This window comes from Undibacterium sp. CY21W (assembly GCF_014284265.1).
Lineage (GTDB): Bacteria > Pseudomonadota > Gammaproteobacteria > Burkholderiales > Burkholderiaceae_D > Undibacterium > Undibacterium aquatile.
The window spans coordinates 807399-922741 of record NZ_JACOGE010000001.1 but is presented as its reverse complement, the minus strand read 5'-3'; the positions used below and the strand labels follow the sequence as shown (position 1 = coordinate 922741).

The 115343-nt window shown below is 49.7% G+C and carries 97 protein-coding genes, 1 tRNA gene, 2 pseudogenes and 1 riboswitch (1 of these 101 only partly in view); of the genes and pseudogenes, 59 read left to right on the top strand and 41 right to left on the bottom strand.

All coding sequences use genetic code 11. The features are described 5' to 3' along the window. The 4 genes from H8K29_RS04090 to grpE form a co-directional block, all read right to left on the bottom strand. Nucleotides 1-369 carry the 5' portion of a chalcone isomerase family protein gene (locus tag H8K29_RS04090; RefSeq protein WP_186884889.1) on the bottom strand. Its footprint begins 240 nt before the window's first position, so only the first 369 of its 609 coding nucleotides appear in the window; it begins with the start codon at nucleotides 367-369; its stop codon lies off the left edge, out of view. Nucleotides 370-656: 287 nt separating this feature from the next. Further along, nucleotides 657-1775 (bottom strand): molecular chaperone DnaJ, encoded by a 1119-nt coding sequence (gene dnaJ / locus H8K29_RS04085; RefSeq protein WP_186884888.1) that lies wholly within the window; start codon nucleotides 1773-1775, stop codon nucleotides 657-659. 97 nt (nucleotides 1776-1872) lie between these two features. Next, a complete protein-coding gene (gene dnaK, locus H8K29_RS04080; RefSeq protein ID WP_186896479.1) occupies nucleotides 1873-3807 on the bottom strand; it encodes a molecular chaperone DnaK in 1935 nt (644 codons plus the stop codon). A gap of 142 nt (nucleotides 3808-3949) precedes the next feature. Next, entirely contained in the window at nucleotides 3950-4513 is a 564-nt protein-coding gene (gene grpE, locus H8K29_RS04075; RefSeq protein WP_186896478.1) for a nucleotide exchange factor GrpE, read from the bottom strand. Between the two features lie 323 nt (nucleotides 4514-4836). Between grpE and rfbB the strand changes: the two genes are divergently transcribed. From rfbB to H8K29_RS03980, 19 genes are all read left to right on the top strand, one after another. Next, nucleotides 4837-5904: a dTDP-glucose 4,6-dehydratase gene (rfbB, locus tag H8K29_RS04070; protein ID WP_186896477.1), complete on the top strand. Its 1068-nt coding sequence runs from the start codon at nucleotides 4837-4839 to the stop codon at nucleotides 5902-5904. Continuing rightward, the gene (rfbA, locus tag H8K29_RS04065) at nucleotides 5901-6797 is read left to right on the top strand and encodes a glucose-1-phosphate thymidylyltransferase RfbA (RefSeq protein WP_186896476.1); all 897 of its coding nucleotides are present in this window, start codon (nucleotides 5901-5903) and stop codon (nucleotides 6795-6797) included. Before rfbB ends, rfbA begins: the two co-directional genes overlap by 4 nt. A gap of 3 nt (nucleotides 6798-6800) precedes the next feature. Continuing rightward, nucleotides 6801-7346 carry a dTDP-4-dehydrorhamnose 3,5-epimerase gene (gene rfbC / locus H8K29_RS04060; protein WP_186884883.1) on the top strand — a complete coding sequence of 182 codons (546 nt, stop codon included), beginning with the start codon at nucleotides 6801-6803 and terminating at the stop codon, nucleotides 7344-7346. Next, complete coding sequence (gene rfbD, locus H8K29_RS04055; RefSeq protein WP_186896475.1) at nucleotides 7343-8248, top strand: dTDP-4-dehydrorhamnose reductase; 906 nt, start codon at nucleotides 7343-7345, stop codon at nucleotides 8246-8248. Before rfbC ends, rfbD begins: the two co-directional genes overlap by 4 nt. Nucleotides 8249-8402: 154 nt before the next feature. Continuing rightward, on the top strand, nucleotides 8403-9188 hold the full coding sequence (locus H8K29_RS04050; RefSeq protein WP_186896474.1) for a glycosyltransferase family 2 protein: 786 nt from the start codon (nucleotides 8403-8405) through the stop codon (nucleotides 9186-9188). Then, nucleotides 9154-10140 carry an SDR family oxidoreductase gene (locus tag H8K29_RS04045; RefSeq protein ID WP_255423235.1) on the top strand — a complete coding sequence of 329 codons (987 nt, stop codon included), beginning with the start codon at nucleotides 9154-9156 and terminating at the stop codon, nucleotides 10138-10140. The genes H8K29_RS04050 and H8K29_RS04045 overlap by 35 nt, the downstream gene beginning before the upstream one ends. A gap of 7 nt (nucleotides 10141-10147) precedes the next feature. Further along, the gene (locus H8K29_RS04040) at nucleotides 10148-10708 is read left to right on the top strand and encodes a sugar transferase (RefSeq protein WP_186896606.1); all 561 of its coding nucleotides are present in this window, start codon (nucleotides 10148-10150) and stop codon (nucleotides 10706-10708) included. A 10-nt stretch (nucleotides 10709-10718) separates the two neighbouring features. Then, nucleotides 10719-12650 (top strand): nucleoside-diphosphate sugar epimerase/dehydratase, encoded by a 1932-nt coding sequence (locus H8K29_RS04035; protein ID WP_186896473.1) that lies wholly within the window; start codon nucleotides 10719-10721, stop codon nucleotides 12648-12650. Nucleotides 12651-12725: 75 nt separating this feature from the next. Beyond that, a complete protein-coding gene (locus H8K29_RS04030; protein WP_186896472.1) occupies nucleotides 12726-14102 on the top strand; it encodes a phosphomannomutase/phosphoglucomutase in 1377 nt (458 codons plus the stop codon). Nucleotides 14103-14330: 228 nt separating this feature from the next. Next, entirely contained in the window at nucleotides 14331-15302 is a 972-nt protein-coding gene (gene waaC, locus H8K29_RS04025) for a lipopolysaccharide heptosyltransferase I (RefSeq protein WP_186896471.1), read from the top strand. 55 nt (nucleotides 15303-15357) lie between these two features. Then, the gene (locus H8K29_RS04020; RefSeq protein WP_186896470.1) at nucleotides 15358-16347 is read left to right on the top strand and encodes a glycosyltransferase family 2 protein; all 990 of its coding nucleotides are present in this window, start codon (nucleotides 15358-15360) and stop codon (nucleotides 16345-16347) included. Between the two features lie 49 nt (nucleotides 16348-16396). After that, a complete protein-coding gene (locus H8K29_RS04015; RefSeq protein WP_186896469.1) occupies nucleotides 16397-17296 on the top strand; it encodes a DMT family transporter in 900 nt (299 codons plus the stop codon). A 3-nt stretch (nucleotides 17297-17299) separates the two neighbouring features. Further along, nucleotides 17300-18580: a lipid IV(A) 3-deoxy-D-manno-octulosonic acid transferase gene (waaA, locus tag H8K29_RS04010; RefSeq protein ID WP_186896468.1), complete on the top strand. Its 1281-nt coding sequence runs from the start codon at nucleotides 17300-17302 to the stop codon at nucleotides 18578-18580. A gap of 234 nt (nucleotides 18581-18814) precedes the next feature. Further along, the gene (locus tag H8K29_RS04005; protein ID WP_186896467.1) at nucleotides 18815-21319 is read left to right on the top strand and encodes an adenosylcobalamin-dependent ribonucleoside-diphosphate reductase; all 2505 of its coding nucleotides are present in this window, start codon (nucleotides 18815-18817) and stop codon (nucleotides 21317-21319) included. A gap of 1087 nt (nucleotides 21320-22406) precedes the next feature. Further along, the gene (locus H8K29_RS04000; protein WP_186896466.1) at nucleotides 22407-25556 is read left to right on the top strand and encodes an autotransporter domain-containing protein; all 3150 of its coding nucleotides are present in this window, start codon (nucleotides 22407-22409) and stop codon (nucleotides 25554-25556) included. A 228-nt stretch (nucleotides 25557-25784) separates the two neighbouring features. Continuing rightward, on the top strand, nucleotides 25785-26543 hold the full coding sequence (gene modA, locus H8K29_RS03995; protein WP_370527130.1) for a molybdate ABC transporter substrate-binding protein: 759 nt from the start codon (nucleotides 25785-25787) through the stop codon (nucleotides 26541-26543). 9 nt (nucleotides 26544-26552) lie between these two features. Further along, nucleotides 26553-27230, top strand: a complete 678-nt coding sequence (gene modB / locus H8K29_RS03990; RefSeq protein ID WP_186896465.1) for a molybdate ABC transporter permease subunit — start codon at nucleotides 26553-26555, stop codon at nucleotides 27228-27230. 11 nt (nucleotides 27231-27241) lie between these two features. Continuing rightward, the gene (locus H8K29_RS03985) at nucleotides 27242-27940 is read left to right on the top strand and encodes a sulfate/molybdate ABC transporter ATP-binding protein (protein ID WP_186896464.1); all 699 of its coding nucleotides are present in this window, start codon (nucleotides 27242-27244) and stop codon (nucleotides 27938-27940) included. A 111-nt stretch (nucleotides 27941-28051) separates the two neighbouring features. Next, the gene (locus tag H8K29_RS03980) at nucleotides 28052-28864 is read left to right on the top strand and encodes a TOBE domain-containing protein (protein ID WP_186896463.1); all 813 of its coding nucleotides are present in this window, start codon (nucleotides 28052-28054) and stop codon (nucleotides 28862-28864) included. Between the two features lie 15 nt (nucleotides 28865-28879). Here H8K29_RS03980 and H8K29_RS03975 read toward each other — a convergent pair whose 3' ends face one another. From H8K29_RS03975 to H8K29_RS03960, 4 genes are all read right to left on the bottom strand, one after another. Continuing rightward, nucleotides 28880-29320, bottom strand: a complete 441-nt coding sequence (locus H8K29_RS03975; protein ID WP_186896462.1) for a universal stress protein — start codon at nucleotides 29318-29320, stop codon at nucleotides 28880-28882. Between the two features lie 90 nt (nucleotides 29321-29410). Next, the gene (locus tag H8K29_RS03970) at nucleotides 29411-30985 is read right to left on the bottom strand and encodes a DHA2 family efflux MFS transporter permease subunit (protein ID WP_186884867.1); all 1575 of its coding nucleotides are present in this window, start codon (nucleotides 30983-30985) and stop codon (nucleotides 29411-29413) included. 9 nt (nucleotides 30986-30994) lie between these two features. Next, nucleotides 30995-32119 (bottom strand): HlyD family secretion protein, encoded by a 1125-nt coding sequence (locus H8K29_RS03965; RefSeq protein ID WP_186896461.1) that lies wholly within the window; start codon nucleotides 32117-32119, stop codon nucleotides 30995-30997. 28 nt (nucleotides 32120-32147) lie between these two features. After that, entirely contained in the window at nucleotides 32148-33611 is a 1464-nt protein-coding gene (locus H8K29_RS03960) for an efflux transporter outer membrane subunit (protein WP_186896460.1), read from the bottom strand. Nucleotides 33612-33728: 117 nt separating this feature from the next. On the opposite strand from H8K29_RS03960, the gene H8K29_RS03955 reads away from it, so the two are divergent. Next, the gene (locus H8K29_RS03955; protein ID WP_186896459.1) at nucleotides 33729-34346 is read left to right on the top strand and encodes a TetR/AcrR family transcriptional regulator; all 618 of its coding nucleotides are present in this window, start codon (nucleotides 33729-33731) and stop codon (nucleotides 34344-34346) included. Next, the gene (locus H8K29_RS03950) at nucleotides 34343-34723 is read left to right on the top strand and encodes a cytochrome c family protein (RefSeq protein WP_370527129.1); all 381 of its coding nucleotides are present in this window, start codon (nucleotides 34343-34345) and stop codon (nucleotides 34721-34723) included. The genes H8K29_RS03955 and H8K29_RS03950 overlap by 4 nt, the downstream gene beginning before the upstream one ends. Nucleotides 34724-35028: 305 nt before the next feature. Here H8K29_RS03950 and H8K29_RS03945 read toward each other — a convergent pair whose 3' ends face one another. Further along, nucleotides 35029-35535 carry a hypothetical protein gene (locus tag H8K29_RS03945; RefSeq protein WP_186896458.1) on the bottom strand — a complete coding sequence of 169 codons (507 nt, stop codon included), beginning with the start codon at nucleotides 35533-35535 and terminating at the stop codon, nucleotides 35029-35031. A gap of 219 nt (nucleotides 35536-35754) precedes the next feature. Between H8K29_RS03945 and H8K29_RS03940 the strand changes: the two genes are divergently transcribed. Both H8K29_RS03940 and H8K29_RS03935 read left to right on the top strand, forming a co-directional pair. Further along, a complete protein-coding gene (locus H8K29_RS03940; protein WP_186896457.1) occupies nucleotides 35755-36354 on the top strand; it encodes a purine phosphorylase in 600 nt (199 codons plus the stop codon). Between the two features lie 76 nt (nucleotides 36355-36430). Further along, complete coding sequence (locus H8K29_RS03935; RefSeq protein ID WP_186884861.1) at nucleotides 36431-36742, top strand: hypothetical protein; 312 nt, start codon at nucleotides 36431-36433, stop codon at nucleotides 36740-36742. Nucleotides 36743-36784: 42 nt separating this feature from the next. Here H8K29_RS03935 and H8K29_RS03930 read toward each other — a convergent pair whose 3' ends face one another. The 7 genes from H8K29_RS03930 to H8K29_RS03900 all read right to left on the bottom strand — a co-directional run bounded on the left by H8K29_RS03930 (nucleotide 36785) and on the right by H8K29_RS03900 (nucleotide 43327). Beyond that, complete coding sequence (locus H8K29_RS03930) at nucleotides 36785-37486, bottom strand: ABC transporter ATP-binding protein (RefSeq protein WP_186896456.1); 702 nt, start codon at nucleotides 37484-37486, stop codon at nucleotides 36785-36787. After that, nucleotides 37479-38648, bottom strand: a complete 1170-nt coding sequence (locus H8K29_RS03925; RefSeq protein WP_222611392.1) for an FtsX-like permease family protein — start codon at nucleotides 38646-38648, stop codon at nucleotides 37479-37481. Before H8K29_RS03925 ends, H8K29_RS03930 begins: the two co-directional genes overlap by 8 nt. 56 nt (nucleotides 38649-38704) lie before the next feature. Next, nucleotides 38705-39943 carry an efflux RND transporter periplasmic adaptor subunit gene (locus H8K29_RS03920; RefSeq protein WP_186896455.1) on the bottom strand — a complete coding sequence of 413 codons (1239 nt, stop codon included), beginning with the start codon at nucleotides 39941-39943 and terminating at the stop codon, nucleotides 38705-38707. A 208-nt stretch (nucleotides 39944-40151) separates the two neighbouring features. Continuing rightward, nucleotides 40152-41474, bottom strand: coding sequence for a TolC family outer membrane protein (locus H8K29_RS03915; protein ID WP_186884857.1), 1323 nt, complete (start codon nucleotides 41472-41474; stop codon nucleotides 40152-40154). A gap of 23 nt (nucleotides 41475-41497) precedes the next feature. After that, on the bottom strand, nucleotides 41498-41821 hold the full coding sequence (locus tag H8K29_RS03910) for a rhodanese-like domain-containing protein (protein WP_186896454.1): 324 nt from the start codon (nucleotides 41819-41821) through the stop codon (nucleotides 41498-41500). A gap of 24 nt (nucleotides 41822-41845) precedes the next feature. After that, the gene (locus tag H8K29_RS03905; RefSeq protein WP_186896453.1) at nucleotides 41846-42496 is read right to left on the bottom strand and encodes a protein-L-isoaspartate O-methyltransferase; all 651 of its coding nucleotides are present in this window, start codon (nucleotides 42494-42496) and stop codon (nucleotides 41846-41848) included. A gap of 198 nt (nucleotides 42497-42694) precedes the next feature. Beyond that, nucleotides 42695-43327 (bottom strand): TetR/AcrR family transcriptional regulator, encoded by a 633-nt coding sequence (locus H8K29_RS03900; protein ID WP_370527128.1) that lies wholly within the window; start codon nucleotides 43325-43327, stop codon nucleotides 42695-42697. Between the two features lie 663 nt (nucleotides 43328-43990). Here H8K29_RS03900 and H8K29_RS03895 point away from each other — a divergent pair. The 9 genes and pseudogenes from H8K29_RS03895 to H8K29_RS03855 all read left to right on the top strand — a co-directional run bounded on the left by H8K29_RS03895 (nucleotide 43991) and on the right by H8K29_RS03855 (nucleotide 54865). After that, complete coding sequence (locus tag H8K29_RS03895; RefSeq protein ID WP_186884854.1) at nucleotides 43991-44425, top strand: helix-turn-helix domain-containing protein; 435 nt, start codon at nucleotides 43991-43993, stop codon at nucleotides 44423-44425. A 317-nt stretch (nucleotides 44426-44742) separates the two neighbouring features. Next, nucleotides 44743-45645, top strand: a complete 903-nt coding sequence (locus tag H8K29_RS03890) for a TnsA endonuclease N-terminal domain-containing protein (protein ID WP_186896452.1) — start codon at nucleotides 44743-44745, stop codon at nucleotides 45643-45645. Further along, nucleotides 45642-48047 carry a hypothetical protein gene (locus H8K29_RS03885; RefSeq protein ID WP_186896451.1) on the top strand — a complete coding sequence of 802 codons (2406 nt, stop codon included), beginning with the start codon at nucleotides 45642-45644 and terminating at the stop codon, nucleotides 48045-48047. Before H8K29_RS03890 ends, H8K29_RS03885 begins: the two co-directional genes overlap by 4 nt. Further along, nucleotides 48047-49579 carry an ATP-binding protein gene (locus tag H8K29_RS03880; protein ID WP_186896450.1) on the top strand — a complete coding sequence of 511 codons (1533 nt, stop codon included), beginning with the start codon at nucleotides 48047-48049 and terminating at the stop codon, nucleotides 49577-49579. The genes H8K29_RS03885 and H8K29_RS03880 overlap by 1 nt, the downstream gene beginning before the upstream one ends. Nucleotide 49580: 1 nt before the next feature. Then, the gene (locus H8K29_RS03875; protein ID WP_186884850.1) at nucleotides 49581-51356 is read left to right on the top strand and encodes a TnsD family Tn7-like transposition protein; all 1776 of its coding nucleotides are present in this window, start codon (nucleotides 49581-49583) and stop codon (nucleotides 51354-51356) included. A 31-nt stretch (nucleotides 51357-51387) separates the two neighbouring features. Next, a complete protein-coding gene (locus tag H8K29_RS03870) occupies nucleotides 51388-52590 on the top strand; it encodes a TniQ family protein (RefSeq protein ID WP_186896449.1) in 1203 nt (400 codons plus the stop codon). 469 nt (nucleotides 52591-53059) lie between these two features. After that, nucleotides 53060-53827 carry an RES family NAD+ phosphorylase gene (locus H8K29_RS03865; protein WP_186896448.1) on the top strand — a complete coding sequence of 256 codons (768 nt, stop codon included), beginning with the start codon at nucleotides 53060-53062 and terminating at the stop codon, nucleotides 53825-53827. Between the two features lie 261 nt (nucleotides 53828-54088). Beyond that, nucleotides 54089-54301: pseudogene (locus H8K29_RS03860) on the top strand (carbohydrate porin); the annotation flags it as partial. A 159-nt stretch (nucleotides 54302-54460) separates the two neighbouring features. After that, nucleotides 54461-54865, top strand: a complete 405-nt coding sequence (locus tag H8K29_RS03855) for a hypothetical protein (protein WP_186884847.1) — start codon at nucleotides 54461-54463, stop codon at nucleotides 54863-54865. A 245-nt stretch (nucleotides 54866-55110) separates the two neighbouring features. Here H8K29_RS03855 and H8K29_RS03850 read toward each other — a convergent pair whose 3' ends face one another. The 8 genes from H8K29_RS03850 to H8K29_RS03815 all read right to left on the bottom strand — a co-directional run bounded on the left by H8K29_RS03850 (nucleotide 55111) and on the right by H8K29_RS03815 (nucleotide 65589). Continuing rightward, on the bottom strand, nucleotides 55111-55521 hold the full coding sequence (locus H8K29_RS03850; RefSeq protein WP_186896447.1) for a DUF4405 domain-containing protein: 411 nt from the start codon (nucleotides 55519-55521) through the stop codon (nucleotides 55111-55113). Nucleotides 55522-55649: 128 nt separating this feature from the next. Then, nucleotides 55650-56441, bottom strand: a complete 792-nt coding sequence (locus H8K29_RS03845; RefSeq protein ID WP_186896446.1) for an FAD:protein FMN transferase — start codon at nucleotides 56439-56441, stop codon at nucleotides 55650-55652. 32 nt (nucleotides 56442-56473) lie between these two features. Beyond that, nucleotides 56474-57019 carry an FMN-binding protein gene (locus H8K29_RS03840; protein ID WP_186896445.1) on the bottom strand — a complete coding sequence of 182 codons (546 nt, stop codon included), beginning with the start codon at nucleotides 57017-57019 and terminating at the stop codon, nucleotides 56474-56476. Between the two features lie 59 nt (nucleotides 57020-57078). Further along, nucleotides 57079-58437: a hypothetical protein gene (locus H8K29_RS03835; RefSeq protein ID WP_255423234.1), complete on the bottom strand. Its 1359-nt coding sequence runs from the start codon at nucleotides 58435-58437 to the stop codon at nucleotides 57079-57081. 58 nt (nucleotides 58438-58495) lie between these two features. Beyond that, the gene (locus H8K29_RS03830) at nucleotides 58496-59728 is read right to left on the bottom strand and encodes a cytochrome-c peroxidase (protein ID WP_186896444.1); all 1233 of its coding nucleotides are present in this window, start codon (nucleotides 59726-59728) and stop codon (nucleotides 58496-58498) included. 675 nt (nucleotides 59729-60403) lie between these two features. Continuing rightward, entirely contained in the window at nucleotides 60404-61120 is a 717-nt protein-coding gene (locus H8K29_RS03825) for an MgtC/SapB family protein (protein ID WP_186896443.1), read from the bottom strand. 10 nt (nucleotides 61121-61130) lie between these two features. Then, nucleotides 61131-63902: a magnesium-translocating P-type ATPase gene (gene mgtA / locus H8K29_RS03820; RefSeq protein WP_186896442.1), complete on the bottom strand. Its 2772-nt coding sequence runs from the start codon at nucleotides 63900-63902 to the stop codon at nucleotides 61131-61133. A 319-nt stretch (nucleotides 63903-64221) separates the two neighbouring features. Further along, nucleotides 64222-65589: a carbohydrate porin gene (locus tag H8K29_RS03815; protein ID WP_186896441.1), complete on the bottom strand. Its 1368-nt coding sequence runs from the start codon at nucleotides 65587-65589 to the stop codon at nucleotides 64222-64224. Between the two features lie 1239 nt (nucleotides 65590-66828). Further along, nucleotides 66829-66939, top strand: a riboswitch (yybP-ykoY riboswitch). Nucleotides 66940-67029: 90 nt separating this feature from the next. Here H8K29_RS03815 and H8K29_RS03810 point away from each other — a divergent pair. From H8K29_RS03810 to H8K29_RS17860, 4 genes and pseudogenes are all read left to right on the top strand, one after another. Continuing rightward, the gene (locus H8K29_RS03810) at nucleotides 67030-68034 is read left to right on the top strand and encodes a sodium:calcium antiporter (RefSeq protein ID WP_186896601.1); all 1005 of its coding nucleotides are present in this window, start codon (nucleotides 67030-67032) and stop codon (nucleotides 68032-68034) included. A gap of 1344 nt (nucleotides 68035-69378) precedes the next feature. Continuing rightward, entirely contained in the window at nucleotides 69379-69678 is a 300-nt protein-coding gene (locus H8K29_RS03805; RefSeq protein ID WP_186896440.1) for a YkgJ family cysteine cluster protein, read from the top strand. Next, entirely contained in the window at nucleotides 69675-71177 is a 1503-nt protein-coding gene (locus tag H8K29_RS03800) for a HEPN domain-containing protein (protein ID WP_186896439.1), read from the top strand. The genes H8K29_RS03805 and H8K29_RS03800 overlap by 4 nt, the downstream gene beginning before the upstream one ends. A 20-nt stretch (nucleotides 71178-71197) precedes the next feature. Continuing rightward, nucleotides 71198-71386, top strand: a pseudogene (locus tag H8K29_RS17860) (hypothetical protein); the annotation flags it as partial. 32 nt (nucleotides 71387-71418) lie between these two features. On the opposite strand, the gene H8K29_RS03795 reads toward H8K29_RS17860, so the two are convergent. After that, nucleotides 71419-74769 carry a PAS domain-containing protein gene (locus H8K29_RS03795; RefSeq protein ID WP_186896438.1) on the bottom strand — a complete coding sequence of 1117 codons (3351 nt, stop codon included), beginning with the start codon at nucleotides 74767-74769 and terminating at the stop codon, nucleotides 71419-71421. 346 nt (nucleotides 74770-75115) lie between these two features. Then, the gene (locus H8K29_RS03790) at nucleotides 75116-75583 is read right to left on the bottom strand and encodes a hypothetical protein (RefSeq protein WP_186896437.1); all 468 of its coding nucleotides are present in this window, start codon (nucleotides 75581-75583) and stop codon (nucleotides 75116-75118) included. Nucleotides 75584-76027: 444 nt separating this feature from the next. Between H8K29_RS03790 and H8K29_RS03785 the strand changes: the two genes are divergently transcribed. The 3 genes from H8K29_RS03785 to H8K29_RS03775 are packed head-to-tail and all read left to right on the top strand — an operon-like array spanning nucleotide 76028 to nucleotide 79562. Further along, nucleotides 76028-76873, top strand: a complete 846-nt coding sequence (locus tag H8K29_RS03785) for an undecaprenyl-diphosphate phosphatase (protein ID WP_186896436.1) — start codon at nucleotides 76028-76030, stop codon at nucleotides 76871-76873. A 3-nt stretch (nucleotides 76874-76876) separates the two neighbouring features. Continuing rightward, nucleotides 76877-78721 (top strand): DNA helicase RecQ, encoded by a 1845-nt coding sequence (gene recQ / locus H8K29_RS03780; protein WP_186896435.1) that lies wholly within the window; start codon nucleotides 76877-76879, stop codon nucleotides 78719-78721. A gap of 22 nt (nucleotides 78722-78743) precedes the next feature. Next, complete coding sequence (locus H8K29_RS03775; protein ID WP_186896434.1) at nucleotides 78744-79562, top strand: fumarylacetoacetate hydrolase family protein; 819 nt, start codon at nucleotides 78744-78746, stop codon at nucleotides 79560-79562. A 50-nt stretch (nucleotides 79563-79612) separates the two neighbouring features. On the opposite strand, the gene trmB is transcribed toward H8K29_RS03775, so the two are convergent. Beyond that, entirely contained in the window at nucleotides 79613-80329 is a 717-nt protein-coding gene (trmB, locus tag H8K29_RS03770) for a tRNA (guanosine(46)-N7)-methyltransferase TrmB (RefSeq protein ID WP_186896433.1), read from the bottom strand. A gap of 363 nt (nucleotides 80330-80692) precedes the next feature. On the opposite strand from trmB, the gene H8K29_RS03765 reads away from it, so the two are divergent. The 7 genes from H8K29_RS03765 (at nucleotide 80693) to H8K29_RS03735 (ending at nucleotide 85900) form a co-directional block, all read left to right on the top strand. After that, on the top strand, nucleotides 80693-82105 hold the full coding sequence (locus H8K29_RS03765) for a hypothetical protein (protein ID WP_186896432.1): 1413 nt from the start codon (nucleotides 80693-80695) through the stop codon (nucleotides 82103-82105). Between the two features lie 375 nt (nucleotides 82106-82480). Further along, entirely contained in the window at nucleotides 82481-82876 is a 396-nt protein-coding gene (locus H8K29_RS03760) for a hypothetical protein (protein WP_186896431.1), read from the top strand. A 57-nt stretch (nucleotides 82877-82933) separates the two neighbouring features. After that, entirely contained in the window at nucleotides 82934-84070 is a 1137-nt protein-coding gene (locus tag H8K29_RS03755) for a replication initiation factor domain-containing protein (RefSeq protein WP_186896430.1), read from the top strand. Continuing rightward, nucleotides 84067-84264, top strand: coding sequence for a DUF4224 domain-containing protein (locus H8K29_RS03750; protein ID WP_186896429.1), 198 nt, complete (start codon nucleotides 84067-84069; stop codon nucleotides 84262-84264). Before H8K29_RS03755 ends, H8K29_RS03750 begins: the two co-directional genes overlap by 4 nt. Nucleotides 84265-84267: 3 nt before the next feature. After that, nucleotides 84268-85293 (top strand): tyrosine-type recombinase/integrase, encoded by a 1026-nt coding sequence (locus H8K29_RS03745; RefSeq protein WP_186896428.1) that lies wholly within the window; start codon nucleotides 84268-84270, stop codon nucleotides 85291-85293. Between the two features lie 81 nt (nucleotides 85294-85374). Next, entirely contained in the window at nucleotides 85375-85626 is a 252-nt protein-coding gene (locus H8K29_RS03740; RefSeq protein ID WP_186896427.1) for a type II toxin-antitoxin system Phd/YefM family antitoxin, read from the top strand. Next, nucleotides 85616-85900, top strand: a complete 285-nt coding sequence (locus H8K29_RS03735) for a type II toxin-antitoxin system RelE/ParE family toxin (protein WP_186896426.1) — start codon at nucleotides 85616-85618, stop codon at nucleotides 85898-85900. Before H8K29_RS03740 ends, H8K29_RS03735 begins: the two co-directional genes overlap by 11 nt. A gap of 135 nt (nucleotides 85901-86035) precedes the next feature. Here H8K29_RS03735 and H8K29_RS03730 read toward each other — a convergent pair. Continuing rightward, a tRNA-Gly gene (locus H8K29_RS03730) sits at nucleotides 86036-86109 on the bottom strand. Nucleotides 86110-87318: 1209 nt separating this feature from the next. Between H8K29_RS03730 and H8K29_RS03725 the strand changes: the two genes are divergently transcribed. Both H8K29_RS03725 and H8K29_RS03720 read left to right on the top strand, forming a co-directional pair. Continuing rightward, a complete protein-coding gene (locus H8K29_RS03725; RefSeq protein WP_186884965.1) occupies nucleotides 87319-87762 on the top strand; it encodes a thioesterase family protein in 444 nt (147 codons plus the stop codon). Between the two features lie 61 nt (nucleotides 87763-87823). Then, nucleotides 87824-88180: a DUF1304 domain-containing protein gene (locus H8K29_RS03720; protein ID WP_186884832.1), complete on the top strand. Its 357-nt coding sequence runs from the start codon at nucleotides 87824-87826 to the stop codon at nucleotides 88178-88180. A 65-nt stretch (nucleotides 88181-88245) separates the two neighbouring features. Here the strand turns inward: H8K29_RS03720 and H8K29_RS03715 are convergent, their stop codons facing one another. Together H8K29_RS03715 and H8K29_RS03710 are read right to left on the bottom strand one after the other, a co-directional pair. After that, entirely contained in the window at nucleotides 88246-89355 is a 1110-nt protein-coding gene (locus tag H8K29_RS03715) for a phospholipase A (protein ID WP_186896425.1), read from the bottom strand. A gap of 52 nt (nucleotides 89356-89407) precedes the next feature. Further along, nucleotides 89408-90151, bottom strand: coding sequence for a TIGR00730 family Rossman fold protein (locus H8K29_RS03710; RefSeq protein WP_186896424.1), 744 nt, complete (start codon nucleotides 90149-90151; stop codon nucleotides 89408-89410). Here H8K29_RS03710 and polA point away from each other — a divergent pair, their 5' ends adjacent. The 3 genes from polA (at nucleotide 90152) to H8K29_RS03695 (ending at nucleotide 96389) form a co-directional block, all read left to right on the top strand. Further along, the gene (polA, locus tag H8K29_RS03705; RefSeq protein WP_186896423.1) at nucleotides 90152-92932 is read left to right on the top strand and encodes a DNA polymerase I; all 2781 of its coding nucleotides are present in this window, start codon (nucleotides 90152-90154) and stop codon (nucleotides 92930-92932) included. It begins immediately after the preceding gene. A gap of 706 nt (nucleotides 92933-93638) precedes the next feature. Then, nucleotides 93639-95330 (top strand): PAS domain-containing methyl-accepting chemotaxis protein, encoded by a 1692-nt coding sequence (locus H8K29_RS03700; protein WP_186896422.1) that lies wholly within the window; start codon nucleotides 93639-93641, stop codon nucleotides 95328-95330. A gap of 273 nt (nucleotides 95331-95603) precedes the next feature. Then, nucleotides 95604-96389, top strand: coding sequence for an ABC transporter substrate-binding protein (locus tag H8K29_RS03695; protein ID WP_186896421.1), 786 nt, complete (start codon nucleotides 95604-95606; stop codon nucleotides 96387-96389). An 89-nt stretch (nucleotides 96390-96478) separates the two neighbouring features. Here H8K29_RS03695 and corA read toward each other — a convergent pair whose 3' ends face one another. The 9 genes from corA to mpl form a co-directional block, all read right to left on the bottom strand. Next, nucleotides 96479-97453, bottom strand: coding sequence for a magnesium/cobalt transporter CorA (gene corA / locus H8K29_RS03690; protein WP_186884826.1), 975 nt, complete (start codon nucleotides 97451-97453; stop codon nucleotides 96479-96481). A gap of 177 nt (nucleotides 97454-97630) precedes the next feature. Continuing rightward, the gene (locus H8K29_RS03685; RefSeq protein WP_186896420.1) at nucleotides 97631-98092 is read right to left on the bottom strand and encodes a hypothetical protein; all 462 of its coding nucleotides are present in this window, start codon (nucleotides 98090-98092) and stop codon (nucleotides 97631-97633) included. Then, a complete protein-coding gene (gene mtgA, locus H8K29_RS03680; protein WP_186896419.1) occupies nucleotides 98089-98784 on the bottom strand; it encodes a monofunctional biosynthetic peptidoglycan transglycosylase in 696 nt (231 codons plus the stop codon). Before mtgA ends, H8K29_RS03685 begins: the two co-directional genes overlap by 4 nt. Then, entirely contained in the window at nucleotides 98784-99638 is an 855-nt protein-coding gene (gene aroE, locus H8K29_RS03675) for a shikimate dehydrogenase (protein ID WP_186896418.1), read from the bottom strand. The genes mtgA and aroE overlap by 1 nt, the downstream gene beginning before the upstream one ends. Next, entirely contained in the window at nucleotides 99635-100528 is an 894-nt protein-coding gene (locus H8K29_RS03670; RefSeq protein ID WP_186896600.1) for a TonB family protein, read from the bottom strand. Before H8K29_RS03670 ends, aroE begins: the two co-directional genes overlap by 4 nt. A gap of 35 nt (nucleotides 100529-100563) precedes the next feature. After that, nucleotides 100564-102672 carry a ribonuclease catalytic domain-containing protein gene (locus H8K29_RS03665; protein ID WP_186896417.1) on the bottom strand — a complete coding sequence of 703 codons (2109 nt, stop codon included), beginning with the start codon at nucleotides 102670-102672 and terminating at the stop codon, nucleotides 100564-100566. Nucleotides 102673-102819: 147 nt separating this feature from the next. Beyond that, the gene (locus H8K29_RS03660) at nucleotides 102820-103419 is read right to left on the bottom strand and encodes a chorismate lyase (protein ID WP_370527127.1); all 600 of its coding nucleotides are present in this window, start codon (nucleotides 103417-103419) and stop codon (nucleotides 102820-102822) included. A gap of 2 nt (nucleotides 103420-103421) precedes the next feature. Beyond that, nucleotides 103422-104003: a YqiA/YcfP family alpha/beta fold hydrolase gene (locus H8K29_RS03655; protein ID WP_186896416.1), complete on the bottom strand. Its 582-nt coding sequence runs from the start codon at nucleotides 104001-104003 to the stop codon at nucleotides 103422-103424. Further along, nucleotides 104000-105394: a UDP-N-acetylmuramate:L-alanyl-gamma-D-glutamyl-meso-diaminopimelate ligase gene (mpl, locus tag H8K29_RS03650; protein WP_186896415.1), complete on the bottom strand. Its 1395-nt coding sequence runs from the start codon at nucleotides 105392-105394 to the stop codon at nucleotides 104000-104002. Before mpl ends, H8K29_RS03655 begins: the two co-directional genes overlap by 4 nt. A 93-nt stretch (nucleotides 105395-105487) precedes the next feature. Between mpl and H8K29_RS03645 the strand changes: the two genes are divergently transcribed. From H8K29_RS03645 to H8K29_RS03615, 7 genes are all read left to right on the top strand, one after another. Next, the gene (locus H8K29_RS03645) at nucleotides 105488-106111 is read left to right on the top strand and encodes a hypothetical protein (RefSeq protein WP_186896414.1); all 624 of its coding nucleotides are present in this window, start codon (nucleotides 105488-105490) and stop codon (nucleotides 106109-106111) included. Further along, entirely contained in the window at nucleotides 106108-106650 is a 543-nt protein-coding gene (locus H8K29_RS03640) for a TlpA disulfide reductase family protein (protein WP_186896413.1), read from the top strand. Before H8K29_RS03645 ends, H8K29_RS03640 begins: the two co-directional genes overlap by 4 nt. A 72-nt stretch (nucleotides 106651-106722) precedes the next feature. Then, on the top strand, nucleotides 106723-107160 hold the full coding sequence (gene aroQ / locus H8K29_RS03635) for a type II 3-dehydroquinate dehydratase (protein WP_186896412.1): 438 nt from the start codon (nucleotides 106723-106725) through the stop codon (nucleotides 107158-107160). Nucleotides 107161-107305: 145 nt separating this feature from the next. Then, nucleotides 107306-107764: an acetyl-CoA carboxylase biotin carboxyl carrier protein gene (gene accB / locus H8K29_RS03630; protein ID WP_186884816.1), complete on the top strand. Its 459-nt coding sequence runs from the start codon at nucleotides 107306-107308 to the stop codon at nucleotides 107762-107764. Between the two features lie 65 nt (nucleotides 107765-107829). Beyond that, nucleotides 107830-109197, top strand: a complete 1368-nt coding sequence (gene accC / locus H8K29_RS03625) for an acetyl-CoA carboxylase biotin carboxylase subunit (protein WP_186884815.1) — start codon at nucleotides 107830-107832, stop codon at nucleotides 109195-109197. 57 nt (nucleotides 109198-109254) lie between these two features. After that, complete coding sequence (gene prmA, locus H8K29_RS03620) at nucleotides 109255-110166, top strand: 50S ribosomal protein L11 methyltransferase (RefSeq protein WP_186896411.1); 912 nt, start codon at nucleotides 109255-109257, stop codon at nucleotides 110164-110166. A 6-nt stretch (nucleotides 110167-110172) separates the two neighbouring features. Beyond that, entirely contained in the window at nucleotides 110173-111606 is a 1434-nt protein-coding gene (locus H8K29_RS03615) for a DUF3426 domain-containing protein (RefSeq protein ID WP_186896410.1), read from the top strand. A gap of 65 nt (nucleotides 111607-111671) precedes the next feature. Here H8K29_RS03615 and H8K29_RS03610 read toward each other — a convergent pair whose 3' ends face one another. Beyond that, on the bottom strand, nucleotides 111672-112592 hold the full coding sequence (locus tag H8K29_RS03610) for a pseudouridine-5'-phosphate glycosidase (RefSeq protein WP_186896409.1): 921 nt from the start codon (nucleotides 112590-112592) through the stop codon (nucleotides 111672-111674). Next, nucleotides 112577-113695: a PfkB family carbohydrate kinase gene (locus tag H8K29_RS03605; protein WP_370527126.1), complete on the bottom strand. Its 1119-nt coding sequence runs from the start codon at nucleotides 113693-113695 to the stop codon at nucleotides 112577-112579. Before H8K29_RS03605 ends, H8K29_RS03610 begins: the two co-directional genes overlap by 16 nt. A gap of 547 nt (nucleotides 113696-114242) precedes the next feature. On the opposite strand from H8K29_RS03605, the gene rbsK reads away from it, so the two are divergent. Continuing rightward, nucleotides 114243-115172, top strand: a complete 930-nt coding sequence (gene rbsK, locus H8K29_RS03600; protein WP_186896408.1) for a ribokinase — start codon at nucleotides 114243-114245, stop codon at nucleotides 115170-115172. Nucleotides 115173-115343: the final 171 nt, after the last annotated feature.

Genomic DNA, 115343 nt, shown 5'->3' with positions numbered 1-115343 from the left:
AAGAAACTGCGAAGTGAATTTCACTTTTTCTGCTTTGTCTGTATTTTGTTGTATACCTTGCATAAAGCCGCGGCCAAAATCTTCGTTACTGAGATCGCGCAGCATCACTATCGTGACCCGACGCGGGCCTTGCGAAGCAAGTACTTCAGGTACGGTATTTTTCTTGTCTTTAAGGTACAAGCCTGCTGCGTACACTTTGAAAATAGCTTTGTAACGGATCCCGGCTCCATTCAGTTTCAGATCGGTGTTTGCAACATGCACCGTATCTTCAAATTTGGCACCCGCTATATCCACGGTACCGGCATTTGCTGTACTGAGCAGGGTCAGACCCAGCCCGGCTAACCAACATTTATATTGATTCCAACGCATTTTTGTCTCCTGTTGATATTTTATTGATTCCAGATTGATCAGGCTTGGCTGATAAGATGCTGTCGCTGATAAATCCGGGCACCGCTACTTATAATGTAGTTTTTATATTGGCTCTTTAGCTTAACCGATTCCCGGGCGTATCGTCAGCGCTGATTTTGGAGTCCGCTCTCTAATTTAGCGGTAAATTTATCCGCCTGATGCCTGCATCTAAATACCGATCTCCGACAACACGGGAAGTAAACGTTAAAAAGCCCCGTTCAACATCAACGGGGCTTTTTTTAGCAAAATTATTCAAAGAATTTTTTTACTTTATCCATCCAGGTTTTACTTTGGGGGTTGTGCTTCGCCCCACCTTCTACCGTCAACTGCTCAAAATCTTTCAACAACTGCTTTTGCTTTTCAGTCAGCTTGACTGGCGTTTCTATCACAACGTGACAGAACAAGTCGCCAGCATAACCCGAACGTACGCCCTTCACGCCTTTGCTGCGCAAACGGAAAGTTTTACCTGACTGCGTTCCTTCCGGTACAGTGAACGATGCTTTGCCACTCAGCGTAGGTACTTCAATCTCGCCGCCCAAAGCTGCTTTCACAAAGGAAATTGGAATTTCGCAATGCAGATCGTCGCCTTCACGCTGAAATACCGGATGCTGCTTGATATGTATCTCTACATACAAATCACCCGGAGGCCCGCCGTTGACGCCAGGCTCACCATTGCCCGATGAACGGATACGCATGCCATCATCTATCCCTGCTGGAATTTTGACTTCCAGTGTTTTATTGCGTTTGATGCGACCAACACCTGAGCAAGCGGTACATGGATCAGGAATCATTTTCCCTGTGCCATGACACTTAGGACAGGCTTGCTGGATACTGAACAAACCTTGCTGCATCCGTACCTGACCGTGTCCGCCACAAGTGGTACATGTTACTGGTGACGTACCGGGTTTTGCGCCGGAGCCGTGGCAAGTATCGCACTCATCCCAGCTAGGCACACGTATCGTCGTATCAAATCCGTTAGCGGCCTGTTCGAGTGTGATCTCGAGGTTATATCGCAAATCAGCACCGCGATAAACTTGTGGTCCGGCACTACGACGACCACCGCCAAAAATATCACCAAAAATATCGCCGAACGCATCAGCAAAACCGCCTGCACCGCCGCCACCGCCGCCACCCATATTCGGATCAACACCGGCATGACCGTAACGGTCGTAGGCATCCCGTTTCTGGCTGTCGGAAAGCATCTCGTAAGCCTCTTTGGCTTCTTTGAATTTCTCTTCGGCAGACTTATTATCCGGATTACGATCCGGATGGTACTTCATTGCCAGCTTGCGATAAGCCTTTTTAATTTCGTCTTCTGAAGCGTTTTTACCGACGCCGAGAATTTCATAAAAATCACGCTTCGCCATCTCTTGTTAACCTCTGTATTAAGCGCAAACGCCGGGCCAGCAACGCAAGCGCGAGCCACCCGGCGAGTGATGACGGGCAAGCCCGTCAGACTGGGAATTACTTATTGTCTTTCACTTCTTTGAAGTCTGCATCGACAACATCGTCATCTTTAGCTTTTGCATCAGCGTCCGCAGTACCGCCCGCTGCACCAGCCGCAGCTTGCTGAGCCTGCATATCCGCATAGACTTTTTCGCCCAACTTCTGAGCCGCTGTCGTCAAAGCACCAAGCTTAGTATCGATCTCAACTTTGTCGCCGGTTTTCAACACATCTTCCAACTCTTTGATCGCAGCTTCGATTTTTTCTTTCTCGCCTGCGTCCAGTTTGTCGCCATGTTCAGCCAGCGCTTTTTTGGTTGAGTGCACCAATGCATCACCCTGATTGCGGGACTCAGCCAGTTCTTTGACCTTTTTGTCTTCTTCCGCGTTCAGTTCAGCATCTTTCACCATTTTCTGAATTTCTTCTTCAGTCAAACCGGAGTTTGCTTTAATGGTGATCTTGTTTTCTTTACCGGTTGCTTTGTCTTTTGCACCTACATGCAAAATACCATTCGCATCGATATCGAACGTGACTTCAATTTGTGGTGTGCCACGTGCTGCTGGTGGAATACCTTCCAGATTGAATTCGCCCAGACCTTTATTACCGGCAGCAATCTCACGTTCACCCTGGAACACTTTGATCGTTACCGCAGGCTGATTATCATCTGCTGTCGAAAACACCTGACTGAACTTAGTCGGGATGGTCGTGTTTTTCTGTATCATCTTCGTCATCACGCCGCCCAGAGTCTCGATACCCAGCGACAATGGTGTCACGTCCAGCAACAACAGATCTTTACGATCGCCAGACAATACAGAACCCTGAATTGCTGCACCGACCGCTACTGCTTCGTCTGGATTCACGTCTTTACGTGGCTCTTTACCGAAGAACTCTTTAACCAGTTCCTGAACCTTAGGCATACGGGTCATACCACCAACCAGAATGATGTCGTCGATATCTGATACTTTAACGCCAGCATCTTTAATCGCCAGACGGCAAGGTTCGATGGTTTTCTTAACCAGCTCTTCGACCAGCGCTTCCAGTTTGGCGCGCGTGATTTTCAAGTTCAGATGCACCGGTGCGCCATTCGCCATCGCGATATATGGCTCATTGATTTCAGTTTGCTGTGCGCTTGACAGTTCAATTTTTGCACGCTCAGCAGAAGCCTTGATACGTTGCAAAGCGATAGGATCTTTGGACAAATCCAGACCATTAATCGTTTTGAATTCTGTGATGATGTAATCAATGATACGTTGATCGAAATCTTCACCACCGAGGAAGGTATCGCCGTTAGTCGACAACACTTCAAACTGCATTTCGCCATCAACGTCTGCAATTTCAATAATAGAAACGTCGAAAGTACCGCCACCAAGGTCATACACAGCAATCTTACGATCGCCTTTTTCTTTTTTATCCAGACCGAACGCCAATGCGGCAGCCGTTGGTTCGTTGATGATACGTTTCACATCCAGACCAGCGATACGGCCTGCATCTTTCGTTGCCTGACGTTGCGCATCGTTGAAATAAGCAGGAACGGTAATGACCGCTTCTGTCACTTCTTCACCGAGGTAGTCTTCGGCAGTCTTTTTCATTTTGCGCAAAACTTCAGCGGAAATCTGTGGTGGCGCTAATTTTTTATCGCGCACAGAAACCCACGCATCACCATTGTCTGCTTTGGAAATCGTGTAAGGCATCAGGCTGATGTCTTTTTGCACTTCTTTTTCTTCAAATTTACGGCCAATCAGGCGTTTGACCGCAAATAAAGTGTTTTTCGGATTTGTCACTGCCTGACGTTTTGCAGAGGCGCCGACCAGAATCTCGCCGTCTTCCTGATACGCGATAATCGATGGTGTCGTGCGTGCACCTTCTGCATTTTCAATCACTTTCGGCTGGCCGCCTTCCATGATTGCAACGCAAGAGTTGGTTGTACCCAAATCAATACCAATCATTTTTCCCATGATATTTCCCTTAGAATGTAGATTTTATTTGTCAATGTTGGTGAGTCGGTCTGAATTTAGCAGCAAAACCAACTCGTCTGTTCCGGATATAAGGTAAAAAACCCGCTTTTCAAGCGTTTTATGCGGTTTTTTTACGTTTTTCTTACTTTCCTTGCGCAACGGTCACTAAAGCCGGGCGCAAAAGACGATCAGCAATCGTGTAGCCTTTTTGCAGTACAGTCACGATAGTGTTGGCCTCTTGCTCTGCCGGAACCATAGAGACAGCCTGATGTTTAGTCGGATCAAGTTTTTCCGCCTGCGCCGGATTCACTTCCAGCAAGCGATTTTTTTCAAATGCAGAATTCAATTGCTTCAGCGTAATTTCCACGCCTTCTTTTAAAGAATCAATGGATGGCGTTTCCACTTTCAAGGCCATTTCCAGACTGTCTTTGACGGGCACCATTGCTTCAGCAAAACCTTCTATCGCAAATTTATGTGCTTTCGCGATATCTTCCTGCGCACGGCGACGGATATTTTCACCATCAGCTTTGGCGCGCATAAAAGCATCCTGCAGCTCAGCAACCCGCGCTTCTAACTCAGCAATTTTTGCTGCTGCGTCATTCGCTGGATCATTTTGCTGCTCTACAACAGTCTCCGCAGTGGCAACTTCAGCGCTCTCAACTGCAGTAGCAGGGTTTTCAGCCTGATGATTTTCTTGTTCTTGCATCCTGTTTCTCCATTCAAATACACGTTACACCTGTAAATAGGGCTGATTTTGATTATTTCAAGGGATACCTGGCGCCCTAAATCGACGATTCATATCGCAAAAAGGCACACCAAACATTAAAAATAAAGAAACTCAGTACAAACAAAATAGCAAAGCACAGCCCAAAGAGAGACAAATGATTATCTGGAATGTCAAAATTTTATTAAAAATGGTTATTACCAAAATTGCAGCGTTAAATCATCACAAAATAGACCGATTGAGGGCTTATCTCAAGTAAAATTAAAGGTTGGGTATTAAACAAGCAATTCAGACAGGGGTTAGTTATGATTTTCGTCACAGGCGGCGCTGGATTTATCGGCGCTAATTTTGTATTAAGTTGGCTGGCACAATCTGATGAGACAGTGCTCAATTATGACAAACTGACTTATGCTGGCAATTTAAACAATCTTACAAGCTTACGTCACGATAACCGGCATATTTTCGTCCAGGGTGACATCTGTGACGGCGACAAACTGACAGCATTGTTTGCAGAACATAAGCCACGTGCGATCGTGCATTTTGCGGCAGAAAGCCATGTAGATCGCTCGATTCATGGTCCGGCAGCTTTCGTCACAACCAATGTTAATGGCACGTTCAGCCTGTTAGAGGCTGCGCGGGCTTACTGGAATTCACTCGAAGTTCAGGAAAAAAACGATTTCCGTTTTCTGCATGTATCCACCGATGAAGTGTATGGAACGCTGGGTCCGGAAGATCCGCCATTCAGCGAAACAACTGCTTACGCGCCGAACAGCCCGTATTCTGCATCGAAAGCAGCATCCGATCATCTGGTTCGCGCTTATCACCATACTTATGGCATGCCAGTCTTAACGACGAACTGCTCGAATAACTATGGTCCTTATCATTTTCCGGAAAAACTGATTCCGCTGATTATTACCAACGCCCGCGCAGGTAAAGACTTGCCGGTGTATGGCGATGGTCAGCAAGTGCGCGACTGGCTGTTTGTGACAGATCATTGTGCAGCAATCCGCCGCGTCCTTGAAGATGGACGCCTGGGCGAAACCTACAACGTCGGAGGCTGGAACGAACAGACCAATCTCAGTGTCGTTCACACGATTTGCGATTTATTAGACGAGTTGCAACCCAAGGCGCAAGGAAGTTACCGCGATCAGATCAAACATATCACTGACCGCCCGGGTCACGATCGCCGCTACGCTATTGATGCGCGCAAAATCGAACGCGAACTCGGCTGGAAACCGGCTGAAACGTTCACGACTGGCCTGCGTAAAACAGTGGAATGGTATCTCGCCAATGATGCGTGGGTCGCGCAGGTACAATCCGGCGATTACATGAAATGGGTAGATCTGCAATACAGTAACAAGGAACAAGCATGAGTTTTACATCAAGTACCCGCAAAGGCATTATTCTGGCCGGTGGTTCCGGCACACGCCTCTACCCGGTCACACAGGCAATCTCCAAACAACTGCTGCCGGTATACGACAAACCGATGATTTATTACCCGCTGACATCGCTGATGCTGGCAGGTATTCGCGACATTCTGATTATCTCGACACCGCAAGATACGCCACGTTTTTCTGAGTTGCTTGGCGACGGTTCGCAATGGGGTATTAATCTGCAATATGCAGTGCAACCGTCACCTGATGGTCTGGCGCAAGCGTTCATTATCGGCAAAGAATTTATCGGCAATTCTCCTTCTGCGTTGATTCTGGGCGACAACATCTATTACGGCCACGATTTCGAACCGCAATTACGCAATGCCGATGCCAAAAATCAGGGCGCAACCGTGTTTGCTTACCACGTGCATGATCCTGAACGCTATGGCGTGGTTGATTTTGACGCTAACAAACAAGCACTCAGCATCGAGGAAAAACCAGCAAAACCCAAGTCAAATTACGCCGTGACTGGCTTGTATTTTTATGATCAGCAAGTCTGCGATATCGCCGCCAACATCAAACCATCACCACGCGGCGAACTGGAAATTACCGATGTCAATAACGTTTATCTGAAACAAGGCGAGTTAAACGTCGAACTGATGGGACGTGGCATGGCATGGCTCGATACCGGCACCCACGAATCTTTACTGGAAGCAGGTCAGTTTGTCGCGACGATAGAAAAGCGCCAGGGCTTGAAAGTCGCCTGCCCTGAAGAAATCGCCTTCCGCCGTAACTACATCAGCGCCGCGCAGCTCGAAACGCTGGCACAGCCGCTGAAGAAAAATGAGTACGGCCGCTATTTGTTGAACCTCTTAGAAAAAAAGACGTTTTAAACCATGAAAGCTATTCCTACCAATCTGCCAGAAGTCATGATCATAGAACCGAAAGTATTCGGTGACGAACGTGGTTTTTTCTTTGAGAGCTTCAATGCGAAAAAGTTTGCTGAACTGACGGGTGTCGATGTTGAATTTGTTCAGGACAACCATTCACTCTCAGCAAAAAATATCCTGCGCGGCCTGCACTATCAAATCAAACAGGCGCAGGGAAAACTGGTGCGCGTAGTGACCGGCGAAGTGTTTGATGTGGCTGTTGATATCCGCAAAAGCTCACCACGCTTCGGCCAGTGGACCGGTGTCGTTCTGTCCGCAGAAAATCAACGTCAGCTCTGGATCCCGCCTGGCTTTGCACATGGTTTTGTTGTGCTCAGCGATAAAGCGGAATTCCTCTATAAAACCACAGATTACTGGGCGCCGGAATACGAACGCTCATTGCAATGGAATGATCCTGCAATTGGTATTGAATGGCCGATTCAGGGCGAACCGGTCATGTCTGCTAAAGATCAGCAAGGAAAACTGCTCGCTGATGCCGAGGTATTTGAATGAAGATTTTATTGACCGGCGTCACGGGACAGCTGGGCCATACTTTACAGCAGCAACTCAGTACGCAGCATGAAGTGATCGCCCCTGATCGCAGCCAGCTTGATTTAAGCGATGCGGCTGCGATTACTGCATATGTTGATGCAATACAGCCAGATCTGATTATCAATCCGGCCGCCTATACCGCAGTCGATAAAGCAGAATCAGAAACTGAATTAGCAGAAGCGATCAATGTGACAGCGCCAGCGGCCTTTGCTGCGGCAGCAAAAAAGCACAATATTGGTCTGATTCACTATTCGACAGATTACGTCTTTGACGGCAGTCTGCGCGATACCCAAGCCGGTTTAAAAAGTTATACAGAAACAGAAGCCACCCATCCGCTGAATGTATATGGCGCAACGAAACTGGCAGGCGAGCAAGCCATTATCGCCAGTGGCTGTCGTCACCTGATTTTCCGCACCAGCTGGGTCTATTCGCGCTTCGGTAAAAATTTCCTGTTGACGATGTTACGGTTGGCGAATGAACGTGACGAACTGCGTATCGTCAACGATCAATGGGGCGCCCCCACATCGGCTAAAGCCATCAGCGACGCTACTTGTCAGATTCTGGCACAACTGCTGGCCGCACCGGATAGCGCACAATGGTGGTCGCAATATCAGGGTTTATATAATCTGACGACAACCGGACACACGAGCTGGTGTGGCTTTACCGAGGAAATTCTGCGTCAGGCGGCTAGCCGTGGTTTGCTGAACAAGCCAGCACCCGTTGTGCATGGAATTCCTGCCAGCGAATACCCGACACCAGCAACAAGACCGGTCAATTCCTGTCTGAACACAGATAAAATCAGCCGCACTTTCGGATTGACGTTGCCATCGTGGCAAACGGCGTTGACGGATAGTCTGGCATAGATACTGGTAAGGAATAGTTCATCGCGGGCAAAGCGAATGCTGTTACTCTGTACGCCAACACAGCAATCGCATACGCCGCGCGTCGTGACAGCACAGTAAAGCAGATGCCAGCAAGCATGTCCTCACACCCAAATATGAATGGAATCGTTCACTTATGATTCATGTTGCCATCATCAGTCATGGACATGAAGATCTGCTGATCTCAACCCGGCTGGGCGGATTACTCGGCCAGCATGACGATATCCATCTGTGGCTGAAAGATAATCTGCCATCCGCAAAATTAAAAGACTACTGCCACCAGCACGGTGTCTCTTACACCGATGCCTCTCCGGGGCTGGGCTTCGGTGCGAACAATAATTTTCTGTTCCGGCAAATACAAAATAGTGTCGGCTTGCGCTCAGGTGACATATTCGTCGTCATGAATCCGGATATTTCCATTACCCCGGATACGCTCAGACAACTGGTTGAAGAAATGCAGCGTGATCAGTTTCCACTGGCAACCCTGAATCTGTTTAAAGATGAAAATCACCTCAGGACTGATGCGAATATCCGTTTGTTTCCGGATTTTCTTTCGCCATTGCGTATGGCCGTCGTACGCTCGCTGACGCAGGCCTACGATAAAGAAAAAATCACAGCGCCGTTTCATGCAGACTGGGCTTCGGGCGCGTTTTTAGCATTCGATGCGCGCCATTACGAAGCGCTGCAAGGGTTCGATGATCGCTATTTTATGTATTTTGAAGATGTCGATCTTTGCTATCGCTCGTATCTGATGTTGGGAAAAGGTGTGCGTTATTACCCGCAACTGCTGGCAGTCCATTTTGCGGCACATAAAAACCGCAGTCTGTTGTCGCCCCACGCGAATTGGTTTATCCGCAGTTTTCTGAAATTTTTATCGCGTAAATATTTTGTCTATTCACGCCGGACAACTGGCGCGCGCTAACATGGTTCAGCGTATCTTCATTACCGGTGCGAGTGGATTTGTCGGGCAGGCAGTCGCCAGATATTTTCTCGCACAAAATCGCCCACTGATCTGCCCTAGCCGTCAGCCGCTCAGCTATCAATCCCCACTGATGGCAAACCCGCTGATTCCGGAGCTTTCTCCTGATCTCGACTGGTCTGCTCATTTGCATGAGATTGACGCGGTGATTCATTGCGCGGCCCGTGTGCATGTGATGCACGAGTCCGCGGCTGATCCGCTGGCCTTGTTCCGTCGCGTTAATGTCGACGCCACGCTGGCTCTGGCCAGACAAGCGGCAGCGGCGGGAGTGCGCCAGTTTATTTTTATCAGTTCCGTCAAAGTCAACGGCGAGCTGACGCAACCGGGAAAACCGTTCAGCGAAAAAGATGTATCCCTTGCCGAAGACCCGTACGGCATATCGAAGTGTGAAGCAGAAATTGCCCTGTTGCAGCTGGGTGAGCAAACCGGCATGGCAGTGACGATCATCCGGCCACCGCTGATCTATGGGCCAGGCGTGAAAGCGAATTTTTTAAGCATGCTGCGCTGGGTTAAAAAAGGCATACCGCTGCCGCTGGCCAGCACCAGAAACAAACGCAGCTTTGTTTATCTCGGCAATCTGATCAGTCTGATCGATACCTGCCTGCATCACCCGCATGCGGGGCAAGAAATTTTTCTGGTCTCAGATGGTCAGGATTTATCGACCGCTGAATTATTGCAGGCGTGCGCCAAAGCCTTGCAGGTGCCATCACGCTTGCTGCCGTGTCCACCGTCTTTACTCACGCTGGCGGCGACGCTGGCCGGAAAAAAATCTGTTGCTGATCGCCTGTGTTTATCATTGCAAGTCGATATCACCAAAGCGAGAACATTGCTAGGCTGGACTCCGCCCTATACTGTGGAACAGGGACTGGCCGCTACCGTGACACAATTACCATAACACTATGTTGAAACGTTGCTTTGACCTGCTGCTCGCTGTATGTGCCACACTCATATTGCTGTTGCCCATACTGATCACCGCCTTGTGCGTGAAGCTGACTTCGCGCGGCCCTGCCGTTTACTGGTCGGATCGTGTTGGCAAGAATAATGTCATTTTCAAGATGCCGAAATTCCGCAGCATGCGCATAGACACGCCCGCAGTTGCCACGCACTTGTTGAATAACCCGGATCAGTATCTGACGCCGATAGGTTCGTTCCTCAGAAAATCGAGTCTGGATGAATTGCCGCAACTGTGGAGTATCCTGAATGGCGATATGAGTTTCGTCGGTCCACGTCCGGCGCTGTACAATCAGCATGATCTGATTGCCTTACGTACTGAAAAAAACGTCCACACCATTCCGCCCGGCTTAACGGGCTGGGCGCAGGTTAACGGTCGTGATGAATTGCCGATTCCGGTGAAAGTGGAACTGGATGCCTATTATCTGCAACATCAGTCATTTCTGCTGGATATGCACATATTGCTGATGACCTTTTTCAAGGTTTTACGTCGCGACGGCATTACGCATTAGGACAAACTTCATGCTGCAAACGCTACTCCATCTCCCCCGCCTGCAGAAGCAAATCATGGCCGCTGCGCTTGATGCGCTGTGTCTGCCGCTGATCTTCATACTGGCGATCTGGTTACGTTACGATGGTTTTAACGCCGAATTGTTCCGGCATTATTTCTGGTTAATCGTTTCTATCCCTGTTGTCTCCATCCCGATTTTTATCCGCATCGGTTTGTACCGTGCAGTGATTCGTTTTATCGATCAGAAAATTATCAGCGTGATTTTTATCGGTGCCTGCACGTCAGTTCTGCTGTTGGCCTTCATCGGCGTGATGCTGCACATCATGCCGATTTCACGCGCGATCTTCGGCTTTTTCTGGGCCGGTTCTATCCTCTATCTCGGTGCCAGCCGTTTTCTCGCACGCAGCTGGTTTCTGCGCGCCGATATGGCAGACAACGTGATTCATGTCTGCATTTACGGCGCAGGAAAAGCCGGGGCGCAACTCGCTACGGCATTGCGGGCTGGCGGTGAACATATCTGCGTTGCGTTTATTGATGACAACGAAAAAAAGCACCGCTCAACGATCGCTGGTATCCAGATTTACAGCCCGGCAGAAATTGATGCGCTGGTAGTGAAACTGGGGATCAAACAGATTCTGTTGGCGATACCCTCGGCCAGTAAAACCCGGCAAAAGCAGATACTGAATCAGCTCGAACATCTGAAGTTGAAAATTAAAGTCACGCCTTCCATACAAAGTCTGGTCAATGGCGAACTGCGTGTTCAGGATGTGCGCGATGTTGAAATTGAAGATTTGCTGGGCCGCGATCAGGTCGAGCCGGATGCCCGTTTACTGAGTACCTGCATCACCGGCAAACATGTGTTGGTCACCGGCGCGGGCGGCTCTATAGGTTCAGAACTGTGCCGCCAGATTCTGCGTCAGCGTCCCAAAAAGCTGGTGTTACTGGAAATGTCCGAATACGCTTTATATGCGATCGAACATGAATTGCTGTCGCTACGCGCACAGCTTCATCTTGATGTCGAGATACTGCCGTTTCTCGGTACCGTGCTTGATGCTGCCAAGCTCGACAGAATTTTTGCCGCCTGCAATATTGACACGCTGTATCACGCCGCTGCTTACAAACACGTACCGCTGGTCGAACACAATCCGGTCGAAGGCATACGCAATAATGTATTCGGCACGCTAGCAGTGGCGCAAGCGGCGATCAAGGCGAAAGTGGCTAATTTCGTGCTCATTTCCACTGATAAAGCCGTGCGTCCTACGAATGTCATGGGTACCAGCAAACGGCTTGCAGAATTAATTTTGCAGGCGTTTTCGCATGGTCAGCACAGCACGCGTTTTTGTATGGTGCGCTTTGGCAATGTGCTGGGCTCGTCAGGCTCAGTCGTGCCGCTGTTTCGCAAACAAATCATGGCAGGCGGCCCGATTACTTTGACGCATCCTGAAATCACCCGCTATTTCATGACCATCCCTGAAGCGGCGCAACTGGTGTTGCAGGCAGGTGCGATGGGTGAAGGCGGCGATGTGTTTGTGCTCGATATGGGTGAACCGGTACGCATTATCGATCTGGCGCGCCGCATGGTGCATCTGAGCGGGCTGGAAGTGAAATCAGAAACTACGCCGCAGGGAACGATAGAGATACAGCACGTCGGCCTGCGTCCCGGTGAAAAACTGTACGAAGAACTGCTGATCGGCGACAACGTTGAAGGCACCAGCCACCCGCTGATTATGCGCGCGCAGGAAAATGAAATTCCCTGGGAGCAATTAAGCCGTGCTCTGAATGAGCTTGAGCAAGCCTGCACCGCATTTGACTATGAACAAATACGTACGCTGTTGTTAAAAACGGTGGCAGAATACCAGCCGCAATGCGGTATCGAAGATCTGATCTGGCAGACATCTCATGCCAATTCAGGCAGCATGACCGACGTCAAAGTTCTGCATTAAGTCCTGCATTAAGTTCTGCATTAAATAGCTATTTACAATTTCCGTCATCACTTCATTTTGATCAGCAAGGTTGCTATGTCTCTACTTTCCCCTAGCATTTTCAAGGCTTATGATATTCGCGGCATTATCGGCAAAACGCTCGATGCTGATGTTGCTTACCTGATTGGTCAGGCATTCGGCAGCGCCGCCGTTGCCAAAGGTGAAAAGACCGTCGTGATTGGCCGTGATGGTCGCTTGTCCGGCCCCGATCTGATCACCGCACTCGCCAATGGTTTGCAATCCACCGGCGTCGATGTGATCGACCTCGGCGTCGTCGTCACTCCAATGGTGTATTTCGGCACCAATGTGCTGGGTGCGACATCCGGCATCATGGTCACCGGCAGCCATAATCCACCGGATTACAACGGCTTCAAAATGGTGCTCGCCGGTGAAGCGATTTATGGCGACGCGATTCTGGCCTTGTATCAGACCATACTGAAAAAAGAATTTGCTCAGGGCAGCGGTAACTACCGTACCCACGATATCAGAGCGGCCTATCTTGAACGCATTATCGGCGACGTTAAACTGGCGCGCCCGATCAAAATCGCCGTCGATTGCGGTAACGGTGTGGCCGGTGCGTTTGCGGCAGATCTGTATCGCGGCATAGGTTGCGAAGTGATCGAGTTGTTCTGCGAAGTCGATGGCAACTTCCCGAATCACCATCCCGACCCGGCTCACGCTGAAAACCTGCAAGACCTGATACGCTGTCTGCAAACGACCGATGCCGAAATCGGCTTGGCTTTTGATGGCGATGGCGACCGCCTCGGTGTCGTGACGAAAGACGGACAGATCATTTACCCTGATCGCCAGTTGATGCTGTTTGCCGAAGATGTGCTGACACGCAATCCCGGCGCACAGATTCTGTATGACGTCAAATGCACGCGCCATATCGCACCGTGGGTCAAAGCGCGCGGCGGTGTGCCGCTGATGTGGAAAACCGGGCATTCGCTGGTGAAAGCGAAATTGCGTGAAACCGGGTCACCGCTTGGCGGCGAAATGAGCGGTCATATTTTCTTCAAAGACCGCTGGTATGGTTTTGATGACGGCTTGTACGCCGGTGCCCGTTTGCTGGAAATTCTGAGCCGTGTTGCGGACATGACCGCGACCCTGAATGATTTGCCGCAATCCGCCTCAACGCCGGAACTGCAACTGAAATTAGCGGAAGGTGAGAATTTCACACTCATCGCCGCAATGCAGGCGAATGCCAATTTCCCGGGTTCCGATGAAATCATCACGATTGACGGTCTGCGGGTTGAATATCCGGATGGCTTCGGTCTGGCACGCTCTTCGAATACGACACCGGTGATCGTGATGCGTTTTGAAGCAGAAACACCCGCCGCGCTGGCACGCATACAAGCGGCGATGAAACAGGCGGTGTTGGCGGTGAAACCGGATGCGGTGTTACCGTTTTAAGGGGCTACCTGCATTCACTGGTCTGAGCATGAGCTGTGAATGCAAAAAAGACCTTTAAAATGCCCTAAATATACTCCCCCCAGTATTTTCTACAGCCCAATGTTTATAAGGACATGAAGGCAGAAATGCTAAAAAAGAGGGGGAGTATATGAAAAAAGCACAAAATTTCGGCTTCTGGCTACTCTATTCTTCGTTTAATCTGTCCCTGCTTTTGTGACTGACAATTCCGTGAAAATTCTGCTGGTCCGTGTTTCTTCCCTTGGCGATGTGCTGCATAACATGCCGGTTGTTGATGATCTGCTGCGCCATTTTCCTGATGCGCAGATCGATTGGGTGGTCGAAGAAGCCTATGTGAATCTGGTGCGTCTGCATCCCGGTGTGCGGCATATCATTCCTTTCGCCTTACGACGCTGGCGCAAGAGTTTGCGCTCGGCCGCAACACGCGCAGAAATCGCCGGTTTTTACCGCCAGTTACGGCATGACGCCTACGATCTGATCCTCGACACCCAAGGGCTGCTGAAAACCGGCCTCATCATGGGCATGGCACGCAAAACGCCAAACGGAAAAAAAGTCGGTCTGGCGAATGGTACCGAGGGTTCTGGTTACGAAGGCATTTCGCGGATATTTCATGATCTCAGTGTACCGGTCGATAAACACACCCATGCTGTCTTGCGCGGCCGTCTGGTCGCTGCCGCAGCGGCTGGCTACGTTGTCAACACACCGGCCAGTTTCGGCTTGCGTGTGCCCGCTGGTGATACCAACTGGAAACCGGCGACACCTTACGTGGTCTTTTTCCACGGCACCGCAGGCGCTGCAAAGAAATGGGCGCGGGACAACTGGATAGCGATTGCCGCGTATTTGTACCAATACGATTTACCTATCCTGCTGCCGTGGGGCAGCCCGGCCGAAAAAGCTGAAGCAGTAGCAATGGCCGCCGCCATGCCGAATGCAACGGTGTTACCTGCGCTCTCCATGCAAGAGGCCACGATACTGGCGCAATCAGCCGCGCTGGTGATCGGTGTCGATACCGGCCTGACGCATATCGCAGCCGCTTATGAAACGCCGACCATAGAAATTTACTGCGCCTCACCGAAATGGAAAACCGAAGGAAACTGGTCACCGAAGATCATCAACCTCGGTGATAATGGCGTACAGCCCGGCGTTGCTGAAGTCGAACAGGCGATACAGCAATTACTATGACAACGCAGCCGCTGTCAGCACCTCCGGCAATTTCAACTGAAAAGAATATCACCGCATGCAAGCCGCTCCTTCACCGCATTCCCCCAAAGTCAGCGTCGTCATCGTCAACTGGAATGGCGGCGACTTGCTGCAACGCTGCGTCACCGATCTGTGTGCGCAAAGTTATCAGCCGCATGAAATTATCGTGGTGGACAATGCCAGCAGCGACGGCTCCGGTCATGTAATCGAACAGGCATTTCCGCAGGTCAAAGTGATACATGCGGGCAGCAATCTCGGGTTTGCGGCGGGAAATAATCTCGCCGTCAAACTGGCATCGCCCGACAGCGAGTGGATCGCTTTGCTGAATCCGGATGCGTTTCCTGAACCTGACTGGCTCAAAGCCTTAGTGGATGCGGCCGTTGCGCAACCGGAATTCGCGATCTTCGGCAGCCGCCTGATGGATGCCAACACACGCACCCTGCTCGACGGCGTCGGTGACGCGTATCACGTCAGTGGGCTGGTCTGGCGCGAGGCGCACGGGCAGCCATTGCAGCCATCATTTTTAGAACGCCGGGAAATTTTTTCGACCTGCGCGGCAGCCGGATTGTACCGGCGCGATGTGTTCGATGCGATTGGTGGTTTTGATGAAGATTATTTTTGCTATGTCGAGGATATTGATCTCGGCTTTCGCTACCAGTTGCTCGGCCACCGCTGTTTGTACGTGCCGGAGTCGGTTGCGAATCATGTAGGCTCGGCATTAACCGGAAAACGCAGCGATTTTTCTGTGTATTACGGCCACCGCAATCTGGTCTGGACTTTCGTTAAAAACATGCCCGGCATCTTGTTCTGGCTTTGCCTGCCTTTGCATTTATTACTGAATCTGATCACGGTTGCCTACTTCATCAAAGTTGGTCAGGGCAAGGTCATTCTGCGCGCCAAGCGTGACGCCTTGTACGGCTTGCCGGACACCTGGCGCAAACGCCGTGCAATACAGTCGCAGCGGGTTGCCAGCATCAGCCATATCTGGCGCTTGCTGAACAAGAAACTCAGCCGCCGTGCGACTTAGGGTATAGTCCTGCTTCTTCAGATTTCTGCATTATTTTCTTTTTTACCACATGACTATCCGCAAGAGCCTCGACGGCAACGCCATCGGCCTGATGTTACTGCTGTGCCTGTGCTGGGGTTTACAACAAGTGGCGGTCAAAATGGCCGCGCATGCTATCAGTTCCACATTACAACTCGGCTTGCGCTCTGGCATTGCTGCCGTGTTAGTACTCGCTTTAATTTCGCTCAGAAAAATTCCGTTCACGCTGACGGGGCCGCATCTGCGCCCGGGTTTGCTGGCGGGTCTGCTGTTCGCAGGCGAATTTCTGGCGGTCTCATATGGACTCAATTTCACCACAGCATCGCACATGTCGGTGTTCTTATACACCGCGCCCATCTTCACGGTGCTTGCACTGCACTGGCTGATTCCGGCAGAACGTCTGCAGGCGCGGCAATGGCTGGGCATATTGATGGCCTTTGGTGGCGTCGCCATTGCGTTTTCCGGCGCGTTTGGCAATAACCCACGCGCCATGCATGACATGCTGATCGGTGACAGCTTCGGTATTCTGGCGGCACTGCTGTGGGCATCGACGACAGTGGTGATACGTAAATCGAGCTTATCTGAAGCTGAGCCGACGACCACGCTGTTTTATCAGCTCGCCGGTGCGGCCGTTGCCTTGACCGCCATTGCCTTTGCCCAGGGCGATAATGTGTTGGCAGCGTGGGACCAAGCCGCCTGGATCAGCATGTTGTTTCAAAGTGTGGTGGTGGCTTTTGCCAGTTATCTGGCGTGGTTCTGGCTGATGCGCCGCTATCTGGCATCGCGCCTGTCTGCGTTTTCGTTTCTGACGCCGCTGTTTGGTGTCGCGGCGGGTGTCGTGCTGATGAATGATGTCGTCAGCCCGCGCTTTGCAATTGGCGCCTTGATGGTACTCAGTGGTATCGTGCTGGTGAATTTCAGAAAAAACTAATCCATGCGCCTTCTTTATTCTTTCGTCTGGGGTTTATCGCTGCCCTTCGCCGTATTCCGTCTCTGGTGGCGTGGTCGTCGCGAGCCGGGTTACCGCCAGCATATCGCCGAACGTCTGGGATTTTTCCCTGCTTATCAAACGCAGGCGACGATCTGGGTGCATGCGGTATCGGCTGGTGAAACTCGCGCCGCCGAGCCTTTGATACGGGCGTTGCTCGATGCGTATCCGCAGCATCATCTGTTGCTGACGCACATGACCGCGACCGGACGTGAAACCGGCGGCAAGCTGTTTGCCGATGTATCGTCACGGCTGACGCAGGCATTTTTGCCATATGACATTAACTGGATGATGCGCCGTTTTCTGCGGCATTATTCTCCGCAATTGTGCGTGCTGATAGAAACGGAAGTCTGGCCGAATCTGATTGCTCAATGCAAAGAATTGCAGGTGCCGGTCACGCTGGTGAATGCACGACTGTCAGCAAAATCGCTGAACAAAGCACGCCGTTTGTCAGCGCTGATGTTGCCAGCGGCACACGCGATCAGCGCGGTTGCAGCGCAGTCAAATCCGGATGCGGATCGCTTGCGTGAACTGGGCATCAGCCAACCGCAAGTCACAGGGAATATGAAATTTGATGTCACGCCGCCAGCGCTGATGGCGGAACGCGGCATTGCCTTACGCCGTAGTTTTGGCGAGCGTCAGGTCATCTTGTGCGCCAGTACCCGCGACGGCGAAGAAGAACTGATACTCGCCGCGTTTCAGGAACAGTTTCCGTTGCTGACAGAAAAACCGCTGCTGATCATCACACCACGCCATCCGCAACGTTTTGATCAGGTGGCAGGCATGCTGGAAACGCGTGGCATCGCGTATGTACGCCGCTCCACACTTGATCACGACACAGTCACGCCGATTGCCAGCGATGTACAAGTATTGCTGGGTGACACCATGGGTGAAATGTATATGTACTATGCCGCAGCGGATGTCGCCTTCGTCGGCGGCAGTCTGGTGCCGCTGGGCGGACATAATCTGATCGAAGCCTGCGCCATGGGCAAGGCCGTGCTGACGGGGCTGCATACCTTTAATTTTTCCGAAATCACCGATCAGGCCATTGCAGCCGGTGCCGCTTTGCGGGTTGACGGTGCACGGAGTATGCTACGCGAAGCGCTTGCCTTACTTGGTAATGATAAAAAGCGTAACGGTATGGGACAACATGCCTATGCTTTTTTTTTACAGCATCAGGGCGCAACCGCCCGCACCATGGCAATTCTGGCACCATACCTGAGCTGAGTCACAGAATCAGGGTCTTTTCAGCATAGCAATTACTTACTGGCGAAATTACTGCATCAGTAAGAATTGAAACAAGAAATGATGAACAGGCAGGGATTTTGTCTGCCTTGATACCCATCAAGGCAAATCAGCCCCTGCCCCATATACTGAAGCGCTGCCCATCATAGTGGCGCTGGCTTTAAGACAATAATCGATACGATAATCTGTAATCCTCACTGAGAAATTAAGCTGATAATGAATGCGAACGTACAACTCCCGGGAATCACTGACATGGCGCCACAGGAAATCTCACTCGATGTTTTATTAGAAAAATACGCGAAGGGCGAAGAAGCCACTATTCATGATGTGCAGGCACGCGTCGCCAAGGCACTCGCCAGCGTAGAACAAGCCGACGTGCAGGCCTATTACGAAGAAAAATTCTTATGGGCGCAAAAAAACGGTTTTGTTCCGGCCGGCCGTATCAATTCCGCAGCCGGTATGGATTTACATGCGACGCTGATCAACTGTTTCGTACAACCAGTCGGCGACTCGGTATCCAGCCCGACGGATGGCAAACCCGGCATTTACGCAGCATTGGCGGACGCGGCTGAAACCATGCGGCGCGGCGGCGGTGTCGGCTACGATTTTTCCAGCATTCGCCCGAAAGATGCGCTGGTGCGCGGTACACGTTCGCGCGCCTCCGGCCCGGTATCCTTCATGCAGGTATTTAATGCCTCATGCTCGACGGTTGAATCTGCCGGTGCGCGGCGTGGTGCGCAAATGGGCGTACTGCGCGGCGATCATCCCGATATTCTGGAATTTATCCGCTCGAAAGACGAAGGCGGCCTGACGAACTTTAATATCTCCATCGGCGTCACCGATGAGTTCATGCAAGCGGTCGCTGACGACACAGATTTCTGCCTCGTGCACAAAGCAGAACCGAGCGAAGACCGCAAAGCCGCAGGCGCCTACCAGCGTGAAGACGGTCTGTGGGTCTACGAAACACTGCGCGCCCGTGACCTGTGGGAAGTCGTCATGAAATCGACTTACGACCATGCAGAGCCAGGCATTCTGTTCCTGTCACGTATGAATACAGAAAACAATCTGTATTACTGCGAAAAAATCGAAGCGACTAATCCTTGCGCCGAACAGCCTTTGCCGGATTATGGCTGCTGCTGCCTCGGCTCTATCAATCTGACACGTTTCGTCAAGAATCCCTTCTCGCTCGGCACCAGCTTTGATTTTGATGCATTTAAATCCGTCATCACAGTGGCGACCCGCATGCTCGACAATGTGCTCGATGCCACCGCATGGCCACTCGATCTGCAAAAAGCCGAAGCGATGTCAAAGCGACGCGTCGGCCTTGGCTTTCTCGGCATAGGCAGCACTCTGGTGATGCTGGGCATACGCTACGATTCCGACGAAGGCCGCGAATTCGCCCGTCAGGTATCTGAAGTTCTGCGCGATACGGCGTATCTCGCCTCCGCCGAACTGGCAAAAGAAAAAGGCGCTTTCCCCTTGTTCGACAGCCAGAAATATTTATCCGGCCAATTTGCACAACGTCTGCCGAAGACAGTTCGTAAAGCCATAGAAAAAAATGGTCTGCGCAACTCTCACCTGCTGTCGATTGCGCCGACCGGCACCATCACACTGGCATTCGCAGACAATGCATCGAACGGTATCGAGCCCGCGTTTTCATGGGTCTATAACCGTAAAAAGCGCATGGCCGTTGGCGACGCGCGCATTTATGAAGTCGCCGATCACGCCTGGCGTTTATACCGCGCGATGGGGCATGACGTGTCCGACGACAGCAAATTGCCGCATCAGTTTGTCACCGCGCTGAATATGTCGGCCAGTGATCACATGAAAATGTTGCAGGTCGTGCAGCCTTATATTGACTCTGCGATCTCGAAAACAGTCAACGTACCGGCCGATTATCCATACGAAGACTTCCAGAATTTGTATATGGACGCATGGCGCGCCGGACTCAAAGGTCTGGCAACCTACCGGCCAAACAGCATACTCGGCAGCGTCTTATCTGTCGCCAGCACCACACCGGAAACCGAAACGGCTAAGACTGTTACGCATCAGCCGCATGATGAAGATTTGCTGCGCAAACAGTTTGAGGGGCGTCCTTTCGGCGATCTGGAATCAATCACCTCAAAAGTGCAGTACACCACCTATGAAGGTAAAAAAACGGTCTACCTGACCGTCAGCTTCATACACGTGCAAGGTATGGTTGGTGGCGAACTGATCACGATAGAACGTCCGTTTGAATTCTTCATGCCGGCCGGTCAGAAAAACGATGGCCAGCAATGGATTTCCGCCAGTATGCGTCTGCTGTCAATGGCGGCGCGCTCTGGTGGCTCGATTGCAAAAGCCTTGGCCGATATGCGTGAAGTCGTGTGGGATAAAGGCACCGTCCGCTGCGGCATGCTGACCAAAGACGACGGCTCACAAGCGCCGCTGTTCCACGAATCCGAAGTGGCTGCCATCGGCTACGCATTGCAACGCATCCTGATGAAACGCGGCTTTCTGGACGCCTCCGGTAACCAGATTCCGGTGCATGTACTGGCCGAGAAATTTAAATCCCGCCTGCAACAATATGGCGTCAACGATCTGACTTACGTCGCGGAAACCGCGCCGGTATCGTATATCCCCAGCGGGAAAAAATGTCCGGATTGCGGCGCGTATGCATTGCAAAAGATAGATGGCTGCAGCCGTTGTGTTTCCTGCGGCTACGTCGGCGCTTGCGGCTGAACAAACACTAGCCGGATACATTCAGAAGCCTTCACCTGCTCGCTTGAGCGGGTGAAGGTAAAAAAGCAGTCCTCGTTGTATTTCATTGAGACTAACGAAAAATTGCCCCGGCAAGGCATAGTAAATATGGCACCCAACCTACACGTCAACCAGATGCACACATGACGTCATCTCACGGTATTGTTCAAATACCCTCAGCAAATTGCCTTGAACGTATCTTCGTGCATAACCATCCCCTGATACTGTCAGCAGTCTCGTATTAGTCACATACTCATATGTCTGTTTAAAAAAAAACAACACTATCGGGACTTCGGTGGTAATTTTCATTGTTGCAAAAATAAAAACTGTACAATGGAATCCTCATCTGTGCTTTACCGCTCACTTTTCCGCAGTCAATGCTCGCATTGAGCTCTGATAGTGCATCAATGCGCTGGCGTTGCAGACACATCTTTTCCCCGTTCCGCTCTATTTATTTGAAAGTCGCGCCATGCTACAACGCATCTTTTCGATAAGATGGCTAGCTTTTGCCAGCCTCTTCATCACCATCCTCAGCACGGCGCTACCGGTGCATGCAGACCCAATTAGTTTCAATCCAGCCCAGGGTAGCAACTACACTTGCACAGTAAACACCAATTGCACCATCAGCCTCACATACGGCTTCGCTGGAACAATTAGTAATTTTAATGCGAATTTTCCAGCTTCACTAGCAAATGGGTACGGAGGGCAGTTGAATGGGATAACTAAAACTGTTTCTTTTAATTTCACTGCTTTAAATACTGGAACGTACCAAATAGACATTATTTTATTTGATACCAACTCCGTTCAATATCCGGTGACCTACAACCTTGTTGTGATTCCAACGCCGCCCATGAGTTTTAACCCAGCCCAAGGTAGCAGCTACTTTTGTACAGTAAACACCGATTGCAACATCAGCTTCGCATACGATTCCACAGCAAGGGTTAACGATATTAGTCCAAATACTCCCGCTTCAGTTCAACCGCGCCAAGGGCAATATAATACGGCCGCTCAAACTGCTTCTTTTAATTTCATTGCTTCAAATACGGGAACGTACCAAATAGAAATGATTTTGGATAGTCGCAGCTCCGGTCGATATTCGGTGACCTACAACCTTGTTGTGACTCCACCGCAGATTTTGAGTTTCAATCAACCTAGCCCGCCCCCGATCACTGCCGGCAATGGTCTGACAAATCCAGCAACATCAACGCTCAGCGGAGGTAGTTATGGTGCAATCAGCTACAGCAGCAGCAATACCGCCGTTGCCACGGTGAACGCCAGCGGCACCGTCACTACCTTGAGTGGGGGAACGGTCACAATTACCGCAACGCAGGCAGCTGTCACAGGAATCAACGCACAGGTGATCAATACTTACAGCCTCACCGTCAATCCCGTGCCTGTCCCCGTTTTAAATTTCAATCAGGCGGGGCCGCTCGCAATAACCATCGGCAACAGCCTGACAAATACTGTGACGTCGACATTGACTGGCGGCAGTTATGGCGCGATCAGCTACAGCAGTAGTGACTCCGCCATCGCCACGGTCAACGCTAGCGGTACCGTCACGACACTGAATGCGGGAACAGTCACAATTACCGCAACACAGGCAGCTGTCACAGGAATAAACGCGCAGGTGATCAAGACTTACAGCCTCACCGTCAACCCCGTGCCTGTCCCCGTTTTAAATTTCAATCAGCCGGGGCCGCTCGCAATAACTGTCGGCAACAGCCTGACAAATACTGTGACGTCAACATTGACTGGCGGCAGTTACGGCACGATCAGTTACAGCAGCAGCGATCCCACTATCGCCACGGTCAACGCCAGCGGCGCCGTCACGACGCTAAATACGGGAACGGTCACAATTACCGCAACACAGGCAGCTGTCACAAGAGTGAACGGACTATCGACAAAGACATACAGCCTGAGTGTTATTGATGTGCCTGTGCTGCGTTTCAGCCAAGCGGGTCCGTTACAAGTCACATTAGGTAATAGCCTGACGAATATCGCGACCTCCACGCTCAGCGGCGGCAATTATGGTGCGATCAGCTACAGCAGCAGTAATCCCGCCATCGCCACGGTCAATTCCAGCGGCACCGTCACTACATTGAATGCAGGGGCAGTGACAATTACGGCGACGCAAACAGCGGTGAACGGAGTGAACGAACAGGCTATACAAACCTACGCCTTAACGGTTACGGCATTGCCATTGCCAGTACTCAGCTTCAGCCAAGCGGGACCATTGCAAATCACTATCGGTAACAGCCTGACAAATGTCGCGACCTCCACGCTCAGCGGTGGGAATTTTGGGGCGATCAGCTATAGCAGCAGTAACCCCGCCATTGCGAGTGTCGATGGCGCTGGTAAAGTCTCTGCGCTGGTATCCGGTAGCGTGACCATTACGGCAACACAGGCAGCAGTCAAAGGTATCAATGCACAGACATTGGCGACATATAGTCTGAGTGTTGGTAAGAATGCGCAGACCGCATTGGTGTTGAACGCCGATAAACGCGCCATCTATACATCGACAGGCAAAGCAATCATCACTGCCTCTGGCGGTTCCGGTAGCGGCGCGGTCAGTTTTGCCATCACATCCGGTGCTTGCAGTTTGTCTGGCAATATCCTGTCAGCTGGTAGTACCGCTGGCACATGTGTTGTTACCGCGACCAAAGACAGCGAAAGCAATTTCAATCCGGCAACGGCCAGCATCAGCATTGAAATTCAGAACCTCACTGCTTCTGCTGTAACGATAGGTACATCCCAATCACAGGTGTTGGATGGCGTTGCTGTGACGTTGACTGCAGCAGTGAGCCCGGCAACATCGACGGGGTCAGTCATCTTTATGGACGGACAGGTAAATCTGGGAAGCGTACCATTGGCAAATGGTTCCGCCGCGTTAATGACGAAAAATCTGTCGGTTGGTGCTCATTTAATTACTGCGCTCTACTCTGGCGACGCGATAACTGCTAGTGCGAATAGCACAGTGTTGAATGTCGTCGTCGGCAAACGCCCTGATCCTGTGAGCAATGCTGTAGTGAAAGCGACGGCAGTTGCTGCTGCTAATATCAGCCAGCGCTTCACAGAGACGCAGATCACGAACGTGTATAGCCACGTTCAGATTCTGCATAGCGACTTTTCGATTAAAAACCGCTTTGGTGTCGCACTCAACGCCCCCGGACTGGATATGTTCAGAATGGCCGTCAATAAAATTTCTGACAATCTGACTGCAAGCAAGGACACCTTCGGTAACGATTCGTACCGTCTGAGTCCGAAGGATTCCCAGGAATACACAATGGCGAAAGCGCCATTTGCCAAAGGTGAAGCCTTCCATGCAGATGGCGGTAGCAATGAAGAAGAACCAGCAAAAAATAATGAATTGCTGCAGATTGCGGGTAAGCCAATCGGCATCTGGACGGCGGGTAATATCGACGTTGGTGGTATTGATGCTCAGAATGGTAACCGGACAAAGTTCTCCAGCAGCGGCCTGACTATCGGTTTGGATATGATGTGGAATCCCAAGCTGATCATTGGTGCATCGATTGGCTATGCACGTGACACAGCAACCATGGATACGCTGGGGAGCGAAAGCAAATCCAGACAATGGTCTGGCATGTTGTACGGCACGTATAAGCCAGAGAAACAATGGTTTGTGGATGGTGTCGTAGGTATGGGCAAGCTCAATTTTGATAATCGTCGCTGGGATGACGTCAATAATCAGTTGCTGGCGGGCGAGCGTTCAGGTCAGGTCAGCTTTGCATCGACGGCGCTGACACGCGATATCGCGATGGGCAATGATTTACATATTCAGCCATTCGGACGTCTCGATGTATTGCATGCCAGACTGGATGCCTACAATGAGCGCGGCAGCGTTTTAGCTCTTTCTCTGAATAATGCCCGCAGCACTACCACTGCATTGACCGGAGGTCTGACGATTGCAAAAGACCTGTACTACGAGTTTGGTCAGGTTTCACCATCGTTGAAGCTGCAATTGCGTCACCGTACCAGCGGTGATATGGATCAGTCTATGTATTACACAGATCTGGGTGCAGGCAGCACTAATTACAGTGTCGTCGTCGTTGGCTTACCGGAAGATATCCAATCTGTTGGTCTGGGTCTGAATGTCAGATCGCGTCGTGGTTTAACAACCAACTTTAGCTGGCTAGGTTCTATGGGTGCGAATACCTATCGTGCTAACAGTTTCAGGGTCGATTTCCGGCTTGGATTCTGATCAGACTCTTATCCTAGAAAACACCAGCTTACGAGCTGGTGTTTTTTTTTGCGAAAAAGCACGACCAGCCGTGCCCCGATATTGAGACAACGATCAGGTGCTTCCCCCCTTATGCTCCCGGTTTTTCTTTCTAAACTGACCTGAGTCAAGATTATCCAGACTCACTCTTTGATAGCGTTATATATAAGTGTATATTACGATTTCTGTTCAACTCACCGGAGCTGTCACGTGCAAACGAAAACCTTGAAACGCCTGATGTTGGCAACTTTACTGGTCGGCGCATCAAATCTCGCCAGCGCGGCAGAAATCACGGTTTCGGCAGCCGCCAGTCTGACCAACGCGTTCAAAGAAATCGCACAGAATTATCAGGCGCAATATCCGGATGCGAAAGTCTCCTTGAACTTTGCAGCGTCAGGTGCCTTGTTGCAGCAAATCGCCAAAGGCGCACCGGTAGATGTGTTCGCCTCGGCAGACCAGGAAACCATGGATGCCGCAGAAAAACAGGGCTTAGTAATGGCGAGTGACCGTCATGATTTTGTGCGGAATGCGCTCGTTCTGATCGAACCAGCCGACAGCAAAATCGCAATCAAACGACTCGACGATCTGAATCAGGCAAATATCAAACGCATCGCGATTGGCAATCCGGCCAGCGTGCCCGTGGGTCGCTATACCATGCAGGCGCTGGAGACTGCAAAACTGTGGCCAGCACTCGAAAGCAAAACCATCAGCACGCAAAACGTACGGCAATCGCTCGATTACGTTGCCCGCAGCGAGGTTGACGCTGGCTTCGTTTATGCGACGGATGCCGCGATCATGAAAGACAAAGTCAAAGTCGTGCTGGAAATACCGACTGCCACGGTGATCAGTTATCCGGTTGCCCGCATCAGACATAGTAAGAATGGTGAAGAAGCGAAGCGCTTCATCAACTATCTGCTATCCACGCCGGGGCAGACTGTGTTGGCAAAATACGGATTTAAGAAAGGCTGATCGTCTGGTATGGATGTCGCATGGACCCCTCTGCTGTTGTCGCTGAAAGTTGCCGGTTGGGCGACCGCGCTGAATCTGATTGCGGGTATCGCGGTTGGCTATCTGCTGGCGCGCGTTCGCTTTCCCGGGCGCGATCTGCTCGACGCAGTGTTGACTTTACCAATGGTGATGCCACCAACGGTGCTCGGATATTACCTGCTGGTCTTGCTGGGGCGAGGCAGTTGGTTTGGCGCATGGCTGCAGGATTCTTTTGGCATCAGTCTGATTTTCACATGGCAAGGCGCAGTCATCGCCGCTGCCGTCGTCGCGTTTCCTTTGATCTTTAAACCGGCACGAGCTGCTTTTGAAGCAATCGATGGGCAACTGGAACAAGCTGCGCGCGTGCTGGGTACTTCTGAAATAGGCATTTTCTTTCGCGTGACCCTGCCACTGGCCTGGCGCGGGATTCTGGCTGGGGTGTTGCTGGCATTCGCCCGGGCATTGGGCGAGTTCGGTGCCACTTTAATGATCGCCGGCAGCATCCCTGGTAAAACACAAACCCTGTCTATCGCCGTGTATGAAGCCGTGCAGGCCGGGCAGGACGATGTTGCCAATACGCTGGTGTTATTGAACTCAGTCGTCTGCATCAGCATGTTACTACTGGCAGGAAAACTGGCGCCGGGGCGTATCGCCCATCGCTCTTCATAACGGAATGGTCTATGCAGTTTGATCTCCACATTCAGAAAACGCTGATCTCAGGCACACGCCGGTTTGAACTCGATATTCAGTTCGCCAGCGATCAGCAGCGCGTCGTCATCCTCGGCGATTCCGGCGCGGGTAAGAGCCTGACGCTGAAAGCGATTGCCGGATTACTGACGCCAGATCGCGGCCATATCCGTCTCGGCGAGACAACTTTATTTGATCATCAGCAGCGCATTCATCTGGCACCGCAAAAGCGGAATATTGCCTATCTGTTTCAGGAATACGCTTTATTTCCGCACCTGAATGTGCGCCAGAATATCGGTTTCGGACTGACGCCGGGCTGGCGCAATCCAGACCGGCAACGCAGCAATGAAAAGGTCAATCATTGGTTAGCTGCGCTGGATTTACAAACAGTCGCCGATCAGCTTCCACATGAACTTTCGGGCGGACAAAAACAGCGTACGGCGCTGGCACGGGCACTGGTTGCAGAACCCCGGGCATTATTGCTGGATGAGCCATTCGCTGCGCTTGATCCATCTTTGCGTATTCTGATGCGCAAGGAACTCGATAGTTTGCAACGGTCATTGCAAGTACCGATGATATTGATCACGCATGATCCGGAAGACGCCCATGTCTTTGGCGATCACGTTGTGCATTTGCGTGATGGGAAAATTCGTCATGATGATGCACCGGTCGTACTCAGCCAATGCGTATGAACAATGACGTTCTCACAGCTGACGAAGAAAAGGGCAGCGTGACTTCAGCGCTACGGCTGATACTTCCGACACTGCCAGCTTCTGGCAGATGTTTTTAAGACGGGTGTTTGTATGACGAGCAAAGAGAAAACGATAGCCTTACATGGCTCGGTCTGGATGACGGTCGACGGCGAAAATTTCGGTGGCAAAGGCCGGATTGCCCTGCTGGCACAAATCGCCGCTTGCGGCTCAATCACACAAGCGGCCAAAGCCATGAAGATGAGCTATAAAGCCGCCTGGGATGCGATTGACAGCATGAACAATCTGGCGGGCGAACCGCTGGTTGAACGACTGACCGGCGGCAAAGGCGGCGGCGGTACAAGGCTCACGCAACGCGGTCAGCAACTGGTCGACAACTTCCACATCATCGAACAGGAACATCGTGATTTTATCCGGCAACTCAGCCAGCAAGCGGATGGCATCGCCGACGATTTTTTACTCATCAAAAAAATGAATATGAAAACCAGCGCCCGCAATCATTATCTGGGCAAAGTCACGCACATCAAACTGGGCGCAGTGAATGATGAAATAGAACTGACGATTGCAGGCGGGCAAAAAATTGTCGCCGTCATTACCCATGAAAGCACGGAAGAGCTGGGGTTACAGCCGGGTGCAGAAGCATTTGCGCTGATCAAATCGTCGTCCATCATCGTGATGACAGAAAATCAGAATACCCGCTTATCGGCACGCAATCAGTTAAGCGGCATCGTCACACGCATACAACCGGGTGCCGTGAATACCGAAATTATTATCACGATGGACGGCGGCAGTACACTGGCTGCCATCATCACCAATGACAGCTGCACCGCGCTGGGCTTGCAGACCGGCACACCTGCCACCGGCATATTCAAAGCCTCCAGCGTGATCCTGGGTGTGCCGGCATGACAGGCGACGATTAAATCAACGATAAACCAATACCGGTATAGTCGAATGTGTGAGTACCTTCTGCGTTTCGCTGCCGAGTAACAAGGCATCCAGCCCGCGCCTGCCGTGAGAAGCCATGAAAATTAAATCACAGCCCTGCAGCGTTGCAGCCTCGATAATTGCAGCATAAGGCTGCTCTGCAATCTGCGACAACGTTGTGCACGGAACACCCTGTATCTGCGCCTGCTTTTCTGCCGCAGCAAGAATTTCCTGACTGATGTTATTCGCGATGTCGCGCAGAGTCGCAGGCGTCTGCGCAGAAAAAATACCGCCCAGCCCATCGTACATGGTAGCGGCTTGCGCGGCACAGAAAAAACTGATGCGCGCACCAGACTCTTTCGCAAACAACACCGCTTTTTCTATCGCTGCCTGCGATAGTGCGGAGCCATCAGTGGGAACAAGAATATGTTTGAACATGAGAATTCTCCTGTCATCAGTGAGAAGTTAAAGTGAAAGGGCTGACCGGCATCAGATACACCGGTCAGTCACCTGTCGAACGGGTGTCGTCTAGTGTCCGCCCGCTCCCGGCTCGACCACTCTGGTTGGTTTCGGCGCCAGCCAGATCACCGACGCAGCAACCAGAAATGCGACAGCGATACCCATCATTAACTGGTTCGTCGCCAGCATCACGCTTTGACTGGTAACCAGAGAATCGATGGTTCCCCGAACCGCATCAATTGCCATTCCTGAGCTTTCCAGCATTTTCTGTACACTCAGGTCGGTATCGGTGAGCCCGACCAATTCGGCATGATTGCGGGAAATCTGATCATCCCAGATGGTTGTCACCATTGAGGTCGCGAACGCACCGGATAAAGTCCGTAAAAAATTCATCAGACCCGCGGCAGAATCCATTTCACGTTCCTCGACACTGGCCATAGCGAGCCCGGTTGTCGGGATGAAGAAAAAGGGCAAACCTAAACCCATGAACATCAACGGCATGGCAATGTCCCAGTAGCCCATATCTGTCGTGGCAAAAGTGCGCCACAAGGTCATCAGCCCCAGCCAGGCAACGCCGCCAAATACCAGCCGGCGCGGATCTGTCTTCGACGACAAGCCAGCCGCAAGAGGTGCAACAAAGACAGCAAAAATACCTGTCCATGCCGTTACCATGCCTGCCTTGGTTGAGGTGTATCCCATGAAGGCCTGCAACCATTGTGGCGTCAACACATTCGCAGCAAAAAAGGCAGCAAACGCGACACTGATCGTGAGTACGCTGACGGAAAACCCGCGATGCCGGAACACCCGCAAATCGACAATCGGATGCTTTTCATGAAACTCCCAGATCAGAAAAACGACGAAACCCACCGCCGCCACCAGACTGAGCAAAACGATTTCCGTCGAGGCAAACCAATCGAGTTCTTTTCCTTCATCCAGCACCAGTTGCAAAGCACCGACCCAGATCACCAGCAATGCCAGCCCGACTTTGTCTATCGGATTGAGCACCGGCGCTTTTTCATAGCGTTTGAGTAATTGCCACGCCATCGCCGCACATAAAACGGCAATCGGCAGATTGATATAAAAAATCCACGGCCAGGAAAAATCATCACACAGATAACCGCCAAGAATCGGGCCCAGCACCGGAGCGATCAAAGTCGTCATTGACCATAAACCTATCGCTGCCGGTGCTTTTTCTTTCGGAAAAATCCGCAGCAATAAAGTTTGCGACAATGGCATCAACGGGCCACCCGCAAAACCCTGACAGATACGCGCAAATACCAGCATGCCGAGAGAATTGGCGAGGCCGCAAAGGCCAGAGAAAATGCCGAACATCGCCATCGCTATCGTGAATACACGAACAGCGCCAAAACGCGCTGCCAGCCAGCCTGTCAGCGGCACAGTAATGGCCTCTGCCACGGCATACGAAGTAATCACCCAGGTGCCCTGACTGCTGGTCGCGCCCATTGCACCAGCGATGGTCGGTACAGATACATTCGCAATCGTCATATCCAGCACGGCAATAAAATTGGCAGCCGCCAGAATGATGGCGGCGAACCAGAGCATGCCACCTGTCAGCGGCGCATCTTCTGACGCGCTCCCCGCTGGCGTACCGGATGCTCCGCTCTGCAAAGCATAGTTTTTCATGTTGCCTCCTTAGCGTTGCTGCTCACGGGTATCAATGCGGGCGCTCATGGAAAGGCCGACTTTCAGCGGATGGGCTTGCAGCTCTTTTGAGTCGAGCTTGATACGTACCGGTAAACGTTGGACAACTTTGATCCAGTTACCAGTTGCGTTCTGCGCCGGAATCGCGGCAAACGCAGCGCCCGATCCACCCGAAAAGCCTTCTACTATGCCGTGATAAGTCACGCTGCTACCGTGGATATCCGCCTGCAATGCAACCGGCTGACCGGCACGAACATTTTCCAGTTGTACTTCTTTGAAGTTCGCATCAACGTGCATCTCCTGCACAGGCACGACCGATAACAATGGCACGCCGGACGACACGCGCTGACCGAGCTGAGCCTGGCGTTTAGCAACAATGCCGTCAACCGGTGCGCGCACAATGGTGCGTTCCAGATCAAGCGCAGCCTGATCGCGGCGGGCGCGGGCAAGAGCAACTTCCGGATTATTTTCTTCACTGACATTAGCGATCAATACGGCATTGGCCTCACGTGAGCCAAGCGCCATAGTTTGATTTGCCTGCGCCTGCGCAGCGGCGGCGCGGCTCGCTTCCAGATTCGCCTTCGCAGTTGTAAAAGCATTCTGTACACGGGTCAGTTCATCACCGGAAACCGAGCCTGAGACGGCCAATGCTTCGCGGCGTTGCAGATCAATTTTTGCCCGCTCGAAATCGGCCTCAGCCGCACGCAACTGCGCCGCTGCTTTTTTCTCATCGGCTTCGCGGGCAGTGATCTGTGCTTTCAGACTGGCATCATTGGCGACAAATCCTCTGACCCGGCGTACAGCACGATTCAGATCAGCCTCGGCCTGAGCCAGTGCCAAACGAGCATCCGCAGGGTCGATCCTGACCAGGATCTGGCCCTTTTTTACCGCTTGGGTATCCGTGACTAATACTTCGTTAATCTTGCCGCCGACGGCCGATGTCACCTGCGCCACTTCGACTGCAGCGTAGGCGTTATCGGTAGAGACAAAATGCGAGCCATACGTGAACCAGTAAACACCTGCGGCGATCGCAGATAAAGCCACGACACCTGCGACACCGCCCAGTAATTTATTGCGTCTTTGTACTTTGTTTGCGTTCAGATTCGTTTCAGACATGGTAAAAATCCTTCAGATAATTTTTAAATTAAGTATTTGCAGTTGACTGATAGCCGCCGCCGAGCGCGCGCTTCATCGCGACATCGAGAGTGAAGGCACGCGCCTCCAGCGTGGTCAGTGCACGCAGGTTGATCAGCAGACTATCTTCCGCGGATAAAACTTCGAGATACGTTGCCAGACCACCCTGATAGCGATTTTTTGCAACGCTGTAGGCATCGGTCGCCGCCGCAACACCTTGTTTGCTTTTCATCAGTTGCGCACTTAAAGCCTGCTGGCTCAGACCGGCACTGGCCACTTCTTGCAAGGCCTGACTGATCGCCCGGTGATAGTTCGCCACAGCTTCGTTATAGCTGGCGGTGCTGCTGCGTAACTCACCCTGTAAGCGACCTGCGGTGAAGATCGGTAAAGAAATCGCCGGGCCGATACTGCCGGTGGAGGAACCACTTTTACTCAGCATATTCAGATCCAGCGATTGCACCCCTATGAATGCCGACAGATTGATGTTCGGATAAAACTCTGCTTTTTTCTGGTCTACGCTGTGCGCGCTGGCTTCGGCTTGCAGGCGTGCCGCAACGATGTCCGGTCGGCGTCCCAACAGATTTGTCGCCAATTCCGCAGGAAGACCGGTCGGCATCTGCAAATTCACGGTAGGACGGGAAATTGCCAGCGCACGGTCAGGCCCTGCACCCAGCAAGGCGGCAATCCGATAGCGCTGCAGACCGATTTGCTCTTCGTTTGCCAACAACTCCGCTTCGGCACTGATCAGCCGAACTTTCGCTTCACTCAGCCCGCCTTTGGTTTCCATGCCATAGGCAAATCGGTCGGCAAACATCTGGACAGTTTTCTGACGTATCTCTACCGAGCGTTGCAGCGTGTCGCGCAGTACGAATAATTGCGCCAGATCGGCGTACTGACTGGCGATGGCCGCGGCAAGAGTCAGACGCGCCTGTGCGTATTCCGCGCGGCTGGCTTCCTCCTGTGAAGTCGCCGCCGCTAGTGCAGCGCGATTTCTGCCCCAGAAATCCAGCTCCCAGCTGACATCTAAAGTCGCGCGTCCGTAATCATTCCAGCCATTCGGCGTCATCGACTTTGGCGTCAGATAGTTGTAACTCATCTTTTGCTCTGTAATCGACGCATTGGCATTGACCTGCGGCTTTGTTGCCGCATTTTTTACCTGACTGAAGGCTTCTGCTCTTGCCAGTCGCGCGGCAGCGGCGCTCATATCCGGCGCATCACGCAAGGCTTCGTCAATCAAAGCATTCAGTTGCGCGTCCTGATATGCCTGCCACCAACGTTCATCCGGCCAGATGCTGGTAGCGGAGGTAGTCGCTGCGAACGCGTTTGTAGCCGGAAAATCAGCGCCAGTCTTCATTGATAAAGTTGGTTCTGACTGCGGCAACTGGGCGCAGCCGCCTAGCGCCAAAGTCAGCGCCAGCAGCAATCTGCTGAGCTTAATCTGAGGTAAAAACCCGGGTGAAGATATAGAAGACATAAGAAGTTCTCTCTTTCATTCATTACTGTACCGTACAGTACGTTTATGAATTATAGCAACCGCATGCTAAAATGAACAGGTCGGTACAGTTATTTATTTTTGAGAGATGCTATTGACATGAAAATGAAAACCGAAGCAAAACGGCAGGCCATACTGAGCGTGGCGGCACAGGCTTTTCAGGAATTGGGATTTGAACGGACGTCGATGTCGGAAATCTGCGCCCGGCTGGGGGGCTCGAAAGCAACGCTGTATAACTACTTCGCGTCAAAGGAAGAGCTATTTTTTGAAATCATGTACAAGTCTGCCGAGACCAAGCGCCAGGCAATGTTCGATGCATTCGACCAGACCAACACAGACATCACCGATGCCTTGCGTTACTTTGGCGAACATCTGCTGTCATTTCTGTATTCGCCAGAAATCATGGCGCAACGACACATGGCAATTACAGCGCCAGGGCAACTTGGCAAACTGCTCTATGAACGCGGCATTCTGAGCAGCCAGAGTATTATCACGAACTTTCTGCAAGACGCCATGACGCAAGGAAAGCTACGCCAGGGAAATGCGGCAGTCGCCACTTTGCAATTACATGGTTTGCTGGAAGCGGAATTAATTAATCCATTTCTGTTCAAGCTGCTGGAGCATGTCAGTGAAGCAGAAATCAAAGCAATGACGGCCAGAGCAATCGATGTCTTTATGGCGGCCTATGCACCGCAAAAACCGGCGCAGACGACATGAATCTGATGAGGCAACACCGCCTGCTTCTGCTGCTCATGGCAATGGTTTCGCCGTTTGCAGTCGCCGCAGGAAATGTCGAGGCGGGCAAATTGGTGTTTACATCGCGCTGCGCGTCCTGCCATCAGATCGGTGCTTCCGGACACGGCGGCTTTGCGCCACAACTGAACGGCGTGATCGGCAGAACAGCCGGTTCGACTATTGATTTTAAATATTCGCCCGCGATGAAAAATGCAAAGCTGATCTGGACAGAAAAAAATCTGCGCGCTTTTTTACACGCGCCGGAAGATGTCGTACCCGGCACGAAAATGCGCTTTTATGGCATGAGCGATGACAAAAAAATCGCCGATCTTCTGGCCTACTTGCGCAGCTTTCAGTAAGTCAATCTCAGCGAGCGCCGCTGCTTCTGCAACATAATGCAATCACCCACTATGGTTGCGGCAAACCCGTTTATCAGCAACGATGCGATTGCGCGGCAAGACCTGTCTGTACCGCTGCACAATACCCCTGTTTTTTCATAAAAAAGGGGAGTATCAGCCAAAACATGCCAGATGTCCTTATAAACAAAGGCGGTCTGAACATACCCCCGGGAGTATATTCTGACCGCCTGAAACCATTCAGGAATGCCCGGGCACAATGCCTGCGCTAAAACCGCCACAGACATCGTTCGCCAGCCACCGACAGATTAATCGTTATGCTGCCCTCTGCCGTGCCCATTATCGTGGCCACGCCCATTTCCCTGACCACGGTCATTATCTTTACCGCGACCGTGTTCGCGATTATCTCTGTCATCGCGGCCATCGTAACCACGGTTTGGTCCGTTGTTATAGTCGCGGTGTGGTTCACGATATTGACCGTCACGATAGCGAGGCACCACCTGGGTGTTATACCAATTCTCGGTCACGAAATAAACGGGCCGGCCACAAGCGTCATAACGTGAACAATGCTTATCCCAATGTTTGCGATGACCAGGAGGCACAACCAGATACAGCGGCGGCAATGGCGCGGGGCTGCGATAAACGATGCGGGGTTCGCGATAAATTAATTGCGGCTGCGGAAAATTACCGACATCCAGTTGCCCGTAAAAACCCGGCTGACCAAATTGCACCGATAAATTAACATTCTGAGCTGACGCGGATTCAACACTCAGCAATGAGGACGCAAGCGCCGCGAATAAAATGATTTTTTTCATATAAGCTCTTAAATTGTCTCTGCTGCTGTCAGCGAAATGAATGGCAACCAGACAAGCATCATCATGCTATTTCGATGCGGTTTAGTTGAAAATGCCTGTACTCCTTATAACGCGCTGCTGAGAAAAAGGTTTACAGCATTTTGTTGATTTGCGACATGGCAGCCGATAAGGATACGCAATACCTTACACCCTTTCCCCCTTGAATCCGACTCTCCTCCTATGAAGATCATTGTTTTGTTTCCTACTCAAACCGAAGCCAGCCTGTTTCAACGTGATGACGTGATCAGTATCGTTTCCGGCGTCGGCCTGACGGCAACCACGTATGCAACTGTCAAAGCGATACATGAGCACCACCCGGACATGCTGATTTTGTCCGGCATTGCTGGCGTATTCCCTCATTCACGTTTCAAGATCGGCGATGTTGTGCTGGTAGAAAGTGAAGTAGAAGCCGATCTCGGATTTTTCACGCCGACAGGTTTTGTCCACATGGCGCATCTGCCGATAGAGATGGAATTTGAACGCCGCCACACCTTGCACTGCGAACACATCCCCGCCGGACAACCCTTTCCGCTGGCACATGGTATTTCCGTCAATGCAGCAATGGCGCCGTTTATCGACAACAGCAAATGTGATATCGAGAATATGGAAGGTGCCGCTTTTTTCCATATCTGCCAACTGGAAAAGCAGAAATTTCTGGAACTCCGGTCAGTCTCAAATTACGTTAAAATCGGCGACGATCAATGGGATATGCTCGGTTCAGTGCAAGCAATGACTGCGGGCTTACATCAATTGATCAATCATTTGCAGACAAACGAATAAAGCACTTCCCTGGCAAGACAGTTCAGGCCGGGGAGAGCTAATTCTCCGGCACACTTACGCAGAAGGAAATCATCCGATGAGGTCTTTACCTGTCATGGAATTTGCTCACAGAATCATGGTGTCGGCACTCTCTGCGTGGATTGCCTGGAGCGCCATTATTGCGATTGCAGCACCGTACCGCCCCGAAGGTTTTTTATTGATACTGTTCATGTGCTCGCTGGTGCTGGTCTACCTGACGTGCGTATGGGCGGTCACACCATTGATTTCCCGTCAGTTGTGGTTACTCTGGAAAGTCATTGCACAGGCCTGCGTTGCGCTGGTGCCATTCATGCTCATCGTCGTCTTCGGACATTTTATCGGTCTCAATGTCCGAAACTGGTTCAGCTGAGCACTATCTGAACCAGCCGAATCAACAGAACCGGTCTTACGTTTAAGTAATGGAAGAAATCGGCGGAGCGATTCTTCCGTCGACCAACTCTATCGTGCGATCACAACGTTCTGCCAACTCCATATTGTGCGTCACCATCAGAAACGTGGTGTGTTGATCGGCATTCACTTTACGCATCAACTCAAAAATAGCGTCAGTGGATTTGGTGTCGAGATTACCGGTAGGCTCATCTGCGAGTATCAACGGCGGATTCAGTGCCAGCGCCCGCGCGATCGCCACCCTTTGTTGCTGACCACCAGACATATTTCCCACCAGACTATCCTGCCATTGCCTCAAGCCCACTTCAGCTAACAAATGCTGCGCCCGTTCGCGCATACGATCATCCGGACGACCATTCTGCATCAGCATAGGCATCATCACGTTTTCTGTCGCGCTGAACGCAGTGAGCAAATAATGCGACTGAAAAACAAAGCCGATTGCCTGCCCGCGTAACTGCGTCAGCCGCGCCTCATCAAGATTGCCGGTATCCTGCCCGGTCATGATCAATTGCCCGCCACTGGGACGATCCAGTAAGCCGATGATATTGAGCAAGGTGCTTTTACCGGAACCTGAAGGTCCGATCAGTGCGGCAAACTCGCCCTGTTGCAGGTGTAAATCGATATCAAACAACACCTGCGTTTCTGCCGGCGTGCCGACAGCATACGATTTACAGACTTGTTTAAGAAGGAGGACAGTATCAGCCACGGATCGCCACCACAGGATCAAGTCGCGCGGCACGCACCGCCGGGGTCGCCGCAGCAAGCACACCGGCCAGCATCGCCAGCAATGCGCTCCAGACAAAGAACTGCCAATCGACATTAATCACAAACATGGGCGTGCCATCTGGATTTCTGGCAACGATTTTCCACATCGCCAGTAAGCCAACTGCCATCATAGAGCCGATCACAGATCCCGCTAAACCAACCAGCGCACCTTGTATCAGGAATATCCGCCGCACCTGCCCGCGGCTGCCGCCCATCGCCCGCAGGATGCCTATGTCTTTTTGCCGCTGCACAACCGACACCACCAGCACACTGGCGATCCCCGCTGCCACCGACAGCGCAACGAAAACACGGATCAATAAACTGGAATAGGTCTGCGCCCGCATCGCCAGGAAAAACTGGCTGTTGGTGGTAATCCAGCTCAGCGCGTTAAGCCCCGTACTGTTGGCAATAGATTGCGCAATATCCTCTGCGCTGTAGGGATCATGCACCGTTAATTCTATGCTCGACACACCACCAACCATATTCAATAAATTCTGTGCGGTCGACAACAGCACATACACGTTACGCTGATTGGCAGCGCGGCTACCCAGATCAAAAATGCCGACGATATTCAATATCAGACTGGTGCCTGCTGCTGAATTGAGGCGTAATTTATCACCGAGCCCAACGCCCATGTCTTCCGCCAGTTGCGTGCCTATCATGACGTCGGTGTTCGTCAGGCGAAAAACGCCGGCAGTTATTTTTTCTGAGAGCGGCACGATCTTGTTGTATTGCTCGGGCAAAATGCCGATCACTGACACCGATTGCGTGGCGCTGCCGCGCACCACCAGTGCCGGTCCGGTTGTGGTTGGTGAGACGGTCACAACGTCGTTGCGAGCCTCGACCTGATCGCGGATTTTTTGCCACTGGTCAATGGTATTCACGCGCTGCGATGGTTTTTGTATCGTCGTCACGATCTGCTGTCCCGGTGCGGCAAGCAATACCGGCGTCGCCTGCTGCTTCGGCCTTTCAAGCGTGATATGCGGCTGCGAACTCAGCACGCGGCGAAACAAATTGGCCTGCAAGCCAGCCAGTAAGGCCGACATAAACACAATCACGCCGACACCGATAGCAACCCCGAGAATAATAAACAGAGATTGCATGCGCCCCTCCCGCAAAAAACGGGTGGCGACTATCCACTCAAAAGGAAGCCAGCTATTCATGACTGCGGATTTTTCGTGACGACAGGACGTACCCGCTGCCCCGCCTCTATCGTCATATTTGTCGCTGGCAATACGACATCATGCTGATCCAGCCCGGAAGTTATTTCCACGCTTTTATCGCCGCGTATGCCTATCGTCACCGGACGCCGGGCTGCGCGGCCATCCACCACAGCCATCACCCACGGATGCAGCGTACTCGCATCGCGGATCGCTTCCACATTCAGCGATAAAGCATTCTGACTTCTGGCGACTTCTATCTCCACCGATACTGTCATATCCTGCGTCAGAAACAGCGGTGGTTTTAATACGTTCAATTTGACATTCACTGAGCCCCTCTGCGCGTCAACGCCGGGGTTAATATACGCGACTTGTACCGGAAATTTCTGCCCGGGATAGGCATCAGTCACGCCGAAGGCAGACTGCCCCATACGGATGTAACGCAGATTCTTTTCATCTATCTGCACCACTAACTGGCTGATTCCTGCGGGCGATAACACCATCAGGATTTTGCCCGGTTGTACGATATCGCCACGCTCTACGTCTCTGGCAATCAGGACGCCATCCACCACCGCCGTGATTCTGGTGTGCTCAAGTTTGGCCTGCGCTGCCGCCAGATTCGCTTTCGCCTGCTGTAATCCGGCAACAGCGAGTTGATAATCGCTGCCGTCGGGCTTACTCGATTGCAGCTGGAATTGCGCACTCTTTAACTGACTTCGCGCAACATCGAGCGCGCGCTGCGCCTCATCGAGCTGCGCCTTACCGACAAAACCCTGCGCAACCAGCTCGCGGGTGCGCTGATATTGCTTCTCGACGTTGATCAGATTGGCCTGCGCCTGTACCAGCACTTGTTCCGCGGTCGGCTGCGTCAGTTGTTGCAACTGCCTGAGTCTGACCTCGGCTTGCCGGACATTCGCCTGCGCCAGCTCCAGCGCTGCTTTTTCGTCGGCAGCAGCCAGCTCTATCAACAGATCCCCTGCTCGCACAGTCTGCCCTTCCTTGACGGGAACAGCAGCAACGCGCCCGGTAATTTGTGTACCGACATCCACTCTTGCAGGTGTCGCCACCCTGCCGCTGGCAACCACGGTTTGTACTAATTCACCGCGTTGCAAAGTAAAGACTTCCAACCGGGGACCAAACAGCGAGGAGGAAAAAATCCAGCCTGAGAGCAAGATCAATCCGGCCAGAACAAAGACTGGTAGCAGCCAACGCTTATTCAAAAACCCGGGCAACGCCATAAATGACTTTCATAAGTAAATCGGTAGCCAGGCTGGACGACAACATCTGTGTACCAGCAATCAGCACCTATGATACGTCAGTGTTCACCCTGCGCTAAAGTACAAATTGATATGTAACAAACTGGCATGATCAAAATCAAAAAAGCCCGCATTCAGCGGGCTTTTTTGTTGTCGGACTGCTGTCCTGGAATCGACTTTCTTTTTGTTTTTAGCGCTGCAACAAAGTATTTACTTCAGATAAATCTTCTTCTTTCAATGTACCCGCTGCCGACTTCAGACGCAGACCATTCATGATGGTGTCGTAACGTGCTTTCGCCAGATTCTGACGAGTGGTGTACAACTGTTGTTGCGCATTCAGCACATCGATATTGATGCGGACACCAACCTGATAACCGAGTTTATTTGAATCCAACGCAGACTGACTGGAGATTTCTGCTGCTTCATATGCTTTAACCTGTGCCAGACCGCTGGTCACGCCGGTGTAAGCCTGACGCGCGCCTTGCGCTGCGCTGCGACGATTTGTCTCCAGATCGTTGCGGGCTTTTTCTTGCAAGGCAACGGCTTCTTTGACCTTGCTGTCAACCGCAAAACCGGCAAATAATGGAATGCTCCATTGCACACCGATCGTCGTCGGTTTCACAACGCCGGTGCCAGTCGAAGAAGCACCACCTGTTGCGGTACGGCCGGTACTCGCCACCAGATCCAGCGTAGGATAATGTCCGGCGCGGTTTCTTTCAATTTCACGTTTCGCGACTTCAACAGCAACTTCGGAGGCGACCACATTGAAGTTTTGTTTTTCAGCGGAGCTGACCCACTCATTCACCGCTGCTGGCTGGGGTGAATTCAGTTTTACACCGGCTTTCAGTGTCGCCAGTTCACCCGCTTCCTTACCAATGATTTGCTGTAAGGCTGAACGTTTGACCTGCAGATCACTTTGCGCAGCGAATTCCTGTGCCGTTGCCAGGTCGTAACGCGCCTGTGCTTCATGCGTATCGGTGATGGTTGACGTACCGACTTCAAAGTTGCGTTTCGCTGACGCCAGTTGTTCTGAGATCGCCACTTTTTGCGCCTGCAATGTTGCCAGCGTATCTTGCGCGGCAAGCACATCGAAATAGGCCTGACCGACACGTACGATCAAATCCTGTTTTGCCTGAGCAAACTGCGCTTCGCTGATCACAACAGACAATTTACCTTGTTCGTATTGTTGCCAGTTCGCCCAGCGGAACAAAGGCTGCGACAAGGCAAGCGACCAGGTATTCGAGAAGGTCGTAAAATTGCGATCCGCATTCGCAATATCTGGTTGTGATTCGACGCGTGAACGGGTATCACTTCCGTTCAGACCTATCGTTGGCAGCAAACCAGCACGTCCCTGAACTGACTTTTCCTGACCAGCCGTCAGCGAGGAACGGGCGCTCGCATATTGAGGGTCATTCGCCAGAGCATCCTGATAAATTTGCAGCAAATCAGTAGCATTCGCACTCAGCGACAGAAAAGCACTTGCAAGCAGTGCAGCAACAACTGGATTACGCATGAAACACTCCGAATAAAAGTTAGTTAATAGGTCGGCATAGCCGGATCGACTTGCTGTGCCCACGCATGCACACCACCAGTCAGGTTAATCACTTTGCTGTATCCCCGGTGTTCGAGGAAATGAGCGACTTGCATACTACGACCACCGTGATGACAAATACAAACAATCGTCGCATCCTCATCCAGCTCATTCAAGCGCGCAGGAACTGTCTGCATAGGCATCAGCTGTGCGCCCTCGATATGACAAGTTTCATACTCGCCGGGTTCCCGGACATCGAGTAAAAGCGGAGAATTTTTAGTGCTATCAGTCAGCCATTGCGCTAGTTCTTGTGCGGTGATGTGTTGCATACGTTTTCTATTTTGACTAACAGATCAGAATTTGAATTGTGAGGAAGGTACGGCGCCCGGTGCTGCTGCAACCACCGTGTCAAACACACTGCGAGTGTCGTATGCAGCATCAGCAGAGCGGGTGATCAGTTCTGCGTGCATGACCGGCAAGCGGCCAACAATTGCCAGCAAACGTCCGCCGATATTCAATTGTTTTTTCAATGTTTCAGGAATCGATTCCACGGCGCCGGCAATCACGATCACATCATACGAACCTGTATGCTGACCGGACAATCCGTCTGCCAGTAAAACGCTGACATTACGCACGCCATCGGCCGCCAGATTTTTTTCAGCAAGTTCTTTCAGCACCAACGATGTTTCCAACACAGTCACGTGGCTGGACATAGAAGACAGCAAAGCCGCCAGATACCCGGATGCAGCGCCGATCAGCAGCACGGACTCCTGTTTTTTAAGGCCCAATTCCTGAACAATGCGCGCCTCCAGTTTAGGACTCATTGCTTTAGAGCCGTCCGGCAATGGCAACTCTGTGTCAAAGAAAGCCAGTGTTTTCTGGTCTTGCGGAAAATAGTTTTCCCGCTTCACCACAATCAACATATCCAAAATATCCTTATCCAACACGTTCCAAGGACGTATTTGTTGTTCAATCATGTTGAAACGGGCTTTTTCGATATTCATTTGTTCACTCGATTGCATAAATTAAAGGAACCCGCATTTTATCAAAGCACTGCTCTGTATGCCGGTTTGATTCCGGTATTCAGCGATATTTAATGTCTTTTCAGTACGCTGTTTTCTGTTTAAGCAGACACCGGAATCATTCAACAGGTATAAATCACCAGAGTCACCATTGGCGCGTCAGCCAAGCCACATTTATCCCTACCGTATCAATAAACTATTCCAGGCCATCTGGATGTAATGCTCCAGATAGACGTTGAGTTTTTCTGGCTCGATCTGGCATACACATGACGAGTGCTTCCACATCATCATCATGATCACCGGCGCAATCAACAATCTGGTATCGATTTCCAGATCGATATTCCGGATTTCACCACGTTGCATTCCCCGCGCCAGCACCGTTGCCAACAATGCCTCACCGCGGGCAATCACTTCATCCTGATAAAACCGTGCAAGCTCGGGGAAATTTCCGGCTTCCCCCATCATCAGTTTTGGCAAACCGGATAACTTAGTTTCTCCGGCATTGCGCCACCAGCTCAGCGTCAACTCCCGGAACAGACTTTCTGTATTACCTTCAAAAGCCGTGATCATTCCCTCAGCTTCACCCAGCAGCGGTACGATGTTTTCGCGCACGACTGCTTTGAACAAATCTTCCTTGCTTGAAAAATACAAATACAAGGTTCCCTTGGAGACGCCTGCGGCTTTCGCAACATCATCCAGACGGGTCGCAGCGAAACCGCGCTCAACAAACAGATTTAACGCAGCAGCAAGCAATTCCTGAGGACGAGCTTCTTTGCGGCGCTCCCATTTCGGTTTAAACGGACATGACATCATAACGATAACTTTTCACTGAATCTCAACACAGTATGCACCGTCAGGTCATATACAAACATAACAACCATTGATTGATGCATACTGCCTTTGTAAGTATAAATAACTTACCCATGAGTCAGTAATGTAATCCGCCGTCCAGGTAGCGTCAAGCAGCGATTCCTGTTACGTCCGAATAGAATCTTGAACGGAACAATAAAGTCTTAAATATCAAGTAATAGTCAAACAATAAAGTCTTGAACAGTCGCTAGCCCACTATTGAACCTAATTCGCAATACTCGTTGAATTAAGCAACCACAATAGAGGCTATTACATCTATTACGCATATTCAGCTGACTTTGAAATAGTTGCAGTACTTACAATTGCAATTGATCTTCAGCTACTTTGCCGAGCAACTTCGATTATTACAATCGCTATGCGACAGGATGCAAAAATAAGTAGATCAAACATATAAATTTCGGAACAGACTGCAGACATATAACAGCCGACCTTTAGAGAAAAATAAAGAAAACCCTTCAACTTGCGAGGAAATTTATAAGCAGTCCTTTTTAAAGTGGAACAAAGAGGTGCCATTTATGAAAAAAGCAAAAAATCATGGTTGACAAAGGAAGAAACACGTCCATAATATTTCTAAAATCAGAAGTTATAACTACTATTTTTTAATATATGAGTCCATTTTCTATAGTGTTTCGCGAATTGCGCATTTTTAGCGGCTTGCGCCAAGCAGAATTCGCAGAAAAACTTGGGTGCGAACAAAGTTATATTTCCGCAATAGAAGTCGGCACGAAAGGTCCGCCGCCCTCAGACTTTCTTGTCAGGTTAATTACACAATTAGATCTTGATGCGCAATGGGAGAAGCGCCTGTATGACTCTATAGAAATGTCCCAACGGAAAATCGTTTTACAGAGCGAGGCACCAGAGGCTCATTACAAGATGTTTAACGAATTGAGACGTCAACTAGATACACTCCATCCCACTCAAGTTGAACTCATTCAAATGGCTCTAAAACTCCCCGAGTCGATGACCCAAAAGAGGTTGCCAGTGTCATTGCTTCCAAGACGAAAAACCGAACGTAAGAAGAATAAAGAAACCGAAATATGAAGTGGAATAATCTAACTGGGTTGCTCCACCAAAAAAAGGTCAGGAGTTCCTGAATTTCTCCAGGCGATACCCCTTACCTTCGAATATTAAGTAAATACATTTTTACTTGCATTAAATTATGCAGTTTTAAAGATATATTTACTTATATTTTTTGATCTATTTTAGTTGCATACGGAAAATCTATATGCGAACAACGTAGTCATTGAATAACGGGGGGGCTGCAAGTGAATATTCAGGAACAAATTGATGTGCACTCATCTGACTGGTCACATTTAGGAGAATCACTGCCAACAGAACCTTACCCGAAGCGAAGACGCATGAAAGGAATGACATACAAAAAATTGTATGCGCATATACGACTCGGGCATGGGATAGGCCACGGTACCGAATACAAACCTTGGTTGACACTACGACGAAAAAATCCATCTCCCACTTCAAATCAAGTTGTATCGTTCATGCCGCCGCTGCAGCGGACAGCTCATTATTTTTCACGCGGGGAGTACCACACAGCACTTTTACTTCTATGGCTAGGAGTTCTAGATTTACGTGAGCAATTTCCAATTTGGCCGGTTGCACACCCAAATCCATTGAATGGGGCTCCGGGCGCTCTTACGGCAAACTTAAAGTGGTCAAGAGGACTAATCGCTATCGCGAAGGAAGCAAATATTGAACATGGCCATGAAATTGGCTCCAGTCAGCCGTATGTTGCCAGTCTAGATCTTGTAGCGACGATCCCAAGGAATAATGGCATAGGGCTGTCGATATTTTCATCCAAACCAATTAGTGAGCCCAGTTCCCAGATCAAATGGCGAACACTTGAGAGACTTGAACTTGAACGAAGATACGCGGCTGAACTGGGGGCCCAATATTTCATATCAAGTTCAGCGCTTATTCCCATGCCCATTGCAGGACAACTAGAGTGGTGGCTGGACTGTTCCACTCTACACTTTGCACCTGAATTACTACCGCTGGCGTCTCAATTCGCCAGTGTAATCAGTTCACACTCTGATTTAACACTGAGCGAAGCCATCGAATGCGCAGCAAATGCAACTTTTATCAATATAGATAATGGTTGGTTGCTGTTTAGGCACTGTGCATGGAAGCAGTTGATCGACATTGACCCTTCTTCCCGAATTTTAACTTCTCACCCTTTACGTGGCGGAGGGGTTGAACTGCGCAACAAACTTCGTTTAAGGCTATTTGGGGAGACCTGGTCATGAATGAATTGTCATATTCTCAGGAAAAAGGACCAATTGATCCCGGCGAGATACTGATTGGCATTGAGCCAGACTCACCACTCCAAGGGCCTTATCGCGTTTTGAATCTTATACCAAAGCAAGATCGAGTTGTGATGATCCCAATTCCAACTGGACCGAGGCAAACTTCCTCAGCACAACAAGCTAACTATTATGCACTAGGGTTTGAGTCATTCCAATTAAGTCAAATTAACCTCCTACTTTTAGCAAAAAAAATTCAGAAAACGACCGTCGAGATACCGAATCATTGGCGACTCAGCGATTCCGATCTGCGCAAACTATCTCCTCCAAAAAATGATCCATCCTTGTCTCATGAAGACCGATTAAAATCTCCTCTCGAAATCAAGCGAGATTTCAAGTTTGAACTTATCAAACCGCTTCTACCCACCGACTTTAGTTCAGGTGGCCCCCGTCTCCCCGATCTTACTTATCTTGATGGATTAGTTAGGAATCGTGCTCGCGAAGCAGGGGTAAGTCCCGGTCAGGTGTTTGACGCATTGCACCGATTCTATGCTTTTGGTTGCATTCTCAATGCACTCCTGCCCAATACCATAAGTAAAAGCGGGGCTCCTGGAAAGCGCCGGCTAGCAAAAAACGGCATCAAACTCGGTAGAAAAAACGCGGCGGCCAAAGCTGGTAACACGGATTTAGCTGGCCTCATATTAAGCGAAAAAGATACTCAAAATTTGGAAGACGGATACCTGATGTTCGTCAAACCGGGAACTTCTATCAAGCAAGCGTTTTTGTCCATGAGCAGTACTTTCTACAGTAAAGGATATACTTATAAGTGCGGCCATTTAACTCCAGACTTGCTGGAAGCACACCTTCGTCCAACAATAAAGGAATTCCGACACCATGGGCCGCTCGCTAAAGATGCAACCGCTGCAGCACGACGCCTCATGGGTGAAGGTGAATGGGCTCGCAATTATCGGCCTCTCACTGGCACCGCGTGTGACGGCATTTACGCTATCGCTCAGGTCGGTTCGCTTGATGCATCACCAATCGATGTGAATTGTGTTTCTTGTCTGGATCCATTGCAGCCTATTGGCATAGGGCGAGGACTGTTCGTGCGAGACGCATGGCTGGGACTATATTTTGGTTGGCAAATTGGCTTAGACAACTTAAGAACAGATGATGCAAAGTTGGCGATTCTACGCGCAGCAACCGACAAAACATCCACACTGGCAAGATACAATTTAGATTTACCTGCGGAAGATTTTCCCTCACTCTTCTTTTCCAAATACCTTTCCGATAATGGAGAACTGCGCAGTTGCAATGGTATAGAGTCTATTGTTGATGGACTCACCTCTCGTATCGAATTCATCGCAAGTGGTCGGGCAGATAGAAACAGTCCGTCTGAAAGTGGGCATCATTCGCGCCACCGTGGCTTTGACCATCAACTTACGGGAACAACCCATGGTCGAAAAGCAAAACGTGGTGAGCCACTAGCCATCACCAAGGCTATTCTTTCACGTTACGAATACATTCGGTTGCTATTACTCTGGATTCACTGGGCAAACACAAAGCAGGAACTCCCCCTTCATATGATACCAACTGAAATGCGGCGAGAGTTTGCAATCAGCGGCATATCTCTACCTCGGACAAGAATCGGAATTTACAGATGGGCCAAAGCCAATGGGTACATATCTGGAAAACCAGTCGATCCGACTTATCTCAAAGCGCACTTACTTCCGACATTTACTGCAAGCGTGCAACGCAACGGCTTAGTACTGCATCGTCCCGATACAGGGAATACAGTGGAGCTATTACATGGAGCAAGATTCAACAGTGAGTATGTTGCGTATTCAGGAATAGTACGAGATGCAATTTCGAAAGGAAAAAAACATATTTCCGTTCGAGCAGACCCAGACGACCTTTCACACATCATTCTCCTCGATATGAATGGCTTGCACGTCATACCAAATGTCAAGGACGACGCAATACTAATTGCCGAGGGTAGTATCCATGACCTATGCGCAACAAACAACTTACAGAAAGTACTTAATGTAGAAAGCACATCATCGCGGGATCAGGCGGAGATTGACCAGCAAGCATTTCGGCAAGAAACAGAAGCGGATGCAAAAACGAGGAAGAAGGTAGCGCAAAGTACTCGAATTGGGCACAAGGCATCAGACTCCAAAATAGCAAGCGTGCGCATCGCCCGTAAAGCGGAAAAGCGTGCTGACATCGACAGCGAAATTCGCAGGATCAATGATTGTAATGATGGATCTGAAAATTCAACCCAACAGTCTGCCAAATTTCCAAAGTCAATCTCAACTCAATTTTTGGCCCCTGGCAACACAAATCGTATTGTCGAATTGATGAAAAATCGCCTAACAAAATTCAATACTGAAAGGAAATTCTGATGGACAATACCGTGAACAAACCAAGCCAATGCCCATCTGGAAATCCATTTCTTGATCGACTCGACGAACATCTGAGTACCAACAATTTAGAAGAAAAACTTCAAAGCTGGCCACTCGCTAAACTCGATATGAGAAATCTTGATCTTCAAAGCCGTCATGACCTCCTTGATCGCCTACAAGAGCAGATGTTTGAACCCACTCTTACTTCTTTAGATACTGCAACCCGGCTCTACAGAATGATACGTCGCGGCTACATTGGCCGAGACCCGACCTTGGTTCAATCGAGAGCAAGAGCGATGACTATCGCTCGCTGCGCAGGAAAAGATTTACGCGACCTTCCTTGGTTGCCATGTTCAGCAAAAGGAATGCGAATTAGTGGAGTCACAGGGTTGGGTAAGTCTTACGAAATCTTGCGAGCATTGAAACAATTACCGCAAAAAATAGAGCACGGAAAATCGTATGCGGCAGATTGGAATCACCTGACGCAGGCAACTTGGCTCCACGTAGCGATGAGTCACGATGGATCTATCGGTGGGCTGCTGTTACAGATTCTGACCGCACTTGATCTTGCGATCGGTACAAGCTATTCGTTGGAGCGCAGTTTGACAAACCTGAGTAATGAAAAACTTGCCGTGCATGTCGGTATCATTCTGATTAATCATGGGGTAGGTGTACTAGTCATCGACGAAATACAAAAGAGAAATTTCTCTGGTGGCACACGTGGCGGCTTAGCCGCAACTTTTTTCCTCCGCCTGCTCAATTTCGGCGTACCTATCGTACTAATGGGAAATCCCTTAGGAATGAATAGTCTCGACACATTTTCCCAAGATATGCGCCGTGTTGGATCAGCTGGCAGTATAGAAATGCATCCATTAGAAGAAACCGACTATGATTTTACTGACTGCATTGCTCCAGCATTGTGGCGCTACAACGTGATGCCGGAGCCATCACCAATATCGGATACTAATGGATCATTACTCTTTAAATATTGTGGAGGTATAAGAGATTACGGTGCGCGAATACGCGCCAGCTCACAACGACTCGCTCTTGACATGGGTGAATCATTTGTTACGGAAGAGCACATGCAAGAAGCATTCTATGGACCTGACTTCAGCCAAAGAGATAGGGATCTCATTACGGGCTTCAGAGACAAAAATCCCATTATTCTTCAACAATTTGAAGATATTCCTTGGGAGTTTTATGCAATGCGATGGGGTTTATTTCCGTCTCAAGACCAAGATAAACAATCATCACTAACAAAAAGTGGCGGCGTTAGTGTGTCAGTACAGGAAAAAGAATCAACACCAACGGTTAAAGCACGAAAATCAGTGGCACAGCAAGCGACTGAGACTGTAAAGCGAAATAGGACAAGAAAAGAAAATCAGGAAACTAGCAGGGAAAAAATAAAGAGTACGCTTGAATCAAGTGACATCAGGCGGGATGGTCTTCAAGAATACCTCATTAGTAGTTTAGAGCAGCTAAGGTCAAGTGAAAGTCGCGGCAACAACGATTTCCAACCTAAAGGAGCCTAACATGTTCGTCGAAATGACTTCTCCTGCAAATCAATTTCTGCCGTTCTTTCCGGCCGGCATGCCAGACGAAACAATTGAATCAAGAATAAGTCGGTACCACATATTGCGAGGGCAACCAACCGCCAAGATTACATACCAACAATTATTCAATGCTCCCCCTTTTAGCCTCACCACACTTGTGCAGCCACATCTTGACAAACTAGCCTCTAAATTACCTGGTTCAGCAAAACACAATCTTCAAACAATACAAAATGAAAATACGTTATTACCGCTATGCCAGCACTTTTCCGGCACTCAGGTCTCATTGACAAATCCCGCTTCAAACGTTGATATACATGCGATAGAGCTGCCACGACGAATAAAGGGAAGCTCCTCAGTCACACATATGTGCCCACAATGCCTTGTACAGGACGAACAAGAATATGGTTGTGCATACATTCATCGTTCGCACCAGATACCAGGTGTAACCATTTGCTGGAAACACCAGTGTAAGCTTCTTGATCGTTGTCCTGCTTGTAGCTGCCCCTTTGCGCGCCGTAACGAATTGATCCTTTCGGCATGGCTGGGTTGCACATGTGGTTATGTCATTGGAGACCACCCAAAATTAATTGAAGAGCCTGTGAAGGAAGTGGAGGTTGGTTTCGCGAATTTTACAAAGACACTATTAACAACAGAGCCGATTCTTTTAAGCACAGAACAACTTGCCAATTTGTATAAAAGGAGAGCCATCGAACTAGGTTTCGGAAGGGGTGTAGATAAACTCAATCGCGGTTCTTTGTTTGCACAACTTGAGGATTATTTCGGAATAGAACTACTATCAAAAATTGACGCCGCGTATAGTTCTGGTAAAACTAGCGGCTGGTTTCATGTGGTCGGCACTTCGGCTGCAGCTGAATCCCCTTTGTATCGCCATCTGTTGCTTGCATATTTCCTATTTCGTGATGCATCCCTATTTCTTGATAAGGCACGCTCCAGCGTTATCACACCCCCATTGAGCGAAACGCTTAAAACCCCACAATCACTCGAGCAAGTCGAGGACGATTTGATCCACGATTTGGTGAAAACAGCAATGCGCTATGGTTGTAATGCGCAAGCACTTTGGAAATATAACTTTGGGGCAATGAAGCGACTAGTAAAAATATTACCAACAGCCTGCGAAGTTATCGATACTCGCCTTAAAGATGAAGGAGAAAAAAGAGAACGAGATTCAAAAGAAGCAATGCTCAGGAAGAAAAAAGACGAAGTACAGGACGTACAATGGGCAGCAGCCATTAGGTCTACATGCAAAAATCTATATGAGGAAAACAAAAGGCCAATTCGTGTGTCAAAAAGTAGGTTAATAAAACAACCAAAACTAAATGGACAAACCAGAAATTGCACTACGTGGCCGAATAAAGATCGGTTTCCACTTACAATTGCAGCTTCGCTGGAATGCATGGAGTCAACTTGGCACTTTTATGCACGGCGACTTCTATGGACGGTTTTATCTCTTCCTGATCCAGAAACCTCGGATCACGTTATTATTAAGCTCAGTGGACTCGAAGTACATAAAGCGAGAGAAGTCCTCAAATACTTTGCAGATATACCCCGCAGTAGCGGGACGTCAATGTCCATTATCAATACGATACTCAATATTCGTGGAATTAAAAATGACTGGGCAGGCCCATGTCCTGAGCGTACATTTTACAAAGCTGGTAGAGCCTACCAACTAAGAACTTCACGTCGAGGCTCAATTGGCAGACCAGCCAGCGCCCCAGCCACGTCTTCGCAAATATGAGAGTATTTTTTCGCCTCTAAACAGAAATTTCATGCGACTCAACGCGCTCCCGATTCTTCGAGAGGATGAAACACTATATAGTCTTGTAGCGAGAATTAGGTTGGCAAATGCAGCCAAAGATGATCGCGATGCTTGTCGGAGTATGTTTGGCCATTCAAAGAACACAAGAGTCTCAGACTATCCGGTAAACTTGATTCATTTTTGTGATATGACGAACGGTTGTTTTGGTGATCCATTGTCAATTCTCGCAACGATGACGCTAGTGAAATTTTTCGAAGAGATTGGTGGGCATCCGTGGCATGCTGGCAGTTCAGTCAGACCAATAGAAATTGCCGGATACGGATTATCGACGCTTTCAAATGGCAATATCCAAACGTGGAAATTTTGCAAGGACTGCATGACATCAGACCTAAGTATTTTTTCAATAGCGTATTGGCGGAGATCACATCAATTGCCGACCTCATTTTTTTGTCAAATACATGGCACCGTATTAAGCAGGTCGTTGGTACATCCTTACACCCGTCACAACCGTTTTATGTTTCCCGATGACGAAGTTGCTTCAAGTGAACAATATTGCACCGCCACCACTTCTGGAAATGAGGATATATTGTGGAGACTCACACAATTAGGAATAGCCATTCTGCATCAACGGCAATCATCGTTGAGTTCTTCGTCGACATTACCCGAAATATCGCATTCGGCCATTTTGCGAGCAATAAAAGAGCGTGGGCTATTTACACAAAATGGATCACTTAGACTAAAGGACTTCTCAACTGAGTTAATGAATAAATATCACTTCTTACGGCCACATCCAGAATTCTCGAATGCTCTTTCTGAGAAAAGCATCGACATCCTAGGACGTAATCTGCGAAGTGCCGGAAAATGGCGAAGCGTTGCCCATCGCTTGCTGTTAATTGACTGGCTTTTTGGCTCTTGGGTATCGTTTCATCAGCAATGCAAATGGCAACACGTCATGGATCAGTCATTCCATACAGCTCCGGCAAAAGTTCGTTCAAAGGAAATTTTTGATGAAAACTCAAATTTCCGATCGCAACAACATTTGCACCGAGCAGCTTGCATTAATTTTTTGACCTCGAACAAAATCGCGAAGCGCAGCATATTCGCGAGGGCCGCGTCACACTCGTTCCGTTGGTTATTGCGCTATGATAAACAATGGCTTGACCAACACTTTCCAGTCTGTCGAAGAAAGCATCTACAAAAAGAAATGTTTTAAGAACTTCCCCTGACTCCTACGTCTTCACTATTGCTAATCCCTTCATTTTCGTCAGACAGCTTGGCCTTAAGTGATAGAAGGTCGCGATGGTCGCAAAGCCTGCACAGGCGAGGCTAACACCGATTCCATAAGTATGAACTGTTGCCTGCGCCATCGCACTTCGGGAAAATGGCTTCACCTTCTTTTTTGCATGGCCTCCGATGTGACTGGTAAATTTCACCATACTCAAGAAAAACACCAAATTAATTGCGTATGCGAATCAGTTCTCTCATTTCTCATCTGAAAATTTCCGAGCAAGTGATATTCCGCATATTTTTCAGATTGGCAAATGCTATCCTTTGGGACACCGACTGAATCTGGCCAACAACCACCGTTCCTCCTATTGATTGTCTAGCGTAAATGCGCCGGCAGAGTGAGAGGGCTTTGCTACACCATGGGTTATCAGCAAACTACCTGAAGGAGGAAGAACTTGGAATTTAAGAGCCACAATGATTTCAATACTTTTCAACGGCACGTGCGCTTCGAGCGACGATATGTTCACACTGCGCCTATCGTGGAATTTCTCGCTGCATTAACGGCGACGCTCCCTGGACGTACATGTTCCCTATCCAAAGGTGCCGAGCTTTATCGAGCCCAGATTGGCTATGATAAAGATCATGTAGAAGGCGACGTTATCATCACCGGATTTAGCGAGCAGCGTATGAAACCGAACCACGAATTCTGCGGCGAGGGCCGCGCTAATCCTCATGGTATCGCCTATCTCTACCTTTCTAACCATTTAGATACGTGTATGGCCGAAATGCGGCCGCAGCTTGGACAAATGCTTTCGGTTGCTCAGTTTAAAGTTCAACGAAACTTACATTTAGTTGACTGCTATTCAGTTGAGCAGGAGTTTGGCGATATTGAACTAATCTTTTCCCCACCAACCACGCGGGAAGGGATTCGGAATGCCATTTGGTGGCAAATAAATCAAGCATTCAGTCGCCCAATTTCACGCGGAGACACTAGCTCGGATTACATTCCGACCCAAATTCTCGTCGAGTTTTTCCGCCATCATGGTTTTGATGGCGTATGTTTCAAAAGCGGATTAGGAGAAGGTCACAATTTCGTGTTGTTCGATTTGACCGCAGCGGAGCTGATCAATTGCGGGGTGTATGACGTCAAGGCAGTCAAGTATGAATTCGGAGAATGCACAAATAGGTATTACAAGAAGAAACACTTAGAGAATCATTCCTAATTTGCACTAGCCCGGACTTAATCTGACACGAGCATTAGATGGGTTAAAGTTCCGATCGGTCAATATCGGTCAAATGTGGCCTAACAGTTTTCGATAGAAATATGGGCCAAAAACAAAAGAGCTAATTGAAGTGCTAGCCAAACTCGTTTCCTTACCAGAGGGGAACGATGAAAGGCACTGGAGCACATAGATACTTCGTGCCCAAGACCGAACGATAAAGTTGGCATTGCCGGTACGGTTAACTCCTTATCGCCCAATGCCAAAGCGTATTTCTCTACTGGCGGCATTGGTATTTTGATCGGAGACGGCCAACTGAACTACGGTAGAGAAAAAATTATCGAAACCTATTACTCGGCAACGCTGGCTAAAAATCTGAAACTCTCTTTCGATTTTCAGCATGTGACGAATCCGACCTATAACCGCGACCGCGGCCCGTTCTCAATTTACGCAGTTCGCTTGCATGCTGAACTATAAACAGGAAGATATTTTATTGCTGGAATACATATCGTTACAACTAGGTCGATAATGTTGTCATCCACTGTGACTTAAACCCGTTAATTGCTCAAGACATCGCAATTCAGCAAATACGCTAACGATGCTTAAGCCCAGTAATCACTTTCAGGAGCCATCACCATGAAATCTAAAATCATCCTCGCCGTATTGGCAACTGCCTTCTCTATTTCTGCTTTTGCACAAACACCTGGTACTTCACCAACAGATCAGGTGAAACAAGATAACAAAGCAATTCGCCATGAGAGTCGTGAAATCGGTAAAGATAAACGCGATATCAATCACGACAAAAAAGAAATCGCTCAAGACCGTAAAGAACGGAATACTGATCAACGTGCAGAAGATCGTGATGTAAAAAATGGCAACGTTGCTGGCGCGGAGAAATTAGAGAAAAAACGTGAGCATGAACAACGCGAAATCAATCATGAAAAGCATGACCTGAACAAAGATAAAAAAGAACTGAAACAAGACCGCAAAGAGCGTAAAGAAGATGTCAATAAACGCAATAATGATGCTTCGAAAATTTGATGATGCCACCAGAATGAAATGATGCTTTGCTGATCAGTCAGAGCAGTCAGAGCAGTCAGATGGACGATAAAAGGGGAATAAAATTCCCCTTTTATTATTTCAATGCTTCCTATTTTTATGTACCAAAAGGCTATTGCGCGTTTGGACTTTCAATTGTCGAAAATACCCAACCGAGTGAACGCGGACTCTAAAGCCGGTTGCTACTGAATACGGGGAGACGTCGGTGATGTTTTCCGTACTAAATTTTATTGATTTCCAACCTGACTCAGCTTGCGGCCGCTGATGATATGAAAGCCCAACATCAAAGGTAGCGTTAAACCAATTGTCCAGTGTGCAGTTGACCAATAAGGACGTAAATCTTCGCTGGAAAAGTAATAAAGAGCATAACCAGTCAACGCCAGCCACAGCAAAATCAGTATCATGCTCCAGCCAGTATTCCGGTTGCGTTGTGCACGATGAGCACGACGTATGTGCTGGAATAGCAATCCCCCTACTAGAAAACTCAGTGGAATAATAAGCCCACCATGAGCTTGCATGGACCAGTGTTCCAGCGGGTTTATATTCTCGCCAAACTCTCCCATCGTCCGTAGGAAATAACGAGCCAGCAACCAGGTTACGCCACTGATAAACAAGGTCGCGACCAAACCATACAACATATATTTGTGCCAAGCTTCCAATTTAAATTGTTGAGCCGTAGCAAGTGCTAGAGGGCGATGATGCAGGCTATGTTTATGAGTGTGCATAATTGATAAACAAGAAGGGGCGATCAGGATATGAGACAGGGTCAAATGATAAAAGCTTCAGCATCATACCGACGCAAGCATGGATGTTGCACATTGCCACTGACAGCAACTACCTTGGTCAGGGCGTCAGCCCAAAGACAAGCAAGAGCAATGACAGTATAGCTGTGCTGGTCAACGATCGCTTGCTCCGTTGATGGGTGCAGCAGCGCACTACGCTTTTTACCTGCCATGTCCTTACAAGAGAAATAGCTGGCTGATGTTGCCAGTGCACGTTCTGCCAATAGCACTTGCCCTATCATGTTTTGCGGCTGCTTTGGATCGCGTATCAACACAGTCTGGCTCTGTCCGAGCACACGCAAATCACCGCCAGCATTGACGCAGGCATGCTGTACTCCACATGACTGCAGGGCTGCGATAGCGCAATCAACCGCATAGCCCTTGGCAATGCCGCCAAGATCCAGCCAGTCGTCTGCATGCTTGCGGACTTGCGTGGCAGTCGGCAAGCTATACATCTCACCTGGTTTGTTTACTTCACCAGCAATGAGTTTGGCAGGTGCCGGCAGATAATCCCAGGCCACCAGTTGCCTGGCGACGCGCACATCAAACAGGCCATCAGAGTGCAGATGCACATCCCTGGCAGCAGCCAATACGGCGGCAGTGTGCGGGTGAATGTCGAGCAGGCTGCCAACAGTAGCGCGGTTATAGCGGCTGATGTCACTGTCAGGCGCATGAAAGCTCATGAGATTGTGAATGGCATGAATGGCAGCAAAGCCTTCCTGAAAGGCGGCCTGTAACTGCATATCATCTACCGCGTCACCGATACTTATCTCCACAAAAGTCCCCAGGGCTGGCTGGGCGCGGCGTTTCATTTTTTGAGAGCGACCTGGGCAATCGCGGCGATGCGCCGCACGCCATCGGTGACATGCACGCAAGACAATGTCGCACCACTGATGTTGGCAATACCCTCGCCTATTGCCAGGCCGCTGGCCGCAGTCTTGCCGACAAACTGCTTGCGCCAGTTGGCATTGCGTATCTCAAAGCCATGGCTTTCGCGGTAAGCCAGTATCTCTACCTGACGCACGCTGGCGTCTGTCTGCAAGCCGACTGCATACGAGATCAGCTCAAACTTGCCGATGACATCGTCAAAGACGACATGGCCGAGCAGCTTGTCGTCCTTGTAAGCAGCAACAGCACGCCAGCTCACTGAGCGGGCTGGCAGGCCAGAGAGTTTTTCTACCTGCTTCATCTGTGCCGCATCGAGTTGCAGCGGCACAGGCTTGAAGCTGCTGGCCTCGGGAAAGATCGCCGCCTGCGCCTGCTCCACCGTCAGGTATTGCGTGGCAAAGGCACTGCCGCTGATACCAGCTACACCGGCGACAGCAAGCAGGGATAAGGGAACAAGCCGGTTCATCAATATATCTTCAAGAGTTCATCAATGAGCACATGATAATGCACATTGCAGAGTACATCTTAGAACGAATAACCAGCGCCAAGGTTAAAGCGGTCACGGCTGCTGTCTTGTTTGAACTTCTGGTAATCAGCTTTCAATACCACGCCTTCGCCTATCTTGAAGCTGGCACCGAAGGTCGTCACTTTTTCATCCGGGCTGGCTGCCACACCCAGGCCCAGCGGCACAAAGGCATACGACTTGGCGGTATTAAACTGCTCATAACGCAGGAAAGGTGTCAGGCTGTAGTCTTCATTCTTCCACAACTGGTAAGCACCCTGCAGATACCAGCCGGCAAACGCAGATGGTACGGGATTAGGCTGGCCAACAAAGGTCAGGTTCAGATCACTCGTATTGCTGATGGTGCCGCGTGCATACAGTGCTGTCAGGTCCAGCTTGCCGGGGTTATAGCGGGCATGCAAATCCCACAGAGTGAGTCTGGCATCGTTGGCAGCAAAGTCTGTTGTTGCATGACCTATCTTGCCTGTGAATACCGAGCCACCGAGCAGCAAGCCAGGCACGCCGCGCCAGTTGACTGCACCATGCACACTCAGGTCACGCGATTTGGCAAACTGGCCTTCTTGGTGAATTGCACCCAGAGGTGATTCGCGACCATCGCCAGAGCTGGCATCCCACTTGGTGAGGTTAAAGCCTGTGGTCAGACCCAGATCCCAGCTCAGACCATTGTCATGCGAGCCGGACAAACCCAGGCCCACTTCACGCCAGGTGGAAGGGATGATCGCGGTTTCTACAAAATTACGGTGCACGCCATAGTAAGCCGTTGGCTCATGGCTGGTATTCAAAAAGCCCGCAGGGATCAGGAACAGACCCGCCTTGCCAGACAGGCCAGGTTTGATTTCATGTTCTACATACAGTTGCTCGACTGCGGCTTCACCGTTATCACCCTTAGAGGCAATCGCGTGTTCCCACTCGAATTCAGCCACCATCTTGGTTTTTTCATTGAAGCGGTGAGTAATGCCAATGACCGCGCGACCCACATCCGTCTGCGCCTGGTTGCTGGCCTCACGTGGGCGGGTGTAATTGATTTCACCATAGCTGCTGATGACGGTTTGTGCCGTCTGTGGCAATACTCTGACGCTGTCTGTGCCTGGTATAGATGCGGCGGATGCCAGCGGCGCAATCGCGCCAGGTGATTGAGCCTTGGCCGCATTGCTGATCATCACTTCCTGCTTTTGCTCTACTACTTCTGTCTTCTTGCGCGTTGCGGCCAGCTCAGACTTGATAGCTTCGAGCTCGGCGGCGAGTTTTTCTATTTTTTGCAGCAGTTCAGCCTCACCTGCATGTACAGGGGCCGCGAACAGACCAGTGATCAGGGCTGCTGTGGTGACTTTGGCAGCTTTGATAAAGATGTTTTTTTTCATGATGAATTTCCAGTTTTTTAAATTCTTTAAATTTGTTATGTGATGAAGAGACCGTGTATCAAGGCTTGTAACCATCGTTTAATGTGCCAAGGAACTTGACGACATCATCCACTTCATCAGAAGTCAGGGCAGCAGCCATGCCACGCTGGCGGTTGTAAGGCACTTCTGTCGTATTCACATTGGCGATATACAACACAGGCAAGTCATTGAACTTGAGGGCATTGCCATCAGCTCCATAAGGGAACCACTCTTCAGGATTGGTATCGCGGCGCACATAAAAATTCACCGCATCGCGCAGGCTCTTGAATTTGCCGTTGTGGAAAAACACTTTACGCGTTGCCACATTGCGCAGCGTAGGCACCTTGAAAGCGCCGCACAGCGCACTACGTGTCACCAGATCCTTACGGTCAGGACCGCACAGGCCAAGATCGAAGAAAGCAGGATCAGCATTGGCCGGTATATCCATATTGCGCGGCACGCCGAGGTTATCGTAAGTAAAGTCAGTGAACAAAGGCGAAGCACCATCTGCACCCTTGGCACTCAGATGGCAAGACGCGCAATTGCCCTTGATAGGATTATTGAACAGCGCAAGCCCACGCAACTCGGCATCACTGAGCTTGGCACGGCCAGCAAGAAACTGGTCATACTTCGAATCATAAGGATGAAAGTCGCTATCTTCTTTCTGATACTGCTGCAACGAGAACAGGATACGTTCAAACGCCGTATCGGCATTGTCAAACACGGTTACACCAAAGGCCGTCTTGAACTCATTTACATAGCTGGCTCTTTGCAACTTGGCGACCACATCTGCACGGTCTTTATTGGCCATCTCATGCGCCGCCAGGAAAGGCGTCTCTGCCTGCTGCGCCAGGGTATTGGCTTTGCCATCGCGGGTAAAACCGCCAGTGGGCGTACCATCCGCCGCAAAAAAGAAGGCCGGGTTCAACTCCAGATAACGTAACGACGGCACCGCCCGCGTACCCGGCACATCCAGGTTCGGCCCACCGAGTTGCACCGCCAGATCATTCTTAGGCGCATGTGCATTATCAGCGTCATGGCAAGTTGCACACGACATCTTGCCGGAAGCTGACAGGCTCACATCTTTGAAGATTTTCTCTCCTATCTGCGCCGCAGCACTCATGCCGGCCCCCTTCGCAACAGACGTGCCATTACTTACTGGACTATCAGTACCACCACAGGCGGCTAAGCTCAGGGCAAGAGCTGCGAGGGAGAGGCAATGGATTTCGCGGGAGGAAAAGAATGCTGCAACAGTCTTTTTAATGAATAGCATCGTTAAATCCATAAGTTTGTCTTGATAATTCAACTTAAATACAAATGAGAATGATTGTTATTATAAATTGATGTTGTGTTTTTAAGCTAGTATTAATCCATGTGCTTGAAGATTTAAAACGAATGCGTACAATTTTTATAATGAAATGCAATCTGACAAATAATCTAATCGAGCCGGCATACACAATGCGGAATTCAAATCAGTTCACAGATATTGCAAACGTTGGTTCAAAGTGGGCGAGTTATTAATTGCAACGTTTACGGCAGTGAAAAGCTATTAAGATGCGCGCGACAGCATGGAGACTTTCTTGCTGCTTTTACCGCAGTGAACATTGAGTAGAGTAGTGGGCGCCAAGAATAACTAACAACAGCAGTCAGGGGATAGTGCTCGACTGTGAGGAAACGTTTGAGACAGGGCAAAGGGTGGTGAAGCTGTGAGGTTCAACCCTCGGTGACTCTGGATCAAGCTTGTTCTTCTGGCAGAGATTTTGCGGGAGCAGTAATTTCATCCATCAGCGTAAGCCAGTGTATTGCCTGCTCGCGACTTTCCCCGCACGTCATTGGTTCAGGCTGTAATGACGAGCACACGGCTGGTTGCTCCGGCTTTCCGAAAATTAGGCAGCGATTATCGTCCCCGAGTTGGATACATAGGGTAATAAGCAAACATTTTTAAGTCCTACTCTGTCGTACTCGGACTCCAAAATGCCTGTCTGACCGTGGGCGACACAGCGAGGCGCTGCACCAATGCGTCCAGCTCGACGCCTTCGACGGAGGTAGCTGCAAGCGTCGCCTCAATCTCAACATCGTCCTCTCCAAAAGCATGAATATCGAGGTTCCGAATCGGGTAGCTGCAGCGTTCCAGTTCGCCTTCCAATATCGCCAACACGCCTTTCTGGCTCTCGCGGTTAGCAATGACGTAGACCGTATTGGTGACTTCAACCGAGATTATGTCGAGTGGCTGACGGTTGATCGAGTTAACGATGGGACGCAGGAGTGTGTTCGCAGCCAGCACAAACAACGTTCCCATTACTGCTTCGAGAATCAAATCAGCTCCGGCGGCGGCGCCGACGGCAGCCGAGCCCCACAGTGTCGCGGCCGTGTTTATGCCGCGCACATTGCCTTCCTCGCGCATGATGACGCCAGCCCCCAAGAAGCCGATGCCTGAGACAACGTAGGCCACCACGTGAACGGCCCCTTCGTGACCACCCAACCGGTTGGCCATATCAACAAACACTGCAGCCCCCACCGCCACCAACACGTTGGTACGCAGGCCTGCGGTACGCTGCCGGTATTGCCGCTCGAAACCTATGAGCCCGCCTAGAACAAAGGCGGTCGTCAAGCTCACCAGCGTATCGAGCAAGGAAATAAGGTTGATGTTTTGAATTGCAAGCATGCTCTTACCCTCATTGCCAGCCATAACGGCGTGTGTAGAATCCCTTCACGGCCTGAGTCAGACCAATGTAGGCCAGAAGGATCACGGGTAGAAAAACGAAGTACAGCGGCGGCAACGCTTGCAGCTTGAAGTAGTTCGCTAGCGGCCCCATCGGCAGAAAAATCCCGACTGCCATGATGATTCCCGTTGTTACCATGAGCGGGGTCGACGCATGACTTTGGATGAATGGTAGCTTGGACGTACGGATCATGTGCACGATCAAGGTTTGCGTTAGCAGGCCAACGATGAACCAGCCTGACTGAAACAGAGTCTGCTTTTCCGGCGTGTTGGCCCCGAATACGAACCACATCATCAAGAAAGTGGTAATGTCAAAAACAGAACTGATTGGACCGAAAAACACCATGAAACGGCCTACATCAACAGGTTGCCAGCCTTGAGGCTTCTTCAGCAGTTCCTCGTCCACGTTGTCGAAAGGGATAGCGATCTGAGAAATATCGTACAACAGGTTTTGCACCAAAAGGTGCATCGGCAGCATCGGCAAGAACGGAATGAAGGCGCTGGCCACCAGCACCGAGAACACATTGCCGAAGTTGGAACTGGCAGTCATCTTGATGTACTTAAGCATGTTGGAGAAGGTACGCCGACCTTCCAACACACCTTCTTCCAAGATCATTAAACTCTTTTCCAGCAAAATGATGTCAGCCGCCTCCTTTGCAATGTCGACCGCCGTATCGACCGAGATGCCAATATCGGCAGCACGCAGGGCTGGCGCATCATTAATGCCATCTCCCATGAAACCAACTACATGGCCGTTGCTCTTAAGCATCCGCACAATGCGCTCTTTGTTGGCGGGTGTGAGCTTGGCAAAGACATTGGTTTTCTCCACGGCCATTGCCAACTTGCTATCATCCATGCGTTCGATATCGGAACCCATCAGAATAGTTTCTGGTTTAACTTTGATGCCTACCTCGCGGCACACTTTTTCCGTGACCAATTCGTTGTCTCCGGTAAGCACCTTAACAGTCACACCGTGCTCGGCCAAAGCTTTTAGCGCCGGAGCCGCGCTGTCCTTAGGTGGATCAAGGAATGCAACGTATCCGATCAAAGTCAACTCGCCTTCATCTGCAAGACCATAGGTGTCCTTGGTCGGTGGCAACTCCTTAGCAGCAACGCCAACCACACGCAAACCTTCTTCATTAAGGTTTGCAGTAATTTGACGGATGCGGTTCAGCAGTTCCGGTGTGAGGGATTCCACTGCCTCGCCATGACGGACCTGGGTGCAGACAGACAGAATTTCTTCTACGGCTCCTTTGGTAATCAATAAGTGATGCTCATCATGTTCCGCGACCACCACCGACATCCGACGGCGTGTGAAGTCGAATGGAATTTCGTCCACCTTACGGAAGGCTGTGGCAACTTCCAATACGCTGTGCACCTCAACATGTTCTAATACGGCCACGTCAAGCAGATTTTTCAAACCCGTCTGGTAGTAGCTGTTGAGGTAAGCCATCTCCAACACTTCGTCGGAATCCAGTCCCCAAGCATCAATGTGGCGCGATAGAAAAATCTTGTCCTGCGTAAGCGTGCCGGTTTTGTCAGTACAGAGTACGTCCATGGCACCAAAGTTCTGAATCGCGTCCAACCGCTTGACGATGACCTTCTTGCGCGACAAAATTACCGCCCCCTTAGCGAGGGTCGAAGTGACAATCATCGGCAGCATTTCGGGCGTCAAGCCAACGGCGATGGAGAGAGCAAACAGCAGCGCCTCCATCCAGTCCCCTTTGGTAAATCCGTTGATGAACAGTACCAATGGCGCCATGACGAACATGAACCGGATCAAGAGCCAACTGATCTTGTTGACACCCGACTGAAACGCCGTTGGCGCGCGGTCTGTGGCAGTTACCCGGACGGCCAGCGCACCGAAGTAGGTGCTGTTGCCGGTCGAAATCACGATGGCCGTTGCTGCGCCGGAAACCACGTTAGTGCCCATAAAAACGATGTTGTCTAACTCCAGCGGACTGACTGCGTTTGTGTCCGACAGGAACGTGAATTTCTCTACTGGCATAGACTCACCTGTCATAGCGGATTGCGCGATGAACAGGTCTTTGGCCGTGAGCAAGCGGCAGTCCGCCGGAATCATATCGCCTGCAGATAACGCAACCAAATCGCCGGGTACGAGTTGCTTGATGGGCACCTCAATGCGATGCGCCGCTTTGGGGTGTAATGCAACATCGAAATACTTTCTGGCCTCTTCCGCAGCGTCTTCCGAGGGGTCGCGTCGTATTACAGTTGCCGTATTGCTCACCATTGCCTTGAGCTCGTCAGCTGCCTTGTTGGATCTAGACTCTTGCCAAAAGCGCAAAAATGTTGAGAGCACCACCATCGTGCCAATCACGAGAGCGGCTTTCATGTCGTCGGTCGCATAGGAAACGACGACCAGCAATGTAAGCAGCAGGTTGAACGGGTTTTTATAGCAGTGCCATAGGTGCATCCACCAAGGCAAAGGCTTTTCGTGTTCGACTTCGTTTAAGCCGACACGCTCACGGACAGCTTCAGCCTGTCCTTCAGTGAGACCGTCGGCGTGGCTATCAAGTATCTTGAAAAGGGCCTCGGTATCGCTCTTGGCTGCGGCTACGAGCGTTTGCGCCAGTGTGGCAGGCACCTCGCGGCTCGCGCCAGTTTGGTTCAGAGCATCTAGTAGGGCGAAGCGCCGAAAATGCCGAGCAATATGGCGGGTGCGAAGGAAGCCTGCGAAGATTTCTTTGAGGATGGTGAAGTTCATTTTGTATTCCTTATCGCCACCATCCTGAAATAATCAAGGTGGTGGCAGTCGAGACGGACAGTCCATAGTGTTTTCAAAATTCCGTATGCAGTCGCACTTAGGCGATATTGGCAGGCCCTCGGTCAGCGTTGTAGCCTGAGTTGTTGGCCTGAGTTGTTGATGTGTCGCCAATTCAGCGACCTGCATGCACTGATTGATTTTCGTGGCGCGATATCTTCATGCAAAATTGTATTGAAAAAGTCGTCATGTTGGTCATCGAGAACGGCGCTTTTAGTTTGCGCGACCATTTTCAGATTTGTTCTCATAATTTCAACCTTATTTATAACTCTGCATGCAAGCGAACTCCATAAATCGAAAATGGACCACGATCACGGTTATACGCCGGGTTTGTGACGTGTTGATAATCAAGAGTGAGCTTTAAATTTTTGGTCAAAGATGTTGAATAGAAGGCTTCGACAATCTTTTCCTTGCCATAATTTAATTGTCCATCTCCGACTAAAATACCAATGCCACCTGCGGTAAAGTAGGCTTTTGCTTCTGCTGATAAGGCATTTACTGCGGCAGCAATACCAATCTTGTCGCTTGCTCTTCCCCAGCTAGTTCCTTGCAATGAAAAACCACCCGAAATCGAACGATTGATGTCAGTAAATTCATAGGCTTCTTTTTTTCCACTGTTGACACCCATGCGAGCAAATACACCTAAATCGTTCGTCAGTTCTTGTTCAAAATTTAGTGTGATACCCGGGTTAGAGCTGTCATGGCGAACAAGGGAAGTATCAGGCGTGGCATTAGTCAGTTGTCCAAGTCGAACTGCATCACGGTAATCCCCCATCCTACCAACGTTAACAAATGCTAATAGTTTGATTTTTCCTGGGTGCCCATCCCACTCATGGCGGTGTTCAAGTTCAGTCACGAAACTATGTTGATGAAAATGAAATCCCACCACCTTTTGATTTGGAACTTCAGACATTTGGAATGCGCCGCCACGCAGACTCCACTTATCTTGATTCCATTCAATCGTCGCACCGTTCGTAAAACCCCAGGAATCCGCCGCATAGTCAAATGTGCCCGAGTCGATAATTGACCAGTTTAAAAAGTCAGATCGTGGATCATGCGCGTAACTATTATTATCAAAAATATCAACGACCGAGAATTTACCAACAGTTATGACTATATTATTTGTACTTTGCGTCGACGCCAATTGGTTGGTACTTTCTTCGACTTTTTGTTCATCACCACTCAATGAAATGACGTGACGTACAAATGCGCGTGGTAGACGAAGATAGGGACGATTCTCGCCAATTTTGTAGCCCTCTCCGTTCGGGAACCCAGCCATTCCCACCGTGTTGCTTAAACCAAAACCTTGATCTATTTCTGGGTTTAACCACAGCTCAGTATTTTTCCCTAAACGGCGACCGAGAAACAAGGTTATGTCAGTGGTATTTGTATTTCGAGCAGACGAATCCATGCTGTTTGTACCGCTGTACGGTGCAGTAAAATCAGGATGCCATTGATTTACATAGGTCATTTGCCAATGGGTACTCCATTCATCTAATAGAAAAGATGGCGTAGTGAGAATCGCATTATTTTCAGGTGCAATATCTGCTGCGCACGCAGTCATGGTGATGCCCGAAAAAGTGACGAAGACTGAGCACACTGCAATCTTTATTTTAGTGATTTGAAACATAACAAAACTCCGAAAAAATGAACGAATTGAAAAGCGTTTTTGTCAGTTTAAGTTCAGTTGTCAATTGATCGATGTTTGCGCGCACGCAGACGGTGCTCATCATTGACGAATAACCCCAATGATGAAAATCTAGATCAATATCGAAACAAATAACAATGTGCTATATGGTCTCGACGAATTAGTTTGGAGGTCGGTAGTGAGAAAATAATTTCCACTGTTTGGATACCGCCATCTGCATGTAGCAAGACGACGGCAAGAGAATTCTTGGCAGGTCGTGCTACGGCAGAGTCAAAATTAATAATCGACAACTATAACAATCTGAGCTTATGCCCACGAAAAACTCCATTGATTGAATACTGTTTAAATGCACTTCAGAAAATGAAATGCAATACAAATTTATATTGATGATTAACGGCTTGAATGTGATTTTGAGACCAACATACCGTAGATCCCACTACCGCTTCTTACGCTGCGGTTTAAAAATCGATGATTGCTTTTAATTGTCGCATCTACTTGCTTACTCGACCAACCAAATGTCCAGTTAACGACTCTGTCCAACGTACGGCTTGAGGATGTGAAACGTGTAATTTCTAATTTTTTCATTTTTATACTCACTTGAAAAAGAAACTCGTACAAATGAGAAGTTCGGTGTGATATCGAACTTCTCTCATTTTCAATGACCTTCAAATCTGGAGTTCACTTTGCATGAAATGTTTAGTGATCCAGAACGAGGTAAGTTCAAAAAGCAAAAAGCGTCTCTTGTCCAAGTAGAACAAAACTACTTAGTTACGGCGAATGTGTTTGAATAGCCTATTAGTTGCAAGTGCAAAAAAATAGATAATCACGCAAACGCGCAATGCGGCAAACGGTAAGTGGGGATGACGACGTGAAGTCGTTGACACTACAGCTAACTCTTAGCTGTAGCAGAGAAATGACTGCGAAGCTTAAGCGATGTTGGCTGGGGTGTTACCCAAATTTAGCAAGCGACAACTGCAACTGTCCAAGATCAAAGCTCCATATTTTTCGATGCCGAATTTTAGTTTTTACTTCAAAAGTGTGTCAAGCAATAAAACCACATTCAGGCAATTTAATTTGTCTTTTTAAATAATGATTCTCAGCTACCTGAATAACCAAGAGATTCTCAGCTTATAGCATCCCATAAATGGCTTGTGACTTCGGCGAGAAGCATTTTAGTGGCAATGAACCATATCAATATTTAAAAAAAACAGTAAAATGCGGGCTATTGTCATTGGGAAGTAGCCATCTTTAGCAGCCCCGCTAAAGAGATCACGTCAACAAACTTGAGACCTCATGTCTCATGGCGTGCTCAGCCTCTGTATTAGGAGAGCTAGGCGAGACCTTTGGCCGCATGCGTTTTGCCAGCCGGGCAAGTCGCATTTGCGCGCCATTGGAATCTTACTTGCCCGGCACAATAACTTCATGTTTCTGACACTTATCCTATTTTTTTCATCCGCAGGTGCCATCTATTTAGCCTGCGAATACTTCGTCAACGGTATCGAATGGTTCGGTCGTCGTTTGAATCTCGGTGCAACTGCCGTTGGTTCTGTGCTTGCCGCTTTTGGTACGGCATTGCCTGAAAGCGCAGTAACCTTTATGTCCGTTGTGTTTGGCACCACACCAGACCAAAAGGATATTGGCGTTGGTGCAGCCATGGGAGGCCCTCTTGTTCTCGCCACACTGGGCTATGCCGTCGTTGGTTTGGCATTACTTTTTCATCGTCGGCGACTCGAACGGGATACGCATCATATTCACGCCGACCATGTTCGTTTAAGCCGGGATCAAGTTGCATTTCTTGCAGTGTTTGTGGTGAAAGTTGGACTCGGTTTAGTCGCTTTTGCGATCAAACCTTGGTTGGGCATACTTTTCTTGGCAGCCTATGCAATCTACGTATGGCGCGAAATTCAAGAGAGCGATACCGCACCTAAAGAGGAGGAGATCGAGCCCCTTAAAATCCGCCCGTCCGAATTAGAACCTTCCCTGAAATGGGCTGGCTTGCAGGTAACGCTTGCTTTGATCGTGATTAGTGCAGCATCCCATGTTTTTGTTGGGCAGCTTGAGAGTATCGGTACAAACTTACAGTGGCCACCGCACCTGGTGGCATTATTGCTGAGCCCAGTGGCAACTGAGTTGCCAGAGATGATGAATGCACTTATCTGGATACGGCAAGGCAAAGAGCGCTTAGCGCTAGCTAATATTTCCGGAGCCATGATGATTCAAGCGACCATCCCCAGCGCTTTAGGCATCTTTTTTACTCCATGGCTCTTCGATGGCCCCCTGATGGCTGCAGGCGTATTGACCACCTTAGCAATCGTATTTCTGTGGCAGCTTTTTAGGCGCGGCGCAGTCGATAGTCGTGTGCTGGTCGCTGTTAGTGCTTTATACGGCGTTTTTGCTTTGCTTATTGCCTTCTATTTTCCACGCTGATTGCACTAGCAGAGACAAGTATCAGACTTCTCAGGTTGAACGTCGTCTACAGCTTCGATAGCCTAACTTTTAACTTTGGGAGAGCCGCATCAAGCGATAAAATGCCCTCCCAAAAGGTCGTTCCGGGAGCAATACACGTAGTGTGAAACCAGTAACGCCAATCGATGCCCCAATTGATGCTCTACCACCTCAAAGAGGTAATCCTTGAAGTCGAGTAGATCCTGTGCATGGTTGCTCGATACATTGAGCAGCGGGCTGGACTGTGGATAACATGCTAAATTGATGGTTGGTATAATTTTATTAATTATCAGTAGATTGATGTGTAAAAATGAGAGTATGCGAAATACTTGAAACACCCTACAGTCCTCATTCAACCTAGCGTCAGGTCGGTTATGCGGCTACCCAAATATCTTTTCAAACTGGTCTACGACCCTTCAGAAAACAAGAGATGGGCTTACTGGGTCGAAAACATCGACAACACAAAAGCAGGAAAATCGATCACCTATGAAGAACTAGTCAAACGCACCGGCATACAGTTCTTTACTGAGAGAATGTAAGTGACAAAATAAAAAACCTGTTCATTGACATGAACAGGTTTTTTCACCAGCGTTGAATGTCCGTTCTTGGCCGAACTCGGACTATGTCTGTGCAAGATAGCATCTTGCTTAGCTGAAAAATACGTGAAATCTCACAACTTCGAACGGCGATGCCGACAACTCCACGAACACTAGCCTAGCTTCAAGCTATCCGGCCACTGGACGGCATTGGGCTGGAACGAGTGACATGGTTTAAGCGAGAACAGCCGGCGGAAATAGATGAGAATACGCAATTTAGTTTGAGACCCTAAATTTAGAAACAAATTATCCAGAAAAATAGGTCAATTTTAAGCACAAATTAACACTAATTGATTCAAGAATATATTGTCGTAAGCAGCGCAAAATCAGAAGAAGGCTATTTCTGTTCAAGTTGTAACATAGCACGCCTAAGCAAAGACGAATGCTTAACTCTTTGATTTTAAAGACGACTCATTCAAGACTATATTCGGATGAAACAATTCCTGCGCATCATGCAAGAAAGACAGCGGCTAAACCAGGCAAATGCGACAAAATGCCAAAATCTGCACTTAAAATGATGAATTGACGGCATCACCTGCATGCAGGTATTAGCCGTTCTACCAAGCGCAACGCCATCGCACTCTGGCTCATTAATCATTGGATGTCTAAGCAAGTATGAAAAGAATTCACGGTCGCAAGCCAACACGCGCAAATTCAGAGAATGCTGTTAACGCGTTCCGCAGAACAATATCCGCCCAGTCCGGCTTATCCCCAAAAAAGGAGGCGATCCATGCAGTGTCGTGATGCTTGCGGTGCATGCTGTATCGCACCGTCGATTTCCAGCCCCATACCTGGCATGCCTGAAGGAAAGCCAGCTCATTCTGCTTGCCCTCAACTTGATGAGAATTTGCTTTGTAAAATTTTTAATCACCCCGATAGACCCGCTGTTTGCGCTGGGCTACAACCTTCGTTTGAGATGTGTGGGGAAAGTAAAGATCAGGCCATGTTTTATTTGACGCAGCTTGAAATCGCAACCTCCCCTCAGCAAACATCCGACAGCAATAACGTAATCAGGCAAATTAATTTATGAGCAAAAAGAACACTAGCAAGCGATCCAAAAGATTTTTAGGTTCTTTCACGCTGGAGGATGGGCGGTCAGCCACCGGCGAATTACAACTGAAAGGTGCAAGCACTTTACTCAAGCTGCACTCAGATCACTCGCTAGATACTCTTACAAGCTCAGAGAAACATATTGAAGGTATGGCTTATACCGGAGAATGTTTAACCTTATTAGATTGTCTTTGCTCTAAAACAGAAAGCACCTACAGGAAAGATGCGGCAAGAAATTATCATGCCGATATCTTCCCTCATTTTGTTGCAATTGGCCGAACACATCTCATAGCCAACCAAGCCAATATCCAAACCATTGAATTCACAACGACTGATCTATCAACTATTTTTTACGATTTTGACGCATTTGGTAACGTAATTGATGCCGAATCAGTCATTGATCTAGCGTTGAAAGGTATCCGCACCCACCGGCCAGTTGAGACTGGAGATATGCCAATCGTTAGCTACTTCACAGGAAAAACTTGCATCGCGGAGATATCCACAATTATTGGCAAAATTTCGGTACGTCATCGCCCAAGTTACAGCATGGGAGGTCCATCAGGTGTCAACATAAAAAACAGCATGGTGATCTCTATAGAACCTGAAAATCCAATTACATTCAATGATGCGATAATCAAAATGAATGACGTTGCCAGCTTCTTGTCAATTTTGGCTGGTCGTGTTCAAGGCATTAACGACATTCAAGTATTCACGACTGAAGCCCCCGAAGATTATCCCCAGCCAGTCTTGATTTACCCGAGTTTACGTTGGAAGTGCAGCGACAAAAACCCAGTGCACAAACCGCATGCAGGAGATGTGCCCCTCAACGCCATATTTCATTCTGCAGAATTCAACAACGTGCTCACTAATTGGATTAGTCGTCAATCAACTTGGCATATAGCCCGATCTAGGAGCTTGAATTGCCTTCGCAAAGCAAATAAATACGGCCCAGACAGGCTTGTTGCAGCAGCAAATATGTTTGATATTTTGCCTGACGACGCGGTCCCCGCCAAAGAAGAGCTTTCAACAGAAGTGGATGTTGCTAAGAAAGAATGCCATCGAATATTCAAAAATCTTCCTGCCAGCATAGATAGAAATAGCATGCTGAACGCCCTTGGTCGGCTTGGTAAACCATCACTTCCAAAGAAGGTGGCTCACAGAGTAGCTATTGTCTACTCGAAATTAGGTGGCCGCTTTCAAAATCTAGATGAAGTAGCGGTGGTAGCTGTGAAGTGCCGCAACTATTTTGTTCATGGTTCAACAGACATTGAATTTGACAAAATAGAGCACTTATTACCATTTCTAACAGATACTCTTGAGTTTATATTTTCAGCTTCCGATCTTATTGAAGCCGGATGGGATGCACTTCGCTGGAATAATAAACCCCACGGCTTGGGTCACACTTTTGCTCGATTCAGAGTTGAGTATGAAAGTACATCATCTGAATTACTTCGCTTAACTCAAAAGCAGATTGAGTAACCTATGTATGCACATAATTTCCCAAGGGCAAGCCTGCGGGCGTTAAATGTATACAACTGGCAGATGATCTGCGATGTCTGATTTTTGGGAAGCCTGAGCGACCTGCCTGCTGTTCGGGCTTGCAGGCGTCACATGACATGTGCGGAACAAATCGCGAACACGCAATGTTATGGTTGCATGAACTGGAAAAAGCGACCGCACCGCAATGAACATCATGCAAACGCTGAACCCCGCATTATTCTTATTTCTGTGCCTTTACGATGCGGTTGCGTCCACCGTTTTTAGCCCGATACAGCGCTGCGTCGGCCTCCGCTAAAATGCTCTCGGGGCTGCCATTCAGCGCTGCGATTCCTCCGCTCAAAGTGATTCTGATGCAATGGCCTTCGCCGGAATTGATCTTGCTGTCTTCCAGAGCAATACGTAAACGTTCAGCGACCATCATGCCGTCTTCAGCGCTGGTGTTTGGTAACAGCACAGCAAACTCCTCGCCCCCCAGACGGCCGGCCAGATCGTCTTTACGCATGGTATTGCCATGCAGAAGACCGGCAAGATAAACCAGCACTGCATCGCCGGCAGCGTGACCAAAGCTGTCATTCACATGCTTGAAGTGATCAAGGTCGAGCATAATCAGCATGCCGCCTTTTCCGCCTTGCGCGATCAATGTCAGCTCTGCCTGCAGACGCGCCATGAAGGCGCGGCGATTCGCCAATCCCGTGAGCGCATCCGTGGTCGCTAAATACTCCAGATTCTGCTCATGGCGTCGCCGCTCGGTGACGTCACTGACGATCATCAGGCGACCAATATTGTCGTCGCCGTTTTTCAGCGGAATCAGATTAATTCTGATGGTGCGGCCATCCGGCAAACTGTATTCGCCATCTTCGACAGATTCTTGGAATGTATCCAGAATGTCTTGCGAAATCATTTTGCGAAAGGCTTCCCGGTTGATCCCGGTCAGCGCCACAGGAGGCGTCTGCACCCCCAGAAGATCACAGATCACGCGGTTCGCCACAACAACGTCGCCATTCTGATTTTGCGCCAGAACACCACCCGGAAAATGTTGTATGACTTCAAATAAGTGCGCGCGGGTGCTGCGTAATGCATCCTCTATCCGCCGGCGCTCGGTGGTATCGACCATGGTCCATATCAGATCACCCTCAGGATTATCGGGATCCAGCAAACTGCCACGAACCGCAAACCAGCGCAACTCACCACCAACGATAAACTGTTGATAATCAATATTGATACCACCATCCTGCCGCACCGTTCTGTAATAGCCGCCAAAGGTATCAAAAGAATCGTCATCAGGATGGATGATGCGCATACTCCTGCCGGTTAATGCTAAGCCATCTTCAGAAAACGTATCAATCGCACGCTGATTTGCCAGACGGATAATGCGCTGCGAGGTAGTCACAAACAATGCCGCCGCCGCATTATCAAGCAAGGCACGGCGCAAGGTTGTATCGGCCATGCGCTGACTGATGTCCGTCTGCGTTCCTATGACCTGTTGTCCTTTGCCATTGAGTTCCTGCGTAATCTGGCCGCGTATTTCTACCCAACACCAATCACCTTGTGATGTCAGCAGACGGGTTTCAACATGAAACGGCTCACTGCGCTCTATTTGTGCCTGTAATTGCTGTAGCACGCTCATTCTGTCGTGTGGATGCAGCCACTGGCTCCAGTCATCAAATTGAATAGTGTCATCGTGTGCCGGATAGCCCAGCATTTCGTAACAACGCGCATCCAGTTGGATCTGACCACTGCCAAGATCCCAGTTCCACAGACCATCCTGCACCGCCAATACGGTCAGGCGTAAACGTTCTTCGCTTTGTTGCAAGGCTTCATGCTCTGCATGCTGTTTGGTCACGTCTTGTATATAACCGTGCCACAAGGTATTGCCGTCAGCTTCACGCTCAGGATTAGAGCATCCGGCTAACCAGCGTATCTCACCGTTATCACGGACAAAGCGATATTCGTTGAACCAGGGTGTCAGCGCGCGGGCGGATTCGTCAATACTGGCGCGCAGTTGCGGCTGATCCTGGGGATGAACGTGCTCAAGCAGAAAAGCAATATCCTTTGCCGCTTCTTCCGGCGTCGTATCGTAAATATCCACGATATGCGGACTCGCATACGGGAAATAGCCGCTACCGTCAGGGCGTTGGCGATATTGATAAACAACACCCGGTACTTGCGCCACCAGTTTGGTCAGGCGTTGCTCTAATTCTATGCGCGCAGCCTCGACTTCACGACGCGCGGAAATATCGGTAAAAATACCAAACACCTTACGTGCCCGACCATCTTCGTCATGCAGAATCACCCTGCCGCGCGCACTGATCCAACACCATCCGCCATCGCTACGCAGCATTCGATGTTCGTTCTCAAAGTTATCGGTTTTACCGTGGCGTACCTGTTCCAATTCGGCATACACCGCTGGCCAGTCATCCGGATGAATCAAACGCCGTATACCCTCAATACTCTGTTCAAGGTCGTCCGGAGTAATGCCCAATATGAAATGAATGCGACTATCGATGTTCATGTGGTCGTTACTCAGATCCCAATCCCAGACACCGAATGCGCCGCCTTCCAGCGCCATCTCGAAACGCTGCATATTCTCCTGCAGCAAAATCTGTTTGCGACGCACGCGCTCGAATAAGGAAACAATCCACAACACCGCAGCCAGAATAACAAGCGTACCCAGCGCATTTCTCCAGCGGCTGTCAGAAATCGCCTCATGTAAATTCTCCAGTGCACGCTCACTATCGAGACCGACGCTGACCACGAGCGGATAGTTTTTCAAGCGGTTCCAGGCGTAGTAACGCTCAACACCATCAACCTTTGCCTTGACATGATATTCACCCTGGTTTTTTTGTGGCATCCGCACAAATTCACGTTCCGGCGCGACCCATTGCGTCATCGCCTTATCCTGCATGACCGAGCGCGCCAGATAGCTGCCATCGTTGCGTACGACAAATGCGACATCGCTGCCGCCGGAAAACACCTCACGGAAATAATTGGAAATGTAATCGGGTGAGATGGAGAGCACCAACACGCCGGCAAATTGACCGGCACGCTCCACCGGATAAGAAAACTGCAGTGACCATTTGCCTGAAACGCGTCCCATGATCGGACGGCTGATAAATAATTTTGCAGGGCCACCATGCGTATGCACCAGGAAATGCTCACGGTCTGCAATCGACACTTTAGGTGCTGCGCCCTGCGGGTCGGACAAACTCGAATAAACGAGATTCCCACTGACATCGGCGACGGCAATTTGCAAGATACTGTCACGCGGAAAAGTCTTGAGCGCAGTCTCAACTGAACGCGGAAAATCCGCTGCACGGTCAGTTACGAACTTCGTTGCGAGCGTGTGTGCCAGATATTCGAGGCTGGAGATCGACGAGCTGACCTGCGTCACCATCGCCGCCGACATTTGCACCGCCCGCAAACGCGTCTGATATTTATTGTCCTCTAATTCCGATGCCTGATAACGCAGCAACTGCGCCCAATACAATGCGCACAGCAGTAATGCCAGCGCAATCGCAATGAAGGGACGTAAAAGTGAACGGTGACGGGGGAAAATTCTGCTGGATATCATTTTAATCATGCTTTCAACTACCGGGCATTCACATCCGGTAGCTTTCTGTTTCGCACGCATTGACCTCAACACGTGCAACTAAGTTCAGAATAAGCGATTTACTGACGAAACAGAACAGAGCAAAAACTCTATCTTTGCGGAAACGACGGCTAAATCAAACCATAGACACAATGATTGACATTTAGTCGTCAAAAATAGACGGAAATGTGCTTCCGATTTAGCATCGGAAAAAGAAAATGCACCGTCAGCAATTGACGATGCATTTGAAGAATAAAGCGAAGAATAGCGTCATTCCAAAAATGGAATATCGAGAAATTAAGTGGCAGCGGCGCCAGCTTATTTCTGATTACATCAGGCGCATACGCATGGTGTCGCCATTCAGAAAAAAAAGCGACACGCCGTCGTCGTGCGCTTTCACCAGATCGACCTGTTGTTCGAGTACCGTTGCATAGATTTTCTTGCCATCTGCACGGAAAATTCCGAACCAGCATTTGCTATTGGAAATCAGCTTAGAGACTGAACGTGCCGCCAGAAATAAATACTCACTACCGCGCACATTCATGCTGGCGCTCAGTATCTGTCCGCGCGCAAACGGCGTTGGCAAATGCGCCGAGATAATCCGTGCGCCCTGATGATCAACTTCCATCACTGCACCTTTGGTCGGCCGGGACGGCTTCACTACAAATTGATACGGCCCCATATTTGTTGGCACCTTCGCCGCAATTTCTGCGGTTTCCGGAAAATCCTGAAAATACGTCTCCGAATTTGCTTTCTGCTTCAGGGAAGCGCTGGTTTGTATGCCGGATTTTTGCATGGTGATCTCTCCTCTGCTGGCAATGATGTGCAGACATCTGCATTCGTTTTCCATCTCATCACTCAACAAAGCAATCACGATGGATGTGCAAAGTATCTTTAAACCACACAAGAACAACAATAATTTTTAATTAAGTATTAAATTCCGATACCACGCGTAGCAATATCTGCACGGCATTGCTTACCCTGCCCAGACCGAGCTACACAGGTAAAAATATACTCCCCCCAGTATCTAAAATAGCCCAGCAAATACGCTGACATTAGCTGCATTATTGAAAAATATGGGGGGGAGTATGCATTTCTGGCCGTATTTCCCGGGTCGCGGGCGGCAAAAACCGGAATTGAGTCGCGTCTGGCATGTTAAGCTTCGTGCCTGCTAAAACTGCGGCTTCCGCCCGGTTCAACATTGCCCATTTCAACATCGATTACACAAGTGAATAACGCTATGGATTTACTGCTCGCCGTTAAAATTATCATCATGGGCATCGTCGAAGGTCTGACGGAATTTTTGCCTATCTCCTCCACCGGTCATCTGATCCTGACCGGCAGCCTGTTGAATTTCACCGGCGAGACGCAAAAGGTATTTGAAATCGTGATTCAGGCCGGTGCTATTTTCGCCGTATGCTGGGAATACCGCGCCAAAATCGCCTCGGTGTTGTCTGGCCTCGGCAGCGATCCGAAAGCGCGCAAATTCACGCTCAATTTGCTGATCGCCTTTTTTCCGGCCGCGATTCTGGGCCTGCTGTTTTCCAAACACATCAAAGCCGTGCTATTTGCACCGGTGCCAGTAGCGCTCGCCTTCATCGTCGGAGGCCTGATTATTTTGTGGGTAGAACGTAATCAGAAAGGTGCCGACACGCATGATGACAGCCATGCGCGAATACAGACGGTCGATGACATGACACCACTCGATGCGCTCAAAATCGGCGTCGCGCAGGCGTTTGCACTGATCCCCGGCACCAGCCGTTCCGGTGCCACGATTATCGGCGGCATGCTGTTCGGCCTGTCACGCAAAGCGGCAACCGAATTCTCCTTTTTCCTGGCGATACCAACGCTGCTGGGCGCCACGGTCTACTCGCTCTACAAAGCCAGAAACGAATTGTCGATGGCAGATTTGCCGATGTTCAGTCTTGGCACTGTGGCGGCGTTTATTTCTGCTTTCTTTTGCGTACGCTGGTTATTGCGCTACATCAGCTCACACAATTTCAATGTGTTCGCGTGGTATCGCATCGCGTTCGGCATCATGATTCTGATCACCGCATATACCGGCATGATTCAATGGGTTGATTAAGCAGTGTCATCAGCAAGTTATCCCGCCAATACGGTTGATCAGGCGCTGCACCTGCTGCAAACCGTATTTGGTTACCCCGCTTTCCGTTCGCAACAAGGCCAGATCGTAGAACACGTCGTGCACGGTGGCGACGCACTGGTACTCATGCCCACCGGCGGTGGCAAATCGCTGTGCTATCAGATTCCGGCACTGATCCGTCACGGCGTTGGCATTGTTGTGTCACCGCTGATCGCGCTGATGCAGGATCAGGTCGATGCGCTGGCTGAAGTCGGCGTACGCGCAGCCTTTCTGAATTCCACCCAGAGTTTTGACGAGATCCTTGCCGTTGAAAAAAAGATGCGCGAAGGCGAGCTTGATCTGGTCTACATCGCGCCCGAACGTTTGTTGACGCAACGCTGCCTGGAATTGCTGGAAGTCGTCGATATCGCCTTGTTCGCGATTGACGAAGCGCATTGCGTATCGCAATGGGGACATGATTTTCGTCCTGAATATATCCGTCTGTCGATACTGCACGAACGCTTTCCTCATGTACCGCGTATCGCACTGACCGCCACCGCCGATCAGCAAACCCGCGATGAAATCATCCATCGTCTGCGTCTTGAAAATGCGCTGCAATTTGTGTCCTCATTTGATCGCCCGAATATCCGTTATCAGATCGTCGAGAAAGGCAACGGACGTAAGCAGTTGCTGGATTTCATTCAGGCGCAGCATGCGGGTGACGCCGGTATTGTGTATTGCCTGTCGCGCAAAAAAGTCGAGGAAACGGCCGAATTTCTGAATGAAAACGGCATCACCTCCCTGCCGTATCACGCCGGCATGGACATGACGGAGCGCAGTCGCAATCAGGCACGCTTTCTGCGCGAAGACGGCATCGTCATGTGCGCCACGATTGCGTTTGGCATGGGGATAGACAAGCCGGATGTGCGCTTCGTTGCTCATCTGGATCTGCCAAAAAGCGTCGAAGGTTATTATCAGGAAACCGGCCGCGCCGGGCGTGATGGCGCCAGCGCCAATGCCTGGATGGCGTATGGCTTGCAAGACGTGGTGCAGCAGCGCCGTATGATCGATGAATCGGAAGCCAACGACACCTATAAACGCGTGCAAGGCGTCAAGCTCGATGCCATGTTATCGCTGTGCGAAACCCTGAATTGCCGTCGCGTACATATTCTTGATTATTTCGGACAAGCATCCGAACCCTGCGGCAACTGCGACACCTGCCTCAGCCCGCCGACCTCGTTTGATGGCACGATCGCTGCACAAAAAATTCTGTCCACCATTTACCGCGTCGATCAGCGTTTTGCTGCTGGTCATATTGTCGATATCTTGCGCGGCATCGATACCGAGCGCGTGCAACAGTGGCGTCACGAACAGTTGTCAACGTATGGCATAGGATCAGACAAAAGCGAAGCCGAATGGCGCGCGATTCTGCGTCAGTTGATTGCACTCGGCCTGATTGCAGTCGACTATGAAAATTACAGCTCACTGAAACTGACCGAAGCATCGCGCGCGGTTTTGCGCGGCGAAACCAAAGTTCAGTTGCGGCAATACAAAAAAGCAGAAAAAGCGGTGAAACATAAACGCCAGTCTGCGAAAGATTATGCGGAAGCCGAGCTCGGTGCAGAAGAACAGACATTGTTCGACAAGCTGCGCTGGTGGCGCGTCGAAACAGCACGCACTCACAACGTCCCTGCGTATGTGATTTTCCCCGATGCCACATTGCGCGAAATCGCCCGCAACGCACCGCAAACACTGATGGCGCTGCGTGCGATTTCTGGGGTCGGTGATAAAAAACTCGACAGTTATGGCGCAGAAATTTTGCAACTGATTGCAGAACTGCACGCGACCTGACATGACAATGGAGCGTCTGGACATGCCCTCTTTTCACTCGAATCAACAGCAGCACTTTTCTGAAGCGGCAGCTATCCTGCTCCAACGCAGGCGTAATGGCAGCAAAGGCGAACGATTACCAGAGTCCTGCCGCCCGCAAAATCTGGATCAGGCACTGGCGATACAAGCAGAAGTCAGCGCGCAATCTGGTGACAAAATAGCCGCATGGAAATGCGGAATGCCGGGTGCAAATACGGTCGTGCTCGCACCGATTTATACCAGCACTGTTTTTCAAGAAACTGATACTTGCCAAGTCTGGAGCGATCAGCAATGCGCACGCATAGAACCTGAACTGGCCTTTATTCTCGGGCATGATTTACCGGCTCGCGCAGAGTCTTATACGGTTGCTGAAATCGATGCGGCTATCCGGGAAACACGACTGGCGCTGGAATTGATAGGCACGCGCTACAGCGATCCCGACGCTGCTACTTTTGCCGAACATCTTGCCGATGGATTGTTTAATCAGGGCTTGTATCTTGGCCCGGTGATTCATACAAACATTCACACCGACATTCATACCGACGATGCGGCAAACTTACTAACGATGCCGATAAAGATCAGTTGCGCCGGACATACGCCACAAGAATTTTCTGGTGTGCATCCGGCAGGCAACCCGCGTGCGCCGCTGTATTGGCTGGTGGAGTTTCTGCGCAACCGTAGTCAGGATTTGCGGGCAGGTCAGGCCATTATTACCGGCTCTTATGCTGGCAGCCCCGATGTTCCGTTGCATGAAGATATCAGCGTCAGTTTCGGGCTGCTCGGTGAATTGCATGTGCGTTTTATCAGTAAAACGCCAGCATAAAAAAAGGCAGCTCAGATTAACTGGCTGCCATTATTAAGCTACTGCTGATATTATTTTTTACGGAACACCAGATCCCAGACGCCATGCCCTAAACGCAGACCACGGTTTTCAAATTTGGTCACCGGACGATAGTCAGGACGAGGCGCATAGCCGTCTGCCGTATTTTCCAGCGCAGGCTCGGCGCTCAACACCTCAAGCATCTGCACGGCGTATTCTTCCCAGTCAGTCGCACAATGCAGATAACCACCAGACGCCAATCGTGACGCCAATAATTGCACCAATGGCCCCTGTATCAGGCGGCGCTTATTGTGACGCGCCTTGTGCCACGGATCGGGAAAAAACACATGCACACCATGCAAAAACTCTGGCGCAATCATATTGGTTAAGACTTCGAATGCATCATGCTGAATAATGCGCTGGTTTTGCAAGCCCATCTCATCGGTCAGTTTCAGCAGACTACCGACGCCCGGCGTGTGCACTTCAACGCCGATGAAATTTTTCTCAGGCATGCTGGCAGAAATCTTGGCACTGGTTTCACCCATGCCAAAACCAATTTCAAATACCGTCGGCGCATGACGGCCAAAAGCCGCGTCAATATCAAGTAGCTCTTTTTTATACGGAATACAAAAACGCGGCCCCAGAGTTTCAATCGCACGCGCCTGCGCATCAGACAAACGTCCGGCGCGGGTCACAAAGCTGCGGATGCGGCGCTCAGTAGGGTCATAAAACAGCGGTTTGCTGCTGTCAGCAGGCTTGGAATCAGGCATACGGGAAATCAAAGGAAGAATTTACTGGAGCGGGTGAAGGGAATCGAACCCTCGTATGAAGCTTGGGAAGCTCTATTAAGTTTCTAATATCTACGCGGGTTTCGACGGGGTTTCAGTTCCGCAAAAGCGCTATTTTAACAGAGTGGCTAGCCCTTTAAAATAACTCTGTTTTCATTTTTGCGGAACGCTACAGTTAAACCAAATTCACATTTCCTAATTGAGCGTTTCTTATTGTTACCTACCTTAGCAGAGCTAAACTATCAGGCTTTTCAAGCATTCAAATTTGCTAATTAATTCAAATAGTTAAATCCATATTACATCTACAAATTCAAATTTTATTGCGACTTTAGAGTGTTGAGTGGTGTGCTTGGTGAATATTTTGTAGAAAAATGCTTGGTCTATTTATTTGCAGTTAGAATAGATCAAAATGCAATACTATCTATATTTAACCAAATAATATTTATGAATATTTATCAAGTAAATACGGTGTTCACTCCAAGCACGCCCGCACGCATCGCCTTTGTTGAGAGGAAATCAATTAATGATAAATTGGTGAATGCATTAACAACTTTAGGCAAGCAAATTGTTGTTTATGGACATTCTGGGTCTGGTAAAACGACTTTACTTGTTAATAAACTAAATCAAGTTTACGAATCTCATATAACTACTCGATGTATGAAGGGTATGAAATTCGAGCAGATAATTTTGGATGCATTTGACCAGCTTGCTACATTCTTCACCAGTGAAAGAACTGGTGCGCAGAAAAAAACTATAAGCGCTGAAATTTCCGCATCCTATTTAGCGCTCCAAAGTAAGGTTCAAGCTAATGAAGTTACAGAAGCCGGCACTAAAGAGCTTCGAATGGTGCCGCCTCAATTAACGGGACAAGCATTGGGTCGTTTCATAGGTGCGTCTAAATCTTGCTGGGTGCTCGAAGATTTTCATAAGATCGAGGAATCTGAAAAGTCCAAGTTATCGCAGCTCATGAAAATCTTCATGGATTTAGCTGATGAATATAATGATTTGAAAATTATTGCTCTGGGTGCTGTTGATACTGCACGGCAAGTAGTTGACTACGACCCTGAAATGCGAAATAGAGTTGCGGAAGTTCGTGTTGATTTAATGTCCGAGTCCGAAATTATGGACATAATCGCTAAAGGTGAGCAAGTTCTTAATTTAATAATACCTCTTGAAATCAAGAATTTAATAGCTCGTTATTCAAATGGATTGGCTTCTGTTTGCCATCATCTTTGCTTATACATGTGTCATGCTGAAGGAATTCACGAGACATGTAAAACTCCCTTTACGATGACTAAAGTATCTTTTGAAACAGCACTCAAAATGTACGCTGAAGAGGCATCCGACAGTATTCGGAGTACCTTTGATAAGGCATTAAAAGTTCGGAGAAAGTCTGCATTCAATAATCAAGAAATTATTCTACGGGCTTTATCTACATTTAAAGAGCGCGGTGCTAGCCGGATTGAGATTTATAAGAAAATTCAAGAAACGACGCCAAGTTTTCCTGAAAAAAATACTTCTAATTGCCTACCAAAATTGCTGACTCAAGAATATGGTGAAATTTTAAGGTTCGACTCCAATTCTGGATTGTATTCATTTTCTGATCCTATTTTTAGGGCGTTTGCATTGGTGTATTTCAGAGAGGAATTACCACCTAACGGAAATCTATCGGAAATCATGAAACAGCTAACGATGGAATTGAAAAAACATTTCCCAAAGGAAAATGTGCGTGTTGCTATCCATAAAGTTAGTAAATAAGTTGAAAATGAACTATCGCGGTAGTAATTGATTCAACTAATTCTAATTCTTTGTTTATTCATCAAAAACAATTGTTTAATTGCTTAAAAGCACTTAAAACTCACAATACGTATTGCAATCAATGATGTAAGAGGATTAAAAATCTAAAGCAAGGCGATTTGAGTCTGCTCGGCGCACACATAGCGCCGATTCTCCGAGGGCATAGCCCGTAGAGAGAACCGAATGGGCAGATTGCGCCGAAGGACGCAACCTTGCCGTCTCATGGTGCGCCTAAAGCGCATCCACGGATAGACTTCCGCAAACCGTATCTCAATCTCTTCAACGGTTGCCGAATACCCCTTAATCAATTATCCTGTTTCGATTAAGGAGGTCGCCATGGCAAGAAAAGACAAATACCCAACCCCACCAACAAAAGATGTTCATTCATCTGAACGTGCTGAGCAATTAGTGCAGATCGTGAATGACGCGCTGAATCGTTTTTCCGGTAGCGCCGATGAGTTAGAAAAAGCCATTGGCATGATGATGCTCGGTGATTACCTTGGCTGGAAGGTGCTCGTAATCATTCACAATAAAAGGACACTTCGAAAATACGAAGAAATCTTAGGAATTAACGTCCGAGAGTTTTTTCCAGAAGAGGGACTGATCGCAAAGCGTGTTCTTGGATATGAGATCGCTCTTAAATTAGGGAGTTTCTGGAAGGTCGTCAGCGGTGATGTCTCAGTCGAAAATCGGCGCGATATGACCGATCCAGCCGGAGAACTAAAAAAATAACAAAAAGGGTTTTCAAAACCCTTGAAAGGGTAATAAATACCCTCTATCGTAAGGGGTATGGATACCCCTAAACTTTCTTACGTTAATGATTCAGGCGTAGAAGCTGCATCTGCTGGCGCGTTCGCCACGCGGGCGCCTGCAGATGCCGCGCACTACCCCCCGTCTGGTAATACGGGGGGAAAGTTTCATACAGAAATAGATCCGAATACAGGTGAAAGTTTTATTATCTGTACGAATGGCAATGGAAAACCAATTGTCTATTTCATCCCGCAACCAGTAGATGGCGTAGTTCCCTACGCTGCAATCACTGATTATTTCAACTGTACTTTTCGCTTCGATTCCGCAGATTCACTGTCGGAATTATTTCAAAATCTGTTCGTCATCTTTGGAGTTAAGTTTGCTCCAGCGATTAACCGTGAGCGTGGCTTACACGGCTATAAAAATTCATTTCGGCTTGGTGAAAGTAGCGCCTTGTTTGCATACGGTGGCCAATCTGGAACGGCATTTCTCTCTTTGCCAGGTGAAGCATGTTCATTGGTCGCTGATTGGAACCTTGTAACTCAATATTTACGTGATACATGGCAGGCATCGATTACACGTTGGGATGGCGCGGTTGACGATTTCGATGGATTGCATACGGTTGATATGGCGGTAAGCCTCTATCAGTCAGGCGCCTTTAATGCTGGTGGTAATAAGCCTTCCTGCAATCAGAACGGTAATTGGATAGAACCAGATGGAAAAGGGCGTACGTTCTATGTCGGAAAACGCAAGAACGGAAAAATGCTGCGTGTATATGAAAAGGGAATGCAGCTAGGCAAGCTGTGGCATCCATGGGTTCGCTGGGAAGTGGAACTACACAACACTGACAGAATTATTCCATGGGAAGTCCTTACCGAGTCAGGACAGTATTTTGTCGGCTCGTATCCCAAAGCCCTTAGCTGGGTTCAAGAACCAATGATGCGTATTAAAACCATTAAGCGGCAAGCGCAAATCAGTTATGAACACCTTGCAGAGGTTGCTTCAATTGCCTATGGGGCACTTATCAACGTGATGTTAGACGTTGAAGGGTCAGCAGATGCTGTTCTCAAAAAGCTCAAACGAGACGGGATTCCGCGCAGGCTGCAACATCCTTTCGTTGAGAAGCAATCTGATTTTATCGATCCAATTCCTCAAAATAAATTTGAACAATCATGAGTACATTTCTTGATACTAATGATTTAGTTCTTTTAACTGGCCGAAAAACTAAATCAAAACAAGTCGCAACACTTCGAAAAATGGGAATCCAGTTCTTCATCAATGCCTGTGGAAAGCCAGTCGTACCGCTCTCAGCCATAGATGGGCGGCGTGAAGAGAAAAAATTGAAACATCAATGGAATCCAACGGAGTAGACCATGGGTAGAAAGCCGACGACCAATTTGAATTTGCCGCCCCACATGCGTAAACGAGTTCGTGGAGAACGTATTTACTACTTTTTTGATACAGGGGATAAGCCTCGTCGAGAAATCTCATTGGGGAGTGACTACATATCTGCACTCGCAAAATATGCAGAACTAAATGTTATAGAAAAAGTACAGGCACCAACGTTCGGTGATGCAATTGATCGCTATAAAAAAGACGAGCTACCAAAACTAGCAAAAAATACTCAGAAAATTTTCAGGTATGACATACAACATGTTGAGGCATATTTTCGAACAGCTCCTTTAGATCAAATTAGACCAGTGCATATCCGGAAATTTTTAGACAAACATCGAGATAAACCTACAACTGCCAATCGCTGTAAGCGATTATTTTCCAACATCTTCAACAATGCACGTGGTTGGGGTTATACCGATGCACAAAATCCTTGTGAAGGTATTCGCGGCCATTCACTTGATAAGCGCACGGTCTATGTATCAGATGATTTGTTCAACGCAGTTTATATGCAAGGAAGCCAATCTCTGCGCGATGCAATGGATTTAGCTTACCTGACGGGGCAGCGTCCGGGCGACACCCTGTCTATGACTGAAGATGACATAGTTGACGGATATTTGATCATTGAGCAGGAGAAGACGAAGCAACCGTTGCGCATCGTGATTTCCGGAAAATTAAAGCAAACGATAAAGCGAATTCAATTAAGGAAGAATGAATTCAACATTGTTACTAATGCCCTACTCGTCAACGAACACGGAAAGAGAATGACTCCGGCAGTTCTTCGAAACCATTTTACGGAAGCAAGGCAACTGGCAACCGCCGCCAATCCTGACCTTGAGCAAGCTATCAAAAATTTCTGGTTCTATGATTTAAGAGCAAAAGCCGCTGACGATACATCTGAAGCCAGAGGCGATCAAGCAGCTAGTGATCTATTAGGGCATGACAGCGTAAAAACGACCAAACGACATTATCTGCGTCGTGGGAAGATCGTCTCCCCAACAAAATGACTGCAAATAAAGGGAGGTGCACTTGTGCACTTAAAAGTGCTATTATCAGGTCATTTAAAAGATCATTTAAAGGTGTTAATCATGGAAGCTATACTCGCTCCGTCATCCGTTGGAATTAGCGAATTAAAGGCTAATCCTACCGCTGTGCTGGAAGCATCCGGCAATAAGCCAGTTGCTATTTTGAATAGAAATAAGCCTGTTGGATACATGCTCACTGCTGGTGCTTGGGAAAAAATTCATAGCATTTTGGAAGATGCAGAATTACGTCGTGTTGCTGAAGCTCGCTTATCAGATGGGAAGAAATCAATAAAGGTTAAGTTAGATGACCTATGAACTTGAATTTCACCCTGATGCAAAAAAAGAGTGGGATAAATTGGATGGTGCCGTAAAAGCACAATTTAAAAAGAAATTGGCCGAACGCTTAGAGCAACCTCATGTCCCGAGTGCAAGCGTCAGTGGCGGTCAAAACTTATACAAAATTAAACTCAGAACTATTGGCTATCGGCTTGTGTATCAAGTTAAGGATAAAGAGATAGTTGTACTCGTTTTATCTGTTGGAAAACGAGACGGAAATATTGCCTACCAAAAAGGGCTCGCTCGGAAATAATACGAGAGGAGAGGCGGCCTAAATCGGCCATGTGATGCATGATTATAAGAAAGCCTGAGAATATAGTTTTGCGGAACTTTTATAGAATTGCGGAACTCGGGCACCGAACAAAACCAGCTAAGCTGTTGATTTTATTGGAGCGGGTGAAGGGAATCGAACCCTCGTATGAAGCTTGGGAAGCTGCCGTTCTACCATTGAACTACACCCGCGAAACCGCCATTTTACGCGGGTTTGACGTGGCTTGACAACTTCCGGCGATGGCTGCTGTGAGCGAAAATGTGATGGCCTTTATTTTCTTTCTGTGATGGCAGGACTACCCCCCCTAGCAATTATTTTTGCAGCAAACCTGCAACTCCTGATATAGCCTGAAAATCTTCGGTAGTAGCTTGTTATGAACCCTAACAAAGAATTTATCAATATCTATGCGTCTGACTCTGTTCGTATCTGGGTCAATTACTTCATAGCATAACGACCTCGCATTATTAACAATACAAGTCAAAAACTTGTGTTTGTGATTATTGGAGAGCGACCGAAGCAATGCGAAGTCTTTATCGTCCTTCAAAATTGACCAAAACATATTAGACAATGTCCGATACTTCGGACTTGATATCGCGTTGTAGAAATTATCGTTCCAATTGCTATTTGACGGTGTAATTTTCTTTGTTTCGCCTTTTTTAACATACGTCAATGGAGGAAGAACCAGATAAATCACATAAGGGAAAGAATCAATCATTGCATGAGCATTTGCAACGTAGGCGGTTGCATAGGCTTCAAACTTCCTCCGTATCTCGCCCGAAGAGTCAAAATGGTCAAGCGGAAGATGTGAGCACGCATTCGTGAAGTCCGTAAAGTAGATGTGCGCATAATCATTTCGTTTAGCAAATGACTGCAATGCAAAATCTAGTTTTTGACTGTGTTTTGAAGACGGGACAGCTAGCTTAAAATCGTCAATAGTCAATGTAGGCGCGGCAGTCGTCATCTATTGATTCCCTATTTCAATGTTGGGAGAGCTACACTCTCCAAACCCCTGGTGCATTCCCAGCGATGGACCCGTTGAGCGAGTTTGGAGGGCATCATAGTGTTTCAAATAGGCAGGGCAGTTTGAAGATGTTGTTGCAAACCTTGATTTCAAGCGAAGCCTTACTCTATAAGGTTTCCCTCGTCTTGATGGCTGTAGAACCCTTCGACCATTTTACGAGGGTTTGACTACCCTTGACAAACCGCTAGCCGCATGACTGACGTTCACGGAATCCGGAATGATGAACGCAAGCGATGTCTTGTCGTCACCGCAGCAGGTTCAGACTCCATGCGTTAAAACGTGCTGGCGGCTTGGATAGTCAACTTAGGAAGCCGTCCAAGATCGCCTCAGAACGGCTAAACAGCTACAATCAGACTTTATGTCTTTTTCCAGAATTCCCATGGCTCGCCTGCAATTGCATTTCCCTGAAGACCAGTATTACTACTCCACTCAGCTCACCGTTCGCGTTACTGATATCAATGGTGCCAATCATCTCGGTAACGATTCTATGATCTCGATGATTTCTGAAGCGCGTGCCCGTTTCTTGTTTGAGTTCGGCATCCGGGAAACGGCTCAGGATGGCATCGGTATTATCGTCACAGACTTGGCGACAACCTATAAAGCCGAGGGACATGCGCGAGACCAGTTGCTGTTTGAAGTCGGCGTGATGGATTTTAATAAATACGGCGGCGACATTACTTTCCGCATCAGCCGCCCGGCAGATCAGGCGCAGGTCGCAATGGCAAAATCAGGTTTTGTATTTTTTAATTACCAGTTGGGAAAAGTCGTTCCTATGCCGGAAGAGTTTAAAAACAAATTTAATCGCGTTAACTGGCTGGACTGATGCTCAAAAATGCAAGATCCGTTATGATCATCATAATTAATAATATAAAAGGAGCATCTGCATGTCTTTAATCGGAAACGTCATCGTTGGGCTGGTTGCGTTATTACATGTCTACATTCTGATACTGGAAATGTTTTTATGGGAAAAACCAGCTGGACTGAAAGCCTTCAGGCAAACCAAAGAATCCGCCGCTGCCACCAAAGTGCTGGCAGCAAATCAGGGTTTGTATAATGGATTTCTCGCCGCTGGCTTATTCTGGGGACTCAGCCTCGGCAGCGCCGGACATGATGTGAAGGTGTTTTTTCTTGCTTGCGTTCTGCTCGCTGGTTTGTACGGTGCGGCAACTGCCAGCAAGAAAATTCTCTACATCCAGGCATTGCCCGCCTTGCTCGGTCTGATACTGCTGAATGTCGCCTGAACCTGCAGTTTCGTCATTCATCTCAAAAAAGAGCCCGTCAATTATCAACGACGGGCTCTTTTTTATCAACGCCACTCGACCAGGGAAATACCGAGGCCAAACCGGTTTTGCCGGAAATTGTAATCAATCAGACTTTCGCCATAACCACTGAATATCTGAGCATATCCATGCAAACCAGCAACCAGCGGAAATGCCCATTCCAGCTGAACGGAACCACGGGATTCTTTCCCAGAACGCAAACTATGCCGTCCCTGAAAAGTAAAAATATGCTCGCCGGTTTTGCGGGTCAATAACAACTCACCCCGGCCAATATAATTTTCAATGCCTGGATTATCATCTGCACCAGCCGTTTCCTTGATGCGCCACCAGGGACGCAGACTGAGGCTCCAATCGCCACGCTCAGCGGCGACTTCACCAATCACACGATTCCAGCTGCGGGATAAAGGCAGGGAGCGGCCATTTGACTGGTGATTTAAACTGACCGATGCCATGCGTCCATGCCAGCCCATGACTTCAAACGGTGTGGAAAAAACCGCCATCAGTTCAGGCTCATAATTCGTTTCGCGGAATGGTCGCGACAAATCGTCGTTGTACACCTGCCAGCGTGAGGATTGCGTATAGCCGCCCCAGATCGTCGCGCGGTCGCCAAATAAACCGTCAATAATCTTGGACTTAAAACTCAACTGGAATTTTGCTTCGGCAGGGCTCAGTCCCATCGCATCGGACTGATGCCCAGGTGTCGGCGAGAATGGCGCTTTGTTGATCCGACTACTGTAGGTCGCTGGCAAGATGTACACAGGTTTATACAAACGCGGTAAAAACCGTGGATTTTTATTCGACGGATCAAGATCCCAGCGCTCGGTCAATCCATCGACCCGCTCGCTCAGAAACGAGCGCGGCGCCTCACCTTCTGCAACAACGGCAACCGGTGCAATAGGTGAAACGACGGTTTCCGCTGTCATTGCAGGCGCAAGATTAACGGCATTTGCACCCGCCAAACTCTTATTCCTGTTATGCAATTGATCGTAACAGGCGAGTCGTTCTGCATCGTTTGCCAACTCAACGCAATTACTCTGCGCGGCAACATTCAGACATGGTGTCATCAGCAACAGCGCGCTCATCGGCCATATCTTCTGATGCGGTTTATTTAATTTATTCGATTTATTCTGTTTCATTGCATTTTTTCTTGTCTGGCATCATCGCTGACGGATATTTCTTACACTGTGATTACAAGTACAACATGCGTTGCCGTTCGTCTTCAGAAGGCTCGATATCGCGTGCTTCGTAGAAGGCAAAAATCGCATCGACAATATTTGCGGGCTCATCAATCAGATGCACCAGATTCAGATCCGACGGCGCAATCATGCCATTGCCCGCCATCTGTACCCTGATCCATTCCAGTAAGCCGCTCCAGAAACTGGTGCCCACCAGAATCACGGGTATATGCCGCGTCTTTCCGGTTTGTATCAGTGTCAGGACTTCGCTGACTTCATCCATCGTGCCAAAGCCGCCGGGAAACACGACGTACGCATCGGCATATTTAACAAACGCGACTTTACGTGCAAAAAAATGGCGGAAACTCAGGCTGATGTTTTGCCACGGATTCGTACGCTGCTCATGTGGCAATTCGATGTTCAGTCCCACCGAGGGCGAGGCACCTTCATAGGCGCCTTTGTTCGCGGCTTCCATAATACCGGGGCCGCCACCGGAAATGACTGCAAAGCCCTGATCTGACAAACGGCGGGAAAGGTCAACACAGAGCTGATAGTATTTGTCATCCGGTTTGGTTCTGGCTGAACCAAAAATAGTCACCGCCGGGCGTATCGTCGAAAGGCGCTCGGTGGACTCGATAAACTCTGCCATAATCGTGAACATATGCCACGATTCACGCGCTTTTAAGGCGGTTGCCTTATCTCTGTCGATAATCTGGCGCAACCTCGTTACATCTTTTCTGTTTCCGTTTCCGTTCATATGCAAAATACCCTGTTATTAGTCGATGGCTCAAGTTATCTGTACCGAGCCTTTCACGCCATGCCCGATCTGCGCAATCCGCAAGGAGAGCCAACCGGCGCCATCTACGGCATCATCAACATGCTACGCCGTTTGCGCAGTGATTATCCGGCAGCATACATGGCATGTGTATTTGATGCAAAAGGCAAAACTTTCCGTGACGATTTGTATCCCGAATACAAGGCGCAGCGTGCTGCCATGCCTGATGATTTGCGCCTGCAGATAGAACCGATACACGAAGCCGTCAAAGCCATGGGCTGGCCTATCCTGATGGTCGAAGGCGTCGAAGCCGATGACGTGATCGGCACACTCGCTGTCGAGGCTACCGCACGCGGCCTCAATACCATCGTTTCTACCGGCGACAAAGATCTTGCTCAATTGGTGAATCCCCACGTCACCCTGATCAACACCATGAGCAACGAAAAGCTTGACGAAGCAGGTGTGCTTACAAAATTCGGCGTACCGCCTGAGCGTATCATCGATTATCTGACGCTGATCGGCGATACGGTCGATAACGTTCCCGGTGTGACCAAATGCGGCCCCAAAACAGCGGTCAAATGGCTGGCCGAATATGACAGTCTGGATGGCGTGATCGCTAATGCTGACAAGATCAAAGGCGTGGTCGGCGATAACCTGCGTGCGGCATTAGACTGGTTGCCGCAGGGGCGCGTGCTGATCACCGTCAAAACGGATTGCGATTTATCAGCACATCATATTTCTATCGATGAATCGCTGGTCGCGAAAGAAGAAAGCAAAGAAGCGATGCTCGCGTTCTACAAACGCTATGGTTTTAAAACCTGGCTACGCGAATTATCTGGCGATGCAACGGCGGGCGCGACGCCGTTAAGTTCAACAGCAAAAACCACTGCTGGCTCAGGTAATACGCCAGCACAGGCGGGCTTATTCAATGACGACGGCGCAATACCTGCAACCATTATCAGCAATTACGAAACTGTGTTAACCGAAGCCCAGCTTGACGCCTGGATCGCACGCATCAATGCTGCCAACCTGACCGCTGTCGATACCGAAACAACCTCGCTCGAACCGATGACAGCGCAACTGGTCGGGATTTCTCTGTGCTGCGAAGCAGGTCATGCCTGCTACATTCCTGTTGCACATCAATATGCCGATGCTCCGGCACAACTGTCGCGCGCATCGGTATTGGAAAAACTCAGGCCGTGGTTAGAAGATGACAGCAAAGCCAAGGTCGGGCAAAACCTGAAATACGATACACATATTTTTGCAAATCATGGCGTCGCGCTGCGCGGCATCGTCCATGACACCCTGCTCGAATCTTACGTCTTTGAGTCGCACAAATCGCATAACATGGACAGCCTTGCGCTGCGCCATCTCGGCAAAAAAACCATCAGCTTTGAAGATGTCTGCGGCAAAGGTGCGGCGCAAATCTGTTTTGATCAGGTGGAACTGCAACTCGCGACAGAATACGCCGCGGAAGATGCCGACATCACGCTGCAATTGCATCTGGCGATGTGGCCAGAAATAGAAACAGACGCCAGCTTGCAGCGCGTTTATCACGACATAGAATTGCCGACGTCGGTCGTGCTGCAAAAGATAGAACGCAACGGCGTACTGATCAATAAAGACTTACTCGCCACCCAGTCGAATGAAATCGGCAAGCGCTTGCTGGAGCTGGAACAAAACGCCTACGAACTCGCAGAGCAACCGTTCAATCTGAATTCGCCCAAACAGCTTGGTGAGATTTTCTTTGGCAAACTAGGTTTGCCTGTCGTCAAAAAAACACCGTCCGGTGCGCCATCGACGGATGAAGAAGTTTTACAAAAACTCGCAGAAGATTACCCGCTACCCAAAGTATTGCTGGAATACCGCGGCCTCGCAAAACTCAAATCAACTTACACCGACAAGCTGCCGAAAATGGTGAATACGCAAACGGGTCGCGTGCACACCAATTATGCGCAGGCCGTTGCGGTGACCGGGCGGCTCGCCTCGAATGATCCTAACCTGCAAAACATTCCGGTACGCACGGCAGAAGGCCGACGCATCCGCGAAGCCTTTATCGCGGCACCCGGTAACGTCATTATCTCCGCTGATTATTCGCAAATCGAATTGCGCATCATGGCGCATATTTCCGGTGATACCAGCTTGCTGAAAGCCTTTGCCGATGGCGAAGACGTGCATAAAGCGACCGCCGCTGAAATTTTTGGTGTTGCGCTTGATGATGTCACGAGCGAGCAACGGCGCTACGCGAAAGTGATTAATTTCGGTCTGATTTACGGTATGAGCGCATTTGGACTCGCCGGTAATCTCGGCATAGAACGTGCGGCGGCACAAAGCTATATCGACAAATATTTTCAGCGCTATCCCGGCGTTGCGCAATACATGGCCGATACCCGCACCAAAGCCAAGGCACACGGCTATGTCGAAACCGTGTTCGGACGGCGACTGTGGCTGGCAGAAATCAACAGCCCGAATGGCCCGCGTCGTCAGGGCGCCGAACGTGCGGCGATCAATGCGCCTATGCAAGGCACTGCTGCCGACCTGATTAAACTCGCCATGATTGCAGTGCAAAACTGGCTGGAAAGCGATCACTTGCAATCAAAGATGATCATGCAAGTCCACGATGAACTGGTGCTCGAAGTACCGGAATCTGAACTCGAACTGGTACGCAAAAAATTGCCAGAACTGATGGCGAATGTGGCGCAGCTGCACGTTCCTTTGCTGGCAGAAGTCGGTATAGGAAAAAATTGGGAAGAAGCACATTAAAGTGCATTAATTTCTGCGACACCTCCTTTATATATGCGGCTGCTGGCAGCGTTTCGTGCCAGCAGCCGCATATATATTCAACATAGCCAACGATAATAGTTGCCCATAATTGCCGACTATTGATACTGCCTCTGGTGCGAACGCATTGTTTACCTCAGGTCACCGACAGCGCGCCCATTTTGTCTGATTAACGTCATACGTTAATCCCTTCGTTTACCGTGAAACGTTAATTAAAGTTAAGTCAGTCAGCCCTCTTTTGCAGCAAATAAGATCCGTTCCTGCCTGCGAAACAGCCAGATTGGCACTGATCACACCCATCCTCTTGCAATTGCATTTAATTTTGCAGGTCAATAGCGACGCAATAAATTGCGACGTATCCACTGAGCAACTTTCCTTTTACCGGCAAAAAATTTACTTATTGTCAGCTATATTTTCTTGGCGTAGAGTCGAAAAAGAGCAATTTTTGATCGCTGAAAATGTTCCGCACTCTGACATTCTGAGTGTTTTTTTTAATGCATATCACCTGCTTAGGTACTCTGATTTTTGACATTAACCTGTAAGTCACATCGTTCTTTTTTATCAAATACGCAGAGTGATATTGAATGTTTCAATGCATCTCAAGCTGTACAACGCAGTACTGAGAATTTATGTTGAACCAAACAGGATGCGGAGATTCCAGCCGCTCAGATCATGAAAGAGGAATACCATGCGTTTAAATATGCCTGTCAGTCAGAATGAACATCCGATCAGTGATACAGAATCAATTGTCTCGACCACCGACTTACAAGGAAACATTACTTACGCCAATCCTTATTTCATTGAAGTCAGTGGTTTTACAACAGATGAGCTGATAGGTGCACCACAAAATATTGTTCGTCACCCTGACATGCCCGTTGAAGCCTTTGCCGACTTATGGAGCACAGTCAAATCCGGCTTACCATGGACCGGTATCGTAAAGAATCGCTGCAAAAATGGCGACTATTACTGGGTCTGTGCGAATGTCACACCGGTGATTGAGGATGGTAAGCCAGTCGGCTATATGTCGGTACGTACCAAGCCATCGCCCCAACAAATCAATGATGCAAAAAAATTGTATGCAGAACTGAAAAACGGAAACCCGAATAATATCCGCCTGCATCAGGGTGGTGCTCGCAGTAATAATTTTATTGCACGGTTACGTTCTCGTTTCAGGTTCTCCATCAATCATCACCTCGCTCTGACCGCGGCTCTGATGGTCACTTCTTTTGTTTTTACGCTGATCTGCAATTTTGTGGCGATAAACCCGGCGACTGAAAGTCAATGGCTGACAGGGCTGCTGTTTCTGTCCACTTTCAGCGCGCTGTCATCGTGGTACAACTTTCACCGGGCCGTCACGATTCCCAGCCGACGGGCGCTGGAGGCCTGCAAAATTATGGCGGGCGGCGATCTGACCGGCGAAATCAATACCAGCCGTACCGATGATCTGGGACAGGTGTTACGAATGCTGAGACAGTTACGAATTAACCTGCACTCTATCGTCGGTGATGTCCTCAAGAATGCAGAAAAAATAGGTCTGGCAACCAAAGAGATTGCGGCGGGGAACCTGGACTTATCCAGCAGAACTGAATCGCAGGCATCCTCGCTTGAAGAAACCGCCGCCAGTATGGAGCAGTTTGCATCCACCGTATCGCAAAACTCTGACAATGCAACACAAGCCAGCACCATGGCGAACGAGGCCTTACATATCGCTGGCAGCGGTGGGAAAATTTCAGATCAGATGGTCGCGACGATGGATGACATCAGCCATTCTTCGAAGCGCATGATAGAAATTACAGGCATCATCGAAGGTATCGCATTTCAAACGAATATTCTGGCATTAAATGCTGCGGTCGAGGCTGCCCGCGCAGGCGAACAAGGACGCGGCTTCGCCGTCGTGGCATCAGAAGTGCGTAATCTGGCGCAACGCAGCGCGTCTGCATCAAAAGAAATCAAAGAACTGATTGATGAATCCATGCAAAAAATTCAGACAGGTTCGTCGCTCACCAGTAATGTCGGCGGTGCCATGCGGGAAATTATCACCACAACGGAAAAAGTAACGAGCGTCATGGGGGAAATTGCCTCAGCTTCACAAGAGCAACGTGCAGGCATATTGCAAGTCAATGACGCGGTTACGCTGATGGATGAGGTGACACAGCAAAATGCCGCATTGGTAGAAGAAGCGGCAGCCGCAGCAGCGAGCCTGGAAACCCAGACTACAACGCTGGTCAGTGCATTATCAGTTTTCAAGCTGACTCATCGTTCGTCGCAGACATCAGCAAAACACGTGTCATATGCTCAGCAATCACGCACAAAAGCAGTACCGCGTTCCACATCTGTGAAAAATCGTCAACCTGTTACGCAGATAGAACAGCTAAGCTGAGCACCGCCTCCCCTGGAAAACCCGCGTATCAGGACTGATCTGGCGTGGGTTTTCTTTTTTTCTGGTGTAACAGCATGCGTCATCTCTCAAAAATAACTTACGGACGCCATGATCGTCACTACTTAGTAATGTAAACGACATCGACCATCGACGCTTTGAATTGTGAAAAAATGCAGAGAGCAGGAAAAGTGAAAATCAGGTCTATGTAATTCCGTCAAAATACGTCAATATGATGATCAATAGCGATCAATATTTATCTCCAACCATATCTGCATGACGATCCGTAGTACAAGCAACATCACTGTGCGTTTTTTGCGTTTGCTGCTGTTGTTCGTTTTTATCACTGGCAACAGCCTCGCGGCTGCGAGGGCTGAAACGATCACATTGATTGGTGAGGATGACTGGTACCCATACTCCGGGCTAAAAGATGGCAAGATTCGCGGCTTTGCCGCCGACATCATTGCAGCCGCGTATGCCGCTGCTGGTATTCAGGTCAAATTTACATCGGCGCCCTATTCACGTTGCCTGATGCTGGCACAAACTGGTCAAGCACTCGGCTGCTTCGACAGCTTGCAAGATGCCAAACTTGCGTCGCTGTTTATCTTTCACAAAGAGCCCATATTCAAAGCCGTCATCGGAATTTATGCGAGAGAAAACGATAAGCTGCCAGCCATAACCAGACTGGATCTACGCGGACATCAGGTTGGCGTCACCCATGGTTATACCTACGGCAGCGACATCGAGAGCGATGCTGGAATAATCCGGGAAACCGCACCGTCTGATCTGTCAAATTTACGTAAATTATTACGCGGAAGGTCGGATTATTCACTGGTCTATACCAGAGTTGCCGATCACCTCCGCGTCACTCATCCGCAAGAATTTCAAGGGAAAATTAAGCAGGTCGGTGTCGCGCTGGAAGACAAGCTGTTTGTCAGCTTTTCAAAGTCCTGGCCGGGTGCCGCCCGCTACGCACAGTTACTCGACAGTGGCTTGGTAACTATCAGAGCAAACGGAACGTACGCAAAGATAGAACAACGGTGGCAAACGCCACCGCCCTGACCCCGATGCTGAAGCGAATTGATGTGATATTTTGATCCCGCCTATGCGAGCCGTTCAGAGGATAGAGCTGCGCTGCTATCCCACAGCTTTTATTTTAACCAGCCGCGACGACGGAAATACCAGAACGGTGTGATCGCTGATGCCAGCATCAGCAGCAGAGCGAATGGATAGCCAAGCTCCCAGTCCAGTTCCGGAAACCAGCCTTTGAAGTTCATACCGTAAATACTGGCAATCAGCGTCGGCGGCAGGAAAGCCACGCTGGCGACCGAGAATATCTTGATGATCTTATTCTGATTGATATTGATGAAGCCAACGGTGGCATCCATCAGGAAGTTGATTTTATCGAACAGAAATGAGGTGTGACCATCGAGGGATTCGATATCGCGCAAAATCTGACGCGCTTCCTCAAACTGATCTGCATTCAGCAAGCGACCACGCATCAGAAAACTGACGGCACGGCGCGTATCCATCATATTACGGCGGATGCGACCATTCAGATCTTCCTCTTGTGCGATCGAATTCAGCGCCGCAGCGGCGTCCTGATCGCTGAAATCTTTTTGCAGCACAGCGCGGCTGACATCTTCCAGATTCTGATAAATACCTTCCAGCGCATCCGCCGAATACTCGGCATCGGTCGCATACAAATCCAGCAGTACATCTTTGTAATCGTTAATAGAACCGGGGCGTGAACGGGCACGCATGCGAACCAGACGGAACACCGGCAAATCGGTATTGTGTACAGAAAAGAGAATATCGCGCGCCAGAATAAACGCGACCGTCACCGTGCGTGCAGGCTCATCGTCTTCGTTTTCATCGATCAGAAAATCGGTGCGTAAATGCAGATCACCACTATCAGCTTCGTAATAACGCGCAGACGCTTCAATATCCTTGACTTCGTCTTCGCCCGGCAAAGTCACGCCGTAGATACTTTTGACCCACTCGCGCTCTTCTTCATTCGGGTCTGTCAGATCGACCCACACCGGCAAGGTATTTTCGAGATCGGCACGATTTTCGATATTAATCTGACTCAGCCGTCCATTGTGTAAAACGAAAACATTAATCATGGGCAATTCCGGTAAAACCTACTACGGATGGGGCCGGGCGAGCAGTGCACTGATCGCTTTAGTTGCGGCAAATTGCTGCAAGACCCGGCCTGACTTAAAATTTCTATGTTCGCGTACATCCTGCGAACAGCGCGCAAACCATAAAAAAACATGCGCTCTACACTTGCGCTGCGACTGTCAGCGCTGTGCCTTTTGCAAGGCTTTTTCCAATGCTTTCAATCGCAAGTCTTGCTCCGCATTGCTGGCGGACGCTTCCTCAACCGGCGGCGGAGGTTTGACAAATCCCTTAGCATCATTCAGCTTGATATTTTTACTGGTCGGATTACTGTCAAGACAGGCGGTATCTGAATATACGGTCTTGCCATCGATGGTACAACGACGCACGCCAGACTCAACCGTGGCTGCCTGGCGAACACCGCTGCTATTTTGACCCGGTAAACTAAGTTCCTGTATGCCCGTGACATTTTTTAATTCATTACCGATCACGTTTGCCGACTTTCCCCATTTCGACCAGACATCCTGCATCGGTAAATGTCCGTAACGTATCGTGTATAAAAAGCCCATCGATCCTAAGCCCAGTAACATAAACAAAACAGAAATCCAGATCAGACTCAGACCGCGTTGTCGTTGTAAATTCATGGCACCTCCGCGTAATTCATACGTTTTAAAATTAACTCAGTCCTTCTCTGCAAATAGCCGGACCCCTGATTTTTATCAAAGTAGCGGGGTTTTGGTAGCATCACCGCTAACCGCGCCGCTTGTGCTGCCCCCAGGTTGGCCGCACTGGTGCGGTAATAATGCTGGGCTGCTGCTTCGGCACCAAATACACCAACGCCCCACTCGACCGAATTCAGATAAATCTCTAATATCCGGCGCTTACTCATGCAGGCTTCGAGCATATAAGTAATGACCAGTTCCTGTCCTTTGCGCAAATAACTACGCTGACCCGATAAGAACAAATTTTTTGCGAGTTGCTGCGTGATCGTGGAACCGCCGGAAACCACCTTGCCCTTTTTCTGATTCTTTTCGTAGGCCTTTTGCATGGCTTCCCAATCGACACCTTCATGATCCACAAAAGTATCATCTTCCGAGGCAATCACCGCGCGTTTCAGATGCGTGGAAATGCGGTTATATGGCACCCATTTATGCTGTAACTGCGCATCCGGATTTTTTTCCTGCAACACGCTGAGTTGCTGGCGCATGAAACTCGTGGAGGAAGGATTGAAATTAATCCACCAGCAAATCTGCAACAGAAAATACGCTTGCAGCAAAATCACCAGCAGCAGCGGCACCGCTACCAGCCAGAACAACAATCGGCGGAATAATTTCATTACGCCTCCGCAGTGGCATTCAATGCTTGTCGCAAATCAGCCAGCACCGTTAATGTGTCCGGCCGCACTCCGCGCCAGATAAAAAAAGCTTCCGCCGCCTGCTCTACCAACATGCCAAGGCCATCGCGACATTGCGCGCCGTGCGTCGCTGCGAAACGCAAAAATACCGTTGGCTGCGCGCCATACATCAGATCGTAAGCCAGCGTTCCGGTATCAAACAAGCTGCCCGCCAGGGGCGGCACATCGTCATGCAAACTGGCAGAAGTCGCATTGATGATCACATCGAAATGGCCTTCAACATCGGTAAAAGTCTGGGCGGAAACCGGAATCTGAGGCAGATATTGTTGTGCCAGTTGCTGCAGCTCCTGCGCCTTCGATAAGGTGCGGTTGGCGATCACCAGTTCTGCCGGCAATTGCTCCAGCAAAGGTAATAAGCAACCGCGGGCCGCGCCACCTGCACCGAGCAAGAGAACGCGCTTGCCCTGCAGAGGTACACCCGCATTACGCACGATGTCGGTCACCAGTCCGATGCCGTCCGTGTTATCGCCCAAAATTTTTTCGCCATCAAAGCGCAAAGTATTGACGGCACCTGCGGCAGCGGCACGGGTCGTTAATTCAGTTGCCAATGCGCAGGCTTCCAGCTTGAATGGCACAGTCACATTCGCACCTTTACCCCCTTGTTGCCGGAACGCCTGCACACTGGCAGCAAAGCCATCCAGCGGTGCCAGCAAACGCTGATAGTCCAGCGCCTGGGCAGTCTGCGCGGCAAAGGCGGCGTGGATATACGGCGACTTGCTGTGCTCAACAGGATTGCCGATCACGACATAGTGATCTGGCGTTACGGTGTGACTCATTTTTTACCTCCGCGCAATTCTGTTTCTAACTGCTGATCACGCGTGAATTTGAAGCGGGTGATGACCACCCATAAATCGTCTTTATCGTCCGAGCGCATGTTTTGCGGAAACTTGCCAAACGGTGCCGCACTGCGCACGATACGCAACGCGGCTTTATCGAGCGCTTTATTGCCAGACGATTTTTCTATGCGCGGGCCGCCTTCTTTTTCATAAATGGTGCCATCCTGAAAAATCGGGATATACACAATCAATTCACCGTAGAGTTTCTTCCCTTCTTTTTGCGGGAAATTCAGGGTGCCAAAATCTTCTATGCGCTTTTGCAACTCTTTGTAATACATCGCATAGCCAACTTTTTGCGTACTTGGCGTGATGAAGGTTTTACGTGGACGTTTATTCTGATCTTCGATGGTCTGTGAAATCTCTGCTGCCATCCGGGCTAACGCTTTGCTGGTATCGAGATCGTCGTTGCCTTTATTCGGCGTACGGCTGTCATCGAGGCGACGTTTTTCTTGCTGCGGCAAACGGAAATTTTCTTTACGTTTAGCCTGATCGAGCAATTGCTGTTGCTGCTGTTCCAGCTCTTCTATGCGTTTGGTGGCGGTACGGATATTGTCGCCATCTTCGCTTCTGTTCATATCCGGCAACGGCGATTTACTGCGACCGCTGTCATGGGCACCGCCGCCGTCAAGATCGGCTTGTGCCAGCGCATCTGCTTTCAAAGGCTTGCGGTCGTGTTTGGAATTCACCAGTATCACTTCCAGCCCGGGGTCTGCGGCCTGAGTTTCTGCAGGCTTAGGTGCGACGAAATGAACCAGCAGCAATGCCGCATGAACGACCACGGAAATGGTAACCGCAATCGTGAGTATCAAATTATCAAACACGGATTTCATGGGCATGCTATCTGTCTTTTCTATCGCGCTATTCATTACTCGGCTTGTGGCTGAATGTTGTCACTATCACTGCTGTTGTTGCTACTACTGTCTGCATCTGACACGGCTTCCTGATTGCCGGTTGCAGCGCTACCGTCATCCGGCAATGCATCAACCGCATGTTCCAGTGCATTTTCAAGTTCGGCATCCATTTCAGCTTCCAGCACTTCATCTTCACCGATCTCTGTCACGGTTCCCAGCACTTCGAGTATGCGCGCCTCAACGCTGAGATCGACTTCATCCCAACGCAAAATATCGAGTCGGACTTGCGCGCCACGGGCAGTCTGCGGCATGCCTGGCAAGCGGATCACCAGCGGAATCTCAACCAGACGCAGAATCTCGTCTTTCAACACCACCGCATCGACCTGACGCGCCTGCTCCTGCTCCAGCCAACGCAGGCACCAGTAACGTTCCATATTGGTCTGGAAGTCGTTGTACGCAGAATACGCTGCATCAAAGCCGGAAACGATCGCAAACAAATCGGCATCTTTCGGTTTGAACGGTGCCACCAGCGGCGCAGTCACACCGTGTTGTACGCAAGCGATGATCTGCCACTGATTCACCAGATCGGTATAGCGGCGCAAAGGCGACGTGCTCCACGCATACTGATCCACACCCAAGCCCTGATGCGGTGCCGCGTGCGTCAGCATACGGACTTGCATGCGGCCGGCCCAGCCGCCCTGACCACGGCCACCCGCCACTCCCTGCGCGCGATAAATGCCGGGGATGCCGTGATCTGCCATCAATTTACCCCAGGTGCTGTTGGCGAAAATCATCAGCTCCGCGACCATCTTATCGAGCGGTGCGCCGCGTTTGCGACGGACAATACTGACGACATCGTCTTCGACATAAAAATTGAAATCGACGCGATTGGTTTGTTCCGGCTTCATGCCGAAACTTTCACGCTTCGCCATACGTCCCTGTTCCAGCACCAGCGCCCATTTCCAAATCTGCGCAATCTCGGCTTTATGCGGATAATCGCCAGCATCGTTCGCCAGATTTTCTTCGGTCACCAGCGCATCGAGATCGTTATGCCGCAAATTCGACGCCATCGGTACCGCTTCAACTTTAGTTTCCGTGCTGATGACAGACCAGTCGGCGGTATCCAGCGTCGCGTACAGCGACAATGCTGGCCGTGTTTGCCCGGCACCAAGCGTGTAGGTGTCGACCAGCTCATCTGGCAACATGGTGATTTTGTCGCCCGGCATATACACGGTGGACATACGCGCCCGCGCCAGCTGATCAATCGCGTCGCCGCGTGCCACGCCTAAGGCCGGTGCGGCAATGTGGATACCGACGCGCAGCTTGCCATCACCCAGATCAACGACGGAAAACGCATCGTCAATTTCAGTCGTCGTCACATCATCGATAGAAAATGCCTGTACATCGGCGACCGGTAAATCGGTCGGTAAGGCCGGTATCGTAATCGCCGGAAAGCCCAGACCTTTGGGGAAATGCTCGAAATAAAATTTCGCCAGATGCAGCTCTTTCGGACTGCGGATGCCGCCGGTCGCCAGCATCAGGCGTGACGCCGACATTTGCAGCGCATCGCAAGCCTCTGCCAGCGCTTTGTATTCGATCGTGTTTTTATCGGGCTTGAACAGGAGTTGCAAAGCGAGTGGTTTCATCGCTTCCGGCAAACGATGCTGCTTCAGCTCTTCCACGTAGCCAGCTTGTATCAGCAATTGCTGTTTTTTCTTTTCGATACCGGCGAGTGCGGCTTTCAGCGATGCTTCCGGCGCAGCCTTGTAACGACCACGGCCTTTTTTGTAGAAATACACTGGTGCCGAATGCAATGCAAAAATCAGGCTGGCGGCTTCCACTGGCTGCGGTGCATGACCAAAATATTCAGCGCCGAGTTCAGCAAAGCCGAACTCTTCCTGACCGGCGACTTCCCATAAAAATTCGAGGTCAATATCTGCAGCAGCTGCGCGTGCCTGCTCTATCAGCGTGACCGGATCAGGTGCCGCGAATTGCAACAGCACATCCTTGGCTTTGATTTTGCTGCGTTTACCGCTCGCCAGTTCGACCTGATAGGCTTCCCCTGCCTGCGACATCATGCTGCCCGCTTTAAAATCGCCCGATTCTTCAAAAAATAAATTCATGCAAGACTTCTTTTCTTCATTTTTACGTCTGTATTTTTATCAATCGGGGGGAGTATCTTGTATTTTCAGCCTAATGTCTTTGTATTTAAAAGGCTTTTAAAAATACTCCCCCCAGTATATTTTTCCGGTTTTTCCCCGTTTTCCGCTTCAGCGCAGTTTGCGCGGCAATGTCAGCACAGCGGGCAAAAACACCTCAGTGACCAGCAGGCAGGCACCTTTGCGCCAGAACAACGAGCGTCGCGCCGTCAGACTGCGTTCTGCCGACAGCCCCGGCAATACCCGCACGATGCGACGCATCAGCGGGTGCGTCTGATGCAAGCGGGCATACGATAATGTGCCGCGCACCACTTGCGGATCATTAAACAAGGTGCTGCCTAAAGAACGCTCTCCCAACCCCTGAAACAAAGGCCATTGCGTTGCCGTTGCACTCAGCGGCACCACGGTATGGCCGTAAATCATCGCTTCGCCGTCGCAACGCAGTATCACTTCGCGCTCATGCACCTGACGCCGTTGCGCTAATCCGATCACAGCGTACTCATCCGGCAGACACAGCGCCTTGTGCTGCGACAAACGCTGCACCCGGAATTGCGTACAACGTGCGGTCAGTCTGGCCGTCAGTGAGTCACGGTTGGTCAGCCAGTCCTGCATCGCCGGCCGCCGGTCGATGGTGTTGATATGCTCAACCCAGTGCGCCATTGCCGCATGGCGGAATGCGGGAATCAGAGCGCTTCCTCCAGCATCACGCACGGTCAGACCTCATCATCACAAAAAGCCATGACCAGACCGAGGTAATCTGCGAACTCCGCAATGCCGTGGTCGCTGCCTTCGATGATTTTCTGTTTTGCTCCCGGATAATGCGCAACCATTTCGCGCCAGTCGAGTACTTCATCGCCGGTTGCTGCCAGCAAAAAATAACGTTCAGGCCGGGTAATTTTTTCGACTGCCAATGCCCGCAATTGCGCGACGTATTCCGCTTTGAACTCAAATACTTGGTCGCTGTGATAATACGTCGTCACACCGACATAACTTTCCAGATCGCGTGGCGGTTTGACGGCAGGATTCAGCAGCAGGGCTTTGCAAGCATATTTTTCCGCCAGCCAGGTCGCATAGAAGCCGCCTAACGACGAACCTATCACCGTCAATTTTGCGCGTTGCGCCGGATCAGCTTTGGCAATGATGGCTTCCGCCTGCGCAATTGCCTCGGCAGGTGATGGCGACAGCGCCGGACAAAAAAATTCATCCGTGCGTCCCAGCTCCTGCATATGTTGCTGCATCACCCGCGCTTTGTAAGACTGCGGGGAGGAACGAAAACCATGCAGGTAAACAATCATGCTGCGGCAACCTCAGCCTGCGCGCGGGTTTTCAACGCATCGAGTAATTTCTGATGCACGCCGCCGAAGCCACCATTACTCATGATCAGCACATAATCACCGGGCCGCGCCTGACGGACGATGGCTTCAACCAGTTCGGGAATCACGGAGAAAGTCGCCAGCTTGCCACCCAACGGCGCCAGTGCCTCAGCCAGATCCCAGCCAAGCGCATCTTTGCCTTCATGCGCGCCAAAACCAAATACCAGATCGGCTTCTGCCAGACTGCCGGGCAGCGCTTGTTTCATGGTGCCGAGTTTCATCGTATTCGAACGGGGTTCGAGCACAGCCAGAATGCGGGCGTTACCAACCTTGCGGCGCAATCCGGCGACGGTCGTCGCCACTGCAGTCGGATGATGGGCGAAATCATCGATCACGGTAATGCCGTTTTCGACGCCACGCACTTCCATGCGTCGTTTGACATTCACAAACTGCGCCAGCGCTTCAATCGCTATCTCTGACTTCACACCGACATGGCGGGCGGCGGCAATCGCGGCCAGGGCGTTCTGACGATTATGTTCACCATTCAGTTGCCATTGCACGGTGCCCTGATGTTCATCATTGAAAAAGACCTCGAAATCTTCACCGTCTTTCAAGACGATGCGCCATTCCTGTTCGTTGCCGAAAAACTCTTTTTCACTCCAGCAACCGCGTTGCAACACGCGTTGCAGCGAGGCATTCTGGCCATTGACGATCAAACGACCAACACCCGGCACTGTGCGCACCAGATGGTGAAATTGCGTTTCTATCGCACCGACATCAGGGAAAATATCGGCGTGGTCATATTCGAGATTATTCAGAATCGCCGTCTTCGCGTGGTAATGCACGAATTTGCTGCGCTTATCAAAGAAGGCGGTATCGTATTCATCGGCCTCAATCACGAAAAAATCTGAAGCGTGATTGCCTTGCAGACGCGCGGAAATGCCGAAATTCAAAGGAACACCACCGATCAGGAAACCCGGCGCGTAACCGGCATATTCGAGTATCCAGGTCAGCATTGCCGAGGTCGTGGTTTTACCGTGCGTGCCAGCGACCGCGAGTACCCACTTATGGCGCAGGATATGATCGCCCATCCATTGCGGACCGGAAACATACGGCAAGCCGCGATTCAGGATTTCTTCCATCAAAGGATTGCCGCGCGACACGACATTGCCGACCACGTACAGATCCGGCTCCAGCGCGATTTGTTCGGCACCGAAGCCCTGCGTGAGCGTAATGCCCTGCGCTTCTAACTGCGTGCTCATCGGTGGATAAACGTTGGCATCACAGCCTGTCACGGTGTGTCCGGCTTCCTTTGCCAGCACAGCCAGCCCGCCCATGAACGTGCCGCAAATACCTAAGATATGAATGTGCATAATTTAACTAAATTTCAGAATCCCGCAATTCTACCTGACTGCGCCCGTGTTTCCCTATGCACAAAGGCGCAGATGTTAGGTTATGATGCCGCCATGATGATTCACACTCCCAACGAAGCCGAAGCCCTGCGGGCTGAAATCGCCATGCTGGCGGCACGCATGATCGCTGAAGACGGCGCAGACTATGCGACCGCCAAGCGCAAGGCTGCCAAACAGTTGCTGGGTAACCGCAAAATCAAGGGCGATGTCCTGCCAGACAATGCGCAGATCGAGCAGGAAGTCCGTGAATACAATGAACTCTTCTTTGGCGACACTCAGCCGCAAAGGCTGCTCCATTTAAGACAACTGGCGGCAGAATTAATGGAAGAGCTGGCGCGCTTTCATCCGTATCTGGTGGGCGCGGTACTGAATGGAACGGCGGGCAACCATACCGACATCTATCTGCATTTATATACAGACAATACCAAAGACGTCGCTATTTATCTGCTGAACAGGGATATTCAGTTTGAAGTCTCAGAGCATTTTAATAATCGCAATGAAAGCGTAGAAACCCTGAGTTTCCTGCATGAAAATGAGGGCGTACATCTCGTCTTGCATGACCATGATGCGATCCGTAACGGTGGTGGCAAGAGCTTGGAACGCGCCAATTTGCAGGCATTAAAAGCACTGATGCAGGAAACTGCGGATCAATCTGCCGGAAAGAAAGACCTGATATGAATAAACGATTTATCTCCATCGCCCTGCTTTGCGGCACATTATTCGGCGCGCTCGGTATTTACGCCGGAAATCTGAAGACAGCGCCCGAAACACCGCAAGGCGATGCCGTCAAACAATTAATGGCAAAGACTTTGCCAGACAGCAATGGTAAGCAACAAGCCTTAGCACAATGGAATCAACGCCTGCTGGTGGTGAATTTCTGGGCAACCTGGTGCGCGCCTTGCGTGCAGGAAATGCCGGAATTATCGGAGTTGCAGCAGGAATTGAAAGGCAAACCGGTACAAATCCTTGGCCTTGGCATAGACAGCCCTACCAATATCAGCGAATTCGCAAAAAAACTGAACGTCAGCTACCCGCTGTATGTGGCTGGACTCGATGGCAGCGAATTATCGCGCCAACTCGGAAATAAAGCGGGCGGCCTGCCATTTACGGTGCTGATTTCCGCTGATGGCAAGGTGCTGAAAAGCTATCTGGGTCGCCTGAAGATGAATGAGCTGCGCGCCGATATCGCCAAATTTTCTGCGGAAAAGGCCAAGTAAGTTGATTTTTCCTTGCCAATTTGCTGTCATTAGCGGCAAAATGCGGCCATCTTCGTCAAATTGAATGTGACTATGGCGCGCAAACTATTGCTGCTGAATGGCCCCAATCTGAATTTACTAGGCACCCGCGAGCCTGCCGTTTATGGCTCGACCACGCTTGCCGACATTGAATCCGCGGCACAGGCACAAGCCGCCGTCGCTGGCGCTGAACTGATCAGCTTTCAAAGCAATCACGAAGGTGCGCTGATCGACAGAATACACGCCGCGCGCGCTGAAAAAGTCGATGCGATTGTCATTAATCCCGGTGGACTGACCCACACCAGCGTTGCCCTGAGGGATGCGCTGGCAGGCGTTGCCATCCCTTTCGTCGAAATTCACATCTCGAATATTCATCAGCGCGAGAGCTTCCGTCACCATTCTTTTCTGTCCGCCATCGCCAAAGGAGTGATTTGCGGCCTCGGTACCGACGGTTATCGACTGGCTATTGATTTTTCTCTAAAAAATATCTAATTTCGCTCTTCTTCGTGCATTTAACGAATATTTTCGTTTAATTTAATGTACAATCACTTTTTTTCCGGCATTGCAGGAACGTCAGAAACGTTCTATATTGCGCGCTCTCATTAATTCAGAACTACTTTTTTCTAGGGGATTCCACATGGATTTAAGAAAACTCAAAACCCTGATTGACCTCGTTGCAGAATCGGATATCGCCGAACTCGAAGTCACAGAAGGTGAAGGCAAAGTCCGTATCGTTAAATCTTCGGCATTACCTCAGAATCAAGTGGTCATGATGCAGCAGCCACAACAGCAACAAATGGCACCAAGTGCAGCGCCAGTTGCTGCCGCGCCAGTCGTCGCAGCGGCACCGGTGGTACCGGAAGGCAATATCGTGAAATCCCCGATGGTCGGTACTTTCTACCGCTCATCCGCTCCAGGCGCCGCACCTTTTGCAGATATCGGCAAAAGCGTCTCCAAAGGCGATACGCTGTGCATTATCGAAGCAATGAAATTGCTGAACGAAATCGAAAGTGACTTTGAAGGCACGATCAAGCAAATACTGGTGGAAAACGGCCAACCAGTTGAATTCGGCCAGCCTCTGTTCGTCATTGGCTAATTCCGGCAACGTGCCAGATGTCACTGCACTCATAGCAGCAACCATTGCCACAGCAAAGTTAAATCATGTTTGAAAAAATTCTTATCGCCAACCGTGGTGAAATCGCGCTCCGTATTCAGCGCGCCTGCCGCGAGATGGGCATTAAAACCGTGGTCGTGCATTCCGAAGCCGACCGCGAAGCAAAATACGTCAAACTCGCCGATGAATCTGTTTGTATCGGTCCTGCCGCTTCCAATTTAAGTTACCTCAGCATGCCAGCGATTATCAGTGCCGCTGAAGTGACTGATGCGCAGGCAATCCATCCGGGTTATGGCTTCTTGTCAGAGAATGCCGATTTTGCTGAACGCGTCGAGCAATCCGGTTTTGTTTTCATCGGCCCACGTGCCGAATCCATCCGTCTGATGGGCGATAAAGTATCGGCCAAGCACGCGATGATAGAAGCGGGCGTTCCCTGCGTTCCGGGTTCAGAAGGCGCCTTGCCTGATGATCCGAAAGCGATTGTGCAGACGGCCCGTAAAGTGGGTTATCCAGTCATCATCAAAGCAGCAGGCGGCGGTGGCGGACGCGGTATGCGCGTTGTCCACACAGAAGCCGCGTTGATCAATGCAGTGGCAATGACGAAAACCGAAGCTGGTGCTGCATTCGGCAATCCTGAAGTGTATATGGAAAAATTCCTGGAAAATCCACGCCACGTGGAAATCCAGATTCTGGCCGATCAACATGGTAACGCGGTCTGGCTGGGTGAGCGCGATTGCTCCATGCAACGTCGCCATCAGAAAGTGATAGAAGAAGCGCCTGCACCCGGCATTCCACGCAAGATTATCGAAAAAATCGGCGATCGTTGCGCTGCTGCCTGCCGCAAGATAGGCTACCGTGGCGCTGGTACATTTGAATTTTTGTACGAAAACGGCGAGTTTTATTTCATCGAAATGAATACCCGTGTGCAGGTTGAACATCCGGTGACCGAAATGATTACCGGCGTGGATATTGTGCAGGAACAAATCCGCATTGCATTCAATGAGAAGTTGCGCTTCAAACAAAGCGATATCACGCTCAAAGGCCATGCGATCGAGTGCCGTATCAATGCAGAAGATCCGTTTAAATTCACGCCATCACCAGGGCGCATCACGTCGTGGCATGCGCCGGGTGGCCCTGGTATCCGTGTTGATTCACATGCATATGCAGGCTACTTCGTGCCGCCTTATTATGATTCGATGATAGGCAAAGTCATTTCTTACGGTGAAACACGCGAACAAGCGATCCGCCGTATGCAGATTGCGCTGTCGGAAATGGTGGTGGAAGGCATACAGACCAATATTGCCCTGCATCGTGAACTGATGATTGATGCGCGCTTTATCGAGGGTGGCACCAATATTCATTACCTCGAACATAAACTGGCAGATATGCCGGATCTGGCAAAGAAAAATCAATAATCATCACCACGGATCTTGCGTTATGAAAATGGCGCAAGATCTTTTAGAAAGAGCAATATGGGTTGGATAGAAGTTGTTATCGAAGTGGCACGTGAACATGCGGAAGCATTATCAGACGCGTTGATGGATACTGGCGCATTGTCGGTTTCTGTCGAAGATGCGGACGAAGGCACTGCGGACGAAAAACCATTGTTTGGCGAACCGGGCATGGAGCCTGAAGAAGCCGCATGGGATCGCAGCCGTGTGGTTGCACTCACCGATACCGACAGTGATCATGCTGCGATAGTTGCCGCCGCAGCGCAATCCATCGGACTACCTTCGACACCGTCCTACACCACCCGCTCAGTGGAAGAGCAAGACTGGGTGCGCTTGACGCAGTCCCAGTTTGCGCCGATTCATATTGGCAAAAATATCTGGGTCGTCCCTAGCTGGCATGATGCGCCGGATGCCAATGCACTGATACTGGAACTCGATCCTGGGCTGGCATTCGGTACTGGCAGCCATCCGACAACACGACTGTGCATGGAATGGCTGGAAGCACATGCACCGGCAAACCTGACAGTGCTTGATTACGGCTGCGGCTCGGGCATTCTGGCGATGGTTGCAAGCAAACTCGGTGCTGGCAAAGTCATCGGCGTTGACATCGATCCGCAAGCAATAGAATCGGCGAACTTCAATGCCGAACGTAATCATTGCAACATCGAATTTGCGTTGCCAGAAAAATTTGGCACCGACCATCCATCAACTGAAAAATTCAATGTCGTCGTGGCGAATATTCTCTCCAGCCCATTGAAACTGATGGCACCGATGCTGGCGGGACGCGTTGCAGCAGGCGGCTCACTGGTGTTGTCCGGCGTGCTCGCACGTCAGGCAGAAGAAGTGGCTGCCGCTTACGCTCCATTTATCCAACTCAGCGTCTGGGCAGAGCACGAAGGCTGGGTCGCGCTCTCAGGACAATTGCCAGGTTAATCTGTCATGGCTCTCGCCACACGCTGCCCTCACTGCCTGACCATCTTCCGCGTGGCGAATGACCAGCTGAAGCTGCACGCGGGGCTGGTACGTTGCGGCTCTTGCCAACAGACGTTTAATGGTGTTGAACATCTGGTTCCGCCGCATGAATTAACAAAACCAGTTCAACCTAAACCCGACGTCGCCACAAACAGCGCGACAACGCAAGCACAGCCTCAAGTTCAGTCTCAAGCACAGCAAGCTGAAATATCGACAGAAATACCTGCTGAAAAAATGCCTATTCAGCCTGAATCTGTCGTTACCCCAGGTCCGGTTGAGATCATCATCGATGAAGCGGCGTTAGAGAAAGCGGCATTTCCTCCGGTCGCAAAAACACCGGTAGCGCAGGCAGTCGTTGACGATATTGAGATTCGCGAAAAAACGAATGAATTGCCGGAAGACCTGGAATCGGTTCTGGCAGCCACAACGACGCGTATACCGGAAGAGCCGGTTGTTCCTTCTCCTGCGCCAACACCGGTACCAGCGCCAACATCAGCGCCGGAATCATCCGCGTCACTGGATTTTTTCTTTGGTGAAGATGATCCTTTTGCTGAAATAGCAGCCACTCCTCCGGAGACAGTCTCGGCTCAAATCCAACTGGAAGCAAAAGCAGCAATGCTGGAAGAACCCAGCATAGACTGGTCAGTGGCGGATGAAGTCAGCACCACCGGTGCCGGACAAATCTCAGAACCGGACGCAGATGAACCAGAGGAGTCTTTACCGACCACGATTGTGGTGGATACGATTCAGGAACCTTATCTGCCAGATACTACGGATGATGTTGCGATTGCCGAAACAGAAGCGGCATTAGAACAACTGGCAACGGCAGCAGAAGACTCCGTCAGCGATACCGGCACAGGTGTCAGCGAAGACGATAAGCCTGAATTTGTCTTGCAGGCAGAAAAAGCAGAGAAACGCGGGCGACTGTATAGCATAGTCATGATCTTACTGAGCCTGATTTTGCTGCCGGCACTGATAGCACAATCTGGCTATGTCTTCAGAAATCAGATCGCAGCAGCTTACCCGGAAACTCGTGCCGTACTGGAACAAGCCTGCCGTATTCTGCATTGCCAGATTTCACTTCCGGCACAAATTGACTACATCACGATAGAGTCAAATGAATTACAGACACTGTCACCGGAAAAGAATACGTTTTCGCTGGTGATGCAGTTGCAGAACCGCAGTAATACCGTGCAATCATGGCCAATGGTTGAGTTAGTACTGAATGACGCGAAAGACAAACCAGTGTTACAGAAAGCCTTCGCTCCGAAAGACTATCTGAGCGAGCCAACTGAGATAGCAAAAGGTTTCTCACCAGTCTCAGAAAAAAACATCACACTGTATTTTGAATTGCCCAAGCTGAAAGCGTCCGGTTATCACGTCAGGGCCTTTTATCCATGACATACACTGGTAGCCATCGCCGGATGACTACCAGTACCAACGCAGCTGGATGCAATTTATCTGTATCAGGATTTTTTATGCGCGGCTAGTGCGTGCGCCAGTTGCGCTCCGACTTTCGCATTATTTTTCACCAAAGCGATATTGCTGACCAGACTGCGACCTCCAGTCAACTCCTTAATTCTTGCCAATAGAAACGGTGTCACAGCTTTGCCGCTGACACCTTGTTGCGCAGCTTCCTGCAATGCTTGCTGAGTGATGCTCTCGATCTCTGCACGCGGCATCGCATCCGCGACAGGAACCGGGTTGGCAATCACGACCCCGCCACGCAAACCCAGCGTCCACTTTGTAGCGATAAAATCAGCCTGTTCAGCGGCGCTATCGAGTTGAAAATCCGCGCGGAAACCGCTGTCGCGGGTAAAGAACGCAGGGAATTCAGCCTGACCAACGCTGACAACAGGAACGCCGTGGGTTTCCAGATATTCCAGCGTCAGGCCAAGATCCAATATCGATTTCGCACCGGCACAAACGACAGCGACGGAGGTGCGCGCCAGTTCCTGCAAATCGGCAGAAATATCGAAACTGGTTTCTGCACCACGATGCACGCCACCGACCCCCCCCGTCACAAACACCGGAATACCAGCCAGCTCAGCACAAATCATCGTCGCGGCAACCGTTGTTGCACCCAATTTTTTAGTAGAAATCACATACGGCAAATCGCGACGACTGACTTTCAGCGCATCTGCCGATTGTCCCAGCAGTTCCAGTTCTGCGTCTGACAAGCCTATGTGTATCTTGCCATGCATAATCGCAATCGTGGCAGGAACCGCACCGTGTTCGCGAATAATGGCTTCAACCTCACGCGCGGTCTGCACATTTTGCGGATAAGGCATGCCATGCGAAATAATGGTGGATTCCAGCGCGACTACAGGTTTGCCAGCGACTCTCGCGGCGCGTACTTCTTCAGAAAAGACTAAATAGGATTGCATGATGGTTCCTCATTGAAAATTGTTGTATGCGGTGTTTGCAATACACTGGTATCAGTTTGTATGGTCAGCGCCGCCAATTGCAAACCGCGCTGACAGGCAAGCAACATATCCTCCGGAGCGTGATGTAAAGACCCGCATACGGCAGCGGAAAAAGCGTCGCCAGCGCCCGTTACGTCAACGACCTCTACCTTTGGCGCTGGTAAATATTGTGCTGGTGCGTTGTGTTTAGAATCTGTAAAAACGACACCGTCCGCGCCGAGGGTAACGATAACGTCAGTCACACCTTGCGCCAGCAGTTGGGCACACGCTTCAATAATCGCTCTGGTATCAGTGAGTTTAGTCGCTAGCCGCTGTTCGAGTTCGGCCTGATTCAGAATCAATAAACGCACTCCTTTTAAGCTTGCAGGAAGACGCGCCATTTTCGGCTGGGAAACGGCGACGATCACCAGCGGTTTGTTATTTAAGACTGCCTCATTCATCAGTAACTGAATACTGTCGGAGGGCAGATTCATGTCCGCGACGATCATCGCAGCAGCATTCAGTTGCGGTCGGCACCCAGCCAGATAATCACGATCAAGCAACTCACACAATTCCATATGAGCCAGCGCCAGCACCAATTCACCGGCATTATCCAGAATCGCCGTGTAGGTTCCGCTGCAAGCGCCTGCAACGTGTAAAGAACCACTGGTGTCAATTCCTGTGCTGTCTGCATGCGCCATCAAACCTTTGCCGCTGACGTCATCACCAACCGCGCAGATTAATGCCGCGGGGATGCCCTGCCGCGCCAGATTTTCGGCAATATTGCGGGCAACGCCGCCGTAAGACTCGGTTTGACTGGCCGGATTTGACGTGCCCATTTGCAAGGCCGCCAGCGTTCTTAATTTGCGGTCGATATTTGCGCCGCCAATGCAGAGTATCGCGCGCGTCTCTGGAAACGTATATGCCCGCCCGAGGATACGCCCTTCCCTGATCAGGGCGGCGATATGACCTGCAATCGCAGATCGCGATAATTGCAATACGTCTGCCAGCTCTTGCTGCGACACATAAGGATTCGCACTCACCAGCGCAAATAATTGCTCTTTTTTTGACAAAGGCTTACTCACGTCATTTTCCCCACCAACACTTCCCGGCCAGAATGGCTGCCCGGCATCAGATAAATAGCGATCAAGCTATAGTCAACTGTAGTCAACATATCGCCGCGTTAAAAAGCACAGCAACATGTAGGAATCTACAACAACGATATGCAGCAGCAACGCACAAATCAAATACCAAGATCAAATTCAAAAATCAAATACATAGCTCAAACAAAACAAACAAATGTCCGGTAACAAAACATTTGTTTTAATTTCAAATATTAACACATCCGACTGTCGCCATTTATTGAATCAGACCACGTTGAAACCCTGGTGTCGTCTGCAATTCCGATTTGACAGCAGTTACTATCCACAGCACAATCTCGCTCGGCATTAACCAATATCAAAAAAATAAAACAAATCACTGCTCGGCCTCAAGGTTTTGCCTGTCCGGAAATTGCATAAAATTTCATCAAAATTTGAGAATGCGCTTGACTAGCAGAAGTAGGCCATAGTTAAATACGAAATCGATTGCGCAAACGATTGCGCATCATTATTTTATCGAGAAAAAAGCATCATGAAGCCACGCATTACCGTAGTCGGCAGCGTCAATATGGATTTAGTTTTCCGCACGCCGCGCATGCCCGCAGTGGGAGAAACCTTGCTGGGTCATGAATTCCGTCAGATTCCCGGAGGCAAAGGTGCCAATCAGGCGGTGGCCGCTGCACGTCAGGGTGCCGATGTGAGCTTTATCGGTGCAGTCGGCGATGACGGTTTTGGTGATTTTTCGCAGCAATGTCTGGCGAAAGAAGGCATCAACATCAACCACCTCGCGCGTGTTGCCGGTGTTGCCACCGGTGTGGCTGGCATATTGGTGGAAGACAATGGCAGCAATAGCATCGTGCTTGCTGCCGGTGCCAATGCGACGCTGAACGTCAATCAGATTGAGGCAGCGACAAGTGCAATAGGTGCGGCACAATTATTGCTGTGCCAATTAGAGACACCGATCGCGACGGTGACCAGCGCCATCGCAATCGCGCATGCTCAGGGTGTCAAAGTGGTGTTAAATCCGGCTCCGGCACAGCAGCTGGACCCTGCATTATTAAAGCAAGTCGATTACCTGATCGTGAACGAAACAGAAGCATCACAACTCAGCGGCATCAGCGTGACCAGCCAGGCCAGTGCACAGCAAGCATCAGAACGCTTACTGGACTTGGGTGTCGGTACTGTGTTGCTGACCATGGGCGGCGACGGCGCGTTGATCACACAAACAGGCAGTAGCGAATTTATTCCGGCGATTAAGGTCGATGTGGTTGATACCACCGCTGCTGGCGATACTTTTGTCGGCGCGTTTGCAGTTGGTATCGCGAATGGGCTCAGCGTCTCAGACGCCAGCCGTGAAGCACAATATACTGCTGCACTGACCGTGACGAAATTGGGAGCACAGACTTCGATTCCCCATCGACATGAAGTTCTGGATTTCATGAAAGCGCGGAAAGTCGCCTGATTGCGATTGAATACGAATACAAGATGGCAAGATTTGATAGAATTTTGACCTTACAGCCAGACTCGCTGGTGACGCGTGGTAGTCTGATGTCAGTAAGTGCCGATAAATAATGAGTGATGCCACTTGCGACTTGCCGTCAGCGAATAGCGATCACGAACGCAATCACACAAG

What these genes read in the sequence shown, in the direction of transcription:
- dnaJ (WP_186884888.1), bottom strand. Translation starts at nt 1,775, where the DNA reads ATGGCGAAGCGTGATTTTTATGAAATTCTCGGCGTCGGTAAAAACGCT.
- dnaK (WP_186896479.1), bottom strand. Translation starts at nt 3,807, where the DNA reads ATGGGAAAAATGATTGGTATTGATTTGGGTACAACCAACTCTTGCGTT.
- grpE (WP_186896478.1), bottom strand. Translation starts at nt 4,513, where the DNA reads ATGCAAGAACAAGAAAATCATCAGGCTGAAAACCCTGCTACTGCAGTT.
- rfbB (WP_186896477.1), top strand. Translation starts at nt 4,837, where the DNA reads ATGATTTTCGTCACAGGCGGCGCTGGATTTATCGGCGCTAATTTTGTA.
- rfbA (WP_186896476.1), top strand. Translation starts at nt 5,901, where the DNA reads ATGAGTTTTACATCAAGTACCCGCAAAGGCATTATTCTGGCCGGTGGT.
- rfbC (WP_186884883.1), top strand. Translation starts at nt 6,801, where the DNA reads ATGAAAGCTATTCCTACCAATCTGCCAGAAGTCATGATCATAGAACCG.
- rfbD (WP_186896475.1), top strand. Translation starts at nt 7,343, where the DNA reads ATGAAGATTTTATTGACCGGCGTCACGGGACAGCTGGGCCATACTTTA.
- H8K29_RS04050 (WP_186896474.1), top strand. Translation starts at nt 8,403, where the DNA reads ATGATTCATGTTGCCATCATCAGTCATGGACATGAAGATCTGCTGATC.
- H8K29_RS04035 (WP_186896473.1), top strand. Translation starts at nt 10,719, where the DNA reads ATGCTGCAAACGCTACTCCATCTCCCCCGCCTGCAGAAGCAAATCATG.
- H8K29_RS04030 (WP_186896472.1), top strand. Translation starts at nt 12,726, where the DNA reads ATGTCTCTACTTTCCCCTAGCATTTTCAAGGCTTATGATATTCGCGGC.
- H8K29_RS04020 (WP_186896470.1), top strand. Translation starts at nt 15,358, where the DNA reads ATGCAAGCCGCTCCTTCACCGCATTCCCCCAAAGTCAGCGTCGTCATC.
- H8K29_RS04015 (WP_186896469.1), top strand. Translation starts at nt 16,397, where the DNA reads ATGACTATCCGCAAGAGCCTCGACGGCAACGCCATCGGCCTGATGTTA.
- waaA (WP_186896468.1), top strand. Translation starts at nt 17,300, where the DNA reads ATGCGCCTTCTTTATTCTTTCGTCTGGGGTTTATCGCTGCCCTTCGCC.
- H8K29_RS04005 (WP_186896467.1), top strand. Translation starts at nt 18,815, where the DNA reads ATGAATGCGAACGTACAACTCCCGGGAATCACTGACATGGCGCCACAG.
- modB (WP_186896465.1), top strand. Translation starts at nt 26,553, where the DNA reads ATGGATGTCGCATGGACCCCTCTGCTGTTGTCGCTGAAAGTTGCCGGT.
- H8K29_RS03985 (WP_186896464.1), top strand. Translation starts at nt 27,242, where the DNA reads ATGCAGTTTGATCTCCACATTCAGAAAACGCTGATCTCAGGCACACGC.
- H8K29_RS03980 (WP_186896463.1), top strand. Translation starts at nt 28,052, where the DNA reads ATGACGAGCAAAGAGAAAACGATAGCCTTACATGGCTCGGTCTGGATG.
- H8K29_RS03975 (WP_186896462.1), bottom strand. Translation starts at nt 29,320, where the DNA reads ATGTTCAAACATATTCTTGTTCCCACTGATGGCTCCGCACTATCGCAG.
- H8K29_RS03970 (WP_186884867.1), bottom strand. Translation starts at nt 30,985, where the DNA reads ATGAAAAACTATGCTTTGCAGAGCGGAGCATCCGGTACGCCAGCGGGG.
- H8K29_RS03965 (WP_186896461.1), bottom strand. Translation starts at nt 32,119, where the DNA reads ATGTCTGAAACGAATCTGAACGCAAACAAAGTACAAAGACGCAATAAA.
- H8K29_RS03960 (WP_186896460.1), bottom strand. Translation starts at nt 33,611, where the DNA reads ATGTCTTCTATATCTTCACCCGGGTTTTTACCTCAGATTAAGCTCAGC.
- H8K29_RS03955 (WP_186896459.1), top strand. Translation starts at nt 33,729, where the DNA reads ATGAAAATGAAAACCGAAGCAAAACGGCAGGCCATACTGAGCGTGGCG.
- H8K29_RS03950 (WP_370527129.1), top strand. Translation starts at nt 34,343, where the DNA reads ATGAATCTGATGAGGCAACACCGCCTGCTTCTGCTGCTCATGGCAATG.
- H8K29_RS03945 (WP_186896458.1), bottom strand. Translation starts at nt 35,535, where the DNA reads ATGAAAAAAATCATTTTATTCGCGGCGCTTGCGTCCTCATTGCTGAGT.
- H8K29_RS03940 (WP_186896457.1), top strand. Translation starts at nt 35,755, where the DNA reads ATGAAGATCATTGTTTTGTTTCCTACTCAAACCGAAGCCAGCCTGTTT.
- H8K29_RS03935 (WP_186884861.1), top strand. Translation starts at nt 36,431, where the DNA reads ATGAGGTCTTTACCTGTCATGGAATTTGCTCACAGAATCATGGTGTCG.
- H8K29_RS03925 (WP_222611392.1), bottom strand. Translation starts at nt 38,648, where the DNA reads ATGCAATCTCTGTTTATTATTCTCGGGGTTGCTATCGGTGTCGGCGTG.
- H8K29_RS03920 (WP_186896455.1), bottom strand. Translation starts at nt 39,943, where the DNA reads ATGGCGTTGCCCGGGTTTTTGAATAAGCGTTGGCTGCTACCAGTCTTT.
- H8K29_RS03915 (WP_186884857.1), bottom strand. Translation starts at nt 41,474, where the DNA reads ATGCGTAATCCAGTTGTTGCTGCACTGCTTGCAAGTGCTTTTCTGTCG.
- H8K29_RS03910 (WP_186896454.1), bottom strand. Translation starts at nt 41,821, where the DNA reads ATGCAACACATCACCGCACAAGAACTAGCGCAATGGCTGACTGATAGC.
- H8K29_RS03905 (WP_186896453.1), bottom strand. Translation starts at nt 42,496, where the DNA reads ATGAATATCGAAAAAGCCCGTTTCAACATGATTGAACAACAAATACGT.
- H8K29_RS03900 (WP_370527128.1), bottom strand. Translation starts at nt 43,327, where the DNA reads ATGATGTCATGTCCGTTTAAACCGAAATGGGAGCGCCGCAAAGAAGCT.
- H8K29_RS03895 (WP_186884854.1), top strand. Translation starts at nt 43,991, where the DNA reads ATGAGTCCATTTTCTATAGTGTTTCGCGAATTGCGCATTTTTAGCGGC.
- H8K29_RS03890 (WP_186896452.1), top strand. Translation starts at nt 44,743, where the DNA reads ATGAAAGGAATGACATACAAAAAATTGTATGCGCATATACGACTCGGG.
- H8K29_RS03885 (WP_186896451.1), top strand. Translation starts at nt 45,642, where the DNA reads ATGAATGAATTGTCATATTCTCAGGAAAAAGGACCAATTGATCCCGGC.
- H8K29_RS03880 (WP_186896450.1), top strand. Translation starts at nt 48,047, where the DNA reads ATGGACAATACCGTGAACAAACCAAGCCAATGCCCATCTGGAAATCCA.
- H8K29_RS03875 (WP_186884850.1), top strand. Translation starts at nt 49,581, where the DNA reads ATGTTCGTCGAAATGACTTCTCCTGCAAATCAATTTCTGCCGTTCTTT.
- H8K29_RS03870 (WP_186896449.1), top strand. Translation starts at nt 51,388, where the DNA reads ATGCGACTCAACGCGCTCCCGATTCTTCGAGAGGATGAAACACTATAT.
- H8K29_RS03855 (WP_186884847.1), top strand. Translation starts at nt 54,461, where the DNA reads ATGAAATCTAAAATCATCCTCGCCGTATTGGCAACTGCCTTCTCTATT.
- H8K29_RS03850 (WP_186896447.1), bottom strand. Translation starts at nt 55,521, where the DNA reads ATGTTGTATGGTTTGGTCGCGACCTTGTTTATCAGTGGCGTAACCTGG.
- H8K29_RS03840 (WP_186896445.1), bottom strand. Translation starts at nt 57,019, where the DNA reads ATGAACCGGCTTGTTCCCTTATCCCTGCTTGCTGTCGCCGGTGTAGCT.
- H8K29_RS03835 (WP_255423234.1), bottom strand. Translation starts at nt 58,437, where the DNA reads ATGAAAAAAAACATCTTTATCAAAGCTGCCAAAGTCACCACAGCAGCC.
- H8K29_RS03830 (WP_186896444.1), bottom strand. Translation starts at nt 59,728, where the DNA reads ATGCTATTCATTAAAAAGACTGTTGCAGCATTCTTTTCCTCCCGCGAA.
- H8K29_RS03825 (WP_186896443.1), bottom strand. Translation starts at nt 61,120, where the DNA reads ATGCTTGCAATTCAAAACATCAACCTTATTTCCTTGCTCGATACGCTG.
- mgtA (WP_186896442.1), bottom strand. Translation starts at nt 63,902, where the DNA reads ATGAACTTCACCATCCTCAAAGAAATCTTCGCAGGCTTCCTTCGCACC.
- H8K29_RS03815 (WP_186896441.1), bottom strand. Translation starts at nt 65,589, where the DNA reads ATGTTTCAAATCACTAAAATAAAGATTGCAGTGTGCTCAGTCTTCGTC.
- H8K29_RS03810 (WP_186896601.1), top strand. Translation starts at nt 67,030, where the DNA reads ATGTTTCTGACACTTATCCTATTTTTTTCATCCGCAGGTGCCATCTAT.
- H8K29_RS03805 (WP_186896440.1), top strand. Translation starts at nt 69,379, where the DNA reads ATGCAGTGTCGTGATGCTTGCGGTGCATGCTGTATCGCACCGTCGATT.
- H8K29_RS03800 (WP_186896439.1), top strand. Translation starts at nt 69,675, where the DNA reads ATGAGCAAAAAGAACACTAGCAAGCGATCCAAAAGATTTTTAGGTTCT.
- H8K29_RS03795 (WP_186896438.1), bottom strand. Translation starts at nt 74,769, where the DNA reads ATGATATCCAGCAGAATTTTCCCCCGTCACCGTTCACTTTTACGTCCC.
- H8K29_RS03790 (WP_186896437.1), bottom strand. Translation starts at nt 75,583, where the DNA reads ATGCAAAAATCCGGCATACAAACCAGCGCTTCCCTGAAGCAGAAAGCA.
- H8K29_RS03785 (WP_186896436.1), top strand. Translation starts at nt 76,028, where the DNA reads ATGGATTTACTGCTCGCCGTTAAAATTATCATCATGGGCATCGTCGAA.
- H8K29_RS03775 (WP_186896434.1), top strand. Translation starts at nt 78,744, where the DNA reads ATGCCCTCTTTTCACTCGAATCAACAGCAGCACTTTTCTGAAGCGGCA.
- trmB (WP_186896433.1), bottom strand. Translation starts at nt 80,329, where the DNA reads ATGCCTGATTCCAAGCCTGCTGACAGCAGCAAACCGCTGTTTTATGAC.
- H8K29_RS03760 (WP_186896431.1), top strand. Translation starts at nt 82,481, where the DNA reads ATGGCAAGAAAAGACAAATACCCAACCCCACCAACAAAAGATGTTCAT.
- H8K29_RS03755 (WP_186896430.1), top strand. Translation starts at nt 82,934, where the DNA reads ATGGATACCCCTAAACTTTCTTACGTTAATGATTCAGGCGTAGAAGCT.
- H8K29_RS03750 (WP_186896429.1), top strand. Translation starts at nt 84,067, where the DNA reads ATGAGTACATTTCTTGATACTAATGATTTAGTTCTTTTAACTGGCCGA.
- H8K29_RS03745 (WP_186896428.1), top strand. Translation starts at nt 84,268, where the DNA reads ATGGGTAGAAAGCCGACGACCAATTTGAATTTGCCGCCCCACATGCGT.
- H8K29_RS03740 (WP_186896427.1), top strand. Translation starts at nt 85,375, where the DNA reads ATGGAAGCTATACTCGCTCCGTCATCCGTTGGAATTAGCGAATTAAAG.
- H8K29_RS03735 (WP_186896426.1), top strand. Translation starts at nt 85,616, where the DNA reads ATGACCTATGAACTTGAATTTCACCCTGATGCAAAAAAAGAGTGGGAT.
- H8K29_RS03725 (WP_186884965.1), top strand. Translation starts at nt 87,319, where the DNA reads ATGGCTCGCCTGCAATTGCATTTCCCTGAAGACCAGTATTACTACTCC.
- H8K29_RS03720 (WP_186884832.1), top strand. Translation starts at nt 87,824, where the DNA reads ATGTCTTTAATCGGAAACGTCATCGTTGGGCTGGTTGCGTTATTACAT.
- H8K29_RS03715 (WP_186896425.1), bottom strand. Translation starts at nt 89,355, where the DNA reads ATGAAACAGAATAAATCGAATAAATTAAATAAACCGCATCAGAAGATA.
- H8K29_RS03710 (WP_186896424.1), bottom strand. Translation starts at nt 90,151, where the DNA reads ATGAACGGAAACGGAAACAGAAAAGATGTAACGAGGTTGCGCCAGATT.
- polA (WP_186896423.1), top strand. Translation starts at nt 90,152, where the DNA reads ATGCAAAATACCCTGTTATTAGTCGATGGCTCAAGTTATCTGTACCGA.
- H8K29_RS03700 (WP_186896422.1), top strand. Translation starts at nt 93,639, where the DNA reads ATGCGTTTAAATATGCCTGTCAGTCAGAATGAACATCCGATCAGTGAT.
- H8K29_RS03695 (WP_186896421.1), top strand. Translation starts at nt 95,604, where the DNA reads ATGACGATCCGTAGTACAAGCAACATCACTGTGCGTTTTTTGCGTTTG.
- corA (WP_186884826.1), bottom strand. Translation starts at nt 97,453, where the DNA reads ATGATTAATGTTTTCGTTTTACACAATGGACGGCTGAGTCAGATTAAT.
- H8K29_RS03685 (WP_186896420.1), bottom strand. Translation starts at nt 98,092, where the DNA reads ATGAATTTACAACGACAACGCGGTCTGAGTCTGATCTGGATTTCTGTT.
- mtgA (WP_186896419.1), bottom strand. Translation starts at nt 98,784, where the DNA reads ATGAAATTATTCCGCCGATTGTTGTTCTGGCTGGTAGCGGTGCCGCTG.
- aroE (WP_186896418.1), bottom strand. Translation starts at nt 99,638, where the DNA reads ATGAGTCACACCGTAACGCCAGATCACTATGTCGTGATCGGCAATCCT.
- H8K29_RS03670 (WP_186896600.1), bottom strand. Translation starts at nt 100,528, where the DNA reads ATGAAATCCGTGTTTGATAATTTGATACTCACGATTGCGGTTACCATT.
- H8K29_RS03665 (WP_186896417.1), bottom strand. Translation starts at nt 102,672, where the DNA reads ATGAATTTATTTTTTGAAGAATCGGGCGATTTTAAAGCGGGCAGCATG.
- H8K29_RS03655 (WP_186896416.1), bottom strand. Translation starts at nt 104,003, where the DNA reads ATGATTGTTTACCTGCATGGTTTTCGTTCCTCCCCGCAGTCTTACAAA.
- mpl (WP_186896415.1), bottom strand. Translation starts at nt 105,394, where the DNA reads ATGCACATTCATATCTTAGGTATTTGCGGCACGTTCATGGGCGGGCTG.
- H8K29_RS03645 (WP_186896414.1), top strand. Translation starts at nt 105,488, where the DNA reads ATGATGATTCACACTCCCAACGAAGCCGAAGCCCTGCGGGCTGAAATC.
- H8K29_RS03640 (WP_186896413.1), top strand. Translation starts at nt 106,108, where the DNA reads ATGAATAAACGATTTATCTCCATCGCCCTGCTTTGCGGCACATTATTC.
- aroQ (WP_186896412.1), top strand. Translation starts at nt 106,723, where the DNA reads ATGGCGCGCAAACTATTGCTGCTGAATGGCCCCAATCTGAATTTACTA.
- accB (WP_186884816.1), top strand. Translation starts at nt 107,306, where the DNA reads ATGGATTTAAGAAAACTCAAAACCCTGATTGACCTCGTTGCAGAATCG.
- accC (WP_186884815.1), top strand. Translation starts at nt 107,830, where the DNA reads ATGTTTGAAAAAATTCTTATCGCCAACCGTGGTGAAATCGCGCTCCGT.
- prmA (WP_186896411.1), top strand. Translation starts at nt 109,255, where the DNA reads ATGGGTTGGATAGAAGTTGTTATCGAAGTGGCACGTGAACATGCGGAA.
- H8K29_RS03615 (WP_186896410.1), top strand. Translation starts at nt 110,173, where the DNA reads ATGGCTCTCGCCACACGCTGCCCTCACTGCCTGACCATCTTCCGCGTG.
- H8K29_RS03610 (WP_186896409.1), bottom strand. Translation starts at nt 112,592, where the DNA reads ATGCAATCCTATTTAGTCTTTTCTGAAGAAGTACGCGCCGCGAGAGTC.
- rbsK (WP_186896408.1), top strand. Translation starts at nt 114,243, where the DNA reads ATGAAGCCACGCATTACCGTAGTCGGCAGCGTCAATATGGATTTAGTT.